This is a genomic window from Paenibacillus sp. L3-i20 (assembly GCF_022180385.2).
Classification (GTDB): domain Bacteria; phylum Bacillota; class Bacilli; order Paenibacillales; family Paenibacillaceae; genus Pristimantibacillus.
This window is the reverse complement of sequence record NZ_BQME02000002.1, coordinates 2130172-2245514: the sequence shown is the minus strand read 5'-3', so window position 1 is coordinate 2245514 and position 115343 is coordinate 2130172. Positions and strand designations below refer to the sequence as shown.

Here is a 115343-nt window from a genome sequence, read left to right as displayed (position 1 = left end):
GGATCGTCATGCCGATAATACGGCAAGAGCACTCATTGATGGCGGTATTCGCTTAATGGAAATTACGATGAATACGGAAGGTGCCACTCGTATGATTGAACGCTGGCGCACTCTTTTTGGATCAGAAGCATTCATCGGTGCAGGAACGGTAATTGATGTAGAGGCTGCAGAAATGGCAGTTGCTGCCGGCGCTCAATTTTTAATATCTCCTAATTTGGATGAAGCTGTAATCGCTTATGGACAGGAACGCGGCATTGCTGTTTGGCCGGGTGTTATGACCCCAACGGAAATGGTGAAAGCTTGGAAAGCAGGAGCAGATGCCGTTAAGCTATTCCCTATGGGGACGCTTGGCATTGGTTATTTAAAAGAAATACGTGCACCTCTTGCGAACATCCCAATTATAGCTACCGGTGGGGTAGATCTCCATAATATTAAAGAGTATTTCCATGCTGGTGCAAATGCTGTAGGTATGGGTGGCAAGTTAGTTCAAATGGATTGGATTAAAGAAGGTAAGTTTGAACTAGTTACAGAACGAGCACGGGCTTTCGTAGACGCTGTTCATGATTTGTAAACCCAAGGGGGAAGTGTGAATGATATTAACGGAATGGTGGTTCTATGTTTTAATTATGGGAGCTATCCTGTTGATTGCGGTAGCACTGATATGGTGGATGGGAGCTCAAAGCCAACAACCTCGTAAAGTACCAAATGAAAGGGAGCCCGAAATAGCTGCCGAATGGAATCCATTAGTCTTCGAAAGCAGTGGGCTTACGATTGAAGGATGGTTGATACGGCCTTCAAATCTAAACAATGATACTAGGGGACTAACTCCGCTTGTCGTAGTTGCACATGGATGGGGATCTAACCGTTCCCGTGTACTGCGCTATGCCAAGCCATTGTATGAATCGGGTTATGCTGTCCTCATGTTTGATGCTAGAAGTCATGGTGAAAGCGAATCTATAAAGGCGCCGTCAGCACTCATGTTCCGCGATGATGTCATTGCTGCTGTTAAAGAAGCTCGCAAGCTGACCGGCATAGACCCGCAGCGAATCGCCGTGTTAGGACATTCTATGGGCGGGTTCGGAGCATTGCTTGCTATGGCTGAGGGACTGCGAGTAAATGCGATCATTACGGATTCTATGCCCGTGCACTTTGATACGATGATGGAAGCTGAGTTGAAACGAAAAAAGCTGCCTCTTTTTCCATTAGCGTACCTCATCCCAACGATATGGCTGCTTCGGGCTAACATATCAAGAGCCCAGTTCCGTAATGCTCATATTCCATCGATCTTGAGAAAGTATGCGGGTCCAGTTGCTGATAATAAACAGCCTGTCCTCATGATTCATTCACATGGAGATACGTTTATTACTTCGGAGGAACTGAGAAGTCTTTCGAGTGAAATGCCGGAAGGGACGATCCAAACGATATTTGTAAACACAGAAGGACATAGTGCTTCTGAGCAAGATAGTACATTTTGGGAAGCTGTGCTTCCATTCCTCGCACAATCATTTTCAACAAAGAGCAATAGATCAACTACTTAGCTTTTGCTAAGAGAACATATGCCCTGAATTCTCCTAGAGACGATACAATCAGAAATGTTGATCCTTACGCATCATTCCTGTATACAAGCATATGATGGTAGGAATAAGAGCGTATCATGCCAGAAGTTGGATAGTCGAGGGGGAAAGTATGCGAAAAGGTGCATTTAAGCTGTTTGTTCTATTGCTAGTCGTTGTTGCCGCATATAGTTTATATGCGAATACGGACATGTTTCCAGCGATTAGTGAGCCAGATGACCGTGTAAAAACGGAAGGCGGCGACGAGATCAAACTGAATAAGTTGGATAGTTCTTTGAATGAGCTGGTTCCTTATGAGGAATTGGTATTGGAGCTAGCTGCTGGTTTTCAATCTCGTTCCGAACGATTTTCTGCAACATTCACTGGTAATAAAACGAAACTATCCGATAATATGACCGCTATTGTTCGTGCCTCCTTGAGGCATGATGACTATTCGGCGTATATACTGGATTCTTATTTGTATACGATTCGCAGCTTTGGTAATCGTTCAACAATTACTGTAGAAGCTCGATATCGCGAGTCCAAGGAAGAAACGGCTGAAGTAGATCGCAAGGTAGACGAAGCAATGAAGCAAATACTGCAACCTGGAATGAACGACCATGAGAAAATTAAAGCCATCCATGATTGGATCGTTACAGAAGTCCAATATGATCAATCATTATCTTACTACACCGCATATAACGCGGTTTCATTAGGGGAAGCGGTTTGCCAAGGTTATTCTTTGCTAGGGTATCGAATGCTCGATAAAGCTGGCATTCCTGTATTAATTGCAGAGGGTTCTGTCAACACGGGTGAGCATGCTTGGAATATGGTTCAACTTGACGGCAATTGGTATCACCTTGATTTAACGTGGGATGATCCAGTTGGAGTCCAAGACTCCAAAATCCGCTATTCCTATTATTTAAAAACGGATGAGGAACTTCGTGTGGATCATAAGTGGACTAGGCAATATCCTGCTGCTAACAAAAATTATTTGGATACGCTAAATGAGTTGCAAGCAAGTAGTGGGGCAGTACAAGCGTTACTATACAACAAGCTTAAGTTGTCGCTTGGCTTACACTGGCTTGATGAGGAAAACACGGTATCCAATGAGGAACTGCTGCGTGATGCGATCCATTCTGCTGTTCGTGCTCGCACAAGCCATTTGCAGTTCCGTTATACAAACGGAACGGAATTTCCAAGTGTGTTAAAGACAGCTTTTGAAGGAATAGGAGTTGCGGTAGGCTACCGTGCAAGCTATGAACCATTCGGTAGCGATGATTCCTTAATCGTTAATATCCATCTGAATTATGAATAGTAGGTATAATAAGTAAGCCGCTCAGGCTGTCCATGGGATCGACCCCCATGTAGTAGACAGCTTAAGCGGCTTTATTGTTTATTGCTCTTGGCTGCTGCGGGCAGCTGTCATCTGCTGCCAGACAGAACCTGCTGCTTCTTCGCCTCGCTGGATACGCTCTAGTGCGATCTGAGCTTGCAGTTTAATTTCGAATTCGACGTCCTCGGCTGCGATCTTTAATGCATCGATTGCGGTTTCGTCACCTGCTTCATAAAGAAAACGGGCTGCTCTCCAGCGTACAAGCTTGTTTTTGTCCTTAAGAGATTCAATCATGGGACCAATTGCAGCGGTATCCCCGAGATCAGACAATGTATCTCCAGCTGTCCGTCTTACGGAAGTAGAAGTATCCTTCAATGCTTCGAATAGAAGCGGGAGTGCTTCCTGTGAGCGAAGATCGCCGAGATAAATGACTGCGAGCCTACGAATGGATACGTTATCGTCATGAATAGCTTTCGCTAGCAGTGGTATACCTTCTGGAGCGCTGACATACCGATCAAGCGCAGCGTAACGTATTTGCCAATCTTCCGATGCAAATTGTTTCTCCGCATCTTCTAATGATAACGGAGCAGGTCTTAGTGCAATGATCTCTTCTTGTTGCTCTGCTGCTCCTTGTAGTGCAGCTGCTATGAGTGCTTCTAATCTTTCTTCTGTGAAAGAAGCCTCTAGTTCACGTACAATTTCTGCGGCGATTTCTTCCAGTTCTCCGTACCTTACTCCATACTCTTCAAGCTTGCGTTCTCTTATCATCGATGAGCCAGCAGCTCGTCCAACTGCCTCTCCGAATTTAGCTGGGAGTGCTGAACGTGCTTCGCTGTCGTTCATACGAACTCTCACTTGCATCGGAATGCCGCGGAACATTTGGACAAGCACCTGTGCTTCGCCGAAGCTTGATGCTATTGTACCTTGACCATCTTTAGGAGATGCTTCATCCTCTGATCCTTGAAGTAATTGTCGAGTATCAGCAAGAATACGTGCCCAATCTGCTCCAGGTTTTCGGTCGAGTGCGATAAAATCAGCAGTACGGAATAGGCTCCGTACACCGTTGATCAGCAGTAACCCTTTGAGAGGTTCTGGGGCATTCTCTGCCTCTGCTGCCTTGTAAGTAATTCTTTGTCCGCGTGGGAGCATTTCGTCCAAATTAAGCTTCATGGAGTTGGGGCTCGGCGTCGGCTCTATAGAAATAAGCTTCATGAGAAGATTCCTCCTTTATTTAATGCTATCCCACTACTATACCATGACAGTAGCGGATAATCCCAGTCTACGATAACGCCAAGCATAAGTGGTGAGTAGACTATTGGAGAAGCAGTAATACTTCAAAAGTATACGTAGCATTTGCATTGCACACCTATCACTTGGTATCTTTAATATATGGTAGGAAGAGGATTGGAGGAAGGCAAGGTTGCGGATAAAAAGATTTGTGAACCAAAATCCGGTGAAGCTGCAAAATTCCTTAAAACAATTCAAGCGGTGGCGGAAAGAACGAATCCGTAAGCTAAGGCTGAAGGATTATTCGTATAGAGTACCTAATGTAGAGCCCGACGTGCTTTTTTTGCATCAAAACAACATGCAACCATCCATAACGTGGATTGGACATTCTACTTTTCTTATTCAACTAGCAGGCTTAAATATTGTTACTGATCCAATATGGGCTGGACAAATGGCTTTTCAAAAAAGATTGTCGCCGCCGGGAATACCAATTCAGGATGTACCGCCAATCGATATTGTCCTCATTTCACATTCACATTATGATCATTTAAATATTAGCTCCCTTAGACAACTTGCTGGCGCGAAGCAAATACTCGTTCCTGCAGGGTTAAGCGCCAAGTTGCGACTAAGGGGCTTTACGAATGTGCAGGAACTAAACTGGTGGGAAGCTGTAACGGTTAGAGGAGTTAAGTTTACTTTTGTACCTTCCCAGCACTGGGCACGTCGTAATCCATGGGATACGAATCTCTCTCATTGGGGCGGCTTTGTTATGGAGGTGCAGCAATCAACAATAGAGAATAGCGGAGAACATGTACCGAGCAAGGAACAGGCCGAGGCTGCGTTATCCCCTTATAGGGAAGCAGCAATTTCATCGTACGGCCTAAAGGAAACAATTAAACAAACAAAAGATCTAGTCAGCGCTAAAAAATTGTCTCATGTTGCGGAACGTCCTATCGTATCAGCTTCGCCAACAATCTATTTTGCAGGCGATAGCGGTTATTTCGACGGTTTCAAAGAGATCGGAAGCAGATTCCGCATTGACGTAACCCTGATGCCGATTGGAGCCTATGAACCGGAGTGGTTTATGGGACCACAGCATGTTACGCCTGAGGAAGCTCTTCAGGCTTTCGAGGATACTTGCGCAGGTTGGTTTGTACCGATGCACTACGGAGCATTTAAACTGGCTGATGATACGCCTCGTGAAGCACTTGACCGATTAGAAGCTGAAAGATGCCGAAGAACTATAAAAGAAGATAGAATCGTTATTCTCCCGCATGGAGAAACTTGGAGATTAACGGAGCATTAATACACAATCATTCATTATATATTAAGTGTGTATACAACTAGGGGGATAACGAAACGATGAGTCAATCATACATTAATGTGGGTATTATCGGCGCAGGAGCTATAGGGAATATTCATATGAGCAGCTTTGCTGGGGTAGAGGGTGTAAGGGTGACGGCTGTCGCAGACACGTATTTACCTTTGGCGGAGCAACGGGCTGCGGAACATGGAATAGCTACTGTTCATGCTGACCCACAACAACTATTAGAAGACGAATCAATCGATGCAGTAGTTATTGGAGTTCCGAACCAATACCATGCAACCCTTGCAATCGAAGCGTTGAAGCGTGGAAAGCATGTACTGCTGGAGAAGCCGATGGCAATCGATTCGAAGTCGGCTCTTTCTATTTTGGAGCAAGCGGAGCTGTCGGACAAAATACTTATGATGTCGCACCAATTACGGTTCAGAGGGTTATCCCGAGCTGTGAAGAAATATATCGATGATGGCGACGTTGGGCATATTTATAATGCAAAAGTAGGTTGGCTACGTAAAAAAGGGATACCAGGCTGGGGCTCTTGGTTTACTCGTAAGGACCAAGCTGGCGGCGGCCCATTAATTGATATTGGTGTTCATATGCTTGATCTGTCCCTATATTTAATGGGCAATCCGAAGCCAGTATCCCTGTACGGTTCGACTTATGCCGAGTTTGGCCCAAAGCGCCAAGGCATCGGTAACTGGGGTACGCCTAATTGGGAAGGCTACTATGATGTAGAGGATCTTGCATCTGCGTTGATCAAGCTTGAGAATGGTGCTACAATGTCACTCGACGTAAGTTGGGCTGCTCATTCTGCAGGCTTGACCGAGGAGCCCTTCATTCATTTGATGGGGACTAAAGGTGGAGTATCCATCGTTGGTGATAGGGGCACTTATGTCACACATGTTGACAACGAAGTCGTTGAACGTGAGATTACACCGCTTGAGGGCGAGGAAGATCGTTTCCAAATGATTCGTCACTTCGTAGAGTGTATTCGAGAAGATAAGCAGCCTATTACGTCTGCTCTATCAGGTTATACGAATAACCGTATTTTGGATGCGATTTACGAGTCATCTAGAACGGGTAATGAAGTAAAACTGCACTGGAATTAATACGGAATTCGGCGCAGCTCTCACTTTACGGCTATTGTTTCCTACGATGAATTATAGGGAATGTTGTATGAGCGGATACAGAGTATGGAGAGTAATTCCAATCCATGCTCTGTTTTTAGTTGTTTTCGTTGATTTTTTGATTTTTAACGGGGCGATTGATGCGCTTTTCTAGGTAGACTATGCTATAATAGTTCGAGAAAATGTGATTTTGTAGTGAAGGACGGGATTGTAACTATGATTAGTACAAGTGGCATAACGCTTCGATTTGGGAAGCGCGCACTTTTTGAAGATGTAAATATTAAGTTTACGCCAGGTAACTGCTACGGCTTGATTGGCGCAAACGGCGCAGGCAAGTCTACTTTTCTAAAAATATTATCAGGAGAAGTGGAGCAATCGTCAGGTGATGTGCATATTACGCCGGGCGAGCGTCTTGCTGTATTGAAACAAAATCATTACGAATATGATAATTTCGCAGTTCTTGAGACAGTTATTATGGGTCACAAAAAACTATACGAAGTTATGAACGAAAAAAATGCTCTATATGCAAAAACAGATTTTACCGATGAAGACGGCATGCGTGCTGGCGAATTGGAAGCAGATTTTGCCGACATGAATGGCTGGGAAGCAGAGTCGGAAGCTGCTGAAATGTTGAACGGTCTTGGCATTACTCCAGACATGCATGATAAGAAGATGGCGGAACTTAGCGGTAATGAGAAGGTTCGTGTCTTGCTTGCACAAGCTTTGTTTGGTACACCTAATATTTTGCTGCTGGATGAGCCTACCAACCATTTGGACATTGAATCTATTCGTTGGCTCGAAGATTTCCTTTCCAAATATGAAGGTACTGTTGTTGTAGTCAGCCATGATCGTCACTTCTTGAACACGGTTTGTACGCACATCGCAGACATCGACTTTGGCAAAATCCAAATGTATGTAGGCAACTACGACTTCTGGTATGAATCCAGTCAACTTGCACTTTCCCTTATGCGCAACGAAAATAAGAAAAAAGAAGACAAGGTTAAGGAGCTGCAAGCGTTTATTCAACGTTTCAGCGCCAATAAATCGAAGTCTAAGCAAGCTACTTCCCGTAAGAAGTTGCTCGATAAAATTACGCTAGATGACATTCGTCCATCCAATCGTAAATATCCGTTTATCTTGTTCAAAGGCGAGCGTGAAGCAGGTAAGTCTTTGCTGCTTGTAGAAGGCTTAACGAAGTCGGTTGACGGCGTGAAGCAATTCGATAACTTTACTGTAACGATAAATAAAGGTGACAAAATCGCATTCGTAGGCCCTAACAGCTTGCCGAAAACGACATTCTTCCAAGTAATTGCTGGTGAAACAGAGCCGGAAGAAGGTACCTTCCAATGGGGCGTAACGACGACTCGTGCTTATTTCCCTAAAGACAACTCCTCCTACTTTGATGGCGTGGATATGAATTTGGTGGAATGGCTTCGTCAATATTCCAAAGACCCAGATGAAACGTTCCTACGCGGCTTCCTTGGCCGTATGTTGTTCTCAGGTGATGAGGCAATGAAGAAGGCAAGCGTATTGTCCGGGGGCGAGAAAGTGCGCTGTATGCTGTCTAAGATGATGCTTGAAGGCGCGAACGTGTTCATTCTAGATGAGCCAACGAACCATTTGGACTTGGAATCCATTACAGCATTGAATAATGGCTTGACGGATACAGATTGTACAATTTTATTTACCTCTCATGACCATCAGTTCGTACAAACGATTGCAAACAGAATTATTGAGTTTACGCCAAACGGCGTGATCGATCGTATGATGACGTATGATGAGTATCTTGAGAGTGCAGAAGTAAAAGCGATTCGTGAGCGTATGTACGCTGAATAACTAGCATATAAGTCGTTCCAAGAGAGTAAGTTTCTTGGAGCGACTTTTTTTATGTTTATTTGTGCAAAAAATATTAGGATAGCAATTGACTTTAGTATAGTTTATAAACTAAACTAAAATCAGATATGGAAAAGCAACATATCCATTGAAACGAAGAGATAGGCAATTTATTTGAGATGAAAAGGGGAGAATGAAGCAATGGTGAAAGCTACAGTAATTTGCGAGAACACCGTTTTTGGCAATCTTGGAGCAATTGCGGAGCACGGCTGGGCCGTTCATTTGGAAACAGAGCATGGCAATTTTTTGTTTGATACAGGACAGGGGAAAGCACTGATTAACAATATGAATGTTTTCAATAAGAAATGGTCAGATCTTGCAGCCGTTATTTTGAGTCATCATCATTGTGATCATACAAGCGGGCTGTTATCCGCCCTGGAAGAGATGAAACGTAGCGATGTTCCAGTGTATGCCCATCCTCATTTATTCAAAGAAGGATATCTCGTTCGAAATGGGTATCGTTATATCGGTATTCCGCATTCGAAGGAAACGCTGGAAGCAGCAGGGGCTCGCTTTATGTACAATCGTGATTTTGTTGAAATTGCTACAAACATTTATTTGACAGGAGAAGTGCCGCGAACAAATGACTTTGAAATTGGCGATACTGATATTGTGATCAAAAAGGATGATGGCTATGTTATTGATCCTGTAGAAGACGATCAGTCGGTCATTATTCGTACAGATAATGGACTGTTTATTATTTTAGGATGTTCCCATGCTGGCATTATAAATATTTTAAATTATGCAAAACAAAAAACAGGTGAAAACCGCATCCATACTGTAATTGGAGGGACACATTTGTGGACTGTCAGTGAGGATCAGAAAGAAAAAACGATCCAAGCATTGATAGACATGAATGTGGAGCGAATCGGAGTTTCTCACTGCACGGGATTTGAAGTTAGTTTAAGAATGGCAAATGCATTAGGAAGTCGCTTTTTCCAATGCAATGTTGGTTCGGTGGTAGAAGGCTGATCAGTTCGCTAAGCATGTCTTGACAATATAGGAGCGATACACTAGTTTGAAAATAAGAAATCTAGCGAATCGAGTATAGGAGACATGTCAAACTTGGAACAACAGCATGTGATTGGTCAGTTAATTCATAAGCTTCGCAGGATGGAGCGTCAGCCGAGAACATTTGGGGAAGCAGGAGAGCTTACGCCTTCAGAAATGCATACAATTGAAGTTATCGGATGCGGCGAAGGTATTCTAATGAGTGAGCTGGCGATGAAGCTCAGCATTACAAAAGGGGCAGCGACACAAATCGTGTCCCGCTTAGAGAGAGAGGACTTTGTCCATCGCCATGCCCATCCAGTTGACCTGCGCTCAGTTGTCGTCAGCCTTAAGGAGCGGGGAGAAATCGCCTACTGGGCTCATGAGGCTATGCGAAAGGAATTTACCGAAACGCTGCGACGTGAGCTAGGAGATGAGGGTTATCGCAGCTTTGAAAAGGGTCTTTCTAAGTTTATTGAATGCTTATAACCAAAACTGATTTCATCCCGCGTATTTTACGGTTTTTTTAAAAATATAAGCCTCTTATAAGGTTTTCAACTTATAAGAGGCTTATATTTCTCCGCGAAACGAAAGCTAAGCCTCCATAGGACAGCTTTAGCCGTTTACGCTTGTGCCATAATAATCTTTTATCGCTTAACAAGACGCTTTTAAGTCTGTCCCCTGTCCTACTCTTTTGCCCCAGTGCATAAAAGTACGTATTAGGTCAACACTGTTTCTCTAGACCCACATAGGAGTAATCGGGTATGATACCGATAGACATTTTCTAGTGATTGGCAGGAGGGCATTACACTGACACAGTATGATGAAATAAAACAAGGTGAAAAGGGTGCTTGGGTCAGCATAGTGGCTTATCTGGCATTGTCTTCACTTAAGCTTGGAATAGGTTATTGGTTCGTATCAGGAGCGCTTGTAGCAGACGGCTACAACAATTTAACGGATATTGTTGCGTCTGTCGCAGTATTGATAGGATTACGTATATCGCAGAAGCCGCCAGATAAGGATCATCCGTATGGACACTTCCGTGCTGAGACAATCGCAGCGCTTGTCGCTTCCTTCATTATGGCGAGTGTAGGCATTCAAGTGTTGATTAGTGCGGTCAAGTCGCTATTTGCTGATGATTTTGCAACGCCGAATCCTATTACGGCTGGAGTAGCGCTATTTTGTGCACTCTGTATGTATGGCGTCTATATGTACAACAGCAGGCTAGCTCGCAAAATAAACAATCAAGCGCTGCTTGCTGCAGCCAAAGATAATTTATCTGATGCACTTGTTAGTATTGGAGCCGCTGTAGGTATAATAGGTGCACAGTTTGGTTTGCCTTGGCTTGATCCTGTTGCTGCGCTATTGGTAGGTATCATTATTTGCAAAACAGCATGGGAGATTTTCTACAGTTCAACTCATGCCCTGACAGACGGCTTTGATGAGAAGGAATTGACTGCACTCAAAGCAACAATTGCAAAAACTAAAGGTGTTCATACGATCAAAGATATAAAAGCACGTATTCATGGTAGCAACGTACTAGTTGATGTAATTGTTCAGGTAGATCCCGAGCTTACACTCATTGAGAGTCACCGGATTTGCGACGATATCGAACGCATAATGGGACGTAAGCATAACATCTTGAGTGTCCATGTGCATGTAGAACCACTTGAAAGTAGTGGTGCAACGGTCCGGATATCTGATAATAGCTCACAAAAAGGGCATTGAGATCTCATGGTAAATAAGGGGAAAAGAAATCGACTTCTCCGAAAATGAGTCTTTAGACCTAGTATATGTATGAGAAAGTCCTAATGTTTAGGAGCAAATAATCATATAATGTTCTTCAATGACGCTTTGGGTTCCGTGTGAAGTGGGCATTGAATAATGAAGGCATTCTCATGAAGAGAATGCCTTTTATTAATTTTCTCTTAGCAAAATTGTGTAATACGATACTCCCAATTGTGGTCTCCTCCATTTAGGAACAATGGTGGATGCTTGTACTAGTGCTCCCGACTTACAATGGTTTCAGCGCCGACAACGGCACAGCAACCACTACAAGGGAGGGCGTATTCGATGAAATACACCATGAAGCACAAACTGGCAACCGCGACGATTACAGCAACTTTGTTGTTCGGTTCCGTAACTATTTATCCAGCACAACCTATCCAAGCTGCACAAGCTACCCAATCTGCTCAAGTAATATGGGGAGTTAATATGAGGACTGCACCTTCATCAGCAGGGACAGTTATTCGCATGTTGAAGAAAGGTGAAAAAATATCTATTGTTGAACAAGCAAATAGCAGCTGGTATAAAGTAAGTGATTCAAAAGGAAAAACTGGCTATATTTCTTCTTCATCCAAATACACGAAACTTGATGCAAATAAACCATCGACTGGAACAGGTTCTACTGGTTCGGGCAACAATGGCAATAATTCGGGTTCATCCAATTCCGGCGGAACTTCTAACGGCGGAGGAACCGAAACACCAAGTAAACCAGCAAGCAGCTCTGCTGAAAAGGTCATTTCAGCTGGGATGAAGTATTTAGGAACACCATATGAGTTCGGTTCTAATCGAAATACAACAACAACATTTGACTGCTCTGACTTTATAAAACAAGCCTTTAAGGATGGCGTTGGCATTAAATTGCCTTCCGATTCCCGTCAGCAAGGCGATTATGTGAAAAACAAAGGTAATTCAGTAACATCCATTAGTAAGCTTAAACGCGGTGATCTTATGTTCTTTATGTCCTATAAAGGATCAAGTGCATCTTCTTACAGTGGCATTAATAAATCTTCACAACGGATAACACATGTAGGTATTTATTTAGGTAATGGACAAATTCTTCATACGTACTCCAAGGAGAGCGGCGGTGTAAAAACGAACAGTATTACTGGAACACATTGGGAGCATCGTTTCTTGTTCGGAGGAAGTGCTCTATAGAATGGGACGAGCTGTAACATAAGGTGAAATGTCACCATTCACAAAAAAGGCCGCCGGCTATTTTGCTCAAATCGAGCATTATGGCTGGCGGTCTTTTTTTGAAAATATAATATAAGTTTGTATCGTATAAGGGCCTTAAATTTAATAGATTGTAAGTTAGTTATCCATCGGAATGTTTCAGCGCAGTGCGTTTGTTATGCGTCCTTTTGTATCTTAGTTGTATCAGTGATTGAGTTAATAACTTCTGACGATTGTTCCCGTGCAGCTTTTTTCTTGCGAATTCTGCTTCTTATGAATAGGATCAAAGAAATTAACGGGACCCCGCCGAGAAAAATATACAAGGAAACATCTTTAACCATTGATTCTGCTGCTCTTCCATAGAAGTAGAACAATCCGCCAACGACATAAAATTTCACTGCACGCCCTATAGCAGCATACGCCATTAAACGCCAAAGCGGGAAGTTTAAACATCCGGAGAGAATGGTAAACACTTTAAATGGAATTGGAGTAAATGAACCGATAAGGATGGCAGCCTCGCCATTTTTTTGAAAGCGGGCAGTAGCAGCGTCTATCCATTCTGGCTTAAGAAAGCGATAAAGAACGGATTTGCCCATTACTTTTCCCAAATAGTAACCTACCGGTGTGCCTAGCAAACAAGCAATATATCCAACCGTAGCGAGCCATAGTGCAGATGATGGATCCAATAAGCTTAACGAAACCTGCAAGAAAAATGCAGGGATCGGGAATATAACTGCATCCAGAAACGAATGTGCAAATAATCCCCAGGGGCCGTAATCATTCAGGAAATCTATGATAGCTTGAAACATTAAGTAGGCTCCTTTTCGTTCAACTTTCCTGCTAAGTATAGCATACAGTTGAGTGATAGTCGCCTTGAGAACAGTACATTGGTCACATTTGCTAAAATGTTGTCATCAAGAGCGAAGTGATAAATTATGATTTTATTTCATTATAATGGCTACGTTTCAGAAAGAGTCTGGTTTCAATGAAATTTTTGGTTGTAGCTCGATTAGGAATACTTAATCAGCACCTGTCCTCGATTTCCTCCATATTGCGGTATCGTTTGCTTTTTGAAGTAGCTGTGTAGGAGGCGTATAGTTGATTTATGTAATTGTGAATCGGATGTTCAGAATTTTATTGGAAGGAGAAGCATTTCATGCCATCTTGGAAGCGCACAATGTGGATTTTGTGGTTTGGTGTTTTGTTCTGCAGTTCAAGCTATACGATGTCGGTTCCATTTCTTCCGTTGTTTTTGTTTGATTTAGGTGTGGAAAAAGGATCAGTAAATTTATGGGCGGGAATTGTTCATTCCTCTGCATTTTTGATGGGAGCTATTATGGCGCCGCTGTGGGGTATGCTTGCGGACAAGTACGGAAAGAGAAAGATGGTCATTCGAGCTGGACTTAGTCTTGCAATAATTTATGCTTTAATTGCTTTTGTTCAGACGCCATGGCAGCTAGTAGGCGTACGTTTAATGCATGGTTTCGTTGGTGGTTTTGTACCTGCCTCCATGTCAATTGTAGCTACGATAGCGCCAAAAGAAAAGTTAGGCTGGAGTCTTGGAATGATGCAAGCAGGAGCGATGACAGGAGGTATTCTGGGACCTTTATTCGGGGGACTGTTAGCGGAAGCCTTTGGGATGCGAAAGTCATTTATTGCAGCTGCGATCATTATCTTCATTGCAACAATTGCAGTAATCTTTTGGGTCAAGGAAGGGAAAGCAGAGTCGAATGGAGAGGGAAAAGCTGCAAAGGAAGCACCGTTAACGTATCGTGTAGCCTTCCAAAATCGAGCGCTTATACATATGTTGCTTATTCTCGTCGTATTCCAGTTGTCATTTAATATGGTACAACCATTGATTGCGCTCCATATTGCAGATTTGCAAGGTGGGCATGAAGGTGCCGCATTATCAGCTGGACTAGTTTTATCTATCATTGGAATAGCCGGAATAATCGCTTCACCGCTATGGGGACGTCTTGGTGAAAAAAAGGGCTATTATCGCATACTCGTTTTATGTTTATTGAGTGCAGGTATGATTGTTTGTTTGCAATATTTTGTAGAGGCGCTGTGGTTGTTTGCACTCGTACAATTTGTGTTTGGATTGTTTATGGCTGGAGTAGTACCTAGCATCAATACGCTCATGGTTCAAAATACGGATGAGCGATTCAGAGGACGATCATTCGGACTTACTGCAAGCGCCAATCAATTTGGCTCAATGCTAGGACCGTTAATTGGCGGGCTATTAGGATTATTTCTCGGAATCAACTGGATATTCGTGGCGACTGGATTGATTATGGCATGTACGGGGATAGTTATTTTTATGAGACGCAGAAATGAGAAAGCTTCATCCGCATTTGAAGAGAGAATGTAAAAAGGGGCTGACACTATAACCAAACTATAAAGAGGGTGCCTTTAAAGCCTATGGCTTTGAAAGGCACCCTCTTTACGGTTCGTAGTACGTTAGAAGCTATTCCCTTACATTACGGCGTGATACGCCGCTTTGTTGGGCAGCAGCGATGACGCGTCGGCGTACTTCTTCTACAACTTTAGTGTTAAATACACTTGGGATGATGTACATGCGGTTAAGCTCGTCCTCACTTATAACGGAAGCGATAGCTTCAGCAGCAGCAAGCTTCATCTCTTCATTAATAGTTGAAGCGCGACTATCAAGTGCTCCACGGAATATGCCAGGGAAACATAATACATTGTTAATCTGATTCGGATAATCCGAACGACCTGTAGCAAATACACCTACAATGTCCTCGATTTCCTCAGGACGAATTTCTGGTTCTGGGTTAGCCATAGCGAATACGATAGGTTGAGGTGCCATACTTTCTACATTTGAACGTTTAAGTATTTTACCTGCGGATACACCAATAAATACATCGGCTCCTACCAAAGCTTCTGTTAGACCACCCTTGCGACGTTCTTGGTTCGTATTGTCCGCATACCATTGCCACATTGAGTTGTCGTATGACTCATCTGCGGACAGTATGCCAGCACGATCCACACCAATAATATGTTGTGCTCCACCAGCAATCAACATTTTCGTACAAGCTGTTCCTGCAGCTCCAATTCCGCAAATGACGATACGTGCTTCACTAAGCTCGCGGCCAGTCACTTTGAGCGCATTAAGTAGTCCAGCATAAAGAACGACTGCCGTGCCATGTTGATCGTCATGGAAGACGGGAATATCTAGTTCTTTGCGAAGTCTTTGCTCAATTTCGAAACAACGTGGAGCAGATATATCCTCCAGATTTATTCCTCCGAAAGTAGGAGCCATATGTTTAATAGCGGCGATTACTTCCTCAGTATCTTGTGTATCAAGACAGATCGGGAAAGCATCAACATCGGCAAATTGCTTGAAGAGCATCGCTTTACCTTCCATTACAGGCATTGCAGCTAATGGACCGATATTACCTAGCCCAAGTACAGCGCTTCCGTCTGAAATTACAGCGACAGTATTTCGTTTAATCGTAAGTGTATGTGCTTTAGTCGGCTCCTCATGAATTGCTTTGCAGACACGAGCGACATCTGGCGTATATACACGGGACAAGTCATCCCGGTTTTGGATTGGTGTCTTCGGTTGGATCGAAATTTTGCCGCCTAGGTGCAATAGGAAAGTACGATCCGATATGTGAAGCAAACGAATACCTGGTACTGAACGAAGTGCTTCAGTTAGTCGTTCCGAAGCGCCTTGCTCCGAAATTTTCACAGTTAAATCACGAGTGCTTTTATTTTTGTCAGTGTGGATGACGTCAATTGCGACGATATCACCCTTCGCTTGTTCAATTGCAGTTGCTGCTTTACTGAAATGAGCAGTATTCGTATCAATTTCTAACCTTAAAATAATCGTTTTTCCATCTGTCATTTGTGATCGCATTGTGTTATCTCCCTTTTAGTTAAACTAGTTGAATATGTTTTCTCAGTCTGCGCTTATGATTACTATTGTAGTAAAATATAGCCGTTACTGCATAAATTGCAGAACGGCTTTGGGACATCTCATTGCATCGTATTGTAAGTTACGTTTAGACAGCAGCTCTTTGCGGAATTCACTTGCAGCTTCTCTGTCATGTATGAGTTGAAACCATTTGTCTACAGTGTCATTAGAGTTCAACATTTCCCCGAAGCCACTTTGAATAAAGTATTCGCAGTTTTCTTCTTCCTGACCAGGAATTGGCTCGTAGAATAACATTGGCAATCCTTTGTTCATACCCTCTGTACAAGTCATACCACCAGGCTTTGTTATAAGTAAATCAGCGACATCCATCAGCTTGTGCACTTCATGTGTAAATCCTATTATATGAATGTTAGGATGCTGGAATAGTGGATCAGCAAGCATCTTTTCCTTCATCTTTTCATTAGATCCTACACAAAATATTAGCTGAGTTGTCTCACGCCACTTAGTCATATAGGATAATGCATTGTCCTCGTATAAGATGCCCCATCCGCCGCCCATAATGAGCACAGTAGGTATATCTTTCAATTTATATTGAGATTGAACCTCTTCTTTACTGTATGTATTCCAAAAGTTTGGATGAACGGGGATACCCGTTACTTCCACTCTCTCTGGTTTTACTCCCTTTTCAATGAGACGATGCTTTACTTCAGGGGAAGCGACCAAATAATGATTAACTTCTTGATTGACCCAAGAGCCATGAGCATCATAATCAGTAATAAGTGTATATAGAGGTATATCGAGACCTAGCCGCTTAAGTCGACTTACTACTGTATTCGGGACGGGATGTGTGCATACGATCAGATCTGGTTTTAGTTGAGCGATAACTTGTGTAGTCTGCGTATATAACACACGATGTAGTGCAAGCTGAGCGAGACGATTAGTTGGCTTTTTGTAATTACTGCGGTACATTAGGCCTACCATCTTTGGCTGCGAGCTTACCGTCTTACGATAAGCAGAAATGATTAAAGGTCCTATTACTGGGTTTAAAAAGTTACCAAGCTCTATAACTCTGGCTGAGATGTTTGGGCATAGCTGTTTGAGTCCAACCGCGAGTGCATAAGCTGCCTGAGTATGGCCTGAGCCAAATCCCTCTGAGAGCAGTAGCACTCTTTTCTTACGCATATGTTCACCCACTTTTCTATTTCCATATTACTTTGCATGTCAGGTTAATACAAGTCTTGATGTAAGTCTTGCCAATAAATTATGGTACATTTAAAGTTATCTCATATAAGATTATTACAAATGCAACCTTTCTTATGATGACGAATAATAGGAGGAATTATGAAATGTCGACGAGTGGTTCTGTAGAAAATGAATTAAAAGTAGGAGAAATTGTGAAGATAGAGGTACGTTCGGGACACTATGCAGGAGAGCTGGTGGAGCTAAATGGTCCTAGAGCTCTAGTCAAAGTGTTAGCTGTACTTAAGCATCCTGAGCAAGGGGATCTACATCAGCCCTATGATCCGGATGTTGCGATGTTCCATGAGCGCAGAGCGTTAAGCTTCACGGAAAAAACGACAGTGCTGCTTAGAGACGTGAAGCGATATACGGGCAATGTACCTGATTACCGCGAATCACTTCACGACGCTGTTGCAGCAGAAATTGAGGCTCTAGACCGTCTTAATCGTTGGACGGCAAAAGGACTTGAACTTATGGAGCAACTGAAAAAAGATTACAAGTAAGTTAGTTATTAATGAATGCAGTTTTCAATGTATCTCGATAGGTCACATGTAAGCCAAGACCTTCTGATAATGCGGCGAGAGGAACATACGTTTTTTTCTCGCCGGGGAACTGTTGCAAATAAGCAGGGTCAGCGTTTAATGGGACTGTTTTACCATCAATTTTGATCGTCTTAGCCCCGATCGTAATTTCCACAGTTCGTTCTCCCAATTGAATTGTCGCAGTATTAGTAGGACCATCCCATGATCGCTTTGCACCTATCGCATCAGTAATATCAGCAATTGCAATAAATGTACGACCTTTCTTAATAACAGGCGAATATTTCGTAATAACTTCTTCACCGTTAACTACAACAGAAATTGGCACACCGCTCTTGCGAGGTTTTACTGTTTTGTAATCTCCCCACAATTGCTCTGTATATGCTTTGCCCATAACGGCATATCCTGCAGCAGTAGGATGAGGATCACCTTTATCAATATTTGTATAAGTGAGTATGTTTGTATCAACTACGCTTGCCGAGTCAGCCATTTTTATATCCATCTTTTTTGCTGAATATTGAGTAATAACAGACTTTAGACGTTTTAGAAGCTGCGTCTGACCGTCTTTTAGCAATAGTGCGGTTGCTTCCGGTATGAGATAAGTAGTTACTCCTTTTATTTTGAGAAATGGAACGGGCAAATATTGATTGGAAATAATGACTTTAGCGTTTGGAGCTAGTTTATGTATATTCTCTAACGATGCAGACAACTCGGTTTCATAATTAGAAATAATTGAACTCAGTCCTGATTTCAACTCACTTTGTGCCGATTCGGGTAAAGTTGTTACATCTGTTTTTGGATCAAGCTTGTCCATATATTGAAGGAAATCATTGCCTCCGATCGAAATGAGAATGAGCTCAGCTTCACGAATATGATTCTCAAGCAGATCTGTTTTAGCAAAAAATTCGTCAGCACGAGGATCTTTCAAATTGGATTGAACACTATCTTTAGATACATTTTCCCCTAATGCTGCAGCGCTCAACCATTTGTTTAAACCATTCGATGTAAGCCCGAGCACTCCATAATTGTTATATTGCGCTCGGAAACCTTGAAATAGGGCCTGCTCATAAACATGCTCCGCATAACCATATGGAATTGATTTTTCGGTAAAGCCTAGTTCATAGCCAGCAGAGATTGAATCGCCAAGGACGACAACATCATAAGAACTGTTAACTACTGCCGAGGTATCGAGTAATGGTGTTCTTCGCAAATCTCCAGGTACTGCTGAAGCGCTACTAACAGTTAATAGAACTCCTGTCATGAGAGTTGCGGTGAATAATGTAAACTTCTTCCCAAATTGTCCATTCAAATTAAACACATCCTTCTGATAAAATAGTTAAAAACAACGGTTCATTTTAATATGTAGACAAGGAATCTAGTCTTGTTATTAAGCATTCCTTATCGCAATAATAAAAATATTAAATTGATTCCGATTTGCCCTGATGTTAAAATCATATAATAATCGCTTAGCAACGGTAGATGGCAAGCGGAATGGCAAGGAGCAGGCCGGTGTGCCTCGCCCCCTACCATTCTATGATATTCCAAGCCAAAAATGAAGCCAATTAAGTGATCAATCCTGTTTATTTACAAATCTACATTGCTTACCCAAAAATCTTCTGATAGAAAGGTTGCGCACAATGAAAGAAAATATTTTGGGATTGCCGCCTAAGCAAGGACTTTATGACCCGCAAAATGAGAAAGATGCTTGCGGAATGGGCTTTGTAGCCAGCATCAAAGGTGAAAAATCACATAAGGTAATCAGTCAAGCCCTCACTTTGCTTGAGAATATGGAGCATCGCGGTGGACAAGGCAGTGAACCGAATACGGGTGATGGAGCGGGTATTCTGCTTCAAATTCCTCATGCGTTTTTTGCTGCTGAAATGAACAAACAAGGGATTCAGCTTCCTGCAGAAGGTGAATATGCTGTTGGGATGATCTTCATGCCGCAAGATGAAACAGCACGTTCTGCCATTGAGCGTGAGCTTGAAGGTATTATTGCGGAAGAGAAGCAGTCGCTTATCGGCTGGCGAACAGTACCAACGAATGATTCCAAGCTTGGCAAATCTGCCTTAGCTGTGAAACCATATGTTCGTCAAGTTTTTATTGGCAAAAATGCAGAATTAAAAGATAGACTTTCTTTTGAACGCAAATTATATGTTATCCGTAAACGTTCTGAGCTTGCGATTCGATATGCTGGCAAGGATGGAGGCAATATGTTCTATTTCTCCAGCCTTTCAACAAAAAAAATCGTATACAAAGGAATGCTCACGACAGAGCAAGTCCGCTCTTTCTACACGGAATTAAATAATGAAGTTGTAGTTTCTGCTATTGCTTTAGTGCATTCCCGTTTTAGTACGAACACGTTTCCAAGCTGGGAGCGCGCACATCCTTTCCATTACTTAATTCATAACGGTGAGATTAATACGCTTCGCGGTAATGTGAACTGGATGCATGCCCGTCAAACGATGTTTGCAACAGAATTGTTCGGTGACGATCTAGAGAAGATTAAACCGATCATAAACCCAGATGGTTCAGATACTGCAATGTTCGACAATACGTTGGAGTTTCTACATCTCTCTGGCCGTTCATTGCCGCATGTAGCGATGATGATGGTTCCAGAACCTTGGTCCAACCATGAGAGCATGAGTGATGAGCATAAAGCGTTTTATGAATATCACAGCACACTGATGGAGCCGTGGGATGGTCCTGCAGCAATGGGCTTCACAGACGGTACACAAATTGGTGCGGTGTTGGATCGTAACGGACTTCGTCCTGCTCGTTACTATGTAACAAAAGATGATCATATTATTTTGGGTTCTGAAGCGGGTACTGTTGAAATTCCTGCCGAAGATATTTTATACAAAGACCGCTTGCGTCCTGGACGTATGTTGTTAGTAGATACAGAACAAGGCCGAATTATTTCCGACGAGGAAGTGAAAGCAGAGATTGCTTCCGAACATCCATATCGAGAATGGCTTAATGAACATCTAGTCGATCTGGATGATCTGCCTGAAGCGCCTGAACTGCCTGATCCTAGTCATGACACCGTTCAGCAGCGCCAACAGGCGTTTGGTTACACGTACGAAGATATTCGCAAGGTGCTTGAGCCAATGGCAGGCAGCGGCCAAGAGCCGATTGCTTCAATGGGCTACGATGCTCCACTTGCTATATTGTCGGAACGTCCACAACGTCTATATAACTATTTCAAGCAATTATTTGCACAGGTAACCAATCCGCCTATCGATGCTATCCGTGAGGAAATCATTACGGCAACAGGTACAACAATTGGTCCAGAGCGTAACTTGCTAAATCCTGAGCCGGAGAGCTGCCGTCATATAAAGCTTGATACTCCGATTCTATCTAATGAACAATTCGCCAAGCTTCGCCATGTGCGTCGTCCTGGTTTTAAATCGATTACTCTTCCGATCTTCTTTACTGCAAGTGAAGGAGAAGATGGTCTTCGCGCAGCATTAAAACAAATGTGTGAGGCAGCAGACCGCGTCATTAGTAAAGGCCATAATATGCTTATTTTGTCTGATCGCGGCGTGGATAAAGAAAATGCTGCTATTCCTGCTCTACTTGCTGTATCAGCTCTGCATCACCATCTGATTCGCGAAGGTACGCGTACAAAAGTAGCTATTTTACTTGAGTCAGGCGAACCAAGAGAAGTTCATCACTTTGCACTTTTGCTAGGTTATGGAGTAAATGCAGTTAATCCTTATCTAGCATTCGAGTCACTGGACGATATGATTACTCAAGGTATGCTTAGAGGCGTATCACATGAGAAAGCTGTCAAAAACTTTATTAAAGCGGCAACTAAAGGCGTCGTAAAAATATTGTCCAAGATGGGTATTTCGACAATCCAATCGTACCGCGGTGCACAAATTTTTGAAGCATTGGGTCTTCGTGAGGATGTTATTAACGAGTACTTTACATGGACGCAGTCCCGAATTGGCGGTATCGGACTTGATGTCATTGCCGAAGAGACGCTTAAGCATCATAACCGTGCTTTTGCAGATCAAGAGGGTTCTGAGAAGGAGCTTGATTCTGGCGGTGATTACCAATGGCGTAAGGATGGAGAAGATCATCTTTATACGCCGCAGACCATTCATACGCTGCAGATGGCTTCCCGTGCAAATGACTATAAGCTTTACAAGAAGTTCTCTGCTCTTATCCAGGGGGAGAACAAAAAACATCTAACGCTTCGTTCTTTGCTGGATTTCAAATCAGGCAGTCTTTCCGTTCCGCTTGAAGAAGTTGAGTCGATTGAGTCAATCGTTACACGCTTCAAAACGGGTGCGATGTCATTTGGTTCAATAAGCAAGGAAGCACATGAAAGTCTCGCAATTGCGATGAACCGTTTAGGCGGCAAGTCCAATACGGGTGAGGGTGGCGAAGATCCGGCGCGTTTTGTTCCGGATGCTAACGGCGATTCTCGAAGAAGTGCAATTAAACAAGTAGCGTCAGGTCGTTTCGGCGTTACAAGCAATTATTTAGTTAATGCAGATGAAATACAGATCAAGATGGCGCAAGGCGCAAAACCTGGTGAGGGCGGACAGTTGCCAGGCCTTAAAGTATACCCTTGGGTTGCTGAGGTTCGTGGCTCGACACCGGGTGTTGGCTTGATCTCACCTCCGCCGCATCATGATATTTATTCGATTGAAGATTTGGCTGAGCTAATCTATGATCTGAAAAATGCGAATCCACGTGCTCGTATTAACGTAAAACTTGTTTCTGAGGTTGGCGTTGGAACGATTGCAGCTGGTGTAGCTAAGGGTCGTGCAGATGTTATTATGGTCAGCGGCTTCGACGGCGGTACAGGTGCTTCACCTATGGGTTCAATCCGTCATGCAGGTTTACCATGGGAGCTTGGATTGGCTGAGACGCATCAGACGTTAATGCTTAACAACTTGCGTGATCGTGTAACATTAGAAACAGATGGCAAGATGATGAACGGACGTGACGTAGCAATCGCTGCATTACTGGGCGCTGAGGAGTACGGTTTCTCCACTGCACCACTAATCGTTCTTGGCTGTATCATGATGCGTGTATGTCAATTGGATACTTGTCCGGTTGGTGTTGCAACGCAAAATCCTGATCTCCGCAAGAAGTTTATGGGCGATCCTTCACACGTTGTAAATTACTTGCGCTTTATCGCGGAGGAACTGCGCGAAATTATGGCTGAGCTAGGCTTCCGTACGATTGAAGAAATGGTCGGACGCGTTGATCGTCTTGAATCGAAGCAGCTTGTTACTCATTACAAAGCCAAAGGTCTTGATTTGTCCAGTATTCTGTATGAAGGTGATTTCCCTGAAGGGACATCTCGCAGTTGTATTCAGGAGCAAAATCATGGTCTTGAGCTTACACTTGATATGCAAAAGCTTGTTCCACTTGCTGCTCCGGCATTGGAGAATGGAGAAAGTGTTCGCGGCACGTTCCCAATCTTGAATACGAACCGTGTAGTAGGTACAATTCTTGGCTCTGAGGTTACTCGTCGCTACGGCGCTGAGGGATTGCCGGAAGATACGATCTGGTATCATTTCGTTGGAACAGCAGGCCAAAGTTTTGGTGCATTTGTACCTAAGGGAATTACGCTTTCGGTTGAAGGTGATACAAACGACTATTTCGGTAAAGGTTTATCCGGCGGCAAAATTATTGTGGCACCGTCACCTAAAGCGACTTTTGTAGCAGAGGAAAATATTATTACCGGAAACACTGCATTATACGGCTCAACTGGCGGTCAGGCTTACATTCGCGGTATTGCAGGTGAACGCTTCGCCGTGCGGAACAGTGGAGCAAATGTAGTTGTAGAAGGTGTAGGCGATCATGGTTGTGAATATATGACAGGCGGTCGTGTTGTTATACTCGGGGAAACAGGACGCAACTTCGGTGCCGGCATGTCTGGTGGTGTTGCATATGTATTTGACGAGAAGGGCGACTTCTACAATCATACAAACCTTGAGATGGTGTTGCTTGAGCGTCTGGAGGAGCAAGTCGATATGGATGAGCTTCGCTTATTGATCGAGCAGCATGTTCAATATACGGACAGCGCAATCGGTAATCGTATTCTGAATGATTGGAATGCAGCGCTAACGAAATTTGTGAAGGTAATTCCGAAAGATTACAAGCGGATGCTTGAGCAAATACGTAAAGCAGAAGATACTGGTCTTCAAGGCGGAGATGCTTTACTTGCGGCATTCGAAGCAAACAAACGTGAACTTGCACGTGCAGGTGGTAAATAAATGACAACTATGCGATGCATGGGCTCGTCTATCTTTCAAACATTAATTCTCAGCTAGTAAAGGTTGAATTGATTACTGAAGACTCGAAGCAGATTGATGCTTCGAGTCTTTTTTTTTGCTAAAATAAGCATATGTCTAGTTTGAAAGGATTTGATCAAAAGAACCTTAAATGCGCAAGTGAATGGGCTAAAGGTTCTTTTTTATTTGAGAAACAGAATTTCCTGTTTGCTATCGTTATGTCGAATAATATATTACAATTGTTTCCTGTCTCGTATATAATGAAGGAATTGAATACATCTTACAGAGTATGTAAGATGCAATTGGGGAGGCATACATAGTATGGAGCAGATCATCGTTCGCTTACAGGAAGTAACGAAGCGAATTGGCAAACGAACTATAATTGATCGATTGACTCTAGATTTGCCGCGTGGAGAAGTATTTGGTTTCCTAGGGCCGAATGGCGCAGGGAAAACAACGACTATAAGAATGATGGTAGGCCTTATGTCATTAACTTCGGGACAGATCTTTATAGATGGTCACAGTATTTCGAAAGAATTTGAAAAAGCAATCCGACATGTTGGAGCTATTGTCGAAAATCCAGAGATGTACAAATATTTGACTGGTTATCAAAATTTAATTCATTATGCAAGAATGATACCTGGCGTCACATCGCATCGGGTAAAGGAAGTTGTGGGATTAGTAGGTTTAGAGGGTCGAATTCATGATAAGGTAAAAACGTATTCGTTAGGTATGCGTCAACGACTAGGTGTTGCGCAAGCTATTTTGCATAACCCGAAACTGCTTATACTAGATGAACCTACGAACGGCTTAGATCCTGCCGGCATACGAGAACTTCGCGATTATATCCGTAATTTAGCTAAAAATGAAGGAATTGCGGTGTTTGTATCTAGTCATATGTTGTCCGAAATGGAACTAATGTGTGATCGAGTCGCCATCATTCAAAATGGCAAACTGATTGATGTTAGACAAATTCAAGGAATGAATATTGATGAATCGATATCACAAGTAATGTTTGAAGTTAACAGTTCTGAAGCTGCAATCGATGCAATTATAACGGCAGGACAAAAAGCAGAAGTCGCGGGATCTAACCATATCGTTATTCAAGGTGACAAGGAGTATGCAGCCGCTGTTAATGCAACTCTCGTCATCGCAGGCATAAAGGTATATAGTATCCGCGACCATGTGAAGTCATTAGAAGATCAATTTTTGGAAGTAACAGGGGGCGAGAGTGTTGGCTGATTTCTTCAATCTTGTTCATAACGAGAATATGAAAATCTATAGACGTCCACGTACATACATAATGATGGGTGTACTCGTTGGGCTCGTTTTGATTATTTCGATTATGTGGCGTATCTTTGGAAGCGACTATACATCTATGTGGTCGGTTGTTCGAGAAGAGTCATCGATCTTGTTTCTGCTCATAACTATCTTTACGGTTATTGTAGCAGCGAGTATTGTCGCAGAGGAGTTTACTGCGGGGACAATTAAACTGTTACTTATTAGACCGTGGTCCAGAACAAAAATATTATTGTCCAAATACATTGCAACTGTGATGTTTATTGTTTTATTAGCTTTCCTGTTACTTGTAAGCAGCCTTTTGGTCAATTGGATATGCTTCGATTTGTTTAATACAATGGAAAAAGTACCTCAGTTAATTATGCCAATGGGAACTTCTAATTTTGAATATATAATCCAGTATTATGTATTATCACTTATTACAACAATAATGACCACTACGATTGCTTTTATGATATCTACGATTTTTAGAAGCAGCGGCTTAGCTATCGGAATTTCGTTGTTTCTAGTTCTGATTGTAAATAATTTAATGCTGCTGCTTATGGCATTGCCATACAAGTGGGTAGATTATTTATTATTTGCTCATTTATACTTAACACCATATTTAAATCCTGAAATACCTCATGGAGATATGACATTAGCATTTTCGTTATCTGTACTAGCTTGTTATTATGTCGTTTTTATGTCAATTACATGGTATGTTTTCAATAAAAGAGACGTAGCTGCGTAGTATATGCATATTAATTTTTAACAAAAATGGTCCCGAATTTAATCTCTGTTTAGGAGAAAAATCGGGACCATTTTTCTGATTTTCATAGGTTTTAAGCGTTTATACTAAATATGTGAACTACAGCTCAGCCCGCTTGTCGGGACTTGGAGCGTGAGTCGTTTTTGGAGTCGCCTTTGCTTTCATTTTTCGTTTGGGAGGCAGAGTTTTCCGCCAAGGAGCTATTTTTTGCTTCTGGTAATTGCTCCATCGTGCAGCTTCCATTAATCATACCGCCGTCCTGAATGATAAGTGAGTGAGCTGTAATATTGCCAGTTAAATGACCTGATGCTGTAATGATTAACCTTCCCTTTGTAACGATATCTCCAAACAGCTTGCCTGCGAGTGTAACGTCATGGGCTATAATATTGGAACGTGCAATTCCGCATTCACCGATTATTAAATCTCCCCGGCATTCAATATCTCCCCGGTACTCACCCTCGATGCGCAAATTAGCTTCACTGATCATCTTTCCTTCCGCAATCGTCCCTTGACCGATTAGGGTGTCTGTTGCGATGACTCGCTTATTCTCCTTAAACATGGACGCAAACCTCCTTAGTATTGGCTAATGGATGGGGAGTATGTACCCTACCTATTACCTGTCAGCTATGCTGCGCTAAATACTTTAAAGGATTGACAGGTTCATTTTTTTGCATGATTTGAAAATGTAAATGTGGGCCAGTGCTTCTTCCGCTGCTGCCTAACTGACCGATTTTCTCTCCACGCACGACGATATCGCCTTCTTTGGCATCGGTTTGCTTCAAATGCATGTAAGCAGATTGGAGTCCGCCAAGATGATCAATGATGATGTAGTTGCCGAGCTGAGAGTCAAAGCTTACTTCGCTAATGGTACCGTCAGCGGCGCTAAAAACAGCATCGCCGCTGTTGCCATTAATGTCGATACCTGCATGAAAGGTAGCTCGCCCTGTAAAAGGGTCACTTCGATAACCGAAGCTAGAAGTGAGTTGCTTAGAACGGGTTGGCCAATATGAAGGGAGAGCGTCGACGGTCATCCGTTTGTTCTGTGCTTGCTTTAACGTCTGCTCCATCGATACTTCCATGGAGTCAACCATCTCGCTTAGTGCTTGCAAATCGAGAGATGTTGTTTGAGCAAGCGAGGCAATCCCCATCATATTATTCGGAGAAGTTGAATAGGTAACAGGACGTGCAGTTATTGGCGTATTAGCAGATAAAGCGCGAACACTTCCTCTATTCTGCTTCGCAGCAGCGTTGCTAGCGGAATTATCGTCATCAGCTGTATCGTTAGTAGTTTCCATTACGGAGCCGCCATACTTTTCGATAAATAGCTTTAGCTTTATTTCTAGTTGACCAAGCTCATCCATCTTATCTTTCATCTCATTCGCTTGGCGCGACAGTGATAGTATCTCTTGCTGCAGGGAAACGATCGCTTCATCCTTCCCGGCGATTACCCGATCCATTCCAGTAATCGTTTGTGTGAATTGTGCAGACTGGGAGGTCAATTGCTCTTTGAGATGCTTCAGTTCATATGCAGCTTTTAACTGTAGACCTGCAACGCAGCCAGTAATGGCTAATATAGCAGCTACAGGCGCCACTATAACTGATCTCTTCGATACAGAGAATTGCTTCACAGACTTGTCAGCGCCGCGCATCACAACAAATGACCATGTTGGCTTCCGCGCTCGTTTCACTATTTTTCTCCTTCCGAGGGATGATATAGTCGTGCAAAACGTTCTATGACTATTTATTCTCATAAGGTATAAAACATACCTTAAAACTTCTTAATAATTATGAGCCATAGCTGGCAAAAGTTATAAAAAGCACGCCCAAGTTGAGGTTTGCGACAATCCCTATTGAAGCAACTATACTAATGTCGGTCATCTATTTATAGTCGATAAAATGTGTAATCAATTTTTCTGAGCCAAAGTATAGGCTGTAGCCCCCCTGTTTAAACTAAACATGTTGGAACTGGCATGACATGCATAAGAGATGAGGTGTTTCAATGGTTGCATGGCTTGTCTGCTTAACGATTATATTAATAGCTTACGCTTTCCAATTTGCAGTAATATTGCTGCTTGAGCGTAGACGACAAGCTCATATGATTGCATGGCTTCTCATTGTAATGGTTTGCCCGTTTGTAGGTTTTGCAGCATATGTGGTTGCTGGCAAAAGGATCAAGCAACGTATAGGGAATAAGCGTAATAATGCTGACAATAATGAGAATTACGTTAATATAAATAAGATTGTTCATGAGAAAGTAGATGAACAAATGAATAATGAAGGTTTGAAATCGCAAGCTCGTCTTCTCTCCCTGCTTGCTGAGCTTACACCCTTTCCGATTACAGGTCAAAATCGAACAAAAATATTAACGAATGGCGAAGAAACATTCGAGACTATACTTGAGGAACTTCATCATGCAAACCATCATATTCATCTGGACTATTATACAATTCGAAACGATGGTATCGGTGGTAAGTTTCTAAAGACATTAGTGAAAAAGGCACACGAAGGAGTTGAAGTGCGAGTTATTTATGATGGAATTGGCAGCTTGGGCCTTGATCAAACATTTCTAGATCGATTACATAATGCCGGCGCACATACCGCTTGCTTCTCTCCACCGCGTAAAGCGTTGTTAAACCGATCAATAAACTTTCGTAATCATCGAAAAATTGTAGTAGTAGACGGAAAGGTAGGCTTTTTGGGCGGAATTAATATCGGTGATGAATACGTTGGTCTCGACAAGAAGCTAGGTTTTTGGAGGGATACACACATGCAAATAAACGGTGAGGCCGTTTATCAGCTTCAACAATTATTTATGAGGGATTGGTTTTCTGCAGCTAATATTCAATTGCCCGATAATGAACATTATTTTCCGAGAAATTATTGCCATGGAGAAGAACGTGTACTAATCGTACCAGGGAAGCCAGGCATTAATGATCAGAAAATAGTTGAAGTATTAGCTTCGGCAATGGCAGCAGCGAAAACTAGAATATACGCGACAACACCGTATTTTATCCCCGATCCAAGCTTAGCTACAAATTTACGCATCGCAGCGCGAAGCGGGGTAGAGGTTAAGTTGATTATTCCGGGTATATCCGATTCTAAGCTAGTGCTGCTCGCTACACTTTCATACGTTCAGGATATGCTTGAAGCAGGTGTGCAAATTTACCGGTATCAAAAAGGTTTTATTCATGCGAAGGTGCTAATAGTTGATTCCTTGCTCGCAACAGTAGGCACAGCTAATTTGGATATGCGAAGCTTATTTAGTAATTACGAACTTCTGGCTCTACTCTTTGATGAGCATCCTATCCGTAAGCTTGAAGCGGATTTTTTGCAGGATTTAGCACATAGTGAGCCCATTGATCTTGAGATTTTTAAGCGCAGATCAAAAAAACAGAAAGCCGCTGAAGAATTGATGCATATGCTTTCCCCTTTGTTATAGGTATTGGGTAGCCGACTCCAGCATGATATGCATGTTTTTATCTCATATCGGGCATATTTTTTCAGTAAGATCCAAGCATCTGGAAATAAGGAGGCGAGCCCAATGAGTGAAGAGCAGAATGAGGAACAATTGCAGCAGTCCAAAGCTGAGCCGCATAATGAAGGTCGAGAAGATTTTGATATGGATATCGACCGTATGGTCAATGAAGGATTAGGCGGTGGGAATGTCACTTTGCATAATGGGTTAATTGCGGAGTCTACGACAGATACAATGGAAGAAAAGCTGGAAGGAGAATAGAGATGGAAACATTGCGAGCTAAGCAAATCTACGAGTCCAAGGATACGTTTGCTGTCCATCTGGAGGGTGATTCCGTCTGGATCGAAAATGTAGATGAGGCAAATGGTATGGCAACCGTAACGGTTGGCAACAATCCAGTTAACACTAAGACTGTATCCGTTGATCGTCTAAAAGAAGCTAAGGAATAGGAAGATTATTCGCTTATAATACTGCTCCAAATGAAAGAGCCCGTGATGTCCGCTGTTATAGCGGTAATCTCAAGGGCTCTTCTTGCCATATCGGCCTCACTACCCACCGTATGCATCACGGAAAGCCTCACACAAACGGATACGGTCAACCTCCCATAATCCCGCTATTTCTTCACTAACATTGGCATCCCACCAGTCAGCCTGCGCCTTCCGGTTGCTTTGATGTTCAACGATCCAATGTAAGTTTGCTACAACCTTTTTCAAATAAATCGTTTCGGCTTGATCCATCTTTTCTTTGGAAATCCATAGCTTCAATCTCTTTACAGTACGGTAAAGCTCATTGCTGCAAGACCTGCGAATTTTGCGAGCTGAAGGTAAATCTTGTGAGTGCTTTTGCGCGCTAGTCTTCAAAAGTATACCGACTCCTCTCTACCCATATGTATGCGGGAGGAAGAGTGAAGGTCACCAGCAGCCTATTGCAATACGCTAGTCCTCGACGACGATATAGCCGACCATAGGTCCGCCGCTGTGCATATCCTTGTGGGTCAAGCATAGGATGGGGAATATGCCTTCTTTATCTGGTGTGAATGTTACTTTTGTTGTTTTCCCCTTATGCACCTCACCTTCGATACCGAGTTCTTCTATAACGAAAGGATGGCTGATACCATTTACTCCGGAGATGCGAAGTTCAGTTCGTTCACCTTTATTTACAATAATAGTTCCGGGAGACCAGACATAGGATTCAATTTCTTTTCCATCTTCTGTTTTTGACTTAAACTCGCCAGTAACAAGTTCAAAGATGCGTGTCTCCGACGGTTGGCTGCTAACGGTTCGAGCCCCATTCCATTTGATGTACACACCAGCAGCAATGATCAGAGCAAGTGCTGCGATAAAAACTTGGAGCATTCTTTTTTTGATGACAAATGATTTAAACATTATGAAACACCTCACTTTTCTTCATTGTTGAGGCTAGTCTATGCGAGGGCTTGTCTTTCGATGACTAAAGTGGAAGGATGTCCTAGCAGTATGTTAAGATAATAGAGGTGATTACGCACATATTAGAGGATCACACATATTGGATGGAGGATACGCATGGAAAGCTGGATTACCGATATTATGGAGCAGTACGGTTATTTTGGAATATTGTTTATGATCGCGCTTGAAAATTTATTTCCACCTATTCCATCCGAAGTCATATTAACATTCGGTGGATTTATGACGACTTATACGAGTTTGACTCCTGTAGGAGTAATCGCCATTGCGACCCTTGGTTCATTGATCGGTGCTATTATTTTGTACTTTATCGGTCAGTTGCTTGGCGTTGAGAGACTGGAGAAAATAGTCGATCGTTATGGACGTGTTCTACGGGTCAAAAAAGAAGATATTCGAAGAGCAGACGCTTGGTTTGATAAGTACGGTTACTGGGCAGTACTACTCTGTCGCATGATCCCGCTTATTCGCAGCCTTATCTCATTACCTGCAGGGATGTCAGGCATGAAGTTTGTACCGTTTCTATTGTTTACAACAATCGGGACACTCATATGGAATGTTATATTAGTTTCCATTGGAGTTACTGTAGCAGACAATTGGACTCGAATTGTAGAAGTTTTGGATGTATATTCAAACTTTGTATATGCTCTAATAGCAATTGCAGTTATTGTTGTTGCCGTGTTGTATGTTCGCAGAGCAAAGAAGTTTTAAGTTATAATAGATAGGATAAATACGGACTAAAATTAAACTTACTGAAAAGAGGGATACATATGAGCAAGAACGTAGCAGACAAACTCGGAAAAGGTATTAGCCCAGCACAATTTGTTGATGGCATGAACAAAAATAAAGAGCAATTTGTAGAGTGGATGGAAAAATTCAGTTGGCCGTCAGAAGACGACCGTGAATATTTTGAATCGCTTAACAATCGTGACGATCTTCGTTGCCTTATTCTAATGGCGGAGTGGTGCGGCGATGTAGCTCGCAATGTACCAGTAGTATTCAAAGCATTAGAAGATAGCGGTATACCAACGGAAGTTCTCATTATTGAAGAACATATGGAAACGATGGATCAATACTTAACTATGGGTGGTCGAGCAATTCCAATTGTCATTTTTGCTGATACGGGTGGAGCTGTTCTCGGACAATGGGGACCAAGATCGAAATTCGTTCAGGAGCCAATGATTGCATTTAAAACAGCGAACCCAGATCGCGAAGCTTCTGACTATCAAGATAATTTGGCAGTTACACGTCAAGAAATTTTGCGTCGTTATGGAGATGGAACGGGTTATCATGCCGACATCGTGAAAGAATTGCGTATTTTATTGGAGTCGTTCTAACTTATGACAGTTGCACATTTTAAAGTTGAGACGTTTAATCTCGGACCAATTCAAACGAATGCTTATCTCCTTACTGTGAACGATGGGAACAAAGAGCAGGGAATCATTATCGATCCTGGAATGAATCCAAAGCGATTGCTTGAGCGAAGTGCTGACACGAAGATTGAAGCAATTTTACTTACTCATGCTCACTTTGATCATATGGGTGGAGTTGATGAGGTGCGTAAGGCAGCAGGATGTCCTGTATATATTCATGATTTGGAAGCGGACTGGCTGACGGACCCTCGTAAAAATGGTTCGATGCGCTGGCAAGATGTGACACCGCCGTTATCTACCGAGCCTGCTGAGTTCGCTCTGGCAGATGGTCAATCGTTAGACATGATAGGTCACACTTTCCGTGTTTTGCATACACCGGGACACTCGCCAGGAAGTGTAAGCTTCCTATGTGGAAACCATCTCTTCTCGGGGGATGTTCTATTTAAGTTGTCTGTAGGCAGAACGGATCTTCCCGGAGGAAAAGAAAGAGATTTGTATGACTCCATCAAAACGAAGCTTTATAAGCTGGATTCCGATGTCATCGTGTATTCAGGTCATGGTGGTCGCACAACAATTGGGTTCGAAAAGGCTAATAATCCATATACAGCATAACTTAGGGAGCATTCTAGTCTGGCAACGGACGGGAATGCTTCTATAGCGTCAATACATAAATTAAAGGACGGTGTATCGCATTTGGCTGAAACGACAAAAGGGGCTGCATTTACAGCTTTGGAAGAAACAACAGCAAAGGTGAAGCTGACAGATGAGCAGAAGGAAGCGGAGAGTAAACGAATTATTGCTGCAATCGCGGCGGTACTCTCTGTCCCAATCTCAAAAGTGAAATCTGCAGTTGCACTTCTCGATGAAGGGAATACGATTCCGTTTATTGCCCGTTATCGGAAAGAGATGACTGGTGAGCTCGACGAAAATGAGCTTAGATCGATCGAAGAGAAACTACAATATATGCGTAATCTAGAAGAGCGAAAACGCGAGGTTGCCCGGCTTATTGACGAGCAAGGTAAGCTGACAGACGAATTGCGCGCAGGTATCGAGCAAGCAGTCAAGCTTCAAGAGATAGAGGATTTATATCGTCCTTATAGGCAGAAGCGTAAGACGCGGGCAAGTGTGGCCAAAGAACGAGGTCTTGAGCCATTGGCGGAGTGGCTTTGGTCCCAGCCGAGACAAGGAGAGCCGCTAACGGAAGCACTTCGTTATGTGAGCGAGGAGAAGGGTGTAACTGCGGCGCAGGATGCACTTCAAGGGGCAATGGATATTATCGCAGAAAATATTGCGGATGATGCCTCTATCCGTTCCTGGGTGCGGAAGTTTACTTTCGAGCAAACCTTGCTTCGTACCGAAGCGAAAAACAAAGCCGAGGAATCCGTTTATGAAATGTACTACAGTTATCAAGAGCCGATTCGCAAGCTGCCGCCACATCGTATATTGGCAATTAATCGCGGTGAGCGTGAAGAAGTACTGCGTATCTCTTTTGATACGCCAGCAGATAGAATTTATGAGCATATACGCAGGAAGTTGCTGCGAAACGGTACCGCACAGGCAGTACGTGAAGTATTAGAAGCCGTAATTGAAGATTCTTATAAGCGACTCATATCACCCTCAATTGAGCGCGAGGTACGTGGAGAAATGACGGAAAAGGCTGAGGAACATGCGATTACCATATTCTCTGAGAACCTTAGAAATCTATTGTTGCAACCTCCTGTTCGTGGCAATATCGTGCTTGGAGTTGATCCTGCATTCCGGACAGGTTGTAAGCTTGCAGTCATTGATGACACAGGTAAGCTGCTAGAGGTAGCCGTATCATATCCGACTCCTCCTAATAACAAGGTAATTGAAGCAGAAAAATTAATTAACGGTTTAATTGATAAGTATAAAGTTGAATTAATTGTTATTGGTAATGGTACAGCTTCAAGGGAAACGGAGCAGTTTATTGCTAATTTACTTAGCAAACGAAATGAAGCGGGACTGACGAAGGCTAGCGCTGAGATTAAATATATTATCGTGAATGAAGCGGGTGCCAGTGTGTATTCGGCATCTAAGCTAGCTCAAGAAGAGTTCCCGAATTTGGATGTGGCTGAGAGAAGTGCTGTTTCCATCGCCAGAAGACTTCAGGACCCACTTGCAGAATTGGTGAAAATTGAACCGAAAGCGATCGGAGTAGGGCAGTATCAGCATGATGTAAGTCAAAAACGTCTTGATGAAACGTTAGGCGGCGTTGTTGAGTCAGCGGTTAACCATGTTGGGGTAGATGTAAATACTGCTTCGGCTTCTCTACTTTCATACGTAGCAGGGGTTAACGCCACGTTAGCCAAAAATATTGTAAAGTTTCGTGAAGAGAATGGTCGGTTCGTCAAACGTACAGGGCTTCAGAAGGTGCCTCGTCTCGGTGCAAAGTCATATGAGCAGTGTATAGGGTTTCTACGTATCCCAGAAGCAACTAATCCGCTTGATCGTACGCCTATTCACCCTGAATCCTACGAAGTTGTAGACACTCTTTTTAAGGAGCTGGGGCTTGAGCTCAAAGCGATTGGCAGCGATGATGTAAAGACGAAGCTATCTGAAATAGATGTTCAGAGCTTAGCTGTCATGCTAGCGGTAGGTGTTCCGACGCTTAGAGACATTATTGATAGCCTGCTTAAGCCTGGTCGTGATCCACGGGAAGAGCTGCCACCGCCAATTTTCCATACCGATGTGCTTCATATCGAAGATCTGACAGCTGGAATGGAGCTGAAAGGTACAGTTCGAAATGTAATTGATTTTGGAGCGTTTATCGATATCGGTATCAAAAATGATGGTCTCGTCCATATTTCCCAGCTGAGCGATAAATTCGTGAAACATCCGATGGATGTTGTATCAGTTGGAGATAATGTAACGGTATGGGTGTTAAGTGTTGATTTGAAAAAGGGTCGCGTAGGTCTTACGATGAAACAACCAAATTAATAATAGGCTCGTCCATCATTTTTGTGGACGAGCCTATTTAGTATCATCACACCTTGTTGAAAACTGGAGTAATTAGTAGAAAAATAGCAAGAATTAAAAGTTAATGAAAAAAGGTAAGTTAATTGACAAAAGTTTGTCAAATGATTATACTCATACTATTCGTATTATTGAAGGACTATAAGTAATGATGTGAAAGTTTTAGGAGGAATAATGATATGACAATTTCAAGCTCACAAGCTCAAACTGAGAAAAATGAATTATTTTTTAACGTTCTTGAGGAACGCCGTTCTGTCCGTAAATATGATAACACCGCAGTAATTTCTGATGAAGAAATCCGTGAATTAATTGCTATAGCTACAAAAGCACCATCATCATCAAATTTGCAACCATGGCGTTTTATTGTTGTGACAGACGCTGAATTGAAAGCTAAGTTGTTGCCTATCGCTTATAATCAAGAGCAGGTTGCAGATTGTTCTGCTGTAATTATTGTTTTGGCTGACCTTGAGATGTACAAAAAGGTGGATGAAATATACAGCTCAGCTGCGACAGCGGGTTATGTGACAGAAGAGTTAAAGGATAGAATGATTGCTAACACTACGAAGCAGTATATGGCACTTCCGGCTGAACGTTTGAAGGAAATAGCAGTATTCGATACTGGTCTAGTTTCCATGCAATTAATGCTTGCTGCTCGTGCAAAAGGGTATGACACCGTACCGATGGGCGGTTATAATCGTGCTCAAGTAGTTGAATTGTTTAATATCAATGAACGTTATCTTCCAACGCTAATGTTGCCAATTGGTAAAGCTGCGACTCCAGCGCATCCTACAACTCGACTAGCTGTAGATCAGATAGCTTTCTTTAATGAAATGAAATAGGTTGAAAATCATAAACCCGGCTTCTCTTTTAGTAGGAGGAGAACCGGGTTTTTGTTTTAATTATGAAGGAATAGTTATTGAAAGACAGTTTCGTTGCATTGTTCCTTTGAACCCTGTTTCGTGCGATAGAAATACCAGCAATCATTAAGTAACTTGATCTGCTTTCGGTCTTTCTGTTGATATGCGCGCATCAGTTGATTGCAAAGCCACTGTGGCATACGCATGTTCCTCCTCCCGGGGCATAACCTATTGATCTTCTACCATATGGAGGAGGGCTGATGTCCGTGCAGGTCCAATCAAATGTACCAATGGACGTTAATTATAGAAATTAATCAATATTAGCTCTGCTGTTCTTCTTCATATTCTTCATACCATTGCTCTAGTTGAGCTTGAAGGGCACGAATTTCTGTAAGGAGTGAAATGAGCGGGTAGGATTTCTCTTGTACAGTTGCAAAATCTTTCTCTAGACCATTAATGTATTCGAGACCTGCAATTATTGCAATGGAAGTATCATGTAGTTCTACATTGTCACATTCTGCAATCGCATAAGGCAAGGCAGGTACATTATTCGCTGTTAATTTATCAAGTTCTTTATGTAAGCGCAGATTTAATGCGCTTAGCTGGTAAGCGTGAGTAGCTGGCATTTCGACAAAGGCGATAGAATGTTGATCTTTCAATAATACATAACGCATGGTAGCCATGAACGTAAAGCTCTCCCTTCGATCTGTTGCTGCAATTGTTATTTCCTACTTGACAGTGTAGCGCATGCAAGCGTTAAAATTCAAGTAGTTGGGAGGGACAAGCTATGGATAATACTGCTTTGCAACAATGGGTAGAGAAGGTGTCTATGGAATCCTTCGGAAGACCTTTTCTACATAAGGCTACATTTAATTCGAGGCTGAAGGCAACGGGTGGGCGTTATTTTACAGTAACTCATCATATCGAGATTAGTCCTCATCAATTAGACATATTTGGACATGAGGAAACTGAAAAAATTATAAAGCATGAACTTTGTCATTATCATCTCCATATAATGAAACGAGGCTACCGTCATAGAGATATGGACTTCAAAAAATTGCTTGCATATGTAGGGGGTTCTAGATACTGCAATTCATTACCGGAGAGGGCGGGGAAGAAAGGAAATGCGTTTCGATATAAATTAGTTTGCAGTCATTGCGGCATGGAGTATCTTCGAAAAAGGAAGCTAGATCCTTCGCGTTACGCATGTGGAAAGTGTCGAGGGAAATTAAAATTATTTATGCTTGACAATATAGTGGAGTCATGATAAATTATTAAAAGTCACTAATTGCTATTCCCTGATAGCTCAGTTGGTAGAGCACTCGACTGTTAATCGAGTTGTCACAGGTTCGAGTCCTGTTCGGGGAGCCAGAAGATGGAGAGATACCCAAGTGGCTCAAGGGGACCCTCTGCTAAGGGGTTAGACTGCGTAAGTGGTGCGAGGGTTCGAATCCCTCTCTCTCCGCCACATTTTTTCTTAGGACTCATTGCAACAGGAGGCCGAGCATCGGTCTTTTTTATTGCTCAAAAACCTTAATGATTGATCGAATTTTGATCCGGATTGTAGGTTGAAAAAACTTTTAAAAAAAGACTTGCTTTCCATGGTACAAGCTGATATAATCATTCTTGTCGCCAAAAAGCGAATCGATAATTAGTATGGCCCGTTGGTCAAGTGGTTAAGACACCTCCCTTTCACGGAGGTAACAGGGGTTCGAGTCCCCTACGGGTCACCATTTACACTCTTTAGGAATGGCTCATATGAGTTCAGTTCCAATTATGAGAGCCATTAGCTCAGTTGGTAGAGCACCTGACTTTTAATCAGGGTGTCGAAGGTTCGAGTCCTTCATGGCTCACCAGTTTTATCTTCCCTCGAAGTTGGCTGGTAACGAAAAGCTACAACTTCAATTGTGCGGTAGTGGTGGAACGGCAGACACGCTATCTTGAGGGGGTAGTGTCCAATGGACGTGCAGGTTCAAATCCTGTCTACCGCACCATAATATAAAACTTCCAAAACCCTTGATACATAAGGGTTTTTTCTTTGTTTAAAAATAAAACCCATCGTATGGAATTGAGCTCACACCATGCAATGACCCCATGTTTGACCACATACTATTGCTATCCACAGATTTTTACGTATTTCTATCCTTTTTTCATCGCATAATCATAATTTTGGATGGCTTCTTTTTGTATAATCGGGTTAGAGATAAAGGCGCCAGAGAGACTGTATAAACTATTGCGTAGCAAAGGCTTTTTCTATTTGGAAGCATTACTAACAGTTTTCAATATTTCATGGTATAATGTGGTAATATATTAGAGGAGGTAAGGACTATTAAAAAAATCATATTTTTAGTTTCTTTGATGAGTCTCTTTTTGTTCGTATCTGTAGTAAATGCGGCAAAGCCTGTTCAAGAAATGACGGACATCGAAATATTAGATGAATTAATCGTACAACAGAATTTATATGATGAACAAGTGACCAAAGCGAACGAAATATTAGCGCACTTAACAAGTGGTCTATTTACAATTCCTCAAATTAAAGAGTTTCAGATAACATTGGAAGAAGTGCGAACGTTATACAAACAAGCTGCAGCAACAATACTGGAACTGCAAATTGAGCAGTATGAAAGAGCGCCAGACCTGGAAGAAGAAATAAATGTAGATCAAGAAGTAGATGAAGAGGTAAATCAAGAAGTAGATCAAGAAGTAGATCAAGAAGTAGATCAAGAAGTAGATCAAGAAGTAGAGGTAGAAGAAGTAGAGCAGGTTAGTTAGCAATTAAAAATATAAGCCCTATCTCGATATAATGCGTACAGCATGCATCTATCGAAGATAGGGCTTATTTCATGTTTAATTAGTTATCTTCCCCATAATAACCAAGAGAATTTAATTCTTTTTGTACAAACCACGATAAGCCAAGGAATGACGATAATTAGAAGCAATGTTGCTATATTGTAAATGTGATAATAGGAATGCTGCGGAATGAGGTTCACAGCCATTCGCCATTCAGATAGTACTAAAGGATGTACGAGATAAATACCGAACGAAGCTGTGCCTAAAGCTAAAATCCAACGAGTGAGGAATGTGGAACGTTCGCAAACAATTTTGCCAATCCAGATTAAGCTGATTCCTACTAGAACAGCGTAGAGAGTGTATAGAATAACATATACAGGTCCCGGATAACTTGCTCCACCTTCTTGGGAAGAGAGCAGTATTAGAATATATACGAATCCAACAAATACAGCTAATCCGAATACCCACCATAACTGGTTCGACTTTTTTGAAAATGATTGGTAGGACATGCCGATCGCTGCACCTACGCAAAATACGATAAAGTAATTTGGCATCATTGATGCAGCATGGGAAAAAGGCTTGATCCAGTGGTGAATATAATAGAACAGACCTTGTACAAGCAGACCAAGCGCAATCATGTGGTAAGCTTTAAATTTAAATTTGTTCACGATTGTCATTAAAATGGGGAAAAACAGATAAAGCTGGATGACAATGACCATGAAGTAAAGATGATAACTTGATTTACCCCAAATCAAAAGATTTGCAAATGTGTTCAAATCGAATTGAAATGACTGATGTTGGAGCCACTGATAGTACACATAATAGATAGCTGACCAGATTAAATATGGAATCAGAATGTATTTGATTCGTTTTTTATAAAACGATAACGCTTGTTTAGGCGTCCAATCGTCCTTATAACGATAAAACAATACAAGTCCATTAATAAATATAAAGACAGGTACAGCAAACATGCTAAGTGAGTTGATTAATAAATAAAATGGTGCAGTAACGCTTCCCCAGGGTACGTTTACCCGCGAATCCGCTGTTGCATGAATAATGAGTACAGCCAGTATTGCGATTGCTTTTACAACATTTAACTCAACGATATTTGCTTTTAATTGTGTCTGTTTCTCCATGCGTGACCCCTTCAATTGATCTGATATTACCACTTTTCTCTTATAAGCGACCGACTAATTACAATGGATGAATGTAGACGGCAATACATTATAACACACAAGCTGAGACTGTAATATGAGTAAACTAATACTTATATTTGCAAAAAAATCGTATGCAGAAATTCATACAATTGAACTTTATAACAGAATAGAAAATTGTGGTTGTGGCAAAATAATGCAACGCTTATCTGCGATTTAATTATCTGGATGTGATCAGGAGTGAAAATTACTAACAATAAAATTAATTTTGTTCAAGTATTTATGATGTTTTCCTTAATGAATGGTCTTATGAGTCATGTCATAGTAAATCCGATGGTTTTGGCCGCATCGGGAAGGGATTCATGGATAACTTCTTTAGTAGCTGGCGGTATGTTTCTTATATGGATATTGCTCCTTGTCTGGCTTATGAAGCGGACTGGTCAACAAGAATTGAAAAAGTGGTTTTCTCGAAGAGTTACGCCAGTCGGCGCCTTTTTTTTACTTGCTCCAATTAGTATTGGAATATATTTGATCGGTGGAATGACAGTTATTCATACTGCGACATGGCACATAACTAATTATTTGCCCAATTCACCAAAGCTATTACTTGTATCGTTTTTAATCATATTTTGTACAGTAATTTCACTATGGGGAATTCGAGTTATTGCAATTATATCCGGCGTCCTTTTACCGTTTGTCGTTGCATTAGGTATTTTTGTTAGCTCATTTAATTCCCCCATGAAAGATTATTCTCTTCTTAGGCCTGTTTTGGAGCATGGATGGGGCCCCGTTATAGATGGAATGGTATATGCGGGAGCTGGTTTCGTAGAATTGCTGGTATTGCTTTTGATCCAACATCATATGGAGACTAAGATTCGAGCATGGCAGCTCATTTCGTATGGATTATTTTCAATTATTATTTCAATAGGTCCTATTATCGGCGCAATAACTGAATTTGGTCCTGTAGAAGCTGCACATCAGATGGCATCTCCTTATGAGCAATGGAGACTTGTACAAATAGGACAGTTTATTGAGCACTTGGATTTTTTATCAATATTCCAGTGGTTATCTGGTGCCTGCATTCGAATCAGTTTATCTGTATTTGTATTTGTGGAATTGCTGCCGCTGAAACAAGCGCGAAGTCGCCATTGGGCGATCTTTATCGTTATGGCTAGTTATTTGCTTTTATCATTAATTCCTGTGAATGAATATGCCTTCTATTTATGGATGGAGAAATATTACATGCCAATATCATTGATTGTTTTTTTATCGCTCTCACTTGTTTGGATCATTGTTGCTCTTATTTTTGGGTCAACTAAAAAGGAGGAGAAAGCATGAACGACCCATTAGTAGAAAAAACAGTTATCTGGAATGAGGAGAGCTTGAAATCTCAATTTGCTGGTTCCTCAGATGTGAAGATTCAAGCATGTGAATTTGGTGAGGAAGGCATCATAAGCCTATTAATGGTGTATGCCGAGGGGTTGACGAATAGCGCGGATATTGGAAAGTATATTTTTCCTGAACTTAAGCAACTTTACACGGAACAAGGCTCTTTTCATAATCCGCTGAGTAAGTTGTCTAACGCATTGTCTATTTCAGCACTGACTGATGTATCTGAAGAATCACTGTCTCAAGCATTGTTTTCAGGGGATCTTTTACTTTTTTTTACTGAAGAGAATATAGTGCTCAGCGTTAATATTGGGGATAAACCGACGAGACAGCCTTTCGAATCTAGTACAGAAATTTCGATAAAAGGGCCAAGGGATGGGTTTGTTGAAGATATTACCGTAAATATTGCTTTGATCCGTAAACGTCTTAGATCGTCTTCTCTCCATGTTGAGAACGTTACACTTGGTAGGAGGAGCCAAACACGTGTAGCGCTACTTTATTTCTATGACATTATTAATCCAAATGTGTTAAAGGAAATACAAGGTCGCATTCAAAAAATAGATGTTGATGGAATATTTAGCATCAATCAATTAGAGGAACTGCTGTCCGATACAAAGTTTAGATTATTGCCCGTAATGGATTTCACAGGGAGACCGGATTTTGCAATGAATAGCTTGTTATCAGGCAGATTGGTTATCATTATAGACGGACTTCCAATGGTACTTATTGCACCAGCAGGGCTGTCATTAATTTTGAAATCACCTGAAGATGTGCACTTTAACTTCGCCTACGTGTCCTTCTCACGAATAATTAGAGGAATTAGTTTATTTCTCTCTATATTCCTGCCTGCAATTTGGGTTGCATTAATGTCTTTCCATCAGGATCAAATACCAATGCGTTTAATGGCGACGATTTCATTAACAAGATTAGGACTCCCGTTGTCTTCACATATGGAGATGTTTCTGCTACTTATGTTACTGGAAATTTTTCGTGAGGCGGGGGTTAGACTTCCGAATGCAATTGGTCAAACATTAACTTCTATCGGAGGACTAATTATTGGTGATGCTGCTATACGAGCTGGTTTAGTATCTCCTTCAGTCGTTGTGGTAGGTGCAATTACTGCGGTGTCGGGCGTAACTCTTGTGAATCAGACGCTTAGTACCCAAATAAGTATTATGCGATTGTTTTTTTTCCTCCTGTCTGCGTTTCTTGGAATGTATGGCGTTATTTTGGGGATGGTACTTCTGGTCGCTTATATGGGCAGTCTGCGTTCATTCGGCATTAGTTATTTGGCGCCGTTCTCTCCGCTTAATCTTAAAGAGGCGGTATTTTCGTTTCTGAGAGTGCCATGGGGTATGCTTACAAAGAGACCTGGAGTACTTAATACCGTTGATAGCGATAAGCAAAAGGAGGACAAGGGATGACTGTATACAGAATGATCTGTATTCTGTTGATAAGTCTCTTTGTTGTAAGTGGCTGTACAACTAAACCAGAAATCCAAAATGTTGCCTATGCAACAGCAATTGGGGTCGATTATAAGAATGGAAAATGGATTGTGTATGCGCAAGTTCTTAATTTCTCTAATATCGCACATTATGAGCAGCAGCAAATTGGAAAATCAGTTCCTGTGTGGGTAGGAAAGGGAGAAGGGAATACAATAGCTCATGCATTATCCAATGTAAATCGTACTTCACAATTGTCACTTTTTTGGGGTCATGTAAAAGTTATTGTAATGACAGAGGAAGTGTTAAAAAAAGGGGTTACCGATGTATACAGTGCTATTAATCGTGATAGGGAAGTCCGTTACAATATTTTGATCTATGGTACAAAAAGAAACCTGGATGATATTCTCATACAGAAATCACTCATGAATTTGTCACCATTAGATACGATGATGTTTTCATCTGCTCAGACAAGTTCAACCCTTTCAATCCTTCAGCAAGTAACCAGTAATCGGCTTATTGCAAATTTGAATGAACCAGGAGAACCGGCTATCATTCCTTCAATCGATAGTGATAATAAGGATTGGAAGGAGGATAAAAAATCAAAAGAAATGTTTAACATCTCAGGGGGCTACTTCTTTCGCGACAATAAAATGATTAGTTGGATGTCTGAGAAGGAACTAAGTGGTGTAAGATGGGGGGATCGACACCTTGATCGAACAACGCTTGAATTTCCAAGTAATAAGTCTCCGGTGGGTGTCATTATGTTTAATAATCCTCACATGAAGATTATTCCAAAAATAGAACATGGGAAAGTTAAATTTGATCTGCATGTTTATGCCAATGGTCATATCGTTGAAATACTTCAAAACATTACTCTTAAAGAAATTAAGAAAGAAGTAGCTATTGCCATTCAAAAAGAAATTATTGAAACGTACAGAAAAGCAATAAAGCTTCAATGTGATCCATTTCGACTAGGTCAGGCGCTCTATCGTTCGAACCCTAATGAGTTTAAAAAGCTAACTGAACGTGATGAGTATTTCTTGAGCGAGGATTCACTTGGGGAAATACAAGTACACGTTCGCGTTAAGAATATGGGGAAATATAAAGGGGAAGCCCCCTGATTATAGAAATATGTTTCACCGCATATGTTACTTCTAGCTGGTTGTTAATATGGAAGCCGCCTCCTTTATTTGTGAAGGAGGTTTTTTTATTTGGTTAACTAGAGTAATTGTTGAATGTTTCCGAAATAATCAATTATTACGTAGAAGAGGGACTTATTCAGCCTGAAAGTACACTACAGAATGGTCGTGAATATCGAGATTATTCTGAAAGGGATGTTGCAAATTTACTGACGATCGCAGATCTTAGGCGACTGTTTTTTACAATAGATGAAATTAAAACGTAGTTGCGAATAAGTTGACAGCTATCTAGGGAACGTTGCCACTGCCGCAAAAAGATATTGACGCTGATTTCCGATTAGTATTTTATAGTGTTGCTCAGAGAGAAGGACTAATCGCTGTTATATTTCTTTTCCAGTGATTTATGGAGCAATTGCAAGCATTATGCTATTTAAAAGCGAAGCTGTTAAGGAATTTCTATATGCACAAAAAAACGGTTGAGGTTGTTAGGTCTTACTCTCATCTGCGACGAATACAGTATTCTGAAGGGTGGGTGATTCGATGGAACTTTGGTTAATTTGGCTTATTGTAGCAGGACTATTGATCGTTGTAGAAATGCTGACGCTAACCTTCTATTTGTTATGGCTCGGTATTGGTGCGTTGGCAGCAGCAGTTGTTGATGTAATAGCTCCGGGTGCCCTCTTACTCGAGGTTGTTATTGGCTGCACAGTAGCTCTGCTTCTTACAGTGTTTACTAAGCCGCTTACTCGTCGAATCCAACATTCACGAGGATTTAAAGATTCCGTTGATGAGCTTGTTGGTATGAGTGGAACTGTTTTGGAGGCAGTAGGAACCGATAAACCTGGAATTGTGAAGGTTGGTAACGAAACTTGGAGTGCATTATCAGATGAAACAATTGAGAAGGGTGAATCCATCATTGTTGTTGGCCGAGGAAGCGCTATACTGCATGTGAATAGACGAGGAGGGTAATGATATGGGATTAACAATAACAATTATAATTATCTTAATTGCGGTAGTATTTGTTTCATTATCAGTAAAAATCATTCCGCAACAAAGAATTGGTGTTGTTGAAAGATTAGGTAGGTTTAGTCGACTTTTGACACCAGGTATCAATATTCTTATACCGATTATCGACCATGTCAGAACATATCATGATCTTCGTATTCAACAAGCTAATGTTCCTCCTCAGACTGTAATTACGAAGGATAATGTACAAGTGAAGATCGATACGATTATATTTTATCAGGTAACAGGACCTGAGCAAGCTACATATGGAATATCCGATTATGTATATGGTGTGCGAAATATTAGTACAGCGACGATGAGGCAAATTATCGGCAAGATGGAGCTTGATGAAACGTTGTCTGGTCGTGAAAAAATATCGACTGATATCCGAGTAGCACTAGATGAAGCCACTGAAAAATGGGGCGTTAGAATTGAGCGAGTTGAAGTTATTGATATTCAGCCTCCAGCCGATATTCAGGATGCTATGGACAAGCAAATGAAAGCAGAACGAAGCAAACGTGCACTAGTCCTTGAAGCTGAGGCTGCGAAACAAGATATGATTTTACGGGCAGAAGGCGATAAGCAGAGTAAGATTTTGAAAGCTGAAGGAGAAAAGGAAGCACGTATTCGTCAGGCCGAAGGTCAACGTCAAGCACAAGAATTAGAAGCGCTTGGTGAGGCTAAGGCTATTCAGTCAATAGCAGAGGCGGAGAAGCTTAGAATTGAACTGATTAAATCAGCAGGTCTCGATGAAAATGTGTTAACATACCGTTCGTTAGAAGCTTTATCGGATATTGCAAACGGACCAGCGAACAAAGTATTTATACCGACGAGGGCTGTAGAAACGCTCGGAAGTATCGGTGCTATTAGTGAAATGTTGAAGGAAAACAAGAAGTAATAGACTTTAAATAAGGGACTATACTCAAGTGTAGAGACTTGAGTATAGTCCCTTACTTTTGTACGGTCACCTTTGAATTGTTTTTTAGCCATTCATATAAAGAGTCCAATAGAAATGAATCATTACGCTTCGAACCTTAAAATAACCTTAAAAATTGCGACCAGATCATGGGGAAATCGTATAAACACTTATGAGCATGGTAACTTGAGAGGAGAGATTGTATTGAGCATTATGAATGACGACCCAAACGTTCAGCCAAATCCTAATCGAAAACCGCCGGAGCTAAAGCCGGGTACGGTTAAGAAGATTTCTATAGGAATTGCAGTAGCGGCAATCTTAATTTATTTTGGTTCTTCAACCTTCTATACGGTGCAAGAGCAAGAGCGAGCAGCTATTTTAACTTTCGGAAAGTATACTCATGAAACGAACTCTGGTCTACATTTCAAATGGCCTTACCCTATTCAAGAAGTTAGAATCGTTCCCGCAGAGCTGACTCAAAAAATTACGATTGGTTATCGAGAAAGTGGCGGTACTTCTACATCAGTCGATGATGAAGCAATGATGATTACCGGCGACGAAAATATTGTTTCTGCCGATGCGGTAGTAACATGGAAAATAAGCAATATACGTGATTATTTACATAACATTAGCAATCCAGAGCAATTCCTTCGTAATTCAGCAAGTGCATCGATTCGTTCCGTTATTGGATCACAAAAGCTCGATTACGCAATTACAGATGGAAAAACAGCTATTCAGGATTTGGCTCGCGAACGATTAATTGAACTTCAAGGAAAATATAATACAGGCATACAAATAATCGATTTGAAATTCCAAGATATTGAACCGCCAAGCGGAGAGGTAGAGGATGCTTTCCGTGCTGTAACTAACGCTCGTGAGGAAAAAAACACAAAAATCAATAATGCTGCAAAATACGAAAATGATCGTATCCCGAAAGCTCGTGGTGAAGCACAGGCGCTGCTTGAACAAGCGGAAGCGGAGAAAAAATCTAGAATATTGAATGCAGAAGGCGACGTAGCCAAGTTTAATGCGATCCACAGTGAATACCTTAAAAATACGGCCGTAACGGAAAGTCGTCTAATATTAGAAACGTTGGAAAAGATCCTTCCTAATGCACAAATATTTATTACGAATTCAAACAGTGATACGGTAAATTATTTGCCGCTAAACGAGTTGCTCAAAGGAAGCGAAAAAGTAGATTCAAGTAAAACGGCAACACCAGAGGCAAAGCAAGAGCAAGGAGGTAACGGACAATGAAACGTAAAAATTGGCTAATTACTGTTGGTATTGCACTTTTGTTTGTTTTGGGTGCAGGTTCGATGTTTATTGTAAAAGAAGGCGAATACAAAATCGTATTGCGGTTTGGTGAAGCGATCCGAACTGTTGAGGAACCTGGTCTAAACTTCAAGTTGCCGTTTGTTGAAAATACGACAACGTTGCCGAAGTACCAAATGACTTTTGAAAGCAATCCAGGACAAATATTAACTAAAGATAAAAAGCCAATACTTGTTGATAACTATACGATCTGGCGTATTTCTAATGCAGAGAAGTTTATTAGAACGGTAAATTCAGTAAGCGGCGGTGCGCAGCGTATTGATGAAGCGGTTTATAACTCTGTTAGACGAAAGCTGTCAGAGGTAGAGTACGATGTCATCATTAGTGAAAATACAGTAAGAGGAAATATTAATGACGAGATTACGCAAGATGTTGCGCTTGCGCTTAAGCGAGATGATTATGGGGTTGAAATTATTGATGTTCGAATTAAACGGACCGATCTCCCAGAGAGCAATAAGCAAAGTGTGTACAATCGAATGATATCTGACCGTCAGTCTATAGCTGCACGTTATTTGTCAGAAGGTGATGAGGAGTCACGAAAAATTACATCTAAGGCGGATCGTACTGCAACAGAATTATTAGCACAAGCAGAGGCGGATGCTAAGAAAATTGTTGCTGAAGGTGAGCAGCAAGCTGCAATTATATACAATACCGCATATGGCAAAGACCCTGCTTTCTACAATTTGTATCGGACACTTGAAAGTTATACAGTCACTCTTCAAAATGACCCTGTCATTATGATACCAATTGAATCTGAATATGCAAAAATACTGTTAGGTAAATAACTTTTAGCTGCTCGCTGTGAACTAGCAAACTTCTAAAATTACACGATTAACCATAGTCGAACATACATGTCGCTCATAGTTTCATCTCATATAGTGTATAGAGGTGAAACTAGTGGCCAAAAAAAACTATGCCAGCCGTACAATACGAGGTAAACTTCGTGTTTGTAATTATTTGCTTGGTGATTCTAGAGTAGGCAAGTATGTACCACGAACGGTATCTTTTACACAAACCAATTTAAAGATGATGACTAATAAATTTACATCACTCTATGTGAAGCCAGATGTAGGTTCACTTGGAATTGGCATATGCAAAATTAATCGGATAAATGATAGTTATTTGCTCCAAGAAGTGGTTGGAAAAAGACAAGTTTCACGTCGTTATAATAGAATTGCCAGTTTATATGAGCGGCTTAATAGAGGTAAACATAATAGGCTGATCATTCAGCAAGGTGTTAGACTCGATAAAGTGAATAATCGATCCTACGATATAAGAGTTATGGTTCAGCGTAAGCCAGGCGGCACTTGGACTTGTACGGGATACATGGTAAAGGTAGGTGCAGCGAATAAGATTGTAACCAACTATTATCAAGGAGGTTCGATCTATACGCTGAATAAGTTGCATAAGCAATTACATCTATCTCACGAAGATCGGGAACGCAGACGTAAGAAGTTAACAAAAGCGGCTTTAAAAGTTGCCAAAGTGCTCAGTAACCAAAAAGAGGGAATGCACGAGATGGGAATCGATTTCGCATATGATACGGAACAAAGGTTGTGGATACTGGAGGTTAACTCTAATCATCCACAGTTTCACCCGCTCAAACAATTGGATCGGAAAGCCTATAATAAAATGAAGCAGTTCGCTGCATCTTATGGCAGATATGATGCTAAATAGTCGATAGTGGCAGCAGACCATGGGGGTTCCTTGGCTGCTGCTTTTTCGTTTGTTATATAGAGGTTTTGACAGTTATTATGAATGAAAAAGTGAAAATGAAAAAAAGCAGTTGAAAAACTAATATCATTAGTTTATTATAAAACTAACAACATTAGTTTTTGGAGGCGGACATTCATATGAGATTAATTCGTGAAGGAAATGTAGTACAACTAACGTATTTACCACTTCTTTTTCCAGTAAATTGTTATTTGGTTGAAGAAGAAGATGAGCTTACATTGATAGATGCTGCTTTACCTAATAACGTAGGCGCAATAATGAAAGCAGCGGAATTTGTCGGGAAACCAATTACTCGAATTGTGTTGACCCATGCTCACAATGATCATGTTGGGGCACTAGATGGTTTGAAGGAACGATTACCTAATGCTACAGTGTATATATCAGAGAGAGATGCAAGATTGCTTCGCGGAGATAAATCATTAAGCAAAGAGGAGAGTAACTACCCGATTCGAGGTGGTATTCCGGCTAATGTAAAAACAGAGCCGGATGTCTTTCTAAAGGATAATGTCAAAATTGGTTCTTTACGTGCAATAGCTGCACCGGGTCATACGCCAGGTTCGATGGCATTTTTAGATGAGCGAAGTGGGCATCTATTTGCAGGAGATGCTTTTCAGACAAGAGGTGGAATAGCGGTAGCAGGTCAAATGAGATTGTCATTCCCATTTCCGTCGCTTGCAACATGGAACAGAGAAGTAAGTTTGGCGAGTGCACGAAAACTAGCTCATTTAAAGCCTAATGTACTTGCAGTAGGGCATGGTAAAATGTTATCCCGTCCGGAAAATGCAATTCAAGAGGCAATTAGACTTGCTGAGCAACACTTAACGAGGAAAGGAACAACGAACAATCATGTCACCTAGAAGAGGATTGGATTTGAACGTTATTATTGCAGCAGCGGCAGAAATTACCGATACAGTCGGGGTTGAAGAAGTAACTTTAGCTTCGCTGGCTAGTCGTTTAGGTGTACGATCCCCATCACTTTATAATCATGTAGATGGATTGCCGGCATTGAAATCACACTTGACGACTCATGGACTTAATCAATTAAGTGAAGCTATAAAAACAGCTGCCATTAAGAAACAAGGAATTGAGTCCATTCTCTCTATTGCTGATGCATACTTACTATTTGCACGGAATCATCCTGGTTTGTACGAAATGACGCTTCGTGCTCCAACAGAGGAGCAGCCCGAGCAGATGCGGCTTGGATCAGAGATAGTAGAGACGCTTGTTATTGCACTTTCATCCTATATGCTACCTGAAGAGCAAGCTGTTCATGCTGTTAGAGGATTAAGAAGTATTTTACATGGCTTTGCTTCAATTGAGAGAAGCGGTGGTTTTGGAATGGCTATAGGAGTAGATACGAGTATAACGTTTGTGATAGATCGTTTTTTGCGAGGGCTAGCAACGTAACAGTCAAATTAATGAGGCATTCGAAAGAGGACCCTTAGTGCTTGCAAAGGGTCCTTAGTGCTATCTAACATTCTAAGAAGGAGCCCTGTACATTGTATGATTAAATGTACAGGGCTCCTTCTTTTTTGATATACAAGTTTAATATAAAGAGATAGTTAACGTATCGCGTTCATAATAAGAATGAAGTGTAGCCTCACTGCCTACAATTTCGACACTAATTAAAGAAGTAATACATTTTTTTACTGCATTTTTACCTGTCGTAATTTTGCGATTAAGTACGGTAGTTAGTTTCTCTACAGATTGCTTGTTCGTATCTGTTAAATAGACAGGTATTGTTTTATTCTGAAAGATCAGCATGGTTTTCATGGTAATGCCTCCATCCTCTGAAGGGTTTCTTTTTAGTCTAACGGATAAATATTAAATGATTCTTAAATTTGGATGAGCAAAACATTACAAGTTTCTCATAATGACTCAAATATACAACTTACTACGGGCGATTTAAGCAAAAGTCTCACGAAAATGAACAATTCTACAAATATTTTTGCAGAGGATTATGTAATGGGTACGAAATTATGTTTTGACAACTAATCTACTAGACATGAATTATTACCCGTTCAAAGTTTAAAAAGCATAACTTAATGTGTGACGCAATCGCCATGCGAATATTGCAAGATAATTTGAGATATCTACTAAATTGCAGAAGACAAAATCACATAAGAATAGGATAACAAGATAACTGTTTTCGAGCGCATTTGCTCTATATAATGAAACGCATAAGGCAAATTGACACATTGAATGTTAACAAAAAATCCATCATAGGGGAGTTAAACTCAAATGAGACGGATCGGCATCGGTTTACAGTTGTATACTCTACGAGAAGATACAGCAGCTGACTTCGAAGGAACATTGCGTAAAGTTGCGGAAATGGGATACGAAGGTGTAGAATTTGCGGGATATGGAAATATTGAAGCGGAGGCAATGCGCGACTTGCTTCATGAGTTGAAACTAACGCCAATTGGAAGTCACATCGGACTCGAAAGGCTCGAGAGCAACATAGACGAAGAAATTTCATATCTTAAAACAATTGGAGCAAAATATGCGGTTTGCCCGTGGATTCCTTCAGAACTACGTGATGCGGAAGCATGGCAAAATCACATCATTGCATTCGAGCGTTACGGTAAGCGCTTTAGTGAGGAAGGTATCACATTCGCATATCATAACCACGAGTTTGAATTTGAAGTGATGATTGACGGACAATTTGCATTTGATGCGTTGTATGAGCGAACATCTCCAGCTTTTTTACAAATAGAGATGGATATTGGCTGGATTCAGTATTCCGGTATCGATCCGATTGCGTATATTAATAAATACAGCACTAGACTACCGTTGTTACATGTGAAGGATTTCCGTTCAAAGGAAGCGGGTCAGCCTATTGATACGGTTGAACTTGGAAGGGGTTCCCTGCCGCTCAACGAAATAATTAAGGCTGCATCGGAGTCATCGGTGCAATGGTTAATCGTTGAGCAGGACAAATGCGCAAATCCACCGATCCAATCTGTCGAAGAAAGTTATGTTTGGCTTAAATCTAATTATTTGAAACAATTTTTATAGAGAATAGGGGAAAACTAATGTCAAAAATACGTATTGCTGTAATCGGTTGTGGTTCAATTGCTAAGTATCGTCATATTCCGGAATATGCAGAACATCCTAACGTGGAGATAGTTGCATTCGTTGACCCAATTATTGAGCGTGCAGAGCAATTTGCAGAGCAGCATGGAGGCAAAGCTTTTGCTGATTATAAGGTAATGCTTGCGGAAGTTAAACCAGATGCTGTAAGTGTATGTACACCTAATGCGCTGCATGCTTCATTGAGTATCGATGCAGCAGCAGCAGGCGCACATGTTTTAGTAGAGAAGCCAATGGCTGTTACAGATGCAGAAGCAGAAGCAATGATTAAAGCAGCAAGTGACAATAATGTACATCTTATGGTTGCTCACAACCAGCGGTTGATGCCGCCACATGTAAAGGCAAAAGAAATTTTGGACTCAGGTGTTCTAGGCAAAGTATTAACGTTCCGTACAGCGTTTGGCCATCCTGGACCGGAATCTTGGAGTGCTGATGGTGCTGGTAGTTGGTTCTTCCGCAAGGAAGAAGCAATAATGGGCGCAATGGGTGACCTCGGTGTGCATAAATCTGATCTTATTCGTTGGTTGCTGAATGATGAAGTTGCTGAAATAGGCGCATTCGTCGGAACTTTGCATAAGGAAAATACGGAGGTTGACGACAACGCTTCGTGTATTCTTCGTATGGAGAGCGGTGCAATTGGTACACTTGTAGCAAGCTGGACGTACTATAGAGGAGAAGATAATAGTACAATATTGTGGTGTGAAAATGGTGTCTTAAAAATCGGCACACACCCGGATGATCAAGTTATCGTAGAACTTCGTGACGGTACTATTGAAAAACATAAAGTTGGTGCGATCTCGACTAATGAAAAACAATTAACTAGTGGAATTGTTGACGCGTTTATCGAAAGTATTGTTACAAATACGAAACCATCGATATGTGGAGAAGAAGGACGTGCATCACTAAAAGTGATTTTGTGCGCTTTCGAATCTCAAGAAACGGGTAAATTTATTCGCGTAAACGAGTAATATATAGCGTAAATTCAAAGGCCTCTTTCAAGCTAAATTTAGCTTAAAAGAGGTTTTTTTGTGCTGTTTCTACGGATGAGTAGATTCTAATAATGCAGGAATGGCATAGAGTTAGGCACTATTTTCGAACATTTGGAAATCTTTGAGTCATGAAACGACTATACCCCCATGCTAAGATAAGTGGCATCGGAACAACCGATACAAACTATCATGCTCAGGGGGAAACGATTTATGAAAATGCAAACTATACGTATTGGTGTAGCCAGCGTAGTTGCAGCGACGATGATCGGAACAGGTATAGCTGCTCCAAAGGCTGATGCATCACCAATTATCAAGTCTACCATCAAGGTTCAAACCTACTATATGAACTTTCAATCACTCAACGATATTGCACAGAAATACGGAATAGACTTAGGTAAATTTAACGTCCATATTGGTGGCATCACTATTAAATGGCCGTCAGCTGGTGGAACGAAACCAACACCAGTACCGACGCAAAAGCCAACGCCAGTGCCGACGCAAAAGCCGACGCCAGTGCCGACGCAAAAGCCGACACCAGTGCCGACGCAAAAGCCGACACCAGTGCCGACGCAAAAGCCAACGCCAGTACCAACGCAAAAGCCGACACCAGTGCCGACGCAGAAGCCAACGCCAGTGCCGACACAGAAGCCAACACCTGCTCCAGAAACGGGAACGCTTCAATCTCAGGTAGTTGAATTAGTAAACAAAGAACGTGCTAAAGCGGGCTTGCCTGCTCTTCAGACGGATGCACTATTAAATAAAGTGGCAACTGAAAAAGCAAGAGACATGGACGTTAACAATTACTTCAGCCACACATCACCAACTTACGGATCACCGTTTGACATGATGCGTACCTTTGGAGTGAAGTACAACTATGCAGGTGAGAACATCGCATCGGGACAACCTACTGCGGCACGAGTTATGCAGGATTGGATGAATAGTCCTGGTCACCGCGCTAATATCATGAACAAAAGTTTTACTAAAATAGGTGTCGGTTACGTTAACGGCGAATGGGTTCAAATGTTTATCGGTTAATAACATATCAATATATTATGGAGCGTTAAAGGTATATACCTTTAACGTTCCAATCTACTTAATAAATCTGGAGGTAACTCATTTTGAAAAAGGCAATAATAGCAAGCGCAGCGATTGCATTATCAATCGCGTTATCCGCAGGTACAGCACAAGCATCAGCACACACACATACCGTGATTGGCAATGATACATTCTGGAAGTTATCACTTCAATACAAAGTTCCAATGAAAACGATTATGGACGCTAATAAATCAATTCACCCGCTTAATATGCAAGTTGGTATGAAGGTTACTATTCCTGGAGCATTAACCTCGAAACCTAACTCGGTTAACAATGCAACAATCTTGCCAAGTGACAAGACTGTTATGGCTCCAAGTGGTGATGTTCATTCGTACTCGAAACAAATCTCAGTGAAAGCTACAGCATATACGGCAGCTGCCTCCGAGAATGGAGGATGGGGAGCGGTAGACTACTTTGGCAACAAGCTTAAAGTTGGAACAATCGCTGTTGATCCGAAGATGATTCCACTTGGTACGAAACTTTATATTACAGGTTATAATTACAATGGCTTACCTAGCGGTGGAATGATAGCTACTGCTACAGATATGGGTGGTTCGGTTAAAGGTAATCGTATCGATATCTTTGTTCCTGGCTCAACCCAACAAGCGATGAAGTTTGGTATTCAGAACGTTCAAGCTTATATTTTGAAATAATACACAAGTATAACCGGCAGCTCATCAGGGGATGAGGCTAGCCGGTTTTTTTGAAAATATAAGTCTCTATAACAGAGTCATCTTATAAAAGGCTGCTATTTCTCCGCAGAACGATGCTATGCCCTCCGTGGATGACTGAGCTGTTTGCGCTTGACGTTAACGATATGCTCGTTTCCCCAATAGCTCAGGCAATGTGACAAGTTCATACCCTTTTTCTTGTAGTTCTTCTATAAGAATAGGCAGCGCCTCAATCGTACCTGACAAACTTTGGCCAACGCCACCGCCAGCATGTTGCAAAATAATTGATCCTGGTTGAAGTGTCCGGTTTATGTTTGACATGACAACGTCACTGCTAGGGTTTTTCTTCCAATCCTCCGAATCGACATCCCAATTTACAATTGTGTAGCCATTTTGTTTGCCCCATACTACCTGCTGCGGTAGAAGATCTCCATAAGGAGGTCGAATTAACCTTGGAGATAAACCACTTATGTTTTTAATAACTCGGTTAGTTTGTAAAATTTGTTTTTGAAACTGTGCATTAGTTAATTTGGAGAAAATGGCATGATTATAGGAGTGATTACCGATAATATGCCCTTCATTTTTAATTCTTCTGACTAATGCAGGATGTTTAGAAGCTCTATCGCCAACAACAAAAAAAGTAGCCCTTATATGATGTTTTGCCAAAATGTCTAATACAGCGGGCGTGTATCTTGGATCTGGCACATCATCAAATGTTAGTGCCACCTTCTTCTGAGAGCGTGACCCACTCATCATAAAAGCGCCAGGGTATTGTTGTTGCAATTTAACCCATGAAACTTTGACAGCTCGTTTGGGAGGTTGATTTTTTTTGCGATTTTCATTTTGCTTTCCGCTACGGTTAGGTGAAGGTTGTTTCTTAGCTTTTTTTTTGACAGTGGTATCGTTCGTTTGCTGAGGAACAAATACATCTATCGTTTCATTTGAATGAATAGATGAAGCGGGAAGCAACGTAGTTACAACAGCACAAATTACCATTAACGATAAAAGTCTTCTCAAATATTTAGTAGTTTGTTTTGGCATTCCCTTCATCCGTTCTTATCAAATTTGTAATGGTGTATATGTACTTTCTCCGTCGTGCGATGTATTCATGCGTGGAGCGATGAAATACCCATTTGGAGGGCGAAACAAAAAAGCCTGCATTCATAAGTATGAATGCAGGCTTTGCATACGCATCATTTCATCTTAAATACTTGAATCGTTCTTTGGAGCTGAGTAGCCATAGACAACATTCGTTCTGTCTCCTGAACAACTGCTTGCACGGATGCGATTTGCTCGTTCATGGAAGCGGAAACTTGCTCCGTACCTGCAGCTGATTGTTGTGTTATAGCGGAGATATTTTGAATTGCTCCTGAAATTTTTTGTGCACTTTCCAACATTACATCGCTTTCTTGAGAGAATGCATAGATCTGATTAGTAATAAACTGAATGCTTTGTTCGATTTCCATGAACACGTGCTCAGACTGTCGAATATGATCAGCCTGCATATTTACAACCTCTTCATTTACTTTCATATTACTTATTGCTTGCTTAATCCCTTCATCGATGCTTTTAACAAGATGAAATACTTGCTTGGTGGAAGCAGTAGATTCTTCGGCAAGTTTACGTACCTCTTGTGCGACGACAGCAAATCCTCTGCCATGCTCACCTGCACGGGCAGCTTCAATTGAAGCGTTCAGGGACAATAGATTCGTTTGCTCTGCAATATCGGAAATTGTAGTTGTAATGGCTGAGATGCCTTGTGCTTTACGTGCTAGGTCTTCAATCGTCTCGGATACTTTAGCTGTTGCGTCAATGTTACGTTTCATTCCTGTCGCTTGAACATCAAGAGCATTTTTACCTTTGTCGACAAGCTTTATCGTTTGTTCGGATCTCTCATTCATTTCTTTCGTAGAATGTGCGTATGCGGCAACTTTTTCTTCAATTTCGTTGATGGATACGCTCATATCTGTGACATCTTCCGAAATTTCGTTGGCACCAGTAGCTAATTCATTAGCTGATGCTGCAACTTGTTCCATTGCCGTTTGAACACTGTTGTTCTTGTCGAAGATGCTTCTGCTAGTTTCAGCTACATGTCGAATAATGCTGGATGTTTCTGTTAAAATATCACGGAGCTTGTCTACCATACTATTGAAGGAGTGGCCTAATTCACCGGAGCCTGAGGTGCTTGAAGTATCGATCTTGTGTGTGAAGTCTCCCTTTGCGATCCGGTATGCAGCAGATGATATTTCGTCAAAAGAATGGGTAATTGATTTTTCTATAAAGGATGTAATAGGGTATGCAGCGATCGCGAAAATGATAGCTCCAATTACGATCGCAAGCACGTTGCCGCCAATAATTACTGTAATAATAATTGAAATAATAGATAATAGCGCTAAATTTAAATAAGTGGTAATCAATAGTTTATTGCGCACGGACTGCGAGTAGTACCATTGAATCATTATGTAAGCGCTCCTTTATATAGAATAACCATATTATAACACTTTCTGCGAAAATGGTCTATAATTGTCGAAATGGAATTAGTTCCTCTTGCGGGGGTCTTTAGACTTATTTATATAGGTATAAAAGCGCAGTAATATCTTCGGAAAATACTACAAAAAATTTCGGTGAACAATATATTTATAGGTGCTACCATATAAACAATTCGATGTTGGATTTAGTTAATAGTTGTCGGATTAAAAGATAAATTGTCGCATTCGAGGAGGTTTCAATGATGGAAATAAACTCGGTCTCTCTTGCCCGACAAGTAGATTTTGTGTTTCGGCAGCTGGAAGGAGAATTGACAAACGCTTCAGCGGGAACAGTTTTAATTCACATTCGTAACAATGCTGTCGGCAAGTTCGGATTGAAACATCATCCCATCGAAAGCAAAAATGGGAAGATCGAGGATTGCGAAAAGGGATTGTCGCTTAATCAAGTACATGACTTTCGTCAGATGGCCATTGATGCGCTGAAATATAGACGAGATTGGACGCATGGCGAGATTCTGTATGATTTCTCCGTTCGTGCTAGCACAAACTCATGGTCAGCAAGCGTACTCTATGAATCGAATTACAATATGGCTACATGGAATAATAAATATGTTCCTCAAGTAAGACAACCGCAAATATTACGTGACTATCAATAAAAAGAAGCAATGGCCGCCTCGAAGAGCAGCCATTGCTTCTTTTTTTTTGAAATATTATAGCCCAAACTCAAGATCAGGATATACATAGGGCGATGCTGGTGCAGTGATACGTTTAATAGAGGTTACATCAATTGTAATAATTTCATTTTCATTATAGATAGATGTCGTTAGTTTGCCCTTAACTGTGACCCATTCATCCTCACTATATTCATTCGCATGAGGCCAATTAATCATTAATCCATAAGGCAATGAATCGGCTGAACAACAGTTCATGGCGAAACGGCTAACAGCAATACGGTCGGGTCCCATTTCTTCTTCACGATAGACAAAGCCGGTTATTTCTATTTCTTTATTCATAAAAGCTTCTCTGTACAGATCTAATGTAGTTAACGTTTCTATAAATTGCTCCTCTGGTATTTGAATGAGCGATTGACCGTAAAGCATCTTCCCATAGTTCGCATGATCGATCGTGTACTCATCTGACGGGAATAATTCGTCTAGTCCTGCGGTTGAGCTTACCTCAACTGCTTCAATACGTGAGATAGACTCATTTCCTGAGAAGCTTACTCCTTTTTTGGCAGCGAGAGAACTACCAAGTGTTCCAGTTGGGAACAGAAATCCTATGAGCAGCGGGAAAATAAATAGGCTGTATATAACTGTGTTTTTCAATTTGGAAGGCGAAGGCTCATGTCCGCATCCACAATCTACAGTATGCTTGTGCACTCGTTTTTGCAGAGCAGCATAAAACTGGTATGCAGCAGCAGCATATAGCCCAATTGCGGATATTTTGACTAGCAGCTCCATTCGAGGTGCTATGTATAGTGAAATTTCACCTGTATGGAACAAGTAAACAATTAGTAAGGAGAATCCAGTAAGGATGGTTCCCCGTAAAAGGTGATGGGTCATAACAACACCTCCATTAATAATGCTCCCGCAAAAGTCAAAATGGCAGTGAGCGCAATAAGTATGAGTACTATTTTGATTCTAAAAGTGGATAGCAGCATTAGTGTATTTTTGAAATCAATCATCGGTCCAAACACTAGAAATGCAAGTAGTGGTCCTTGCTGGAATATGCCGCTAAATGAAGCTGCAATAAAAGCATCGGAAGTAGAGCAAATCGATAAAATAAATGCAAAAATCATCATAAAAATATAAGAGAACATGGGCTGATCTGCGAAATGAACTAACGTACTTCTGTCGATTGCTGTTTGGATTACTGCAGTAAGGAATGCACCAAAGATTAAATATTTACCCATCTCAAAAAACTCATCTGAAGCATGGCCAAGTGTTGCGGATGCTCTGCCTCGAATTTTACCTGTTGGCGTTTCTTTCGTTTGTCCACTTATCATTTGAAAAGGAGTGTGAAGCGTATTGTGTGCAGCATTGTTTGTTTGTAGTTGATGATGATCCCCGCGTAAAGGACTTGATTTCAAAAACTTCGCAAAAAGTAAGCCAACGATAATAGCAATTACGAAAGCTAATGCCATTCGGGAGTACGCCATCTGAGGTGTGGTACGGAAAGCGGTGAATGTTGACGTATATACGATGGGATTGACGATAGGTCCAGCGAGTAAATATACGATACCAATGTAGGAAGGCATTCCTTTGCGAATTAATCTTCGGATGACAGGTATCATGCCACATTCGCATAATGGGAAGACGATACCGAGAAGCCCACCGAATAATACGCCCGCAATCCGGTTACGTGGTGTAAATTTGCGAATCATCTCATCCGTAACAAACACCTGTAAGAGGGATGAGAACAATACACCGAGCAAAATAAATGGAAAGGCCTCTAGTATGATGCTTATAAATAAAATTTTGAAGGACTGTAAATTTGCTGTTTGAAAGATGGAAGTAATGACACCGGGTAACTCACGATTTGTAGCGATTAATACAATCATAATAAGACAGCCTGTTGCTAATGCAGGTGTAGCATACCGGAAGATCGATTGTCGCATGCAATTATTCCCTTTCTTAATTGTAATAATTACGATTCATAATTGTAGTATATCTTATGCTGCTTGTTTTGACGATAGGACAAATTTCTTAAGCTTGTCCAATTAAATAGTGATTGAACTAAAGTAGCGCTCCTTGACTTTACATTAAGCAGGGTTATAATCGGGTTTAATGCAAAATCAGCACTTTTAAGCAAGGAGAATGAATGAGATGAAAAAAGTATTATCAGGTATACAGCCCAGCGGGCAACTTACATTAGGCAATTACATTGGTGCTATGCAAAATTTTATTAAGCTTCAGCATACCGAAGAATGTTATTTTATGGTTGTGGATTTACATGCGGTGACGGTTCCGCAAGAACCGGGCGCTCTTAGGGAACAAACAGAGTCTGTCGCTGCTTTGTTTATTGCTGCTGGAATCGATCCTGCAAAAGCTAATGTATTCGTTCAATCTCATGTCCGTGCTCATGCTGAGCTTGGCTGGTTATTTACTACTCTGACCAATATGGGTGAGCTTGAACGGATGACGCAATTCAAGGACAAGTCATCAGGTAAGGATTCTGTAGGAGCAGGACTTTTTGTTTATCCTGCACTTATGGCTGCTGATATTTTGATCTATAATGCTGATCTTGTACCAGTAGGCGATGATCAGAAGCAACATCTGGAGCTAACAAGAGATCTTGCACATCGTTTCAATCAACGCTTCGGTTCAACATTTACGATTCCGGAACCGTTTATCCCTAAAGTTGGTGCACGAGTGATGTCATTAGATAATGCCAGCAAGAAGATGAGTAAAAGCAACCCTAACGTGGGAAGTTTTATCGCTTTGCTTGATCCTCCTGATGTTATTAGAAAAAAAATAAGCCGTGCAACGACAGACTCTGGTCGTGAAGTGAAGTATGATCCTGCTAATAAGCCTGAAATTAGTAACTTGATGGGGATTTACTCTCATTGTGCAGGAATGTCTTTAGATGAGATTGAAGCTAAATACGATGGACAAGGTTATGGTCCATTCAAGAAGGATTTGGCGGAGCATGTCGTTGCTGTAATAGAACCTATACAAACGAGATATAATGAAATTCGTCGTACTGGCGAAATCCATGACATTTTGAAACAAGGTGCTGAAAGAGCATCTTTAATAGCTGAGAAGACGATAGCGGAAGTAAAAGAAAAGATGGGTTTCTTGAATCCAAGAGGATAAAATAACATACGAATAGCCACCGTGGGCAATGATGCGGTGGCTGTTTTTATTTTGCATAACATTTTAGAGAGAATTCAATTGTTATTTTTTGTTTTAGCCTCTTGATTTTTTCTTCTAAGACGTGCCTTTGTAATAAAGCCTGCGCCAACACTGAAAAAGGAAAGCAAACCAAAAAGCAAGACTAGCCAGCCGCTATGGCTGATGGAGATTGCGGTTGCACTCATAAACAAGATAGATAAAGAAGCAAAAAACAGTGATAGTGGTTTAGACAATTATAGAACACTCCTTAGACAATTTGAGACCGCTATAAATATTTTTTAGAATGAAGCATAGTTTTTAAGACGATGCACATAATAACTTTGCAAGCTTGCAATACATCAAAAGTGCAGAGGACGAAAGGAGAAATACCTTATGGCAGGAAGCAACCAACTAATTGTCCCACAAGCATCGCAAGCACTGAATCAATTAAAACTTGAGGCAGCGCAAGAACTCGGTGTACAAATCCCGGCAGATGGCTATTACGGAAACGTATCAACGCGCGACGCAGGTTCGCTTGGAGGATACATTACGAAGAAGCTTGTCCAAATCGCGGAGCAACAATTGTCCGGCGGCTACCGTCAATAGCTTCTCATACACAATGATTGATCTATAAACGAAGCCCAAGGGAAACCTTGGGCTTCGTTTTACGTTTCAAGTCCAATAGTAGAATTATAGCCCCTTCCCATTGTGCAGGAAGGGGCTTAGTCTAGTCAATGTTAATACGTATCCATCCGTAATCTCTTCATCAATCGATCATCACTTAACCAGCCAACATAAGAACCGACTGTTTCAAATTGTTTGTTCATAAGAAGTACGGCTACAAATGGATATTGCTTGCGATGACGATATCTTACATCAGACCATCTTACTTCGTAGCCCCAACTATGCTCCTTCACATCAGCACATGCAAAGCTCGTAAAGTATCGGAAGGATCGAATGCCAGCATCATTTTTTGATTTTTCCACCGCCGGATGGCTGGAGCACTGAACTTTGTCGAGCCACTTCAATGATCTTCCGCGGAGATTGCCAACGGAGAAGGTTCCATCAGTGGATTGCTTCACGATATTCCATATAGAAAGAGATATCGTTGGTATTGCAAAATAGGTATCGCTTTTTTTATGTGTTTTATCCAAGCTAGGAAGCCACTTCACTGTCCGTTTCGCAGTAATTGTTCGCCATATGAAGTAGACGGTAAGGAACAAATACATGATCGGGAATAACATAGCTGGATTTACGAGATTGGCTGACCAAAGTAAAATGGCTATAATATGGACTGTGAACAGAACGGGATCAAATATGTGGATTATATTCCAAGAGATCCATGTTTCGTTAAACGGTCGCATCGCCTGCGTGCCATAAGCATTAAATAAGTCGGTAAATACATGAAGAGCAACAGATAGCAACACCCACCCTCCGACATGCAGCCAAGGCAAGCTTCCTTTGTAAAGTAATTGAAGCAATCCAGTAATTGCTATTGCCCAAATGAAGATAGCGGGAATGGAGTGGGAAATACCTCTGTGGTTTCGAATATAACATGCATTTCCTTTGAGCCGGAGAAGGTTATCGAGATCTGGTGCTTGCGATCCTGCTACTGTGCCGATAAGTACTGCTGTCAAAATAGTTGGGTTTGCTGCAACGACTGGATCTACCATTGCTAAGCCTGCCAGTCCGATGCCCATGACGAGATGTGTACCAGTATCCATATGGTGAAGTCCCCCTGTTCAAATGATTAGGATTAGTATTCACTCAGTAAGGGAACTTTATCAATATAAGTGAGAGGAGCACCAATTCATATGTACATTTGTTTTGCGGAGTATCGTATTATGCCCGAACAAAGAGAACTTTATTTGGCTGCATCAACTAAGCTTCAACAGGAGACAGCACTTCATGTCCATGTGTATGAAGGAACAGATCAACCATGTTTGTTTGTGGAAGTTTGGACGACAGATAGCAAAGAGAATGCGGAGCAAATAAAAGAAGAACGCGCAAGTAGGCGTTCTCCGTGGTTCGAGCTTTCGCAATGGATCGTGGGCGGACCAGCGAAGCTGAATGTTTGGACATTCAAATCGATAACTACAATCACATCATAGTGGGATGTTGAGAGGAATAGTATTTGGGGGAGATACTATTCCTCTTGATTAGCTACTCATTGGAGTGCTAGGTGTTACGACGCTGCCATGGAACGGATATTCATATTTAATTGGTTCATCAAATGTAACGTAATCCAAATTCAACATGAGTAGTAAGTAGCGCATGCCCGTAGAAGGATCACTAATGACGATATGATCACGACCTGCTGCTTCGATAATACCTTTAAAAATTTTTGCATTCCACTCCCGATTGTTTTCGTAAGTCATATAAAATGTAGCAAGTTTACCACGATTAAGTCTAAGAATATTTTCTACGTAGGATTCTTCAGTAGCAGGTACTGTAACAATACTTCCGCCGCTTGGTGTAACAAAGGCACCGCTAGGCACTGGAGGTACTGTAGAACTCGGAGCTTGCATTGCTGATATAGTCGCAGATTGTTGCGCATAGTATGGCTGAGCATATTGCGGATAACCTCCGCCATAACCATAGGATTGATTGGCTCCATAGGGCGACACATTCGGTCCCATATTCGCCATGCTCACTTGCTGTTTGTAACCGTAATTATTATTCATACTTGTTAATCCTCTCTTTCGCTCTTTAGAAATTATTTCTTAAAATACGGCAGGACACTCACCGGATTGAGGAACGAAGAAGCAATGTGCCTTATATCGTCCGCTATTGGCTTGATCCCACCATGTGCTTGGGCAACCGCCTGTTGGTCGGTAGAACCAAAGCGCATTGGAAGCAGGATGCTGACGCTCCCCACTAATAACGCGCTTAGCTAGGCGAATTTCACTCTCTCTCGCCTTTTGATAAAAGTAGCTTTTTTGGATAGCTTCAAAGCCCCCAGGGCTCTGATAGACCATATCCGGAATGGAGCGTATGTTTTTGAAATCGAGACAATTGCCGCGTATGCGATTGACACCGACGTTGCCAACCATTAGCATGCCGAGCTCACCTTCACCCTCTGCTTCAGCTCTAAGCAGACGAGCGAGCATCTTCGTATCTTCAGCGTTCGTTTTGATAACAGCCATAGATTAGACCCCTCACTTCCCTTCGTGATCTGATAGGCGTTACACCACATGGTTATTGTATTGAAGGATGGGAGGATTGGTTACTAATGAAATAGAAATTGAATTGTCACATATTGAGTGTCGAATTATTGAACAAAGGCGGGGAACGTTGTCACAGTAGGTTTTTTTCTGTATGATTAGAGTCGATTCATCAATGAAAGATAGGCGTGTTAAGCGCCTTGTCGCATAACTTGGGAGGCTAACTTCGTGCTGAAGGATTTGATTGCATTAACCAAACCACGACTCCTGCAACTGAACATGTTCGCTGCATTGGGAGGCTTTTGGGTTGCTGCTAAGTGGGATATTAATTTCCTGCTATTGATATGGACGTTGATCGGTTCTACGCTAACGATGGCTTCGGCCACAGTAGTGAACAACTACTGGGATCGCGAACTGGACAAGAAGATGGAGCGTACTAGAAATCGTACGTTGCCGATGGGCAGAATGAAGCCGAGTTCGGTTCTTGCATACGGCATGATTATGGGTGTTGCAGGAATTACAGTATTATTTACACTGGTAAATCCGATTTCTGGTTGGCTTGGTCTATTAGGTTGGTTTGTTTATATCATTATTTATACGATGTGGCTTAAACGCACATCGACATGGAGTACGTCAATTGGCGGTATCTCTGGGGCTATGCCTCCTGTAATTGGATATTGTGCTGTAACGGGTGAAGTTGACGCAGGCGCTTGGTTGCTCTTTGCATTATTATTCCTATGGCAACCTGCTCACTTTTGGTCACTTGCTATTCGTCGTGTTGAGGAATACCGTGCAGCTGGATATCCGCTATTACCAGTTGTCAAAGGGATTAAGCGTACGAAGCTTCAAATGATTCCTTATGTGTTGCTTCTGTTTCCAACGGTTGTACTTATGTACACTTACAACTATGTAGGCATTTATTTCTTAATCATTTCGGTTATACTCAGCCTAGTTTGGTTATTCCATACCCTTGGTGGAATATCTGCTAAGGATACAGAGAAATGGGCCAAAACGAATTTTTTAATATCAGTTAACTATTTAATGATCGTTTTTATTGCGATGATTGCCAATACGACGTTTACTTAATATTTTATGATTGGTGCTCTTTAACGGAAGTGAAAAATAAGGCTGTAATAGGATGCGGGAGAGTGAATGGAATTGAGTTTCTTACGTAAACATAGCTTTAAAATTGCAGTCTTAGCATTATGTTTAGCAATGGGTATTTATTTACTATTTACTTACGTATGGAAAGCTGAGCAGCCATTGCCTATTCAGCAAGCAGCTCCTGCTTTTGAGATGAATGACATCAATGGAAAAGCTGTATCTTTAGAATCAACTAAAGGTAAAGCGAGACTCGTATATTTTTATTTTGCTAATTGTCCGGATGTTTGTCCGCCAACTACATTCATATTGTCTCAAGTTCAAGAGAAGCTTAGAGAGCAAGGGACACTTGGTACAAAAGCAGAACTTATCTCCATTACATTTGACCCTACGCGTGATACACCGGAGGTCATCCGTGAATTTGCTAACAACACGTCCGCTGAATTCGATGGTTGGCATTTTCTAAGGGGCGAAGAACAGGCGACGATTGATCTTGCCAGAAGTTTTGAGGTTGGTGTAATGAAGGATAAAGAAACAAACGAATTTGCCCATTTCAATATTATTACACTTGTTGATGGAGATGGACAAATTCGCGAATGGATAAACGGCAGTGATTTAGAACTCACTCCCGATTACATCGTACAACAAATTAATAAATTGCTTTAAAATTCATGTTTGTTCCATATGGAAGCGGGGCTCGGCGCAGGATAAATAATATGCGCATCGAGTCCCGCTTTTTCTAATTGGCTAATTAAATAGTCTTCTGGAGTGTTCTCTACCCCCGAATAACCTCTTCTAGTGTAAATATGTTCAGCATCAGGAAATAAATCTCGTATCATTCGGCGAATTCTTCGCCCTGATGAATCATTGTCAGTGAAAATAAACACATGACTATCGTTAATGTCCTTGCGCAGCTTCTCAAGTTGATCCGTACCAGGTGTGCCGAAGGTACAATAAATACTAATGGTATTGTGCAGCACCCGTCTTAATCGAGCTTTATCGTTTTTACCCTCAACGATTATGGCAATATCCATCTTGTTCCTCCTTAAACCATGTAATAACAGTATAAGAATAGTGTATCACCAAAAGTACACTAAATGAAAAAGCAAGCGTACAGTTTAGTAACTGTCGCTTGCTTCGGATCAAGTTATGATCAGCTTACCAGAATCCAGAACATACGATAATGACAAGTAAAATGAACAATACGAGAATTATGCCGACATTTCTGGAGTGATTATGTTCAAAGCCTCTATCTACAGAGTTTGCGCATGACATCTATGGAGTCACCCTCTTTCTTTTCGCTCAGCGTCGTTAGTCATCATGACCGGTATTGTAATCGGTAGGTTAACTGGTCACTTGACTCACCGTATTGTATGTGCGGGTGAGACGAATGCCTTGTGCGAATACCTATACGCCTTTAAAATGGGTGTTTGGCGGCGAGGAGATAGGTCGCAGTTTGTATAATGGCATAATGGTTAATGCGATCATTAAAGCAATAAAAGCAATATAGTAGGGTGAAATATAGTCTCTCAATTGCCCTGCCAGCATAGGTCCAAGGAATGCGCCAACAGAGAAAGCGATAGACAACAAAGAGAAGGTTCGTCCATAGCGCGCACCGCCGCTCATTTCAATAAGCAATGTGGATAGTGCAGGAAGTATAATCCCTTTTGCCATACCTACCCCAAATAACATTACTGCCAGTGGAACAGGAACTGCTGCAGCAATGCTGAAATACAGAAGTGCAAGGCTAAGGGCGCCTAGAAGCGTGCGATAAAACGCAGGAAAACGATTCAAGAAAAACATGCTTAACGTCACTAGTGCACCAATACTTATGACAGAAAAAAGCAAACCGGTAGTCATCATTGCATCAGTTGTTTTTGCAAGCAGGGGCAGCTCAAACGATAATATGCCTTGTGCGCAGCTAATGGCTACGGGCAATAGAAAAATAAGCCACGGCAGAGGAATCGCGTTTTCTTGTTCTTTCTTAACCTTATGTTTAGAAAGTATATGTTGTTTGTCGGTTGGGATTTGTTGCTCGTCTAGCTTGCGATGGATGTCTTTAATGAATACCAATGCGCAGAGGGCTGTTACGATTAGTATCCAGCCAAGAACAGTAAAAGCTGTGCCAAATCCGATCTTTGCGACTAAATACGCACCTGCAGCGGGCGAAACGACGGAAGCTAGCGTATGGACGAGCCCATTGCCAGCCATAAGTTTGCCTTGCTCCGCTCGATCATCGGTTAATCGAGCTAATAAAGCTAGGCAAGCTGGGGACAGGAAGGCAAGTACAAATCCGCTAATGGAGCGAAGAAGAAGTAATTGCCAAGGATTTGTTACATATGCTTGAAATAACAAAATTACTCCTGCAGCGAATAAGCTGAACACGATAAATAGTCTACTGCCGTAACGATCGACGCCGAATCCAGCTATAAGGTTGCCCGGTAGATGGGTAATCGAATACATGCCCATCATTAATCCGATAAAGGAAGGCGCTGCTCCTAGTGAAATGGCGAATGGAGTAAGAATAGGATATTGCGCATGCAGATCAAAAAAAGCGACAAATAGAAATAAATAAAGCCAAAGTGCAGTTTTCACGGGCAAAGCCTCCTTGCTCATTTCCTTGATATCTACTTGTACGTTATAATTGGACAGGATATGTCTGGAGATTAAGGAAGATAGCGTTTACGCTCTATGTTACGTAGGCTATAATATTTTGTAATGAGATATTGGAAGAGATATAATGGAGGGGTAACATGAATTTTTTAGATTTTGCATCTTATGATTATGAAACTTGGAAGACGTTTCTGGAAGACAACTGGCTTGTGTTAGTCATTGGACTAATCATATTATTTCTCGTAGTGCGGATTGTAAAAACGGTTTTGAAGTGGGCTATTGTTGCAATTGTTGTTGTTGGACTGGTGTTGTACAGCGGTTATACGCTGGATGATGTGAAAGTGGTAAGCACTAAGGTGATAGATACCATGAAGGATGAAGCGTTTAGCGCAATGGCTGGGGAAGCGAAAGAAGCGAAGTACACCGTGAATGATGACGGAACTTATACGGTCACCACTAAAAATATCGAGCTAAAGGGCAAGGCTGGTGATAGTGAAGTGAAAGTATCGCTTCGTGGTACTCCTTCCTTTACATTGAAGCTGGAAGGTCCCATCCAGCAATTTATTGATCAAGCAAAAAATAATAGTTAGGTGTAGGCTTTATTAGCCTGCATGGACTTAGGAGTGAATGATATGCAGGATGATCCACAAAAACGTGATGTTGACAATCGGCGGAACTTCTCATTCCGTTTGAACTTATTTTTCTTTATTACATTTGCTTTATTTAGTTTGTTAATTGTTAAGCTTGCTGTATTACAGTTTGTAGAAGGTTCGACGCTAAGCGCTGAAGGCATCAAGAAAGGGACAAGGGAAAACCCAATTCCACCTATTCGAGGCAATATTTATGATTCGAAGGGATACCCAATTGCTTATTCAACGTCGACGCAATCGTTGTATTATAGTCTTCAGCCATCAACCAAAAAAGCAAAAACAGAAGACATTGCAAGAGAAACAGCTGAGCAATTAGAAAAAATCTTTACCGAGTATGGTAGAAAGGATAAAGTTATGACGGTTGACGATATTTTGCGTCAAATGGATTTGGGATTCATACGTAACACACTCTCTACCCCAAGACGTATCAAGTCAGGACTCACAAATGCTGAAGTAGCTTATTTCCTACAGAACAGAACGGAATTTACGGGAATAGAAGTGATAGAAGAAAGCGTTCGTAATTATGACGAAGATACGATAGCGGTGCAGCTTGTTGGATACTTAAAGAAATATAAAGGTGTACGCTTAGATGTTGATTTCTATAAAAATAAGCGAAGTGAAACGGACGCAACGTTAAAATATTTAGAAGAAGAAGAAGTTGGTCTTGATGGACTGGAGTTTATGTACCAGGATGTTTTGCGAGGCAAAAACGGAGTTAAGTCATATCCAGTTAACAATAAAGAACATATTATTGGTCCGATGCGTATTACAACTCCAGAAAAGGGATCGGACTTGTATTTAACGATAAATAAAGATGTCCAGTTAAAGACAGAAGAAGCAATAATGAAGCATTTGAGTGTGATACGTACATCTAGTAACAAATACGAGAGAGCACCATTTGCTCAAACCGGATTTGCGGTTGCTATGGAAGTTGATACTGGCAAAATTGTCGCAATGGCAAGTATGCCGGATTATGATCCGAACATTTGGGCAGGCGGTCGTATTAGCCCCGAAGATTATGAGAATTTCGGTTATGTTCTTCCGAACGGTACAATTAGAACAGTATACGGTCCTTACTCAGACGCAGACAGGAATAAACATCCTTCCTCCATTGTACCAGCAGGTTCGACACTTAAACCTTTGTCGGTGCTGGTTGGATTAAATGAAGGACTATTTACTACAGAAACTAGATATCCAGATACAGGAGCATTTTATTACGGTAGTAAAGGTCATGAAAGAAGAATCGGTAACTCACAAGGTAAAGTGTTTGGACCGATTGATGGGGCTGTTGCGATTGAAAAATCATCCAACCCGTTTATGGCGGCGATGATCGGGGATAAGTTATACCGACGTGGAGAAGTAAACGGCAAATCGAGCGTTGAGATTTGGGATGATTACATGAAGCAATTTGGACTAGGTGTGTTGACCGGGAGCGGCTTACCTGGTGAAACGAAAGGCGTAATAGAATATTTTGCCGAGGAAAAAGCTGCTAGTGCTCAATCTGCTCTTATTCAAGCATCCTTTGGTCAACAAGGACGTTACACAACGTTGCAGCTAGCTCAATATACAGCGATGCTTGCGAACCGAGGCAAACGAATGAAACCGCAGTTTGTAAATGAAATTCGAGACGCAGACGGTAAAGTCATTCAAGGATATACACCTGAAATATTGAATTCTGTCGATATGAAAGTAGAGTATTGGGAGGAAATTGAAAAGGGTATGTCCCAAGTAAGTGTGAGAGGTTTCGATGGATTTCAGCATGATTTTATGCGTAAGACGGGAACTTCTGAGCAGGATGTAGCTAAGCGTACTGCTGAAAACGCCGTTTTCGTTGCTTATGCACCAGCCAAAAATCCGAAACTTGCAGTAGCAGTTGTCGTTCCAGACGGCGGCTTCGGAGGTTATGGTGCAGCACCTATCGCTAGAAAGATTTTTGATGCTTATGATGCAGAAATCGGTTTGACCGGTGTGCCCAACGTTGCATTAAAGAACAGTACCGATGGAACTTCACAAGCTCCATCAGGTAATACCGGAACTGACACAGCAAACGGTACAAACGCAGGTCAGACTAATGAGGAATAGTACCTACCTAAATAAGTTCAACCCATAAAAGACGAGCAAAAGATGGTTCCTGTCGTTAGACAGGGATCATCTTTTTTTGTCGTCTTTTGTGCTAATAAAAAAATGTTGCACAAGAGAAACATTTTTGTGTATAATTAAAAAAAAGGCGCATGGCTAATTAAAGTTGACAAGGGCAACAACGAGCGGATTGTTCAATAATATAAATCGGCCCCAAAAGAGGGTCAATGGGAGGATTCTTATATGAAAAAGGGTAAACGGAAAACTGCAGCAATGAAACGCTTAATTATGACACTAGTATTTTTGACGATGACGGCAGCTATGTTATCTGCTTGCGGAGATGAGAGCAAGGAATCTGACCAAAGCGGTAAGTTAAAAATTACAACTACAACCGGAATGATTGCGGACGCTGCCGAACAAGTAGGTGGTGATTACGTAGAAGTGACTGGATTAATGGGAGCAGGTATTGATCCCCATCTCTACAAAGCGTCACAAGGTGATGTAAGGAAACTGGATGATGCAGATATCATTTTTTATAACGGATTACATTTAGAAGGTAAAATGGGAGAAATATTCGAGAGACTTGAGAAGAGGAAGCCGGTTGTTGCGGTTTCCTCCAATCTGGACGAAACGCAATTACAGAGTGGTGCATCTGTTGGTGGGACGACCCATGATCCTCACATTTGGTTTAACGTCAAGCTGTGGATGTCCTCAGTTGAAGTAATCCGTGACACACTAATCGAGAAAGATAGCGCTAATGCAGAACATTATAAGGCAAATGCAACAGCTTACTTAGAGGAACTTCAGAAGCTTGATATATACGCGAAGGAGCAGATTGCGCTTATACCGGAGAAAAATCGGATATTAGTAACGGCACATGATGCATTCGGTTACTTTGGCAAGGCGTACGGAATGAAAGTAACAGGTTTGCAAGGAATGAATACGATGTCGGAATATGGCTCTAAAGATGTAAGTGAGTTGCGTGACTTCCTTGTGACAAATGGAATTAAAGGTGTGTTTATTGAATCAAGTGTATCCTCGAAATCAATAGAATCGGTTATTGAGGGGGCTAAGAAGTTAGGTCATGACGTAGTTATCGGTGGTCAGCTTTTCTCTGATGCAATGGGCAACAAAGGCACGCCAGAAGGTACTTATATCGGGATGGTTAAACATAACATAGATACGATTGTGAAATCGTTGAAGTAACGATAAATGCGTGAGCGAGAGTGAGTGATAAATATGAGTACAGCCCATACAAAATTAGCGTCAGGGACAGCGACTGTTGCACCACTGACTATTAATGGACTGAGTGTAGCCTATCAGAAGAAACCTGTTCTTCGGAATGTAACATTCGAAGTGAAAGAAGGCGAATTGATTGGTGTCATTGGCCCAAATGGGGCAGGGAAATCAACAATGATGAAAGCAGCACTCGGATTAATTCCAAGTATTAGCGGAGAGGTACTCGTCTACGGGAAGCCCTACAAATCTCAGCGGAAGCTAATTGGTTATGTACCACAGCGAGAGTCAGTTGATTGGGATTTTCCTACGAATGCACTTGATGTTGTTCTTATGGGGACTTATGGACGATTGGGATGGTTTGGAAGACCAAGAGCGAAGGAGAAGGCACTTGCCCTTGAATGTTTGGATAAGGTAGGAATGGCAGATTTCGCTGATCGACAAATAAGTCAATTGTCTGGTGGGCAGCAGCAACGTGTATTTTTGGCAAGGGCGCTTGCTCAGAATGCAAAGCTTTATTTTATGGATGAGCCTTTTGCTGGTGTAGACGCGGCAACTGAAAAGGCAATTATTACGTTGCTGCAAGAACTAAAAAAGCAAGGTAAAACGGTCATTGTCGTTCACCACGACTTGGCAACGGTTGAGCATTATTTCGATTCTGTTCTTCTGCTCAATGTCGAGTTGCAAGCATTCGGTCCAACAGCTACTACATTCACCCATGATCAATTGCAGCGTACGTACGGTGGGAGATTAGCTTTTTTGGATCAGAGTGCAGCCCTTTCGAGTAGCAATGTTGACAGGGGTGTCCATACATGAAAAACATTATAGATATGTTAGCAGATCCGAATATGCAATGGATATTTCTTGGCTGTTTGTTGCTCGGATTGAGTAGCGGTGTTATCGGCAGTTTTTCATATTTGCGCAAGCAAAGTCTGGTCGGAGATACGCTTGCCCACGCAGCATTGCCAGGCATTTGTATTGCTTTTATGCTGACAGGTGCCAAATCCATTGGCGTATTTCTTGTAGGAGCAACTATTTCAGGTATTATTGCTACTTTCGGTATTGGATTTATAACGAGGCATTCCAGATTGAAGCAGGACGCTGCGCTCGGAATCGTATTAAGTACTTTCTTTGGTCTTGGTATTGTACTTTTGACGTTTATCCAGCATGGTGATTATGGCAATCAATCCGGTTTAGATAAGTTTTTGTTCGGGCAAGCAGCCGCCATGGTTGGTTCGGATGTCGTTATTATGTCGATCATTAGTGTTTCTCTAATTACAATATGTACATTATTATTTAAACAGTTCAAATTAATTTCCTTTGACCCTGGTTTTGCTAAAGGTATTGGTTATCCCGTAGCTTTGTTAGAACAATTACTTATGCTCTTGACAGTAGTTGCGGTTGTAGTAGGCATTCAAGCGGTAGGTGTTGTCCTCATTGCTGCCTTGCTCATTACTCCGGCTGTATCAGCAAGATATTGGACGAATCGCCTTGGTATTATGGTTGCTCTAGCCGGTTTCTTCGGTGCTTTAAGCGGTGCGCTTGGCACTTGGGTTAGCTCATCCGTTTCTAACCTGCCTACAGGACCAGTAACCGTGCTTGCAGCCACTTTGTTTTTTGGTATTTCAATATTATTTGGTCCTGAGCGTGGATTACTTGCTAAGGCACTATTACGTATTAGAGTAAAAAGAAAGTTCCAATTGGAGGGCGAAGTCATCAGGAGAGAACGGATGAAGGAGGAGACGGCACTATGAGTGACTTTTGGATCTTGTTGACAGGTTCTTTAGTAGCTGCCTGTTGCGCAATTGTCGGTGTTTTTCTCGTGCTCCGTAAGATGGCGATGATCGGTGATGCTATAAGTCATTCCGTTATGCCTGGTATCGTCATCGCTTTTCTTCTGAGCGGCTCCAGAGATTCGTTGCTTATGATGTTTGCTGCACTTCTATTTGGTCTTTTATCAACTTTTTTAATCGGATTATTTCAAAGAAGCGGTATTCAATCTGATGCCTCAATCGGTGTTGTTTTCACCGCATTATTTGCTATTGGCGTTATATTGGTCAGCCTATTTGCTAGACAAGTGCACTTGGATCAAGATGCGATATTGTATGGTGAAATAGCATTTGTGCACTGGAATATTTGGGAGGTTGGCGGCGTTAATTTGGGGCCAAAAGCAGTATGGCTACTTGGTATAACGCTTGTCGTTATTGCAACAGTAATTGGATTGTTTTATAAGCAGTTTAAGTTGTGTGCGTTCGACCCTGCACTAGCTGCTGCAATAGGTATACCAGTTGCATTGTTCCATTACTTACTGATGGCATTAGTTTCGATGGCTACGGTCAGTTCGTTCGAGAGTGTCGGTGCTATTCTAGTTGTAGGATTGCTCATAATTCCAGCTTCGACAGCTTATTTATTAACGGATAAGCTTGGTGTTATGATCGGGCTCAGCATTGTGACTGGTATTGCAAGTACGTTCATTGGCTACGGAGCGTCGATCATGCTAGATGCATCCATTGCAGGTTGTATTGTATGCGGAGCGGGTCTATTGTTCGTATTAGCTTTTCTATTTTCCCCATCGCATGGTGTTGTTGTCCGTAAGGTTCGACAACGTAAGCTGTCGCTTGAAAGTGTTAACGTTGCTAAGTAATTTGAGCAAAGTATATGTTATATAAGAGGGTGTCTCCAGTAGTCAATTTCAGTTGACTTTGGGAGCCATCCTTTTTTTGATGATTTGTGATAAAATAAACTGTACGCAATGATCGGATAAGGAGATGGGCAGTATGACGAAGTACAAGCTAGTTGCATTAGATATGGACGGCACATTGCTTAATGATCAGAGCGAGATCAGTAGTGAAAACGCTGAATGGATCAAAAAAGCGATAGATGCTGGAGTAACCGTAAGCTTCTCTACAGGGAGAGGTTTTAAAAGCGCATTGCCTTTCGCAGAGCAGTTGAAGCTCGATTCGCCGATGATTACAGTCAATGGCGGCGAAATTTGGACTAGGCCACATGTGCTTCATAAGCGTACCGAGCTTAGTCCTTATTATGTGAAGCGTCTGCATGAGCTTGCTCTTCAATATGGAGAGACGTGGTTTTGGGCGTATACAACAGAAACCATTTATAATAAAGAACGCTGGTTTGACGCTGCACATAACTATGATACTTTTAATTGGTTGAAATTCGGCTATTATACGGAGGATGATCTTGCCCGTGAAAGTATATTAGCTGAAGTTCAGAGCTGGGGAGCGCTAGAGATTACAAATTCCTCGCTTCATAATATTGAGCTTAATCCTCAAGGCATTTCGAAAGCAAGTGCACTCAAGGATCTATGTCAATGGATGAACATTGATATGTCTCAGGTTGTAGCTGCTGGAGACAGCCTCAACGATATTGCTGCCATTCGAGAAGCGGGGCTAGGTGTTGCTATGGGTAATGCACAAGAGGCGGTTAAAAATGCTGCCGATGTTATAACAGTGACGAATAATGAGAATGGAATTGCAGAAATCATTAAGAAGTACGTATTGTCTTAGGGTATTAATGTAGGAGGGGGACAAGAAAGTGGATATTTTGGGCTGGAGTTTAATTATTATACTCTTCATCATCGGTATGGCGGGTACGATTTATCCGATATTACCAGGAGTAGTCGCCATCTACGGTGCATTTTTTGTATATGGATTTTTCTTCTCATTTAGTGAGTTCGGAGTTTTCTTCTGGATTATTCAAACGTTAATTCTAGTCGTTTTGTTTGTCGCGGACTATGCGGTCAGCGCATGGGGGGTCAAACGATTCGGGGGAAGCAAAGCCTCGATCGTCGGCAGTACAATTGGACTTATTTTTGGACCGTTTGTCATCCCGGCCTTTGGTTTAATTATTGGACCATTCGCGGGTGCAGTTATCGGTGAAATGATTTCAGGTAAAAACTTTGAACATTCATTAAAGGTAGGCTGGGGCTCGCTAGTAGGTCTGTTTACAAGCGTTGTAGTCAAAATCATTTTGCAATTGCTTATGATTATTCTATTTATCCTTTGGCTTGTATTTTAAACAATAGCTACTTAAGAACGATCGAATCTGACTAATAAATTCGCTCTCTACAGTAGAATAAGGGGACAAAGAAGTTACAACCATGCTGAAAAAAGACTCTTTAATTAAAGGTACACTCATACTAGCTGCTGCGGCATTAGTTGCTCGATTTATCGGCTTATTCCAGCGCATACCGCTCGACTACATGTTTACTTCTGAAGGAATGGCAGCTTTCGGCGTTGCGAACCAAGTTTATTTAGTACTTCTTATTATTGCTACAGCTGGATTTCCAAGTGCCTTAAGCAAAATGGTATCTGAACGTTATGCTCTTGGCAAAGTGGACGAAGCAAAACGTATTTATCATGCTGCGCTTGTATTTGGCGCTGTTTCAGGTTTAATACTTGCCACATCATTATTTATTATGGCTCCATTTTTTGCGGATGTTATCGTAAGACAGCCTAATGCAGATCTTGCGATTAGAGCAATTGCACCTGCCTTATTATTTTTCCCTATTATCGCAATGATGCGAGGATATTTCCAAGGCAGACAGATGATGTCTGCTGGCGGAACGTCCCAAATTGTGGAGCAATTTCTTCGTGTTTTTGTAGGTATTGGATTAGGTTTATTAGTGATTAATCTTGGTTGGGGCGAGCGGTGGGGCGTAGCTGCTGTATCGTTTGGTAGTTTTGTTGGAGGTATTGGTGCATTATCGATTATGCTTATGTTTGCACGTAAGTTGAAACGACAAGATGCTGAGCTTAGCAACAGGTTTAACGGTGAAGCATCTACTGCAATGATGTCGCCAAAAGCTGCTCAACAATCCGTATCTACTCTTAAATTCAGAACAATATATAAAGAAATATTAGCGATGTCACTTCCTTCACTTGTAACTTCGATGGCGATCAATTTTATTTACTTATTTGACTTATCTTTGTTTATGAGACTTACAGAACCTTTTTATTCACATGCTGTTGCTACGGATGTTATGGGTGACTTTAGTGGTAAAGCGCAGTCTCTTGCAGGTATTCCGCCGATTTTGGCAATTGCGCTCGGTGCTTCGATAATACCGATCATCGCAACAGCGTATTCGGTCAAAAATCTTGGGGAAGTGCAGCGCCAAGCATCAAACGTAATGCGTGTCGTTTGTTTTACAGGAGTTCCTATAGCATTGTTGCTTACGATTGGAGCTTATTCCATTACAGGACTGTTATTTCCATCTCCAAGTGGTTATGAAGCAGTTGCGTTTTTATGTGCCGGAACGATACTACAAATTACGATGATGACATCCAACTCTATCCTTTATGGAATGGGTAAGCAACGAGTTTCGATGAAACATACGTTAATTGGATTGCTTTTAAAAGTAATCATTAGTATTGCTCTTGCACCATTCCTAGGTGTATTTGGTCTAATTATCGGCTCTACTATTTGTTTCATCGTCGTAACGCTATTAAATCTTCGCTGGATTAACAGAGAAGTAAAGTTAGTTGTGTTAGGCAAACGTTGGTTGCCTTATGTTGTAGCTATTGCAACAGCCGCATTGGCTGGATGGGGTGCAGAGGCAGGAGTTCTTGCTTTGACAGAGGGCCTGCACGATAAACTATCCTACTTTGCAGCAGCAGCAACAGCATCAATTGTTGTAGGTATCCTCTATGTAACTTTACTCATTGTGCTGCGAGTCATTACACCTGAAGATGCTGCTACATTACCTGGAGTGCTGCGCAAACCACTATTTAAAGTGATGCGCATTTTCAATCGAAGTTTTGGTTAACTGAAGTAACAGGCACTGCTGGACTCATGCCTTACGCATGAGTCTTTTTTATTTCAGAGTACTTATCATCACTGTAGAAGAATATTGTTAATTGGTGGGAATTCACTGTTGATCCTTACATTTACAATGAACTCACTTGTTTAGTACAATAGGTTAAGTCTAGTAGACAATAAAAGAATTAAAGGAGAGAAATCGTATAATGAAAATGTCCTTAAAGTTTAAAAAGGCATCGGTTGTTCTATTGGTGCTGACATTATTGTTTGTTGCAGGCTGCCAAGCAGTTGGCGGTTTAGATTTGAACAAAACACTCAAAAATGCACTTAAAGTTACAACGAGCGAAAGCAATCATTCATTAGAGTTTCAATTACATATGGATAAAGCTTTGCTAGAGGAAAGTAGCGAAGAGGATAAGGAGATTTACAATCTTCTGTCTCAAGTAAAGATTCAACTTGATAATGTGAAAATGCAGGATAAAACACATTTTTCACTTGAAGGCAGTCTAAAGTTAGGAACAGAAACGGAAATCGGCTTTGACATGCAAGCCAATGATAAATTGCTAGTTATTGATGTTGATGGTGCAAAGGAACCTTTCACTTTCGATGTGACTGGAGAAAAATTGCTTGAAATAAGTGGTTTGGAACTTGAAGAGATCGAAGGTTATACTAAAGCCACTAAACAAAACGAAGAATCAATTGCTAAAGTCTCAACAGAGCTAATCGATATCGTTGGTGAATATGGTATTAACAATTTGCCTAATCCGAAAAATATTAAAGTAAATGCTGTTAACGAGCCAATAAATGGCGTGAGCACATCATTGATGCATGTTCAAGCGTCGTTAAATGGACCTGAGATGTGGAGCTGGGTTAAATCGTATGTAGATGCACTTGTTGCTGATCGTGCGGGACTAGATGCTATGGTTTCGGGCATTATAAAAGTATTGGCGGCTAATCCTGACATTTGGGAATCGATCGGCGAAGCAGATCCTTTTAATAGCGGAGAGCTAGACGCAATGACTGAAGATGAGTTCGCGAAGGAATCATCCGAAGCACTATCAGAAATGTTGATTGAATTGCAAGGAGAGTTAAGCAAATTAGACAAGTCAGAAGATGAAATGCTCAAAGAAGCATTAACAGATGAATTAGTATTGAAAACAGACTTTTATGTAGATAGCAAGTTAGATATTCGTAAGCAACAATTTGAGCTAAGCTTTACTCCTAAATCAAGTGAAGAAGAGCCAGCTATTCCATTTGGTTTCACATTGAAATCTACTTCAGAGAGTTGGAATGTAAATGGTGTTGTTAAGGCGAATGCACCAGTTCTGACGAATAACCAAGTTGCTGTTGAAGACATTGTTACACTTCAAGGTTATCAGACGTTAAAGCTGTTTGATGAGAACTCTCAAATCCATGATCTTTTGAAAAATAAATTTCATTTAAACAAACAAAGCTATCAATCATTCTCTGATGATTATTACAATGCACCTATCATCATGCCTAGTTACATTACAATGGTAGCGGTACGTGATGTTGCTGACGTGTTCGGAGCAACAGTTACTTATGATCCTGCTACAAAAAAAGTAACCGTGTTTGATGAAGCGACAAATACAAAAATCGTCATTCAATCAGGAAGCAGCATTGCCCTCATCAATGGTAAGAAGGTAGAGTGGAAGCAACCTGTAGTGAATTTTAATGGTTCCATGTATGTTCCAGCTCGTAAGCTTGCAGAGGCGCTTGGAGCAGAAATTAATTGGGAGCCAGTAGATGAAGCAGCGAAGGTGCTAACAATTGAACGTGAACTATAAGGCTCAATTAAGGTGAAATAAATGTCATTACTTACAGCTAGGGAGGAATGTGCAACATGAACAAACTAACGACTGATGCTGCTTTCCGTGAAGCAACAATTGGAGAAGGACTGACAATAGCAGTATTCAAAACAACTTGGTGCAAAGACTGTCATTATATTAATCCGTTTATGCCTGATTTAGAAAACAAGTATGAGGGCCGGGTTCAGTTTTTTGAAGTAGATCGTGATGATTTACCTGATCTGTGTTCCGAACTTAACATCTTGGGAATTCCAAGCTTTATCGCTTTCAAAAACGGTAAAGAAGTTATTCGCTTCGTTAGTAAATTGCGTAAAACTCGCGAAGAAATTGAAGAGTTTGTTGATCGTGCAATTGCAGTAGGCAACTCTCTTAGCTAAGCGAAGTACAAGCAGAAGCATAAGTCCGTATGAAGATGAGGTTAATTACCTCTCGTCATACGGGCTTTCCTTTTTTTAAAAAGATTTCTAGCATGGAAGTGTCACATTTTCAACATGGCTTTTGCCCTTAGTTATCGATATAATTGAACTGTCATATTATACGGAAAATAGGTGATTTATTATGGTAACCGGCCGTTTTCGCGCGTTTGCTGTTGCAGCGTGCATCGGAATGCTACTTGTACTTCTTGCCGGAGCTCTTGTTACGAACACCGAATCAGGAAGAGGTTGCGGTGATGATTGGCCGCTGTGTCACGGTAAGTTTATTCCCGCTTATACGTTGGAATCAATGATTGAATACTCTCACCGGGTTGTAAGTGCCTTGGAAGGTATACTTGTATTAGGTGTTGCGATTTCTGTTTACAGGAAATACAAACGTAACCGCGAAGATTTTAAAGAAGCATTATTTTATTCAGGTTCTGCACTGATTTTTACTGTTGTACAAGCATTGATGGGAGCAGCAGCCGTAATGTGGCCTCAATCACCACCGATTATGGCGATTCATTTCGGCATATCGTTAGTTGCGTTCGCTGCAACAATGTTGCTTGTTATATGGGCATACCGGGTGAAGAATGGACCACAAAAAACATTTGTTGTCCCAAGGTCTATTTACCCTAGAGCATTAGCAGTTTCAATCTTCTGTTATGTGGTCGTATATTTAGGAGCCTTTATTCGTCATACGGATACAGCAGGTGGTTGTGAAGGTTGGCCGCTTTGCAACGGTCAAGTTATACCTGAAATGGATGGCGCGACAGGAGCAGTCTTTATTCACCGTGTAGGTGCGCTCATTCTTTCAATTATGATTGCGGGAATGTATTATCACATCAAAAAAGTAACTGCTGAAGAAGACGGATTGACGAAGCCTGCAAAATGGGTGTTGATTTTAATTATTGCACAAGTATTTAGTGGTGCGCTTTTAACTGCAACTGTCGACAATGAAAATGTATTTATTTTCACTAGCTTACTGCATAATTTAATTATAGTTGCATTGTTCGGAATACTAATGGATATAGTCGTTCGTTCGTGGAGATTGAGAGAAGGACGTAAGCAATAATGAACGTTGTGTATGTAGGACTTTAAAGTTTGCGGAGATTCATTGACCTGTAATTGCAAAGGAAGGACCAGAGCTGCTCTTCACGATTGTGAGGGCAGCCCTTCTGCATTACCCGGTATTGGAGCGAATATAAACTGTAGGAGGCAATGAATCATGCTTCATTTCATGTTTGACGAGCCAGAGAATGAACGGAATGAGACATTGACGGAGACCTATTCCTTAATGGATCAATTTGCTGCTATTATGGTGAAACGGATTAAGGATGGACAAGACCATAATAATAAACTGCGCAAATTCGAAATATGGACATTAGGCTTACGATCATCTCTCAGGGAGCTTGAGCAAAGTCAATATGCTGCCTTACGGTTTAAAGAACGTATCGTTTCTATTTCTGTTGAAGGAATGGAGGAGGCAGAGCGGCTGAATTACGAACGTTATGTTTATTTCGACAAAAATAGTTTTATTAGAGTATTTTCTTTGCTTGATAAACTCGGCACGCTGCTTAATGATCTGCTTGAGATGGAAACAGAGAAGATCAAACCTCACTTTTCCTACTTTACTGTCCTTAGATTTATGAGAGAGCGTAATGCACATCCTAATCTGACTTGGAAACTCAGTGCCATCAAGGATTTATATAAAGAACCGATGAATCGTCTTAGAAAAAGAAGAAATACAGAAATTCATTATATGAACTCCGAAATGCAAGATGATTTAATTCAAAATCAACGTATGTATGGTGAAGAAATACAGTTAGAAAATATAGCTCTGCAAGCCGATGATTTGGCCAGATGCCTATTAATGACGATTGAATCGTTACGATTAACTTTTCAATATGCATGTAAACTCATGAGAGACAAGCACGTATAATTCCGGGGGAGGGTGAACACTCGTGGAACTTAAGGGCAGAACTGCATTAGTGACAGGAAGCGCCAAAGGACTTGGTAAACGGACCGCATTGCAGCTCGCTGAACAAGGCTGTAATGTCATCATTAATTATTTGGAAAGTGAGCAAGAAGCACATCAAGTAAAGGCAACGATCGAAGAACTGGGCGTTAAGGCAATAACTGTACAAGCAGATATTACATCGATTGATGGAGCTCATAAGTTAGCTGATGAAGCAGAACGATGGGCTGGCGGAGTTGATATACTCGTTAATAATGCAGGTCCATTTGTCCGTAAGCGGCGTCTCTTCAGCGAATATGATGAAGAAACGATCATTAAGCTGCTTCACGGCAACCTGCTGAGTGTTATGCTGCTTGATCACAGACTTTTGCCTGGTATGCGTGAACGCAGATGGGGAAGAATTATTCATTTTGGCTTTGGACATGCCAATGAAGCTAGAGCTTGGCCTCATCGTGCGGTGTATGCAGCAGCAAAAACGGGATTAGTTTCCTTCACGAAGTCTTTAGCTGTTGAGGAAGCACCGTTTGGTATAACCGTTAATTTAATTGGACCTGGAGATATTAGAGGCATTAACAAGGAAAGATCGATCGAGGATGTTGAAGCAGATTATGATGCTGAGACACCTATGGGTAGACCCGGTGTAGGAGAAGATGTAGCCCGAGTCATATTGTTCCTATGCGAAAATAAATCTAATTTCCTAACGGGCAATGTGATAGATGTTACCGGTGGCTTTGATCCAATTAGAGCCAATATTAAAGGAATGTTCTAATATTGTTTACAAAAAAAGAGTCTTATCCGGGGAGGAGGAAGCTAGGCTTCCCCTCTGGATAAGACTCTTTATGTGTTAGAATACTTGAACGACTTCGATTACGCCATCTACTTCTTCAAGCAACGCACGCTCGATACCAGCCTTAAGCGTGATCGTGGAGCTTGGGCAGCTTCCGCATGCACCCACTAGACGAAGTTTAACGATGCCGTCTTCAACATCTACCAATTCAACGTCGCCGCCGTCCCGCTGCAGGAATGGACGAAGCTTATCAAGAACGTCTAAAACCTCATCATACATTGTATCTTGAACCTGTTCACTCATTGCAATCAACTCCTTTCTCCCCTATTATAGTACAAAGTGAAGCAATTGAAAATGGATCGTAATCCGCAATTATAAAAAGTAAGGTGATTCTTATGTTCAAACCAATGATCGAGTTTTGCGCCAGCAATATGCACCATGGTACTGATCGGATTATGAACCGATTAGAGCAAGATGAATCTTTTGAAGTAATCGAATACGGATGTCTTGGCAATTGCGGCGAATGTTATTTAAAACCGTTTGCTTTAGTTGAAGGAACAATTGTAGCTGCCGATTCCGTAGATGAACTTGATGAGCTGATACTTGTAGCTCTCAAACAACAAGAATCGGATAAAGAAGCGCTAGATAGGCTCATTGATGACTTGTAAGCAAGAGCATATGCTTAAGTTACATTCAATTAACCTAGATGTCTCTTAGAGCGCCATAATATACCACTCTTCACAAGTCGGGGCACTCTGCCTAGAATTGGAGTGCCTCCCATTATACCGAAGCCGCTTTTTTTGCCGAGCGAGCCAAGAACACCTTTTAACTTTATTTGGCCAAGCTTTGGAGTCTTATCATTCCAAATGGCATGAAGTACTTCAGCAATTTGTTTTCCTTGGGCTCCAGCAGCCTGACCGCTTGGTGAAAGCGACAATGCAGCACAATCACCAACAACATAAATATTAGTAAAGTCCGGAAGCTGATGATAATTATTAATAATTAGTCGACCTTGAGAGTCTTTTGGGAGGTCGATGCGTTGAACGAGTTCAACTGGCTGGATACCTGCTGTCCAAACGGTTACATCTGTATGGAATGAGCTTGACGTAGCGGAATTATATAAAATTCCTTGTTCCAAGCGAGATAAGGAAACCCCGCCCCACATTTCTACCTCATGCTCTGTAAACCATTCTGCTACGTAATCTTGAAGTCTGCCTGGAAAAGAGGACAGCACCTTCGAACCTCTGTCTATAATACGGATATTAAGATCAGGACGGCTCTCACGAAGCTCGGATGCGACCTCTACGCCACTAAGTCCGCCACCTACGATAGAAACTTGTCCGTATGGTTTAACGTCGTTAAGCAGCGCATAAGTTCTTCTTGCAGCAGAGAACGTTTGGATACTCGTCGAGTATTGTTCTGCCCCTTCAATACCATGGTACTTATCGGTACATCCAAGTCCAATAACAAGCCAGTCATAAGAAATCGGATCTTGCCCTTCTAGCATGACAAGCTGCGCTTCTTTATCAATCTCTGTAATCTCACCATAAGTTAGTTGAACACGTGGATCAGATGGAAATTTTACACGCAACTCTAGGTCGGATACTGTGCCCGCTGCAAGCGCGTAATACTCTGTTTTCAAACCTTGGAAAGGCATTCGATCAATTAATTCAATCGTAATATCACTCGGCAGTTGTTTTTCTAACAGTTCATTTACAATAGCAGCTCCGCCGTAGCCGCCTCCTAAAATGACTAATTTTCTCATTGGTTTCCCAGCTCCACGCTTCGTGATGTTGGTAGTAGGTTGTGCCTACTGCCGCTTGTTTAATCATTCGTAAATTTTGATCTCATTGTAGAAAGTATCACGTTCAACAGGTATTCGTCCAGCACCTTTTATAAGCCAAATCAGATCTTCGCGAGTAATGCCTTCTGGAGTTAATGCTCCAGCTGCATGGCTGATCTTTTCTTTAACAATTGTTCCGTGCGCATCAGAAGCACCCATAGTTAATGCTACTTGTGTAAGCTGAACGCCGATGTTGATAAAGTAGGCTTTAATATGTTGGAAGTTATCAAGCATTAATCGGCTAATTGCAATCGTCTTCAAATCCTCGAATGCTGAATTGCGCCGCCTAATGCCAGCTCTCGGATTTATCGGTTGCATAGAGAGCGGAATGAATACCAAGAAGCCATTTGTTTCATCCTGAAGTTCACGAATATGAATCAAGTGACGAATTCGATCCTCTTTTGTTTCGATTGATCCATACAACATCGTTGTATGAGTGCGAAGCCCTAATCCATGAGCTGTGCGATGTACATCAAGATATTGGGAAACATCTGCTTTATCAACACGCATTTTTTTGCGATAATGATCGGACAAAATTTCGGCGCCGCCACCAGTAAGCGACTCTAGTCCAGCTTTCATAAGCTCCTGTAATACTTCCTTGTAGCTAAGTCCGCTAATGCGCGAGAAGAAGTCGATCTCTGCCGCAGTATATGCCTTCAACGTGACATCCGGATAATGTGCCTTCAGCGCTTTGAGAGAATCTACATAATATTGGAATGGAACATGGGTATTATGTCCACCAACAATATGGAACTCACGAACACCTGGATGGAAGTGCTGCTCCACATATTGGATCATTTGTTCACCAGAAAGCGTATAGGAACCAGCTTCACCCTCATCTTTACGGAAATTGCAGAAAGCACAGTGTGCTTCGCATACGTTAGTGAAGTACAGACTCATATTTTCGATAAAATAAACCTTTTTACCGTTTTTGCGCATTGCGACTTCGTTCGCAAGTTGACCAATCGTAAGCAAGTCGTCGGACTCGTATAGGAAAACGCCATCTTCCAAAGTCAATCGCTGACCATGACGCACTTTTTCGATAATATGTTGCATACGGTTTTCCTGTGTTGGTAAAACAACGTTCATGGAAAAGCCTCCTTCATATCATTGTGGTACGTTACAGGTTAGTTTGTGAAAAAAATAACTTGAAATAACGTTTTAATAAGCTCTAACTATTATAAACCTCACACGTAACTCGGGCAACAAGAAAGTCATACAAGTTAGTGCGAAGAAGGTAAGCGTGGATGAAATCTAGCTAGAGACCAATTAGCTTGAGGAAGTAAGCAATGTGGAGTATACTATGGATAAGTAAGTGAATGATTGAGTAACGGATGGAGGGATGTAAATTGATCACAATTAGTGAACTAGCATCTGAAAAAATAAAAGAAATGTTGGAGCAAGAAGAATCACCCGATCTTTTCCTGCGTGTTGGTGTTAAGGAAGGCGGTTGCAGTGGATTTTCCTACGGTATGGGATTTGATGATGTGCAGAACGAAGGAGATCAACTACTAAGCCAAGAAGGTCTAAAGATCGTTGTCGACGGCGACAGTATTAAATATTTGCATGGCCTAGTTATTGATTATAAAGAGTCTGCTATGGGCGGCGGTTTTACGATTGAGAACCCAAATGCAAGCGCAACATGCGGATGTGGATCTTCATTCCGTACAGCAGTAGACGCAGGAAAGCCTTCAGAGGCTGGCGAGTGCTAGTATAGAATGGAATACTCCTTACATGGACGATGTGTAAGGAGTTTTTTTTCATTGATGATACGATCTTCAAATGGTGTATTCAGGACATCAATAGTATTGTTACAGTAATTTTGGAGCACGATATTTACTAGTACCGAGCCTAAGCGAGCTGTCTACTCTATTTATTTTGTTGATAAATTGTAAGTGTGATTTATATCACATCCATCATTTATGTTCCCGTATATACTTGGGACATAAACAGAAGGAGTGATGACAGATGTTAATGAACACATGGAGAAACAATCGCTACATAGCGGGATTAATTACAATTGTACGGATTGTATTAGGATTTCAGTGGATGTCGGCTGGATGGAATAAAATTACTGGTTCCGAATCGTTTGATGCAGGCGGCTATTTAACTCATGCGATTACAAAGCCAGTTATGGATAAAGCAACAGGGGAAGCGATATATCCAACCTATAATGCATTTATCGAACATCTCGTTTTGCCAAATGTGAAACTTATTAATATAATTATCCCATGGGGAGAATTTTTAGTTGGGCTTGGTTTAATACTTGGAGCCCTTACAGTAACGGCAGCGTTTTTCGGCATTATGATGAACTTCATGTTTTTGTTTGCCGGAACAGTTAGTAGCAATCCTTGGTTGTTGTTTTTAGGTATTCTCGTTATGACTGCTGGTGATAACGCAGGCCGCTATGGAGCTGACCGTTATGTACTTCCATGGTTAAAAAGAAATGTTGGAGTAAAGCTTATAAAGAAGAAAAACAATGGGGTTGGAAGCAGTGATTCTAAAGCTAGAGGAGCAACAGACAATCTATGAGAGAATGTATCTTCCACTTTAAAGTAATTAGAGGCAATAGTACTAAGGAGCTGCGGGCATTAATTATGCTGAAAGAGGACAAGGCTCCAACGATTACAGATTTTATTGAAGCATTCAAACAAATCGGCTATAACGTTAGATTAGAGAATGAGCAAGAACTTATCTTCGCTCCAGCAGGTGGAGAAGACTATAAGCTTGATGTTACTCGAATCGAAATAAAAGGTGAAGATGGGGAGAAGGAGCAGCATGATGGAGAACTTAAATCCATTGTCGAAAATCTGATCCGCACTAAATGGTGATTTTGTTTGCGAACAAGATCAAAATTTCTAATATATAAATAGGAAACAGCCATTGTAAAAATTTGAACTGTGACCCACAAGAAAGACACTTTAAAAAAAGTGCCCTTCTTGTGGGTCTTTTATGTTTTAATCAGAGTAATGGTGAGGGGCGGAATGAAAATATGAGGAATTTGAATCGTAAGTTATTCACTGAAGAGAATAGGAGAAGATTAGAAGCGAATCCGAATGTACAGCATGTATCGGAGACAAACATTGCATACACGCCTGAGTTTAAACTCTCTGCGTTAAGGGCCTACCAAGAAGGGGAAACACCTGTCGAGATATTCCTTAAGGCTGGCTTTGACCTGAGTCTCATCGGTCACAAAAAACCCAAGAATAGTTTAAAACGCTGGCGCGACATATACGCGAAGTTTGGGGAATTAGGGATTCAAGAAGATCGGAGAGGTAAAGGTAGTGGTGGACCAAGGCCCACCACTGACTTGTCTGCAGAAGAAGAATTACACAGAGCGAGAGCCAAAATTAAATTATTAGAAGCTGAGGTAGACTTTCTAAAAAAGCTAGAGGCGCTCGAACGGCAGAAAAAGAAACGTTAACACCTTCCGAGCGCTATGAGATTATTAACCATTCCATCCGAACGCATGGGCTACAGCGTATGACGCGTTTTCTGTGTGAACTTGCTATGGTAAGCACAAGTGGGTATTACAGGTGGGTTAAAGCAGAACCATATCGACAGCTCCGAGCAGCTGATGATGAACAGGACATACAACTCATCAAGCAACACTTTGAAGCATTGCGGGGTAGGGCTGGAGCCCTCGTAATCAAGATGCGTCTGGAGCAAATCAGCGGTGTCATCATGAACCACAAGAAAATTCGTCGTCTTATGCGCAAGTTCAATCTCGTTGCGGAGATCAGACAAGCGAATCCGTATCGGAGAATGGCCAAGGCAACGCAGGAGCATTTGACATGCTCAAATCTTTTGAAGCGTCAGTTTGACCAAGGAGAGCCAGAGAAAGTATTCCTCACCGATATCACATATCTGCGGTATGGAAGCGGCCAATGGGCATATTTTTCGTGTGTAAAGGATGGTGCAACCAGACAAATTCTTGCCGATTACGTCGCTACTACATTAGAGCTACCACTTGTCGAACAAACGATTCATCGCTTGTTGGAACGGCTAGATGGAAATGTTCATCCCGAAGCAATCTTTCACTCTGATCAAGGCATGCACTACACGCATCCTAAGATACAGCTTCAAATCAAGAAAGCTGGATTTAAGCAATCCATGTCCCGTAAAGGTAACTGCTGGGATAATGCTTCGATGGAATCATTCTTTGGGCATATGAAAGATGAGGTTGATTTTAAAGATTGTCAGACTATCAATGAGGTAAGGGCACGTGTAACTGATTACATTGCCTACTACAACTCCGAGCGGTATCAATGGTCGTTAAAAAAGATGACCCCTGACGAATTCAGAGGTCATCTCCTTGCTAGTTAAGACTGAGGGTGTTTATATAAACTGTCTACAATTAGGGTCACAGTTCAATTACGATGGCTGTTTTTTTGTATGAATATAAGAACTCTGATTGTCATATTGTCAACCAGAATAAAAATAATTTTTGTCGATTTTCAAAACATTTATATACAAATGAGTGAAAATTATCTATTCTATTGTTGAGTCAGTAACCGACATTCACGACTAGAGGGGCTCCATCTAACGAAGAAAGGAATGATGCTAATTGTGTAGCCATACAGTTAACCTGGGGAAAGGGGGGAGATAAGGAAGAAGTGGATTCATTTAAAATTATGAAAGCGCTTAACTGGCTCGTCCTAATTGTTCAAATGAGGTAAATAAAAGGGAGTGGTGACGGATGTTAAAGCTTTGGAGTGAATCAGTTTGGACCGCCTGGATAATTACGATAGTAAGAGTTTTATTGGGATACCAATGGTTAACTTCTGGCTGGGGTAAGTTGACTGGAGATACGGCGTTTGACGCATCGGGCTTTATTAAAAATGCTTTATCTAATCCCATTGCAGACAGAGCGACAGGTGATATGTTATATCCAACATATGTTGCATTTCTGGAGCATATAGCTCTCGCAAATATAAAAGTCATAAATATATTAATCCCTTGGGGAGAATTTCTTGTTGGAATAGGATTAATCGTTGGGGCTCTAACATTGACTGCGGCCTTTTTTGGCATATTGATGAACTTTACGTTTATGTTCTCTGGATCTCTAAGTCTCAATCCATATTTATTATTGCTAGGTTTCCTTATTCTCCTTGCTGGAAACAATGCCGGTCGCTTCGGTGCTGATCGATATTTGCTGCCATGGTTAAAGAGTACAGTTGCTCAACGATTTGGCAAACAGAGCAAGTCAAAGGGGATAAGCGTGAATAACGGTAATGTGTAGTTTGTTTTGCTAGTATAACATGAATGAGCAGCCTTCGCGCTACATGCGAAGGCTGCATTTATATTCGCAAAAGATGTAGGATTGTCCTGAATCATTTAACGATTCATTCGACTCCTCTTACAACATTTGCTTATAATACTAAATTAGATGAAGGAGATTTTGTACAAGCTATAAAGATAAGACTTATGGATTTATTAATCTGAGTAATAACCCCATCATAGTGAGACCTTTAGGAGGAGTTAGACATCATGTATCGCGTATTTATAATTGAAGATGACATGAAGATTGCATCGATTTTGAAAAGTAAAATGGAACAATATGGTTACATATCTGAGACAGCGACCCAATTTCAAGAGTTGATGCCTGAACTTCTCGCATTTGATCCGCAGTTGGTGCTTCTTGATATTAACCTTCCGTATTTCGATGGTTATTATTGGTGTAGACAGATTAGAACTCGTTCAAGTCTGCCTATCATCTTTATTTCGGCGCGTTCTGGTGAGATGGATCAGGTCATGGCAATTGAAAATGGAGGGGACGATTATATAACGAAACCTATTCAGCTGGAGCTATTAATGGCGAAGGTGCGTAGCAGCTTGCGAAGAGCGTATGGGGAATACGCTCCTATGATAGGTAATGTTACAACTGAGCAATCAAATAGTGATGGCTATGAGAATCGACAGGATTCATCCGTGCTATCTGTTCATGGTCTTACACTATTTATGAGTCGGAACGAACTGGAATGGGAGAAACGGCGTGTAGAGCTCACGAAAAACGAAGGACTGCTTGCTGAGTGTATTATGAGAAAGCCGGGGCAAATTGTGTCTCGTGAGCAGTTGCTGGAAGCGCTATGGGATGATGTTCAGTTTGTTGATGATAATACGCTAACTGTTAATGTGACCAGACTACGTAAGAAGCTCGAGGAAATAGGGCTGCCGAAAATAATTGAGACGATTCGTGGACAAGGTTATAAGCTCTCTACTGTACCGCTTGGTGAAGGTGAGGAGAAATGAGTAGAAGTGAAAATCGTATGTCCAAAATTAAATTCCTAACAGACCGTTTGTTATATGTATTGTGCTTATTCATCGTTATAGCACTTGCTTGTGCTTTATTTTTTTTGGAAAATGCGCGGTATCCAGGATTTATCGATCTGGGGACAATATCATATTTTGTAGCCCTTTCATTTTTTGTTATCGGGGTATGGCTTTTAGTTGACTATATGAGGCAGCGCTATTATTTCAAGCAAGTGAATGAGGCGATTGAGCGTTCCGATGATTTGAATGGAGCAACAATCGTTCAATCTGTCGTAACTGCTGAACAGAAGCTGGTGTCTAGCTTACTTCAAGAGCAGCATCGAGCTTACTTGAATGAGCTGAACAAATATCGCCGTCAGCAAGAACTCCATAACCACTTTGTTTTACAATGGGTGCATCATATGAAGACGCCTGTATCCGTTGTTGATTTACACATGCAGGAAGCCATTCATGATTTACCAAGCTCGGAGGGGGAGCAGAGGGCTTTAATTAGTAGTATCCAAGAAGAGACAGAGCGAATGACGCGTGGTCTTGATATGATGTTGTACACGGCACGATTGGATAAGTTCGAGCTGGATCTCCATGTGCGAAGAGTAGCGTTACACGAGAAGATACGGAGCGCAATTAATGAGCATAAGCGTTTATGTATAAAACATTCCATCTTTCCTCGGATAGAGGGTGAAGCATGGATGGAGACGGATGAAAAGTGGATATTGTTTGTCATTAATCAACTTATTGGTAATGCGATTAAATATAGTAAAGGCAAACAGGGCAGCAAGCATTTGTTATTCCGTTTAACAACACAAGGTGAAGGAATGGGCACACTTGAAGTCGTTGATGAAGGTATTGGAATAGCTCCACACGATCTTCCTCGCATTTTCGATCCTTTTTTTACAGGGGAAAATGGGCGAACAACTGGTGAGTCAACGGGGATGGGGCTATATTTGACGAAACGAGTTTGTTCTCGTCTTGGACATACTGTTACTGTACAATCCCAGCTTGGTGAAGGAACGACAGTTACTATTCAATTTCAACCCAGTGGTATTCATGTAATGGGATAAAAGCAATCGGGTGACAATAATGTAAGGTTAGCAAGATTAGAATGAAAGGGAAATCGATGGGTTGTTATTCCCCCGCAAGTTTATACTCGGTACATAGAGCCAAACATTATTAAGATTCCGAGGGGGATTACAAAAGATGAGCGTACTTAGTGCACAAGGGATTGGGAAAGTATATAGCAGTAAAGGTAATGTCGTTTATACGGCATTGGAAAATATTGATTTGCAGGTAGAAGCAGGGGAATTTGTTGGTGTTATGGGACCATCAGGGAGCGGGAAAACAACACTGCTTAATTTGCTGGCAACGATTGACCGCCCGACTTCAGGCGTAATTGAAATTAATGGAATCAATCCAACGAAGCTGACTGATAATAAGCTGGCATTGTTTCGTCGCAGTGAATTAGGTTTCGTATTTCAAGATTTTAATTTACTTGATACGTTATCGATTAAGGAAAATATTATTCTCCCACTCGTAATGGAAGGTATGTCTCCGAAATTGATCGAACAAAGACTGAAGCCCATCGTTGAAATGCTACAAATTGCAGCGATTTTGGAAAAACGCACTTATGAGGTGTCCGGAGGCCAGAAACAGCGCGCAGCAATAGCACGTGCGATTATTCATCAACCTTCGCTTGTACTTGCGGATGAACTGACTGGTAATTTGGATTCTAAATCGGCCAAAGATGTAATGGACTCTCTTAAAGAAATGAATGAACGCCTTAAAGCTACTGTACTTATGGTTACTCATGATCCATTCTCCGCCAGCTACTGCCAGCGAATTGTCTTTATAAAAGACGGCAAGTTCTTCTCAGAAATTCGTCGTGGTTCTAATCGTCAGGCCTTCTTCCAGCAAATACTGGATGCACTAAGTGTGTTGGGAGGGAATTTCGATGACGTTCCGTTCGCTCGCACTTAGTAATATTAGGGGCAACTGGCGTTCCTATAGCGCTTTTTTCCTGAGCAGTGTATTCTCAGTTCTCATTTTCTACATTTATGCGGCATTTATTATGCATCCTGATGTATTGAATGGAAATATTATGGCCGCTGAAAAAGTCCGTACGGGGATGCTTTATTGCTTGTACATTATTATCATATTTTCGTTCTTATTTATTTTGTATTCTAACTCTGCATTTCTTAAGACGAGGAAACAGGAGTTTGGGTTATTTTCCTTATTTGGTATGACAAAAGCTCAACTTAGGAAGCTTGTTATTTATGAAAATATTGTCATTTCGATATTGGCGATCTCTGTAGGAATTGGTTTAGGTGTCTTGTTTAGCAAACTCTTTTTTATGGCATTAGCAGCATTACTTGGTCTAGATACAACGATATCCTTTGTTATACCGCTGAAAGCGGTTTGGATGACCGCAGGTGGTTTTTTTACATTATTTATGGTCATATCAGTTTGGACAGTACTACGAATGAGACGTACAGAAATTATCGAGCTTCTAGGTGCATCAAAGCAACCAAAAGGAAAACTTGTTTATTCTCCATGGCTTGTAACTTTAGGTGTACTATGTCTTATTACAGGTTATAGTTTGGCAGTACTTATGACAGTTCGTACATTTGTCATTTTTTCTATGCCGATTTTGATTACAGTTATTGTTGGGACGTACTTATTATTTACACAATTAAGCATTGTGTTGCTGCGAGTTGTACAGAATCGTCATAGTATCTATTACAAAAGAACGAATATGCTCATTTTTGCACAATTAGGTTATAAAATTAAAGATAATGCTCGCATATTGTTTGTAGTATCTATTCTAAGCGCAGTTATAATGACGGCCATGGGTACCGTGTACCTTATGAATATTCAAGGCAAACAAGAAGTAGTGAAATCTGCTCCGTATACAATTAGTTATGTGGAACGTGGCTTGCATACTCAAAAAGTGATTAACCCTGATGAATTACGTAAAATTGTTCAGAATGATGGTCTCAGCATTAAATATGAAGCAAAAGTTATTGGAATTGGATATGAACAATATTCTGTGAAATTTGATAATGGATCTAGAATTGGAACTAACGAGGGATCAGAATATGAGCAACATGCAATGATTATCTCTGTTTCCGATTACAATAAGATGGCTAAATATCAAGGAAAGCAATCGATCATAGTTGAAAGTGGAAAGATGTTGGTTTTATATCCGTACTTTGAGCAAACAACTTTTGGGAGAGGTATTGCTAAGGGGAAAATAAATGGAAAAGAGATAGAAATTCCCGTTACAGACTCATCAAATACGATTGTAATGAACAATTGGATTACATCGAATTCCGTAACTTTTGTAATGGAAGACTTATCGTATATGAACCTTCTTACGAAGGTTTCTGAGGAAGAACAACTTGTATTCTATGGTTATGAGCTGGCTAATTGGGAAAAGGCTGCGCCGACAGTTAATAAGCTTGCGAAGCTAATTCCACAAGAGTTGAAGGAAGAAAGCGATTTTAGCCGTACGGTGCAATTTACTGAGGTGAAGGAAATGGTATCTCTCACTTTATTTATCGGTATGTTCATTAGCTTATTATTTTTTATTGCTGCAGGCAGCATGATTTATTTCAAGTTGTTCACAGAAATCCAAGAGGATCAAGCACAATTCAAGGGATTGTCTAGAATTGGGATGACGAGCAAAGAAATTCGCCGTATTGTAGTCACTCAAATTGGTATAATCTTTTATCTACCATGTATCGTTGGCATAAGCCATGCATTGTTTGCTATGGCGGCATTAGACAACTTAATGGAAACTTCAAATTGGATATACTCTTTTGTTGTAATTGGTATTTATGTTGGTATGCAGACGATCTACTTCCTTCTTGCAAGTAGAAGTTATATGAAAAGTATGATTCGTGGAACTGCAGCCTAACATGCGAGGCGGTCACCCTTTGTAGAGAAATCTACTAGTGGTGACCGTCTTTTTTCTTGCATGCAGATTGTTGCAATAATTTCGTTATAACTCATCATTCTTACTATATTCAGCTTCGATTTAAATCCACTACTTGTGAATAGCGCTTTTTAACATATATATTTTCCTACTCCATTATAATCTTCCGAAGTATCGGAGCATCGCTTTTATCATTTGTTCTCTGCCAATAGGTCCCCATGGATCCCATTCCCTGCTGTCGGGATAATAGACCTGACTGCCTTTGACTGCTCTCAGCTCCTGCCACCTAGGGTCGGATGAAAATTCATTAACATCAGGCTCCTCGCTCCAAATAATTAATATTCGATCGGGATCGAGCTGTACGAGATGATCAAATGCATCATTCATATAGGAACCGTGAGTTACACGTTCATCAGGTTTAAATTGAAGCCGATTGTAAAATAGTTCTGTAAACGCATGATCTCGAACTCCATATAGTCTGCAATTACCTGGAAGAAACCTAACGATAGTCCATTTTCCTTCCTTTGTGACAGGCTCCAGCTTGCGTCTAGCGTCTTGCTCAAGAATGGACATTGCTCTAATTACACGTTCAGCATCCGCCTTTCTATCAAGATGAGTAGCGATTCTGCGGAAATACTGTTCCCAGCTCGTAGAATCATCGATAAAGAAGGCGCTAGCATCTTCACCCCAATGTTTATCGCTGAGATCATCCTTTAATCTCGTTCGAAGGATGAGATCTGGAGATAGTTTAACTATATCGCTTGAACGAATCGGGCTCTCTGCGTTAAGTGCGATTGTTCCATCGAGACGATCATGCAAATAACTAGGAAATCCCGAGGGCGTAGTGAAATAGTTCGGATAACTTGGAGCAGCGATTGGAAGAATTCCTAAAGCTAGCAGGTGGTCTTGCAAAATAAGGCTGCTGACGACTGCTACTTTACGATCTCGTCGCTTCAAAAAGACTGATGGAGATATTCCTTCCGTCTTTTTGAAAACGCGGCTGAAGTAGAGCTCATCTTGATAGCCGACTGTGACTGCAATATCTCTTAAAGCTGCATGTTCATTAGTCATTAGCTCCTTGGCTTTAAGCATACGGAGCTTGGTCATATAATTGCCTGGTGTTAATCCAGTCATTTTCTTGAACGCTCGACAGTATGAACTTGGCGTCATGCCTGCTAATTGAGGCAGTTCACTAATTTGTAATGGCTTGGAAAGTCGCTGCTCCATATAATGTATGGTTGCTTGAATAGAATCATTTACATTTCTGCTTGCTACTCGCTGATGCGCATGCAGATGGAGCAACAGCTCGTAAAGTGTTAGCTGCCTGTGCATGGAACCTAATTCACCGCTAGAACTCATCGCCTGTCGCAGATGTGAAAGAAGTGTATCAGTTAAAGCGGATGCAGCTTGGTGAACGATACCTCCACTATGGAGAAACGATAAGCTGGATACGGCGGCTTGATCTTCATTTAAAAGCGTAACATTGTATTGAACGAGGGTGAATTTAAGAGTGCTGCCAGGGTCTGCCATTAACTCAAAGTTGCTTTCATCCCTATGAATGAAAAAAAATGCTCCCTCGCTGAGAGGACTAGAGGTGTTATCGCCAAAAAACAACATCCCTAATCCGCTATGTACAATTCCAATTGTACTGTTAATAGGTACGAAAGGCTCTGACCGAAAGCCTCCTTTATAATAAAGCGAGTGAAGCGCAACGGGAAAACAAGATTGATAGGTGCTGTTATTCACAGGGACACAGTCCTTTGCAAAAGAAATATAAAAATCTTAATTGATAACTATTATCAATTAAGATTTTAGCAATATTATCGTTTCAGGGCAACTATTGTTTACATAAAGTGGTCGATTGATTTTTTTGTCCATATGAATAAGGCAATATCGTGTATACAAAAGAAATTTGTCGATTAGTACAATAAATGATGAAAATGATTATCATTCACACAAGGCTGGGGGTTGTAAGATCATTATTAATCATTCAGTAAAGAAAAAGGTAGACAGTTACGAAAAACGTAATTTCTCATGGCTGCTCCTGATTCTGACCTTTATTTTATTAACTGGGTGCGGCACATCAAGTTCGGGCAATAAGGAAACAGCATCAGGGAACGTTGCACAGGGGAAGTCTTCTTCTAACGAGAAGGGTGATCCTTTCGCCGATATTGCTCCAGCAGACATAACGGACATGCCTACTGCTTTAAATGATATGTCTAGTCTAATTAAATCGTTCAAGATTGCAGTAGAATCGGACGATAAGGAAGAAGCAGTTCGGCAAGGGGACAGTATGGCAGCGATCTGGAAGGCAATAAGAGAGGAAGTAGCAAGAAATCAAGCAGAGCGCCACGATCAAATTAATAAGGATCTTAGTGAGTTGCTCAAAGTAGTGAAAGAAAAAGAGTTGGACAAAACGCTGCTTGTTGATCTTGATTATTCGCTTTACCAAGGGTTACGAGAAGTAAAACAGGCATTTACAAATTAAAAGGGACAGGTGATTACTAGAATGTTTAATCGGAAGAAATTATTTATTTCTATGTTAAGTCTTGCAATTGTTGTGGCGCTTATACCGGCTACAGCTGCTACAGCAGCAGCTAAAAAAATAAATGTAACGATCGATGGCAAGGCACAAAGCTTTGCTGTTAGCCCGAAAGTTGTAAATGGACGTACGATGGTTCCTTATCGCGCTATATCTGAATCACTTGGCGGTAAAGTTAAATACGATCAAAAAACAAAAAAAGCAACAATCGTTAAAGGAAATCAAACGGTTGAGCTTTCACAAGGCAGCAAAAATGCAAAAATCAATGGAAAAGCGGTTACTCTAGATGCAGCACCAGTTAATGAAAAAGGCAGCCTTCTTGTGCCATTGCGTTTTGTTGGTGAATCACTAGGTGTATGGGTGAACTGGAACAATGGTTCATCAACAGCTGTTCTTGAGACAAAACGTTCTTTCAAACATGAGTTTGGCACAGCACAACTAAACGCTGTTCCGAAACGTGTTGTTGTATTGTACAACGGAGCAGTGGACACTTCCGTAATGTTGGGAATTAAACCAGTAGGTGCTGTTGAATCTATCGTTCAACAACCATTCTATGAGTACATTCGTCCTCAACTAATCGGAACAAAGCTACTTGGTGACGAGCAACAACCGAACCTTGAAGCTATCGTTGCACTTAAGCCAGATGTAATTATTGCTTCAAAATGGCGTCATGAAAAAATTTATGACCAACTTAGCAAAATTGCTCCAACAGTTGTAACTAAAGAGTTCACTGACTGGCAAGAAAGTGTTGACGTTGTTTCCAGAGTAACGAATAAAGAAGATGTTGCTGCTAAGTTTATGGCTAGTTGGAATGCTAGCGTTGCTGACTTCAAAAAGAAATTGCCTGCAGACGTAAAAAACTCAACAGTATCAATCATTCGTGTTAACCCGAATGGTAGTGCACGTGCTTACTACAGCGGTTTTGCTTACTTGATCTTAAAAGATCTAGGATTTAAATCACCTGCTGCGCAAGTGAAATTTGCAGCAGACAAGGAAACAGACATTATCCCAGTTACTTCAAATGAACAAGTTGGATTGCTTGATGGAGATTACATCTTCGACTTTACAACGGATTGGGAAGGCGATGGAGCAATCTACAAACACCAAAAAACGTGGACAAGCAGCGAACTATGGAAAAACCTGAAGGGCGTTAAAGCAGGTAACTACTATAAAGTAAATGCTGTAACTTGGAACTTGTCTGCAGGTCCATTGGCAGCAAAACTTATGCTAGACGATCTTTACTTCTACTTCGGTCTAGAATAGTACAACTGTTTTAACATAATACGTGGATAAAACATGGATTTATAGCATGAAAGAATGGGCCCTCGAGGCTCATTCTTTTCGTGTATATTCATAACCATGAGAGGAAACAGAAATAACATGAGACAATTGACAAATGGGAACGTCTACAGAGTGATTGGTCTATTTATTAGTGTATTTGTGTTAGTTGTAAGTTTTCTATGCAGCATGAAATATGGCTTTCTGCCTATTAGCTGGCAGGACATCATTGGAGCATTCAAAAACTATGACAATACTGATATGGATCAGGTTGTAGTACAAACTTCAAGATTGCCGCGTGCATTAATTGCAGCTACAGTTGGAGCAAGCCTTGCTCTAGCAGGTGCTATTTTGCAGGCAGTAACACGAAACGCAATGGCATCCCCAAGTATATTAGGCATTAATGCAGGTGCTTCAGTAGCAGTCGTTTTCGCTATTACAATATTAAATGTCCGTGACATGAATGTGCTCACTTGGGTATCATTTGGAGGTGCGGCAGTCGCATCAGGTTGTGTGTATGTTCTTGGTTCTTTGGGTAGGGAAAGCTTATCCCCACTGAAGATTATTTTGGCTGGGGCAGCTATGACAGCCCTTTTTTCATCAGCTACACAAGGAATGCTGGTACTGAATGAAAATGGTTTGCAGGATGTCATGTTTTGGCTAGCTGGATCTGTTGGGGGAAGATCGATGGAATCTTTGCTTCCAGTGCTCCCTTATTTATGTATAGGCTGGATCGGAGCAATTCTGATGTCCAGGCAATGGAATGTATTGCTCATGGGTGAAGAATCAGCCAAGGGACTTGGTCAACATATTATTTCCGTGAAAATTATTGCAGCATTGCTTGTTGTACTGCTAGCTGGTAGTGCAGTTGCTGTGTCAGGACCAATAGGTCTAGTAGGAATTATTGTTCCGCATATTGCTAGAAAAGTGGTGGGCCAGGATTATCGGTGGCTCATTCCATATAGTGCTTTGTTTGGTGCAATCTTATTATTGCTTGCTGATGTTGCAGCACGGTTTATATTATTCCCGATTGAAGTACCGGTTGGTCTTATGACGGCAGCAATAGGTGCTCCATTCTTCATCTATCTTGCTAGAAAGGGGATGGTGAAGCGATGAATAGAGGAATTGCGGTTACAGGGCAGAGCACAGTACTAATAAAGCCGAAACGTTCTACGTCGATTTATGTTATTGGATTACTGTTATTATTAGTATTTATTTCAGCTCTTTATTTGATGTTAGGTGAGCGTTTTATTACACCTATGGAAGTATGGAGAGCAATTTTTGGTAAAGGTAATGGGGAACAAATCTTTATCGTACAGACATTACGTTCTCCACGTTTAATTGTTGGCTTGCTTATTGGCGCATCTTTAGCTGTATCCGGTGCGATATTGCAATCGATTGTCCGCAATCCGCTAGCGGCTCCTGATGTTGTAGGTATAACGGGAGGGGCGTCAGCAGGTGCTGTATTATTTTTAACCCGTTTTCCGGGTCTGTTCAGCGTCCATCTACTGCCTATCCCGGCTATGGTGGGTGCATTGATTGCGGCGTTAGTTGTCTATGCTCTTTCTTGGAAGGGCGGTGTCAGCTCTATACGACTTGTTCTTGTTGGTATAGGAGTTGCATCGATTCTTTCGGCATTTACATCGTTCTTGCTGATCTTTAGTCCTATTTACTCTGCGTCATCCGCATACATATGGCTGACCGGAACGATCTATGCAACGACATGGACTAATGTGTTCACGCTGTTGCCTTGGACAGTGGGGCTACTCCTAATTGTTGCTTTAAGTACCCGTCACATTAATGTACAACTGCTAGGTGATGAATTGGCTACAGGTTTAGGAAGTGCTGTGCAGCGTCATCGTTTCTTGCTGCTGCTGCTTAGTGTTGCGCTAGCGGGTTCAGCGGTTTCGATTGGTGGTGTCATCGGCTTTGTAGGACTTATCGCACCGCATATGGCCCGTAAGCTGATTGGACCTGTTATGAGCAGGGTGTTGCCTGTAAGTGCATTAATCGGGGCTATTCTAGTTGTCTCAGCGGATCTCATTGGCCGAGTGGCATTTCTTCCGCTTGATATTCCAGTTGGAGTATTTACTGCAGCAATTGGTGCGCCTTTCTTTATTTATTTACTTTATCGTACACGTAACCAAGGCTAACACTTCCATGTATACATTTAACACAAAAACTGCTCCATTGTCTGTTATGACAGTGGAGCAGTTTTATTTGTTTTAGAGAAAATTTACTTCAATATGAACAACCTCGGAGCGACTTCCGATTCGGATAGGTGGTCCCCAGAAGCCGAAGCCAGATGACACAACCGCATTAAGCTCTTTTATTCGCTTGTAACCCCAATCCAGTTCGAACATTCGTTTCGTTATCAAATGATTTGGCATCATTTGTCCACGATGCGTATGTCCTGAAAGACTAAGGTCGATGCCGTTGTCAGCGGCGGCAATAAGATCTGTCGGCTGATGATCCAGCATAATTAGCGGCAATGAAGGATCTAGTGGAGCAATCAGGTCAGCAATCGATTTTCTGCCATTAGGCCCCAAGCTTGCCGCTACTTTGTCCTTGCGACCAATAACGATAAAGCTATTATCAATGACTGCTGTTTCGTCCATTAATACTCGAATGCCGATAGCTTCGAGTGTTTTTACGAATTCGGGAACCTTTTTGCCGATATATTCATGATTACCTGTCACTGCAAACACACCGAGTGGAGCTTTGAGCTTACTAAGCGTCGCAGACATTCCTTTCTGGAGAAACGGCGTTAGATCATCATCCAAAATATCTCCTGGCAGCAATATGATATCGGGATTGATTTCGTTTACTTTCGAAATCAACCTCTCCAGATGATTGTTACCAATAACCGTACCCAAATGCAGATCCGATGCCATTGCGATACGAAGTGTTTTTCTATTGCCTGCTTGCTTTGATACATTTACTTCATAATGACGAATGACGGGACTCCATGCATTTCTGGAACCTATCGAGAGAAGGACGAGCAAAATTGCGATTACCGCTATTCCCACTCCAATAATATACATTTCTTTAGAAGCACCGCTCGACTTCAACAAAAGTGCCACAATATTTGCTATTGGCAGTAGAAGAACCCCATATTGCAAAATGGCAAACCAATAGGAACCTAACAGCTTGAGTGGTTCAGCGATTGGTCTTAGACGTGTGGATTGTCCCATTCGTCCAAGCAAATAGGCAAGTGCAAGAATGATAACTATGGCAGTATAGGGAATTGACTGTTTCATGCCCGTTAATTCGGAAAGGAAAAGCCAGCCGTTCCAGCCGATATAAGCTGCGAGTGCACCATAGAATGAAAAGAAAGCGGTAATCGTTGCAACGATACGGAAATTCATATGGGGCGTATGCTCCTTCTTAATATAGAAATAATAGTGTTATAAAACTATAGCATAATTGAAGTAGAGTAACCAACTCTGATAGAGTTACTATCTTTTAATCTGTAAAATGAGTTTGATTCTTTCAGTATTGTTGTATGTTTGTAAGGTAAATCGATGGTTCGATTGTACAAATGAAATTAATATTGAGAAATACTTTTGCCTCAGGAGGAAATTATGAAACGTTTTGAAATTAAGGGTCGCATTGATGAACTGGATTTTTTGAGAGGGTTCGCTCTCCTTGGTATTTTATTGCTAAATGTTATTGCACTGCTTGACATTACTACACCATCACCCGATTCGGCTGGAGAGACTTATCAAAAAATGTTGTATCTATTTGCTGAAGCTCGATTTTTTAGCATCTTTTCATTTCTGTTCGGTATTGGATTTTATATGTTTATTTCGAGAGCTAACGCCAAGGGTAGAAATGGCTATTTGCTATTTTTAAGAAGACTTCTTGTATTATTTGGTTTTGGAATTGTTCATTCTTTCTTTCATCCGGGTGAGGCACTAACGATATATGCCGTATGTGGATTGCTTTTGCTTCCAATGTATAAAGTGAAGAGAGAAATTAACTTAATCGTAGCCATTGTGTTGTTAGTTTTGTTTTCAATGATGGGTATTAAAGGTTTATTGCCATTACCCTATATTCTTTTAGGGATTGCCACAGGCCAATTTACATTTATTGAGCAGCTAGCGAAGCACCGTAAAGCAATAATTGTAAGTACGATAATTATTACAGTACTTGCAGCAGCAAGCCTATTTTATCAATATCAATATGCACCTGCGGCTCCGTTTCAGCTCTTTATACTGGAAGGAACCAATGATCCCATTATGGAACAGGCGTCAACTTATATGAAAATAGGTGTATGGAACAGTTCGCTAGTAACCTTTGCGTACATCGGTATTCTACTTGTACTCCTGCAAGCAGAATGGATTCGCAAATTGCTAAAGCCATTGCAAGCATTGGGGAAGATGGCACTTACTAACTATATCGGACAGACGGTACTCGTATTGATTGCTGGCCATTGGATGAATTTATTTAAAAGTATTGGACTCATGGAGTCGTTATCATTGTGTATAGGGATACTTGTTTTTCAAATGTTATTTAGTGTAATTTGGCTGAAGTATTTCGTAATGGGGCCACTTGAATGGATATGGCGAGCGGCAACCTACTTTCAATGGCCTCCCCTCCGTCGACAGAAACAAAAGTTGAATGGATAAGGTCAGCGTTGCATGGGTTATTTGCTTGTGGTATCTTGTCCCTAGCGCAAGAAGATTGGGGAGAAGATCGTAATGAAAGTACTAGTATTGGCAGAAAAACCAAGTGTTGCGAAAGAAATTGCAAGAGTGCTTGGCTGCGTAACGAAACAAAAGAGTTATTTTGAAGGGCCAAAGTATGTTGTTACTTGGGCACTTGGACATTTGGTCACATTAGCAGAACCAGAAGATTACGATGTGAAATTCCGTACATGGAATTTGGAGGATCTTCCACTGTTGCCTAATAAGATGAACTTAAAGGTGATGAAAGAAACTTCTCATCAATTCCGAGCAGTGTCACAGCTTTGCAAACGAAGTGATATCAGTGAGCTCATTATAGCGACTGACGCAGGTCGCGAAGGTGAACTTGTTGCACGCTGGATTATGGAGCTAGTTAATTGGAAAAAACCGTTTAAGCGACTTTGGATATCTTCACAGACTGATCAAGCGATTAAAGAAGGTTTTAAGTCCGTTAAACCAGGTAAGGACTATGACCATCTTTATGCATCCGCAGTATGTCGAGCAGAGGCAGATTGGCTAATTGGTCTTAATATGACAAGAGCGCTCACAGTGAAATATAATGCGCAATTAGCAGCAGGCCGCGTACAAACTCCAACGTTATCTATGCTAATGGTTAGAGAAAATGAGATTGGCCAGTTTCAATCACAGCCATATTGGACCATTGGCGCTAGCTTTGGTGGATTCACGGCACAATGGCGTCAGAAGGATGGTCATGACGGCAGGTTATGGAGTCGTGAGGAGGCGGATAAGGTTGCTCTGAGAGCAAGCACAGCAGGTAATGCTGTAGTTGAGAAGCTGCGTACTACGGAGCGGTCACAACCGCATCCTGAGGCCTATGATCTCACTGAGCTGCAACGTGATGCGAATAAACGCCTTGGCTTCTCTGCCAAACAAACGTCCAACGTTCTGCAAAAGCTATATGAGCAACATAAAATCGTTACTTATCCGAGGACAGACTCCAGGCATTTAACAAGTGATATGGTCTCTTCGTTAAAGGGACGACTAGAAAGTGTTGCAGTAGGGCCTTACGCCCCTCTAGCTCGTAAATGTCTCCGGTCACCGTTGCAAATTACGAAACGAATCGTCGACGATAGCCGGGTAAGCGATCATCATGCTATTATTCCAACGGAACAATATGTGAATTTAAATGCACTTACTAACGAAGAACGACGATTATATGATCTTATAGTCCGAAGATTTATTTCTTTATTCTATGGACCCTATCGATATGACGAAACGAGTGTCACTCTACTTGCTGGTGGGGAACGCTTTTATGTGAAAGGTAAAATGGATAAGGATATCGGTTGGAAGGAGCTGTACCAAGGGGGCGGTGAGTCGCTCTATGATGAAAATGATGAGGAAGCTGAAGGGAATGCTGACATAGCTCAAGCTGAACGTCAGCGATCTCAAACGTTACCATCTATTCAAGAAGGTCAGTCATTAACACTAAAGCAATCAGCAGTTAAGGAACTTCGCACACTGCCGCCAGCACGATATACAGAAGCAACGTTGTTAACACAAATGGAGAAGCACGGACTTGGCACTCCAGCAACGCGTGCCGACATTATTGAGAAGTTGCTAGCTACGGATACGATTGAGAGAACAAGAAATACATTAGCGCCTACAGGGAAAGGGAAGCAGCTTATCGAGCTAGTGGTAGAAGAACTTCGCAGTCCTGAACTGACTGCTCGCTGGGAAAGTGAGCTGGAGCGGATTGCCAAAGGTAAGGGAGATGCTGCAGTATTTATGCGGGGTATCCGCGAACAAGCGATAAAGTGGGTCGCTGAAGTAAAAAGAGAAACAAAGGAATACAAACCGCATAATTTGACCGGCTCTATTTGCCCTGATTGCAGTAAGCCATTACTTGAAGTTAAAGGGAAGCGGGGCAAATCGCTTGTATGCTCTGACCGAGAGTGTACCTATCGCAGAGCAGCTGAGCCAGTTTTGCTCAATAAGCGTTGTCCACAGTGCCATAAAAAAATGGAGATGCATACGGGTAAAGCTGGCAAGTATGCGCAGTGCAAGCCATGTAACGTAATTGAAATGCTCGGCGACAAAGATGGAAGTCGGATTAATCGAAGGGAACAGCAGAAGCTTGTGCAGCAATTTAGTGATAATACACCTATGGCGAACAGTTTAGCTGATAAGCTCAAAGCCGCACTGGAGAAACAATCGGAATAACGTCGCTTGTTATCGACAATCATCCAAGAAGGTTGGCAATTGCCGACATATAGTAAAGGATGATAATAACGATAAAGGAGTGCGGCTAAATTGACTAATCATGACGGGAGGCAACTTGCAAGCAAATGGGCCAAAACGGAGGCGCTGCTTTCACATCGGGCTCTTGTTCCGCATGTACCGCCGACTAGTCATTTTTCATCTTCGCAGCTGCGAAACATGCTGAATACGCACGGCATGGTCGTTATTAAACCAGTAGTTGGAACAGGCGGCAACGGCGTTATTAAAGTAGAACGATCCGGATTTGGGTTTACGTATACATTCAAGGAACGATCTGTGCGATTTACAAGTTTTGAAGGATTAGTAACGGCTCTGCGTAGTAGGATGGGTAGACGGAATTATTTGATCCAAAAAGGAATAGCCCTGGCAACTGTGAACGGTCGCCCGATCGATTACAGAGTTAAATATGTAAAGACATTTAAAGGCTGGGAATATCGTTCCTTAGTTGGTCGAATAGCCAAGCGGGGACTATTTGTTACTAATCTAAGCCAAGGCGGAGATTTGGTTCTTGCGGGACAAGGTATTCGAGCTTCCTTAGGGCATGCTTACGTGAAGGAGAAGAAACGTAAGATGAGGGAGTTAACGGTCATTTCTACAAGAGTTTTAGAGCAGAGATTTCCGGGAATCTCACATTTAGGTTTTGATTATGGTATTGATAGGCAAGGGAAAGTATGGATCTTTGAAGTGAACACGCGGCCTCATTGATGAAATGTTGGTATATGGGACGCTAGATATCGGCACTGCGATGTATAAAGTAGGATCATCTTGTTAGGTCTTAGTGACCAGAGATGATCCTATTTTTAATGAAAGAGCAATGCATACGCTTGCGCTTAGGTACAATGTATGAGGTTAAGCTACTTAATGACGTTAAAATATTCCATTAATAGGGATGGGAAATGCTATTAAAGTTTTTTATTGATTTTTGAAGTTAAAAGGATGTGGATAACCATATCCACATTATCCACGCTGTCAATGCTCGTTATTCTAAATGTATGCACAGTTCATACACAATGTATCCACATGCAGGTGTGCATAATGCCGCTGGTTGTTTAGGTTCTACTTTGCATGATACACTAAAAACTGTAAATATAAGGGCAGTTGGAAGGAGGGGACATGATGGATCATCTATCAGATGAACTTCTCGTTGATACCTATTATGCAGCTATAGAATTTAAGCTGGAACCGGAGTTTATACGTATGTTAGCGATAGAGTTAAAACGTAGAAACGTCGATTTATCCGCTCAAAGACACTCAGCTTAATGTTTAATATTAACGTTATTGATAGCGTTCTAAGTCAACGTGTTTAAATAACAATGCCAAGTAGAAATAAAAACCTCTCTAGAGGACTGACACTTCGAGCAATAGATGATGTGACAGCAAGAATCCTCTGACTCCATAGCTTCCCGCTGATTTAGATGACCTTCCATAATTTGCTCGTAAGGTGCATAAGGACCAGTCCAATCTGAGATTCGACCACAGTCCGCTTCGTTATCTCCACAAGAAATACAATAACCTTGATAGGATTCAATTCCATTGCAAATGGGACAAAACATAAGGGTATCCTCCTTGGGCGCATATGAGACGAAATCAGTTCGTGATTCCGATTGGCCAAGCTTAGGATACCCTTTTGAATTAAAATATTATTCCAGAATTCATTAATTATAGCTTCATGTTACTGCTGTGACCAGGCGACAACTTCGCAGTAGGATCAACGTATACTTTTGCATTATTAATTGCAGTTGGCGCTTCGCCAAAACCTACGGCAATAAGCTTCAGCTTACCCGGATAAGTAGTAATATCGCCTGCGGCAAAGATGCCGGCAATATTCGTTTCCATACGAGTGTCTACAACGATAGAACCGCCTTGTATTTCAATACCCCACTCTGCGATTGGTCCGAGAGAGGATACAAAGCCGAAATTAACGATAACAGCGTCAACTTCGATATCTGATGTTTCACCTGTTTTCACATGAGATAATGTAACTTTAGTAATTCGGTCATCTCCGTGTAAGGCAGTTATTTCTGTTGGTGTAACAATATTTACGGTCGAGTTCATTAAGTTTTCCACGCTATGTTCATGCGCACGGAATTTATCACGGCGATGAATAAGGGTAACACTTTCAGCAATCGGTTCCAACATGAGCGCCCAATCAACTGCGGAATCTCCACCGCCACTCAAAAGGACCTTCTTCCCATTAAATCGTTGTAAATCTCCTACGAAATAATGAAGGTTTTTCCCTTCGAATCTAGATGCTTCAGGAAGATCTAATCTGCGAGGCTCGAATGCGCCTACTCCAGCTGTAATGATCACAGCTTTAGCATAATGGGAAGACTTATCTGTTTTTACTTCAAATAATCTCTCGTCATGCTTAATAACTTCTATAACTTTTTCTTCTAAGCAAACCTCAGGTTTGAAAAGATTAATTTGTTCTTTCAATCGATCGACTAATTCCTGTGCAGTTACTTTAGGGAAGCCTGCTACGTCATAAATATATTTTTCAGGATAAAGTGCAGCAAGTTGGCCACCCAATTGAGGCATACTTTCAATAATTTTAACCGATGCTTGTCGCATTCCTCCATAGAATGCAGCAAACATTCCTGCAGGACCGCCGCCAATTATAATAATATCAACCGAGCTTATGGTTGTTTCCGTATTTGACAAAGTTAGCACCTCCATTGTATTGAACCTCACCTAACCAATTATAATCTTTCATCCCCGTGGAAGGAAATAATTATATTTAACAATGTTCCAAAGTTTTTTGTATAATTAACTATTGAACTTTTCGTGAAATGTCTGTAATATGTCTGATGTATGTAACAGTTATATGAGGTTTGTCTATGTGGAGTAAGTTTTCCATTTATAGTGAGTGATGCTTTCTTGTCATATCGTGATAAAAGGTCACCTGCAAGTACAAACTGATTAGTAACATAATTATTTTATGGTTTTGTTTGTGTAATTTTTCACAATGTTTGTTAAGCGAACTCGCCTTGTAAGCGAGGGATTTTTTATATCGCCAATCAAAAGTAAATAAGGAATGGATGGGATTCTACGATGAGCAACATACCAAAAATTGTTATTCTTGGTGCGGGCTACGGCGGCGTATTAACGGCGCTTCGGTTACAAAAAGAACTGAATTATAACGAAGCGGACGTAACGCTAGTTAACAAACATGACTATCATTACATTACGACGCATCTTCATATGCCGGCTGCTGGTACTGACAACCCTGAAAATGCACGAGTTAGCATCTCCAAGTTGATCGATGAATTTAAAATTGATTTTGTAAAATCAACGGTTGTACAAATCCGCCCTCAAGACAAAAAGGTTATTCTTGAAGACGGTACATTGTCTTACGACTATCTTGTAATCGGTCTAGGCGGAGAGCCGGAAACTTTCGGTATTCCAGGTCTTGCTGAACATGCAATGAACATTCGAAGCATCAACTCTGTTCGCCTTATCCGTGAGCATATCGAATATCAATTTGCACGCTTCAAGCGCGAGCCGCACCGTACAGATTATTTGACTTTCATCGTTGGCGGCGCCGGCTTCACGGGTATTGAGTTCGTAGGAGAGTTGTCAGATCGTATTCCTGAGCTTTGCAAGCAATTCGACGTAGATCCTACACTAGTTAAAATCTACAATATCGAAGCTGCTCCAACTGCATTGCCTGGTTTTGATCCTGAGCTTGTAGAATACGGCATGGACGTATTGACCAAAAAAGGTGTTACGTTCCGTATCGGAACTGCAATCAAAGAGTGTTCGCCAGAAGGTGTAATTGTAGGTGAAGGCGAAGAAATTAAATCCGCAACTGTTATCTGGACTGGCGGTATCCGTGGTAATCGTTTGATCGAGGAAGCTGGGTTCGAGACTATGCGCGGACGCGTTAAAGTTGATGAATTCCTTCGTTGCCCTGGCAACGAAAACATTTATGTAGTTGGCGACAACTCCTTGATGTTTAATCCTGAAGGTCGTCCATACCCACCAACTGCACAAATTGCTATGCAGCAAGGTGTTATTTGCGCACATAACTTGGTTGCTTCAATTCGTAACCAAGCGCCAAAAACATTTGTATATTCAAATAAAGGTACTGTTGCATCGCTTGGTAAAGGTGAAGCAATCGGTGTCGCTTTCGGCAAAAAGTACAAAGGTCGTGTTGCAGCTTGGCTTAAGAAGCTAATCGATCTTCGTTACCTGTTCATTATCGGCGGTATTCCACTTGTGCTGAAAAAAGGAAAAATTTTGTAATGAGACATTGCAGCGTACAAGTTCGCGGCTTATTGACGAGAGATGAGCTAGACCGTTATAACGCTTTAATGGAAGTTGGTTCTTATCTCGAATCACAAACTCGTTATGACTTGGCCTATACGGTGCAGCAAGAAGTTGATCTGCTCATTCAGCCCGCTATTGAACGGCTGAAGGATAAAGGACGTGCTCGTGACAAAGCAACTCAGGAGTACCTGGATGCGAAGAAGCTGAGCACTGAGGCAGAAGTCGAAGAGGAATAAACAAAAAGGTCTTCACGTTAAAGCGGCAGTAAAGCCGTTTCTGTGAAGACCTTTTTGTTACGTGTATTAGCAGATCAATTCGAGCAAATAGTAATTAAACGGAAAGGAACGTAGTGAACTTCTCAGCATCTAGAATGTTCCCAACATAGAAATCACCGAAATCACCGAATCGTGCACTCACTTCGTCGAAACGCATTTCATAAATCAGTTTTTTGAATTGTAGTGCGTCTTCAGCAAACAAAGTTACGCCCCACTCCCAATCGTCAAAACCGACAGAACCAGTAATAATTTGTTTCACTTTACCAGCATATTGACGACCAATCATGCTGTGGCTGCGCATCATCGTACGACGCTCATCCATTCCAAGCATATACCAGTTGTCGTTGCCGGAACGGCGTTTGTTCATCGGGTAGAAGCAAATATGTTTCCACTTCGGTAGAATTGGCTTCAATCTTGCAATAATTTCTGGATTTTCCATTGGATCCGTACCAGGCTTCACCATATAGTTGCTAAGCTCAACTATACTTACATAGGAATGTACGGGATATGTAAAACTAGCGAAAGTAGTTTTGTTAAATGCTGTTTCTAATGCATTCAAGTCTTCCAATGTTTCGCGAAGATGCATGAAAACGAAGTCAGCCTTCTGTCCAACAATAGAATAAACGGCAGTGCTGCCGAGTTTCTCTTCTTCTAGTTGTGACCATTGTCCAAGAAAAGTATGAAGCTCGTCCAATGCGCGTTTACGTTCACTTTCATCGGCTAAGCGCCATGCCGTCCAATCGATGCTGCGGAAGTCATGAAGGGCGTACCAGCCCTCTAATGTTTGTGCTACTTCACTCATAGCGTATCGCTCCTTTCAAGTCCTTATAAAGGCTACTTGTATTGTATCGTAATGCTCGCAGTATGAGCAAATGACGGTCTTGTGACATTTGAACAGTGCTAATTGACTTCGTTAATAGCTTTCATTAAACTAAATAACATAGTACGAAAGGGGTAATTTGGATTATGATCGACGCTATCCAAATCATAATAGCAACTGTGCTATTTTTTGTCATGATGTTTGGTATTGGGTTTATTCTCAATATGTTACTGAAGACAACTTGGTTTCCCATTATTTTGTTCGTAATCGTTATCATTGTACTTGCAATCTGGTCACCTTGGGAAGATACGGCTAATCCGACTTTGGATAATATCGGAACCTACACGCTGATCTATTATATCCCAATAACAGGTGCTTTGATCGGTGCATACGTGAGCGGTTGGGCGATTCAGGCGCTGCGCAAAGGCGGCTACAAAATGTTTTAAACGAAAATCCCTCATTCGGGGGATTTTTCTATTTTTCGACTCGCCCTTATCCGAAGAATATATGTTAAAATGATAGAAAGAAAGTAAGAGATGGGGGCGGGACGATGCGAATTAACCATATCATGCAATTTACTGAACATCACCGCTACTACATTTTTCGGGATTTTTCGCTAAGTAGCCTTGATTATAAAATGTTATCTTTAATCTATCAGCCAATGGTTGGAGCATTCGCCGTTTCATTATATCAACAACTTTATCACGGTATTGCAGATGGTCGTTCAGGTTATTCAGAACTTGAGCCTCAGCGCAAGCTGTTTCTTGGTCTTGGACTAGAAATGAATGAGAAGAGCCGTAAATTTATTATTGAGCAAACGTCTAAGCTAGAAGCAGTTGGGTTGCTTCAGACTTCACGTCTAGGTGTTCCAGAGCAAGGGGATGTCATCTATGAGTATGAACTATCACAGCCATTATCGCCTGCCGAATTTTTCCGAAACATGCATCTTGCTATGTTACTTCGAGACAAAGTAGGGAAATATGCTGTTATTTCATTGCGAGAGTCTTTCGGTGCGAATGAACCTGATGAGCTAGCACAAGCGCAATTAACAAAAGAGAACATTTCGGTTCCTTTTTATGAGCTATTTAAGCTAAACATGCAATCTTTTGATTCTGAGCTAGAGCAGGCGCTGACTGAAGTAGCGCCAACTCGTCAAGCTACGGTTCGACCGGAGCTGGCATCTGCAGGAATACCTTATGGGGAAATTATTTTACGGTTTCCGCGCAATTCTTCCAATAGGTCGTATGTTGAGCGACTGCGCAACAACCCAGAAGGGCTTGCGCAAGTGAACTATGTTGCATACAAATATAACCTTTCTGTTGTTCATGTTTGCCGTCTTTTGGATGAGGACGGTATATTCGGACATAATGGTGAAATCGAAATGGATGCACTTCAGCTTCGAGCTAACCAACTGTATCGTCAAGATAAAAAGCGTGAAGGGGAACAGCAGCGCAAGCTTGCAAACACTCCCGTTCATGATAATGAGCCAGAGGAGCAAGAGGAAGAAGAAGAGTTCGAAGTACTTGAGCAGCATTATTTGCCTGTACCTAATCAATTATTAGGACGCTGCGATGTGCAACAATACAATATGCTAATGCGCAATGAGCCGCATACAAAATATTTGAAACGATTTTTCCCGGGTGCAATTCCGGATTGGATAGAAAATGTATTTGAACGTATTGACTTGAATTATCGATTGGCGACACCAGTTATTAATGTCCTTATTCATTATGTTTTGGGAGCTAATGATGCAGGCCGTGTAACGAAGACATTCATCGATGCAGTTGCTTCTAACATGCTCATGAAGGGAATTGATACGTTCGAGAAGGCTGTCCATTATGTAAGGGATCAAGCTGGACTTGAACAAGACAAACAAAAGCGTAAAGAAGCTGCTAATGCGGTAGGAAGCGGCAACTACAATGGTGGAAGAAATGGAACAAGAGCGGGCGGAGCACGTAGTGGAATTTCACGCAAACCTTCTATACCGATTGTAGCGGAAGTTCAGTCAACTGCTTCTGTGTCAGCTGATGAGATGGAGGAGCTGCGTAAGCTAGCTCGCAAGCTTGACGGCAAATCTTAGAGACGAGGTGTAAAATCTGTGGAATCACTTGGTGATTTGCTGAAGTCCTGGCCAGCAGGGAGATCCTTGACCGAACAAGCGGCGCAAAAACTCACGGATCTATTGCATGATCCCCTCGTCGAGAAGCTTCGAGACAAGTATCCTGAAGTGGACGAGGAAGCCGTTCGGCTCAACTTAAACAGAGTGCACCAGTATGTAACGGAATATCGAAATTGCACCAATTGTCCTGGGCTCGATAAGTGCCCCAATGACTACGAGGGGCATTATACGCTGCTAAGCTCAGAAACGTTAAATGGAAGAGCTCAGCTATATGATCGTAAAGTTTCATGTAAGAAGTTTCTTGCAAGAGAGTCAGAAACGCTTATACGAAGCCGAATTCGCAGCTTTTATGTGGATGATGCTGCTCTCCGCAGAGGATATTCTTCGGATGAAATTTTAACGAATGATATGGAGCGTGCTAAGGCAGTTGGACAAATTTTACGCTATATTGACCGTACAAAAGAAACCGGCTTAAACCAAGAAGGTCTTTATCTTGCAGGGCGCTTCGGTACGGGGAAAACATTTCTCATGTGTTATCTGCTGCAAGAACTTGCTAAAGTCGGACATTCTGGTGTCATTGTTTATATGCCTGATTTTGTTGAAGATTTGAAGGTACTAATGCATGAACCAGCGAAATTGAAGGAAACGGTTGAAATGATGAAGGAAACCGATCTCCTTATCTTTGATGACATTGGAGCGGAAAATTTAAATCCGTGGGTACGTGACCATGTGCTTGGTGCAATACTCAATTATCGAATGGAACGTAAGCCAACCTTTTACACTTCAAACTATGAACTTGATGCGCTTGAGAAGCATTTCAGCTTCACTAGCAAGGATGGGGATGAGTTGCATAAAGGGCAACGTATTATGGATCGAATCCGCCCATATGTAGAAGTTGTAATGGTGACAGGCGAAAACAAACGCGGACGGAAATGATTCGACTACTGATTGTAAAAACCTTTACCTTTGCGGTAAAGGTTTTTTTTGATGCAAATTGAGTGGTACGATTGATGTATAAAATATTCTTATAGCAAATATCAAATTTCCAAATTAGGTATTGACATGTAATGGAGATGACTGGTAATATTCTTTCATAACCAACTAATCAGGTAGGAATAATTGATTAATGACCGGACGAACCGGAATTGACACTACCCTATCCATATCAATCAAGGGGTGTAGAGAAGATGAGAAAAACTTCGGTTCGTTTGAAATCCATTTTATTATTAGTAATGATGACAGTGGTATTGGCAGCATGTGGTTCACAAGGTTCCAATACAAATGCAGAGAAAAATACAAAAGCACCAGAGACGACAACGACACCATCAAGTTCAACTGCTCCGGAAGAAAATAAAAGCGAACCATTAGCCCCAGTTAAACTACTCAATGTTTCTTATGATCCAACTCGTGAATTATATGTAGAATTTAATAAAGCATTTGCTGCTCATTGGCTAGCAGAAAAAAATCAAAAGGTTGAAATCGATCAATCGCATGGTGGATCAGGTAAGCAAGGACGCGCGGTTATCGATGGATTGAAAGCGGATGTTGTGACACTTGCGCTTGGTTATGATATTGATGCAATCGTGGATGCAGGAATACTTGAGAAAGATTGGCAGTCACAATTTGAGCTCAATAGCTCACCATATACATCAACAATTGTGTTCCTTGTACGCAAAGGAAATCCGAAAGGCATTAAGGATTGGAATGATTTGCTGAAAGATGGCGTTGAAGTGATTACTCCTAATCCAAAAACATCGGGCGGAGCACGTTGGAACTATCTTGCGGCTTGGGGCTATGCGTTAAAACATAACAATAACGACGAAGCAGCAGCTA

The 115343-nt window shown here is 41.4% G+C and carries 116 protein-coding genes and 5 tRNA genes (2 of these 121 only partly in view); 90 read left to right on the top strand and 31 right to left on the bottom strand.

Features of this window, described 5'->3' with window-relative positions:
• From MFF31_RS24215 to MFF31_RS24205, 3 genes are all read left to right on the top strand, one after another.
• Positions 1 to 571 carry the 3' portion of a bifunctional 4-hydroxy-2-oxoglutarate aldolase/2-dehydro-3-deoxy-phosphogluconate aldolase gene (locus MFF31_RS24215; protein ID WP_238191728.1) on the top strand. The gene continues 62 nt to the left of window position 1, outside the view, so the window shows 571 of its 633 coding nt (coding positions 63-633); its start codon lies beyond the left edge, outside the window; the stop codon is at positions 569 to 571.
• 19 nt (positions 572 to 590) lie between these two features.
• Positions 591 to 1538, top strand: coding sequence for an alpha/beta hydrolase (locus MFF31_RS24210; protein WP_238191726.1), 948 nt, complete (start codon positions 591 to 593; stop codon positions 1536 to 1538).
• 148 nt (positions 1539 to 1686) lie between these two features.
• Entirely contained in the window at positions 1687 to 2871 is a 1185-nt protein-coding gene (locus tag MFF31_RS24205; protein WP_238191725.1) for a transglutaminase domain-containing protein, read from the top strand.
• 78 nt (positions 2872 to 2949) lie between these two features.
• Here MFF31_RS24205 and MFF31_RS24200 read toward each other — a convergent pair whose 3' ends face one another.
• On the bottom strand, positions 2950 to 4101 hold the full coding sequence (locus tag MFF31_RS24200; RefSeq protein WP_238191723.1) for a virulence factor: 1152 nt from the start codon (positions 4099 to 4101) through the stop codon (positions 2950 to 2952).
• Between the two features lie 208 nt (positions 4102 to 4309).
• Here MFF31_RS24200 and MFF31_RS24195 point away from each other — a divergent pair, with 208 nt between their 5' ends.
• The 7 genes from MFF31_RS24195 to MFF31_RS24165 all read left to right on the top strand — a co-directional run bounded on the left by MFF31_RS24195 (position 4310) and on the right by MFF31_RS24165 (position 12387).
• On the top strand, positions 4310 to 5422 hold the full coding sequence (locus tag MFF31_RS24195) for an MBL fold metallo-hydrolase (protein WP_238191722.1): 1113 nt from the start codon (positions 4310 to 4312) through the stop codon (positions 5420 to 5422).
• Positions 5423 to 5478: 56 nt separating this feature from the next.
• Positions 5479 to 6546, top strand: coding sequence for a Gfo/Idh/MocA family protein (locus tag MFF31_RS24190; RefSeq protein ID WP_238191721.1), 1068 nt, complete (start codon positions 5479 to 5481; stop codon positions 6544 to 6546).
• 234 nt (positions 6547 to 6780) lie between these two features.
• A complete protein-coding gene (locus MFF31_RS24185) occupies positions 6781 to 8400 on the top strand; it encodes an ABC-F family ATP-binding cassette domain-containing protein (RefSeq protein ID WP_238191720.1) in 1620 nt (539 codons plus the stop codon).
• A 198-nt stretch (positions 8401 to 8598) separates the two neighbouring features.
• Positions 8599 to 9429 carry an MBL fold metallo-hydrolase gene (locus MFF31_RS24180; RefSeq protein ID WP_238191718.1) on the top strand — a complete coding sequence of 277 codons (831 nt, stop codon included), beginning with the start codon at positions 8599 to 8601 and terminating at the stop codon, positions 9427 to 9429.
• Positions 9430 to 9522: 93 nt separating this feature from the next.
• Entirely contained in the window at positions 9523 to 9936 is a 414-nt protein-coding gene (locus MFF31_RS24175; RefSeq protein ID WP_238191716.1) for a MarR family winged helix-turn-helix transcriptional regulator, read from the top strand.
• Between the two features lie 321 nt (positions 9937 to 10257).
• On the top strand, positions 10258 to 11175 hold the full coding sequence (locus MFF31_RS24170; RefSeq protein WP_238192250.1) for a cation diffusion facilitator family transporter: 918 nt from the start codon (positions 10258 to 10260) through the stop codon (positions 11173 to 11175).
• A gap of 345 nt (positions 11176 to 11520) precedes the next feature.
• The gene (locus MFF31_RS24165) at positions 11521 to 12387 is read left to right on the top strand and encodes a C40 family peptidase (protein ID WP_238191714.1); all 867 of its coding nucleotides are present in this window, start codon (positions 11521 to 11523) and stop codon (positions 12385 to 12387) included.
• Positions 12388 to 12581: 194 nt separating this feature from the next.
• On the opposite strand, the gene MFF31_RS24160 is transcribed toward MFF31_RS24165, so the two are convergent.
• Positions 12582 to 13214 carry a YqaA family protein gene (locus tag MFF31_RS24160; protein ID WP_238191712.1) on the bottom strand — a complete coding sequence of 211 codons (633 nt, stop codon included), beginning with the start codon at positions 13212 to 13214 and terminating at the stop codon, positions 12582 to 12584.
• A gap of 347 nt (positions 13215 to 13561) precedes the next feature.
• Here MFF31_RS24160 and MFF31_RS24155 point away from each other — a divergent pair, with 347 nt between their 5' ends.
• Positions 13562 to 14776 carry an MFS transporter gene (locus tag MFF31_RS24155; protein ID WP_238191710.1) on the top strand — a complete coding sequence of 405 codons (1215 nt, stop codon included), beginning with the start codon at positions 13562 to 13564 and terminating at the stop codon, positions 14774 to 14776.
• 96 nt (positions 14777 to 14872) lie between these two features.
• Here the strand turns inward: MFF31_RS24155 and MFF31_RS24150 are convergent, their stop codons facing one another.
• Entirely contained in the window at positions 14873 to 16288 is a 1416-nt protein-coding gene (locus MFF31_RS24150) for an NAD-dependent malic enzyme (RefSeq protein ID WP_238191708.1), read from the bottom strand.
• Between the two features lie 84 nt (positions 16289 to 16372).
• Complete coding sequence (locus MFF31_RS24145) at positions 16373 to 17488, bottom strand: MGDG synthase family glycosyltransferase (RefSeq protein ID WP_238191705.1); 1116 nt, start codon at positions 17486 to 17488, stop codon at positions 16373 to 16375.
• 164 nt (positions 17489 to 17652) lie between these two features.
• Here MFF31_RS24145 and kapB point away from each other — a divergent pair, with 164 nt between their 5' ends.
• Entirely contained in the window at positions 17653 to 18048 is a 396-nt protein-coding gene (kapB, locus tag MFF31_RS24140; protein WP_238191704.1) for a kinase-associated lipoprotein KapB, read from the top strand.
• A 1-nt stretch (position 18049) separates the two neighbouring features.
• On the opposite strand, the gene MFF31_RS24135 is transcribed toward kapB, so the two are convergent.
• Entirely contained in the window at positions 18050 to 19393 is a 1344-nt protein-coding gene (locus tag MFF31_RS24135; protein WP_238191702.1) for a stalk domain-containing protein, read from the bottom strand.
• A 328-nt stretch (positions 19394 to 19721) separates the two neighbouring features.
• On the opposite strand from MFF31_RS24135, the gene gltB reads away from it, so the two are divergent.
• The 3 genes from gltB (at position 19722) to MFF31_RS24120 (ending at position 26373) form a co-directional block, all read left to right on the top strand.
• A complete protein-coding gene (gltB, locus tag MFF31_RS24130) occupies positions 19722 to 24326 on the top strand; it encodes a glutamate synthase large subunit (RefSeq protein WP_238191700.1) in 4605 nt (1534 codons plus the stop codon).
• A gap of 339 nt (positions 24327 to 24665) precedes the next feature.
• Positions 24666 to 25586, top strand: a complete 921-nt coding sequence (locus MFF31_RS24125) for an ABC transporter ATP-binding protein (RefSeq protein ID WP_238191698.1) — start codon at positions 24666 to 24668, stop codon at positions 25584 to 25586.
• Positions 25576 to 26373 carry an ABC transporter permease gene (locus MFF31_RS24120; protein ID WP_282570584.1) on the top strand — a complete coding sequence of 266 codons (798 nt, stop codon included), beginning with the start codon at positions 25576 to 25578 and terminating at the stop codon, positions 26371 to 26373. Before MFF31_RS24125 ends, MFF31_RS24120 begins: the two co-directional genes overlap by 11 nt.
• A gap of 124 nt (positions 26374 to 26497) precedes the next feature.
• Here the strand turns inward: MFF31_RS24120 and MFF31_RS24115 are convergent, their stop codons facing one another.
• Together MFF31_RS24115 and MFF31_RS24110 are read right to left on the bottom strand one after the other, a co-directional pair.
• Positions 26498 to 26950, bottom strand: a complete 453-nt coding sequence (locus tag MFF31_RS24115) for a bactofilin family protein (RefSeq protein WP_238191694.1) — start codon at positions 26948 to 26950, stop codon at positions 26498 to 26500.
• A gap of 61 nt (positions 26951 to 27011) precedes the next feature.
• Positions 27012 to 28079: a M23 family metallopeptidase gene (locus tag MFF31_RS24110; protein WP_238191692.1), complete on the bottom strand. Its 1068-nt coding sequence runs from the start codon at positions 28077 to 28079 to the stop codon at positions 27012 to 27014.
• 311 nt (positions 28080 to 28390) lie between these two features.
• Here MFF31_RS24110 and cls point away from each other — a divergent pair, with 311 nt between their 5' ends.
• The 3 genes from cls to MFF31_RS24095 all read left to right on the top strand — a co-directional run bounded on the left by cls (position 28391) and on the right by MFF31_RS24095 (position 30315).
• Complete coding sequence (gene cls, locus MFF31_RS24105; RefSeq protein WP_238191690.1) at positions 28391 to 29830, top strand: cardiolipin synthase; 1440 nt, start codon at positions 28391 to 28393, stop codon at positions 29828 to 29830.
• 102 nt (positions 29831 to 29932) lie between these two features.
• On the top strand, positions 29933 to 30127 hold the full coding sequence (locus MFF31_RS24100; RefSeq protein WP_238191688.1) for a hypothetical protein: 195 nt from the start codon (positions 29933 to 29935) through the stop codon (positions 30125 to 30127).
• Positions 30128 to 30129: 2 nt separating this feature from the next.
• Entirely contained in the window at positions 30130 to 30315 is a 186-nt protein-coding gene (locus MFF31_RS24095; RefSeq protein WP_238191686.1) for an H-type small acid-soluble spore protein, read from the top strand.
• Positions 30316 to 30414: 99 nt separating this feature from the next.
• On the opposite strand, the gene MFF31_RS24090 is transcribed toward MFF31_RS24095, so the two are convergent.
• Entirely contained in the window at positions 30415 to 30726 is a 312-nt protein-coding gene (locus MFF31_RS24090) for a dehydrogenase (RefSeq protein ID WP_238191684.1), read from the bottom strand.
• A 75-nt stretch (positions 30727 to 30801) separates the two neighbouring features.
• Positions 30802 to 31251, bottom strand: coding sequence for a cupredoxin domain-containing protein (locus tag MFF31_RS24085; protein ID WP_238191683.1), 450 nt, complete (start codon positions 31249 to 31251; stop codon positions 30802 to 30804).
• 156 nt (positions 31252 to 31407) lie between these two features.
• Here MFF31_RS24085 and MFF31_RS24080 point away from each other — a divergent pair, with 156 nt between their 5' ends.
• The 5 genes from MFF31_RS24080 to MFF31_RS24060 all read left to right on the top strand — a co-directional run bounded on the left by MFF31_RS24080 (position 31408) and on the right by MFF31_RS24060 (position 36511).
• On the top strand, positions 31408 to 32016 hold the full coding sequence (locus MFF31_RS24080) for a DedA family protein (RefSeq protein WP_238191682.1): 609 nt from the start codon (positions 31408 to 31410) through the stop codon (positions 32014 to 32016).
• 59 nt (positions 32017 to 32075) lie between these two features.
• The gene (locus MFF31_RS24075; RefSeq protein WP_238191681.1) at positions 32076 to 32642 is read left to right on the top strand and encodes a thioredoxin family protein; all 567 of its coding nucleotides are present in this window, start codon (positions 32076 to 32078) and stop codon (positions 32640 to 32642) included.
• Between the two features lie 3 nt (positions 32643 to 32645).
• On the top strand, positions 32646 to 33290 hold the full coding sequence (locus MFF31_RS24070) for an MBL fold metallo-hydrolase (RefSeq protein ID WP_238191680.1): 645 nt from the start codon (positions 32646 to 32648) through the stop codon (positions 33288 to 33290).
• 81 nt (positions 33291 to 33371) lie between these two features.
• Positions 33372 to 35636, top strand: a complete 2265-nt coding sequence (locus MFF31_RS24065) for a Tex family protein (protein WP_375541352.1) — start codon at positions 33372 to 33374, stop codon at positions 35634 to 35636.
• Between the two features lie 215 nt (positions 35637 to 35851).
• Positions 35852 to 36511 (top strand): nitroreductase family protein, encoded by a 660-nt coding sequence (locus tag MFF31_RS24060; RefSeq protein WP_238191679.1) that lies wholly within the window; start codon positions 35852 to 35854, stop codon positions 36509 to 36511.
• Positions 36512 to 36585: 74 nt separating this feature from the next.
• Here MFF31_RS24060 and cmpA read toward each other — a convergent pair whose 3' ends face one another.
• Positions 36586 to 36729 carry a cortex morphogenetic protein CmpA gene (gene cmpA / locus MFF31_RS24055; RefSeq protein ID WP_238192246.1) on the bottom strand — a complete coding sequence of 48 codons (144 nt, stop codon included), beginning with the start codon at positions 36727 to 36729 and terminating at the stop codon, positions 36586 to 36588.
• Between the two features lie 120 nt (positions 36730 to 36849).
• Positions 36850 to 37212, bottom strand: a complete 363-nt coding sequence (locus MFF31_RS24050; protein ID WP_238191678.1) for a hydrolase/acyltransferase — start codon at positions 37210 to 37212, stop codon at positions 36850 to 36852.
• A gap of 104 nt (positions 37213 to 37316) precedes the next feature.
• On the opposite strand from MFF31_RS24050, the gene MFF31_RS24045 reads away from it, so the two are divergent.
• The 7 genes from MFF31_RS24045 to MFF31_RS24015 all read left to right on the top strand — a co-directional run bounded on the left by MFF31_RS24045 (position 37317) and on the right by MFF31_RS24015 (position 39301).
• The gene (locus MFF31_RS24045; protein WP_238191677.1) at positions 37317 to 37796 is read left to right on the top strand and encodes a SprT family protein; all 480 of its coding nucleotides are present in this window, start codon (positions 37317 to 37319) and stop codon (positions 37794 to 37796) included.
• A gap of 28 nt (positions 37797 to 37824) precedes the next feature.
• Positions 37825 to 37900: transfer RNA gene (locus tag MFF31_RS24040), tRNA-Asn, on the top strand.
• Positions 37901 to 37906: 6 nt separating this feature from the next.
• A tRNA-Ser gene (locus MFF31_RS24035) sits at positions 37907 to 37997 on the top strand.
• A gap of 190 nt (positions 37998 to 38187) precedes the next feature.
• Positions 38188 to 38262 (top strand) — tRNA-Glu (locus MFF31_RS24030).
• Positions 38263 to 38309: 47 nt separating this feature from the next.
• A tRNA-Lys gene (locus MFF31_RS24025) sits at positions 38310 to 38385 on the top strand.
• Positions 38386 to 38438: 53 nt separating this feature from the next.
• A tRNA-Leu gene (locus tag MFF31_RS24020) sits at positions 38439 to 38523 on the top strand.
• Positions 38524 to 38899: 376 nt separating this feature from the next.
• Entirely contained in the window at positions 38900 to 39301 is a 402-nt protein-coding gene (locus tag MFF31_RS24015) for a hypothetical protein (protein WP_238191676.1), read from the top strand.
• An 83-nt stretch (positions 39302 to 39384) separates the two neighbouring features.
• Here MFF31_RS24015 and MFF31_RS24010 read toward each other — a convergent pair whose 3' ends face one another.
• A complete protein-coding gene (locus MFF31_RS24010; RefSeq protein WP_238191675.1) occupies positions 39385 to 40455 on the bottom strand; it encodes an acyltransferase in 1071 nt (356 codons plus the stop codon).
• A 258-nt stretch (positions 40456 to 40713) separates the two neighbouring features.
• On the opposite strand from MFF31_RS24010, the gene MFF31_RS24005 reads away from it, so the two are divergent.
• From MFF31_RS24005 to MFF31_RS23955, 11 genes are all read left to right on the top strand, one after another.
• Positions 40714 to 41811, top strand: a complete 1098-nt coding sequence (locus tag MFF31_RS24005) for an endospore germination permease (RefSeq protein WP_238191673.1) — start codon at positions 40714 to 40716, stop codon at positions 41809 to 41811.
• Positions 41808 to 43286 carry a spore germination protein gene (locus MFF31_RS24000; protein ID WP_238191671.1) on the top strand — a complete coding sequence of 493 codons (1479 nt, stop codon included), beginning with the start codon at positions 41808 to 41810 and terminating at the stop codon, positions 43284 to 43286. The genes MFF31_RS24005 and MFF31_RS24000 overlap by 4 nt, the downstream gene beginning before the upstream one ends.
• Positions 43283 to 44428: a Ger(x)C family spore germination protein gene (locus MFF31_RS23995; protein WP_238191669.1), complete on the top strand. Its 1146-nt coding sequence runs from the start codon at positions 43283 to 43285 to the stop codon at positions 44426 to 44428. The genes MFF31_RS24000 and MFF31_RS23995 overlap by 4 nt, the downstream gene beginning before the upstream one ends.
• Positions 44429 to 44535: 107 nt before the next feature.
• Positions 44536 to 44712 carry a helix-turn-helix domain-containing protein gene (locus tag MFF31_RS23990; RefSeq protein ID WP_248565562.1) on the top strand — a complete coding sequence of 59 codons (177 nt, stop codon included), beginning with the start codon at positions 44536 to 44538 and terminating at the stop codon, positions 44710 to 44712.
• Positions 44713 to 44986: 274 nt separating this feature from the next.
• Positions 44987 to 45415 carry an NfeD family protein gene (locus MFF31_RS23985; RefSeq protein ID WP_238191667.1) on the top strand — a complete coding sequence of 143 codons (429 nt, stop codon included), beginning with the start codon at positions 44987 to 44989 and terminating at the stop codon, positions 45413 to 45415.
• A gap of 4 nt (positions 45416 to 45419) precedes the next feature.
• A complete protein-coding gene (locus MFF31_RS23980; protein WP_238191664.1) occupies positions 45420 to 46349 on the top strand; it encodes an SPFH domain-containing protein in 930 nt (309 codons plus the stop codon).
• Between the two features lie 231 nt (positions 46350 to 46580).
• Complete coding sequence (gene hflK / locus MFF31_RS23975; RefSeq protein ID WP_238192244.1) at positions 46581 to 47624, top strand: FtsH protease activity modulator HflK; 1044 nt, start codon at positions 46581 to 46583, stop codon at positions 47622 to 47624.
• Complete coding sequence (gene hflC, locus MFF31_RS23970) at positions 47621 to 48487, top strand: protease modulator HflC (RefSeq protein ID WP_238191662.1); 867 nt, start codon at positions 47621 to 47623, stop codon at positions 48485 to 48487. The genes hflK and hflC overlap by 4 nt, the downstream gene beginning before the upstream one ends.
• A 112-nt stretch (positions 48488 to 48599) precedes the next feature.
• A complete protein-coding gene (locus MFF31_RS23965; protein ID WP_238191660.1) occupies positions 48600 to 49379 on the top strand; it encodes a YheC/YheD family protein in 780 nt (259 codons plus the stop codon).
• Positions 49380 to 49555: 176 nt separating this feature from the next.
• Positions 49556 to 50293, top strand: a complete 738-nt coding sequence (locus MFF31_RS23960; protein ID WP_238191658.1) for an MBL fold metallo-hydrolase — start codon at positions 49556 to 49558, stop codon at positions 50291 to 50293.
• A complete protein-coding gene (locus tag MFF31_RS23955; RefSeq protein WP_238191656.1) occupies positions 50283 to 50843 on the top strand; it encodes a TetR/AcrR family transcriptional regulator in 561 nt (186 codons plus the stop codon). The genes MFF31_RS23960 and MFF31_RS23955 overlap by 11 nt, the downstream gene beginning before the upstream one ends.
• A 138-nt stretch (positions 50844 to 50981) precedes the next feature.
• On the opposite strand, the gene MFF31_RS23950 is transcribed toward MFF31_RS23955, so the two are convergent.
• A complete protein-coding gene (locus MFF31_RS23950; protein ID WP_238191655.1) occupies positions 50982 to 51209 on the bottom strand; it encodes a 3-dehydroquinate dehydratase in 228 nt (75 codons plus the stop codon).
• 468 nt (positions 51210 to 51677) lie between these two features.
• On the opposite strand from MFF31_RS23950, the gene MFF31_RS23945 reads away from it, so the two are divergent.
• The 4 genes from MFF31_RS23945 to MFF31_RS23930 all read left to right on the top strand — a co-directional run bounded on the left by MFF31_RS23945 (position 51678) and on the right by MFF31_RS23930 (position 55266).
• A complete protein-coding gene (locus tag MFF31_RS23945; RefSeq protein ID WP_238191654.1) occupies positions 51678 to 52454 on the top strand; it encodes a sugar phosphate isomerase/epimerase family protein in 777 nt (258 codons plus the stop codon).
• A 17-nt stretch (positions 52455 to 52471) separates the two neighbouring features.
• Entirely contained in the window at positions 52472 to 53497 is a 1026-nt protein-coding gene (locus MFF31_RS23940; RefSeq protein ID WP_238191653.1) for a Gfo/Idh/MocA family protein, read from the top strand.
• A 231-nt stretch (positions 53498 to 53728) separates the two neighbouring features.
• A complete protein-coding gene (locus MFF31_RS23935) occupies positions 53729 to 54553 on the top strand; it encodes a CAP domain-containing protein (protein WP_238191652.1) in 825 nt (274 codons plus the stop codon).
• 83 nt (positions 54554 to 54636) lie between these two features.
• Positions 54637 to 55266 carry a 3D domain-containing protein gene (locus tag MFF31_RS23930; RefSeq protein WP_238191651.1) on the top strand — a complete coding sequence of 210 codons (630 nt, stop codon included), beginning with the start codon at positions 54637 to 54639 and terminating at the stop codon, positions 55264 to 55266.
• Between the two features lie 156 nt (positions 55267 to 55422).
• On the opposite strand, the gene MFF31_RS23925 is transcribed toward MFF31_RS23930, so the two are convergent.
• Both MFF31_RS23925 and MFF31_RS23920 read right to left on the bottom strand, forming a co-directional pair.
• The gene (locus tag MFF31_RS23925) at positions 55423 to 56325 is read right to left on the bottom strand and encodes a polysaccharide deacetylase family protein (RefSeq protein WP_238191650.1); all 903 of its coding nucleotides are present in this window, start codon (positions 56323 to 56325) and stop codon (positions 55423 to 55425) included.
• Between the two features lie 152 nt (positions 56326 to 56477).
• Complete coding sequence (locus tag MFF31_RS23920) at positions 56478 to 57743, bottom strand: methyl-accepting chemotaxis protein (RefSeq protein WP_238191649.1); 1266 nt, start codon at positions 57741 to 57743, stop codon at positions 56478 to 56480.
• A 269-nt stretch (positions 57744 to 58012) separates the two neighbouring features.
• On the opposite strand from MFF31_RS23920, the gene MFF31_RS23915 reads away from it, so the two are divergent.
• Positions 58013 to 58429 (top strand): O-methyltransferase, encoded by a 417-nt coding sequence (locus MFF31_RS23915; RefSeq protein WP_238191648.1) that lies wholly within the window; start codon positions 58013 to 58015, stop codon positions 58427 to 58429.
• A gap of 54 nt (positions 58430 to 58483) precedes the next feature.
• On the opposite strand, the gene MFF31_RS23910 is transcribed toward MFF31_RS23915, so the two are convergent.
• Together MFF31_RS23910 and MFF31_RS23905 are read right to left on the bottom strand one after the other, a co-directional pair.
• Positions 58484 to 59335: a TIGR03943 family putative permease subunit gene (locus MFF31_RS23910; RefSeq protein WP_238191646.1), complete on the bottom strand. Its 852-nt coding sequence runs from the start codon at positions 59333 to 59335 to the stop codon at positions 58484 to 58486.
• A complete protein-coding gene (locus tag MFF31_RS23905; protein ID WP_238191644.1) occupies positions 59332 to 60390 on the bottom strand; it encodes a permease in 1059 nt (352 codons plus the stop codon). The genes MFF31_RS23910 and MFF31_RS23905 overlap by 4 nt, the downstream gene beginning before the upstream one ends.
• Positions 60391 to 60598: 208 nt before the next feature.
• On the opposite strand from MFF31_RS23905, the gene trpS reads away from it, so the two are divergent.
• Positions 60599 to 61588: a tryptophan--tRNA ligase gene (gene trpS, locus MFF31_RS23900; protein ID WP_238191642.1), complete on the top strand. Its 990-nt coding sequence runs from the start codon at positions 60599 to 60601 to the stop codon at positions 61586 to 61588.
• Positions 61589 to 61662: 74 nt separating this feature from the next.
• Here the strand turns inward: trpS and MFF31_RS23895 are convergent, their stop codons facing one another.
• Entirely contained in the window at positions 61663 to 61860 is a 198-nt protein-coding gene (locus tag MFF31_RS23895; protein ID WP_238191640.1) for a hypothetical protein, read from the bottom strand.
• A 139-nt stretch (positions 61861 to 61999) separates the two neighbouring features.
• On the opposite strand from MFF31_RS23895, the gene MFF31_RS23890 reads away from it, so the two are divergent.
• Positions 62000 to 62212 carry an alpha/beta-type small acid-soluble spore protein gene (locus MFF31_RS23890; RefSeq protein ID WP_238191638.1) on the top strand — a complete coding sequence of 71 codons (213 nt, stop codon included), beginning with the start codon at positions 62000 to 62002 and terminating at the stop codon, positions 62210 to 62212.
• A 131-nt stretch (positions 62213 to 62343) separates the two neighbouring features.
• On the opposite strand, the gene MFF31_RS23885 is transcribed toward MFF31_RS23890, so the two are convergent.
• Positions 62344 to 63330, bottom strand: a complete 987-nt coding sequence (locus MFF31_RS23885; protein WP_238191636.1) for a metal-dependent hydrolase — start codon at positions 63328 to 63330, stop codon at positions 62344 to 62346.
• A 90-nt stretch (positions 63331 to 63420) separates the two neighbouring features.
• Here MFF31_RS23885 and MFF31_RS23880 point away from each other — a divergent pair, with 90 nt between their 5' ends.
• The gene (locus MFF31_RS23880) at positions 63421 to 63717 is read left to right on the top strand and encodes a hypothetical protein (RefSeq protein WP_238191634.1); all 297 of its coding nucleotides are present in this window, start codon (positions 63421 to 63423) and stop codon (positions 63715 to 63717) included.
• A 48-nt stretch (positions 63718 to 63765) separates the two neighbouring features.
• Here the strand turns inward: MFF31_RS23880 and gerQ are convergent, their stop codons facing one another.
• Positions 63766 to 64245: a spore coat protein GerQ gene (gene gerQ / locus MFF31_RS23875; RefSeq protein ID WP_375541372.1), complete on the bottom strand. Its 480-nt coding sequence runs from the start codon at positions 64243 to 64245 to the stop codon at positions 63766 to 63768.
• An 84-nt stretch (positions 64246 to 64329) separates the two neighbouring features.
• Entirely contained in the window at positions 64330 to 64752 is a 423-nt protein-coding gene (locus MFF31_RS23870; protein ID WP_238191630.1) for a cell wall hydrolase, read from the bottom strand.
• Between the two features lie 246 nt (positions 64753 to 64998).
• Here MFF31_RS23870 and cyoE point away from each other — a divergent pair, with 246 nt between their 5' ends.
• Together cyoE and MFF31_RS23860 are read left to right on the top strand one after the other, a co-directional pair.
• The gene (cyoE, locus tag MFF31_RS23865) at positions 64999 to 65856 is read left to right on the top strand and encodes a heme o synthase (protein WP_238191628.1); all 858 of its coding nucleotides are present in this window, start codon (positions 64999 to 65001) and stop codon (positions 65854 to 65856) included.
• Positions 65857 to 65928: 72 nt separating this feature from the next.
• The gene (locus MFF31_RS23860) at positions 65929 to 66537 is read left to right on the top strand and encodes an SCO family protein (RefSeq protein WP_238191626.1); all 609 of its coding nucleotides are present in this window, start codon (positions 65929 to 65931) and stop codon (positions 66535 to 66537) included.
• Here the strand turns inward: MFF31_RS23860 and MFF31_RS23855 are convergent.
• Together MFF31_RS23855 and MFF31_RS23850 are read right to left on the bottom strand one after the other, a co-directional pair.
• Positions 66534 to 66905, bottom strand: a complete 372-nt coding sequence (locus tag MFF31_RS23855) for a toprim domain-containing protein (protein ID WP_238191624.1) — start codon at positions 66903 to 66905, stop codon at positions 66534 to 66536. The genes MFF31_RS23860 and MFF31_RS23855 overlap by 4 nt on opposite strands.
• A gap of 373 nt (positions 66906 to 67278) precedes the next feature.
• Positions 67279 to 68466, bottom strand: coding sequence for an MFS transporter (locus MFF31_RS23850; protein ID WP_238191622.1), 1188 nt, complete (start codon positions 68464 to 68466; stop codon positions 67279 to 67281).
• A gap of 158 nt (positions 68467 to 68624) precedes the next feature.
• On the opposite strand from MFF31_RS23850, the gene MFF31_RS23845 reads away from it, so the two are divergent.
• From MFF31_RS23845 to MFF31_RS23780, 14 genes are all read left to right on the top strand, one after another.
• Positions 68625 to 69074 carry a hypothetical protein gene (locus MFF31_RS23845; RefSeq protein ID WP_238191620.1) on the top strand — a complete coding sequence of 150 codons (450 nt, stop codon included), beginning with the start codon at positions 68625 to 68627 and terminating at the stop codon, positions 69072 to 69074.
• 21 nt (positions 69075 to 69095) lie between these two features.
• Complete coding sequence (locus tag MFF31_RS23840) at positions 69096 to 71216, top strand: peptidoglycan D,D-transpeptidase FtsI family protein (RefSeq protein WP_248565561.1); 2121 nt, start codon at positions 69096 to 69098, stop codon at positions 71214 to 71216.
• 240 nt (positions 71217 to 71456) lie between these two features.
• Positions 71457 to 72419 (top strand): metal ABC transporter solute-binding protein, Zn/Mn family, encoded by a 963-nt coding sequence (locus tag MFF31_RS23835; protein ID WP_238191616.1) that lies wholly within the window; start codon positions 71457 to 71459, stop codon positions 72417 to 72419.
• Positions 72420 to 72452: 33 nt separating this feature from the next.
• Complete coding sequence (locus MFF31_RS23830) at positions 72453 to 73265, top strand: metal ABC transporter ATP-binding protein (RefSeq protein ID WP_238191615.1); 813 nt, start codon at positions 72453 to 72455, stop codon at positions 73263 to 73265.
• Positions 73262 to 74203, top strand: a complete 942-nt coding sequence (locus MFF31_RS23825) for a metal ABC transporter permease (RefSeq protein ID WP_238191613.1) — start codon at positions 73262 to 73264, stop codon at positions 74201 to 74203. Before MFF31_RS23830 ends, MFF31_RS23825 begins: the two co-directional genes overlap by 4 nt.
• Entirely contained in the window at positions 74200 to 75093 is an 894-nt protein-coding gene (locus tag MFF31_RS23820; protein ID WP_238191612.1) for a metal ABC transporter permease, read from the top strand. The genes MFF31_RS23825 and MFF31_RS23820 overlap by 4 nt, the downstream gene beginning before the upstream one ends.
• Before the next feature lie 133 nt (positions 75094 to 75226).
• Positions 75227 to 75976 carry a Cof-type HAD-IIB family hydrolase gene (locus MFF31_RS23815; protein ID WP_238191610.1) on the top strand — a complete coding sequence of 250 codons (750 nt, stop codon included), beginning with the start codon at positions 75227 to 75229 and terminating at the stop codon, positions 75974 to 75976.
• A gap of 28 nt (positions 75977 to 76004) precedes the next feature.
• Entirely contained in the window at positions 76005 to 76487 is a 483-nt protein-coding gene (locus MFF31_RS23810) for a DUF456 domain-containing protein (RefSeq protein WP_238191608.1), read from the top strand.
• Between the two features lie 82 nt (positions 76488 to 76569).
• Positions 76570 to 78234, top strand: a complete 1665-nt coding sequence (locus MFF31_RS23805; protein ID WP_238191606.1) for a putative polysaccharide biosynthesis protein — start codon at positions 76570 to 76572, stop codon at positions 78232 to 78234.
• Positions 78235 to 78433: 199 nt separating this feature from the next.
• Positions 78434 to 80035, top strand: coding sequence for a copper amine oxidase N-terminal domain-containing protein (locus MFF31_RS23800; RefSeq protein ID WP_238191604.1), 1602 nt, complete (start codon positions 78434 to 78436; stop codon positions 80033 to 80035).
• A 56-nt stretch (positions 80036 to 80091) separates the two neighbouring features.
• The gene (locus tag MFF31_RS23795) at positions 80092 to 80433 is read left to right on the top strand and encodes a thioredoxin family protein (RefSeq protein ID WP_238191602.1); all 342 of its coding nucleotides are present in this window, start codon (positions 80092 to 80094) and stop codon (positions 80431 to 80433) included.
• Positions 80434 to 80614: 181 nt separating this feature from the next.
• The gene (locus tag MFF31_RS23790) at positions 80615 to 81544 is read left to right on the top strand and encodes a COX15/CtaA family protein (RefSeq protein WP_238191600.1); all 930 of its coding nucleotides are present in this window, start codon (positions 80615 to 80617) and stop codon (positions 81542 to 81544) included.
• A gap of 153 nt (positions 81545 to 81697) precedes the next feature.
• Positions 81698 to 82411, top strand: coding sequence for a Cthe_2314 family HEPN domain-containing protein (locus MFF31_RS23785; protein ID WP_238191599.1), 714 nt, complete (start codon positions 81698 to 81700; stop codon positions 82409 to 82411).
• A gap of 22 nt (positions 82412 to 82433) precedes the next feature.
• Positions 82434 to 83216 (top strand): SDR family oxidoreductase, encoded by a 783-nt coding sequence (locus MFF31_RS23780; protein ID WP_238191598.1) that lies wholly within the window; start codon positions 82434 to 82436, stop codon positions 83214 to 83216.
• Between the two features lie 75 nt (positions 83217 to 83291).
• On the opposite strand, the gene MFF31_RS23775 is transcribed toward MFF31_RS23780, so the two are convergent.
• A complete protein-coding gene (locus MFF31_RS23775; protein ID WP_238191597.1) occupies positions 83292 to 83537 on the bottom strand; it encodes a NifU family protein in 246 nt (81 codons plus the stop codon).
• 92 nt (positions 83538 to 83629) lie between these two features.
• Here MFF31_RS23775 and MFF31_RS23770 point away from each other — a divergent pair, with 92 nt between their 5' ends.
• Positions 83630 to 83902, top strand: coding sequence for a YuzB family protein (locus tag MFF31_RS23770; protein WP_238191596.1), 273 nt, complete (start codon positions 83630 to 83632; stop codon positions 83900 to 83902).
• A gap of 29 nt (positions 83903 to 83931) precedes the next feature.
• Here MFF31_RS23770 and MFF31_RS23765 read toward each other — a convergent pair whose 3' ends face one another.
• Both MFF31_RS23765 and mqnE read right to left on the bottom strand, forming a co-directional pair.
• Entirely contained in the window at positions 83932 to 84999 is a 1068-nt protein-coding gene (locus MFF31_RS23765; RefSeq protein ID WP_238191594.1) for an NAD(P)/FAD-dependent oxidoreductase, read from the bottom strand.
• 63 nt (positions 85000 to 85062) lie between these two features.
• Positions 85063 to 86166 carry an aminofutalosine synthase MqnE gene (mqnE, locus tag MFF31_RS23760; protein ID WP_238191592.1) on the bottom strand — a complete coding sequence of 368 codons (1104 nt, stop codon included), beginning with the start codon at positions 86164 to 86166 and terminating at the stop codon, positions 85063 to 85065.
• Positions 86167 to 86426: 260 nt separating this feature from the next.
• Here mqnE and erpA point away from each other — a divergent pair, with 260 nt between their 5' ends.
• The 10 genes from erpA (at position 86427) to MFF31_RS23710 (ending at position 95263) form a co-directional block, all read left to right on the top strand.
• Positions 86427 to 86789 carry an iron-sulfur cluster insertion protein ErpA gene (gene erpA, locus MFF31_RS23755; protein WP_238191590.1) on the top strand — a complete coding sequence of 121 codons (363 nt, stop codon included), beginning with the start codon at positions 86427 to 86429 and terminating at the stop codon, positions 86787 to 86789.
• Positions 86790 to 87045: 256 nt separating this feature from the next.
• Positions 87046 to 87609 carry a DoxX family protein gene (locus MFF31_RS23750; protein ID WP_375541351.1) on the top strand — a complete coding sequence of 188 codons (564 nt, stop codon included), beginning with the start codon at positions 87046 to 87048 and terminating at the stop codon, positions 87607 to 87609.
• Positions 87606 to 87908, top strand: a complete 303-nt coding sequence (locus MFF31_RS23745) for a hypothetical protein (protein ID WP_238191588.1) — start codon at positions 87606 to 87608, stop codon at positions 87906 to 87908. The genes MFF31_RS23750 and MFF31_RS23745 overlap by 4 nt, the downstream gene beginning before the upstream one ends.
• A gap of 161 nt (positions 87909 to 88069) precedes the next feature.
• Complete coding sequence (locus MFF31_RS23740; RefSeq protein WP_238191093.1) at positions 88070 to 88501, top strand: HTH domain-containing protein; 432 nt, start codon at positions 88070 to 88072, stop codon at positions 88499 to 88501.
• Between the two features lie 20 nt (positions 88502 to 88521).
• Positions 88522 to 89403 carry an IS3 family transposase gene (locus MFF31_RS23735; RefSeq protein ID WP_309296704.1) on the top strand — a complete coding sequence of 294 codons (882 nt, stop codon included), beginning with the start codon at positions 88522 to 88524 and terminating at the stop codon, positions 89401 to 89403.
• A gap of 373 nt (positions 89404 to 89776) precedes the next feature.
• Positions 89777 to 90319: a DoxX family protein gene (locus MFF31_RS23730; protein ID WP_238191586.1), complete on the top strand. Its 543-nt coding sequence runs from the start codon at positions 89777 to 89779 to the stop codon at positions 90317 to 90319.
• Between the two features lie 248 nt (positions 90320 to 90567).
• On the top strand, positions 90568 to 91329 hold the full coding sequence (locus tag MFF31_RS23725; RefSeq protein ID WP_238191584.1) for a response regulator transcription factor: 762 nt from the start codon (positions 90568 to 90570) through the stop codon (positions 91327 to 91329).
• The gene (locus MFF31_RS23720) at positions 91326 to 92411 is read left to right on the top strand and encodes a sensor histidine kinase (protein ID WP_238191582.1); all 1086 of its coding nucleotides are present in this window, start codon (positions 91326 to 91328) and stop codon (positions 92409 to 92411) included. The genes MFF31_RS23725 and MFF31_RS23720 overlap by 4 nt, the downstream gene beginning before the upstream one ends.
• A gap of 136 nt (positions 92412 to 92547) precedes the next feature.
• Complete coding sequence (locus tag MFF31_RS23715; RefSeq protein ID WP_238191581.1) at positions 92548 to 93324, top strand: ABC transporter ATP-binding protein; 777 nt, start codon at positions 92548 to 92550, stop codon at positions 93322 to 93324.
• Entirely contained in the window at positions 93299 to 95263 is a 1965-nt protein-coding gene (locus MFF31_RS23710; RefSeq protein WP_238191579.1) for an FtsX-like permease family protein, read from the top strand. Before MFF31_RS23715 ends, MFF31_RS23710 begins: the two co-directional genes overlap by 26 nt.
• Before the next feature lie 174 nt (positions 95264 to 95437).
• Here MFF31_RS23710 and MFF31_RS23705 read toward each other — a convergent pair whose 3' ends face one another.
• On the bottom strand, positions 95438 to 97027 hold the full coding sequence (locus MFF31_RS23705) for a helix-turn-helix domain-containing protein (RefSeq protein ID WP_238191577.1): 1590 nt from the start codon (positions 97025 to 97027) through the stop codon (positions 95438 to 95440).
• 166 nt (positions 97028 to 97193) lie between these two features.
• On the opposite strand from MFF31_RS23705, the gene MFF31_RS23700 reads away from it, so the two are divergent.
• From MFF31_RS23700 to MFF31_RS23685, 4 genes are all read left to right on the top strand, one after another.
• A complete protein-coding gene (locus MFF31_RS23700; RefSeq protein ID WP_238191575.1) occupies positions 97194 to 97769 on the top strand; it encodes a hypothetical protein in 576 nt (191 codons plus the stop codon).
• A gap of 21 nt (positions 97770 to 97790) precedes the next feature.
• Entirely contained in the window at positions 97791 to 99086 is a 1296-nt protein-coding gene (locus MFF31_RS23695) for a stalk domain-containing protein (protein WP_238191573.1), read from the top strand.
• 117 nt (positions 99087 to 99203) lie between these two features.
• A complete protein-coding gene (locus MFF31_RS23690) occupies positions 99204 to 100217 on the top strand; it encodes a FecCD family ABC transporter permease (RefSeq protein ID WP_238191571.1) in 1014 nt (337 codons plus the stop codon).
• Positions 100214 to 101254: a FecCD family ABC transporter permease gene (locus tag MFF31_RS23685; protein WP_238191569.1), complete on the top strand. Its 1041-nt coding sequence runs from the start codon at positions 100214 to 100216 to the stop codon at positions 101252 to 101254. Before MFF31_RS23690 ends, MFF31_RS23685 begins: the two co-directional genes overlap by 4 nt.
• A 72-nt stretch (positions 101255 to 101326) precedes the next feature.
• On the opposite strand, the gene MFF31_RS23680 is transcribed toward MFF31_RS23685, so the two are convergent.
• Positions 101327 to 102469 (bottom strand): metallophosphoesterase, encoded by a 1143-nt coding sequence (locus MFF31_RS23680; protein ID WP_238191567.1) that lies wholly within the window; start codon positions 102467 to 102469, stop codon positions 101327 to 101329.
• A 216-nt stretch (positions 102470 to 102685) separates the two neighbouring features.
• On the opposite strand from MFF31_RS23680, the gene MFF31_RS23675 reads away from it, so the two are divergent.
• From MFF31_RS23675 to sda, 4 genes are all read left to right on the top strand, one after another.
• Positions 102686 to 103732 (top strand): DUF418 domain-containing protein, encoded by a 1047-nt coding sequence (locus MFF31_RS23675; protein ID WP_238191565.1) that lies wholly within the window; start codon positions 102686 to 102688, stop codon positions 103730 to 103732.
• Between the two features lie 72 nt (positions 103733 to 103804).
• Positions 103805 to 105970 carry a DNA topoisomerase III gene (locus tag MFF31_RS23670; protein ID WP_238191563.1) on the top strand — a complete coding sequence of 722 codons (2166 nt, stop codon included), beginning with the start codon at positions 103805 to 103807 and terminating at the stop codon, positions 105968 to 105970.
• 90 nt (positions 105971 to 106060) lie between these two features.
• Positions 106061 to 106732, top strand: coding sequence for a YheC/YheD family protein (locus MFF31_RS23665; RefSeq protein ID WP_238191562.1), 672 nt, complete (start codon positions 106061 to 106063; stop codon positions 106730 to 106732).
• A 408-nt stretch (positions 106733 to 107140) separates the two neighbouring features.
• Positions 107141 to 107287 (top strand): sporulation histidine kinase inhibitor Sda, encoded by a 147-nt coding sequence (gene sda / locus MFF31_RS23660; RefSeq protein ID WP_309296696.1) that lies wholly within the window; start codon positions 107141 to 107143, stop codon positions 107285 to 107287.
• A 29-nt stretch (positions 107288 to 107316) separates the two neighbouring features.
• Here the strand turns inward: sda and MFF31_RS23655 are convergent, their stop codons facing one another.
• Positions 107317 to 107580 carry a hypothetical protein gene (locus MFF31_RS23655; RefSeq protein WP_238191560.1) on the bottom strand — a complete coding sequence of 88 codons (264 nt, stop codon included), beginning with the start codon at positions 107578 to 107580 and terminating at the stop codon, positions 107317 to 107319.
• Between the two features lie 106 nt (positions 107581 to 107686).
• Positions 107687 to 108688 (bottom strand): NAD(P)/FAD-dependent oxidoreductase, encoded by a 1002-nt coding sequence (locus MFF31_RS23650; protein ID WP_282570578.1) that lies wholly within the window; start codon positions 108686 to 108688, stop codon positions 107687 to 107689.
• 390 nt (positions 108689 to 109078) lie between these two features.
• On the opposite strand from MFF31_RS23650, the gene MFF31_RS23645 reads away from it, so the two are divergent.
• Positions 109079 to 110272, top strand: coding sequence for an NAD(P)/FAD-dependent oxidoreductase (locus MFF31_RS23645; RefSeq protein WP_238191558.1), 1194 nt, complete (start codon positions 109079 to 109081; stop codon positions 110270 to 110272).
• On the top strand, positions 110272 to 110532 hold the full coding sequence (locus MFF31_RS23640) for a hypothetical protein (RefSeq protein ID WP_238191556.1): 261 nt from the start codon (positions 110272 to 110274) through the stop codon (positions 110530 to 110532). Before MFF31_RS23645 ends, MFF31_RS23640 begins: the two co-directional genes overlap by 1 nt.
• 94 nt (positions 110533 to 110626) lie before the next feature.
• Here the strand turns inward: MFF31_RS23640 and hemQ are convergent, their stop codons facing one another.
• On the bottom strand, positions 110627 to 111373 hold the full coding sequence (hemQ, locus tag MFF31_RS23635) for a hydrogen peroxide-dependent heme synthase (RefSeq protein ID WP_238191554.1): 747 nt from the start codon (positions 111371 to 111373) through the stop codon (positions 110627 to 110629).
• Positions 111374 to 111537: 164 nt separating this feature from the next.
• On the opposite strand from hemQ, the gene MFF31_RS23630 reads away from it, so the two are divergent.
• From MFF31_RS23630 to MFF31_RS23615, 4 genes are all read left to right on the top strand, one after another.
• Complete coding sequence (locus MFF31_RS23630; RefSeq protein ID WP_238191552.1) at positions 111538 to 111837, top strand: YuiB family protein; 300 nt, start codon at positions 111538 to 111540, stop codon at positions 111835 to 111837.
• A gap of 104 nt (positions 111838 to 111941) precedes the next feature.
• Entirely contained in the window at positions 111942 to 113471 is a 1530-nt protein-coding gene (locus MFF31_RS23625; protein WP_238191549.1) for a replication initiation and membrane attachment family protein, read from the top strand.
• Positions 113472 to 113489: 18 nt separating this feature from the next.
• On the top strand, positions 113490 to 114446 hold the full coding sequence (gene zapE / locus MFF31_RS23620) for an AFG1/ZapE family ATPase (protein ID WP_238191546.1): 957 nt from the start codon (positions 113490 to 113492) through the stop codon (positions 114444 to 114446).
• Between the two features lie 251 nt (positions 114447 to 114697).
• Positions 114698 to 115343 carry the 5' portion of a sulfate ABC transporter substrate-binding protein gene (locus MFF31_RS23615; RefSeq protein WP_238191544.1) on the top strand. The gene runs 476 nt beyond the window's last position, so 646 of the gene's 1122 nt are visible here — the first part of the coding sequence; its start codon is at positions 114698 to 114700; its stop codon lies beyond the right edge, outside the window.

Excerpts from the sequence above, each read along its gene's own strand:
- MFF31_RS23905 (WP_238191644.1), bottom strand. The coding sequence starts at position 60,390 with ATGCGACAATCGATCTTCCGGTATGCTACACCTGCATTAGCAACAGGC.
- MFF31_RS23995 (WP_238191669.1), top strand. The coding sequence starts at position 43,283 with ATGACTGTATACAGAATGATCTGTATTCTGTTGATAAGTCTCTTTGTT.
- MFF31_RS24115 (WP_238191694.1), bottom strand. The coding sequence starts at position 26,950 with ATGTTTAAGGAGAATAAGCGAGTCATCGCAACAGACACCCTAATCGGT.
- MFF31_RS23815 (WP_238191610.1), top strand. The coding sequence starts at position 75,227 with ATGACGAAGTACAAGCTAGTTGCATTAGATATGGACGGCACATTGCTT.
- MFF31_RS23830 (WP_238191615.1), top strand. The coding sequence starts at position 72,453 with ATGAGTACAGCCCATACAAAATTAGCGTCAGGGACAGCGACTGTTGCA.
- MFF31_RS23985 (WP_238191667.1), top strand. The coding sequence starts at position 44,987 with ATGGAACTTTGGTTAATTTGGCTTATTGTAGCAGGACTATTGATCGTT.
- MFF31_RS24085 (WP_238191683.1), bottom strand. The coding sequence starts at position 31,251 with ATGTTTAAATCATTTGTCATCAAAAAAAGAATGCTCCAAGTTTTTATC.
- MFF31_RS23645 (WP_238191558.1), top strand. The coding sequence starts at position 109,079 with ATGAGCAACATACCAAAAATTGTTATTCTTGGTGCGGGCTACGGCGGC.
- MFF31_RS23685 (WP_238191569.1), top strand. The coding sequence starts at position 100,214 with ATGAATAGAGGAATTGCGGTTACAGGGCAGAGCACAGTACTAATAAAG.
- MFF31_RS24045 (WP_238191677.1), top strand. The coding sequence starts at position 37,317 with ATGGATAATACTGCTTTGCAACAATGGGTAGAGAAGGTGTCTATGGAA.
- mqnE (WP_238191592.1), bottom strand. The coding sequence starts at position 86,166 with ATGAACGTTGTTTTACCAACACAGGAAAACCGTATGCAACATATTATC.
- MFF31_RS23925 (WP_238191650.1), bottom strand. The coding sequence starts at position 56,325 with ATGCCAAAACAAACTACTAAATATTTGAGAAGACTTTTATCGTTAATG.
- MFF31_RS24075 (WP_238191681.1), top strand. The coding sequence starts at position 32,076 with ATGAGCAAGAACGTAGCAGACAAACTCGGAAAAGGTATTAGCCCAGCA.
- hflC (WP_238191662.1), top strand. The coding sequence starts at position 47,621 with ATGAAACGTAAAAATTGGCTAATTACTGTTGGTATTGCACTTTTGTTT.
- MFF31_RS23655 (WP_238191560.1), bottom strand. The coding sequence starts at position 107,580 with ATGTTTTGTCCCATTTGCAATGGAATTGAATCCTATCAAGGTTATTGT.
- MFF31_RS23980 (WP_238191664.1), top strand. The coding sequence starts at position 45,420 with ATGGGATTAACAATAACAATTATAATTATCTTAATTGCGGTAGTATTT.
- MFF31_RS24125 (WP_238191698.1), top strand. The coding sequence starts at position 24,666 with ATGGAGCAGATCATCGTTCGCTTACAGGAAGTAACGAAGCGAATTGGC.
- kapB (WP_238191704.1), top strand. The coding sequence starts at position 17,653 with ATGTCGACGAGTGGTTCTGTAGAAAATGAATTAAAAGTAGGAGAAATT.
- MFF31_RS23885 (WP_238191636.1), bottom strand. The coding sequence starts at position 63,330 with ATGGATACTGGTACACATCTCGTCATGGGCATCGGACTGGCAGGCTTA.
- MFF31_RS23640 (WP_238191556.1), top strand. The coding sequence starts at position 110,272 with ATGAGACATTGCAGCGTACAAGTTCGCGGCTTATTGACGAGAGATGAG.
- MFF31_RS23770 (WP_238191596.1), top strand. The coding sequence starts at position 83,630 with ATGTTCAAACCAATGATCGAGTTTTGCGCCAGCAATATGCACCATGGT.
- MFF31_RS24155 (WP_238191710.1), top strand. The coding sequence starts at position 13,562 with ATGCCATCTTGGAAGCGCACAATGTGGATTTTGTGGTTTGGTGTTTTG.
- MFF31_RS23840 (WP_248565561.1), top strand. The coding sequence starts at position 69,096 with ATGGACTTAGGAGTGAATGATATGCAGGATGATCCACAAAAACGTGAT.
- hflK (WP_238192244.1), top strand. The coding sequence starts at position 46,581 with ATGAATGACGACCCAAACGTTCAGCCAAATCCTAATCGAAAACCGCCG.
- MFF31_RS23715 (WP_238191581.1), top strand. The coding sequence starts at position 92,548 with ATGAGCGTACTTAGTGCACAAGGGATTGGGAAAGTATATAGCAGTAAA.
- MFF31_RS23890 (WP_238191638.1), top strand. The coding sequence starts at position 62,000 with ATGGCAGGAAGCAACCAACTAATTGTCCCACAAGCATCGCAAGCACTG.
- MFF31_RS24165 (WP_238191714.1), top strand. The coding sequence starts at position 11,521 with ATGAAATACACCATGAAGCACAAACTGGCAACCGCGACGATTACAGCA.
- MFF31_RS24010 (WP_238191675.1), bottom strand. The coding sequence starts at position 40,455 with ATGGAGAAACAGACACAATTAAAAGCAAATATCGTTGAGTTAAATGTT.
- MFF31_RS23750 (WP_375541351.1), top strand. The coding sequence starts at position 87,046 with ATGTTAATGAACACATGGAGAAACAATCGCTACATAGCGGGATTAATT.
- sda (WP_309296696.1), top strand. The coding sequence starts at position 107,141 with ATGATGGATCATCTATCAGATGAACTTCTCGTTGATACCTATTATGCA.
- MFF31_RS24000 (WP_238191671.1), top strand. The coding sequence starts at position 41,808 with ATGAACGACCCATTAGTAGAAAAAACAGTTATCTGGAATGAGGAGAGC.
- MFF31_RS24080 (WP_238191682.1), top strand. The coding sequence starts at position 31,408 with ATGGAAAGCTGGATTACCGATATTATGGAGCAGTACGGTTATTTTGGA.
- MFF31_RS23730 (WP_238191586.1), top strand. The coding sequence starts at position 89,777 with ATGTTAAAGCTTTGGAGTGAATCAGTTTGGACCGCCTGGATAATTACG.
- MFF31_RS23820 (WP_238191612.1), top strand. The coding sequence starts at position 74,200 with ATGAGTGACTTTTGGATCTTGTTGACAGGTTCTTTAGTAGCTGCCTGT.
- MFF31_RS24190 (WP_238191721.1), top strand. The coding sequence starts at position 5,479 with ATGAGTCAATCATACATTAATGTGGGTATTATCGGCGCAGGAGCTATA.
- MFF31_RS24185 (WP_238191720.1), top strand. The coding sequence starts at position 6,781 with ATGATTAGTACAAGTGGCATAACGCTTCGATTTGGGAAGCGCGCACTT.
- MFF31_RS23870 (WP_238191630.1), bottom strand. The coding sequence starts at position 64,752 with ATGGCTGTTATCAAAACGAACGCTGAAGATACGAAGATGCTCGCTCGT.
- MFF31_RS24205 (WP_238191725.1), top strand. The coding sequence starts at position 1,687 with ATGCGAAAAGGTGCATTTAAGCTGTTTGTTCTATTGCTAGTCGTTGTT.
- MFF31_RS23915 (WP_238191648.1), top strand. The coding sequence starts at position 58,013 with ATGATGGAAATAAACTCGGTCTCTCTTGCCCGACAAGTAGATTTTGTG.
- MFF31_RS23935 (WP_238191652.1), top strand. The coding sequence starts at position 53,729 with ATGAAAATGCAAACTATACGTATTGGTGTAGCCAGCGTAGTTGCAGCG.
- MFF31_RS24145 (WP_238191705.1), bottom strand. The coding sequence starts at position 17,488 with ATGCGTAAGAAAAGAGTGCTACTGCTCTCAGAGGGATTTGGCTCAGGC.
- MFF31_RS23800 (WP_238191604.1), top strand. The coding sequence starts at position 78,434 with ATGAAAATGTCCTTAAAGTTTAAAAAGGCATCGGTTGTTCTATTGGTG.
- MFF31_RS23695 (WP_238191573.1), top strand. The coding sequence starts at position 97,791 with ATGTTTAATCGGAAGAAATTATTTATTTCTATGTTAAGTCTTGCAATT.
- MFF31_RS24100 (WP_238191688.1), top strand. The coding sequence starts at position 29,933 with ATGAGTGAAGAGCAGAATGAGGAACAATTGCAGCAGTCCAAAGCTGAG.
- MFF31_RS23845 (WP_238191620.1), top strand. The coding sequence starts at position 68,625 with ATGAATTTTTTAGATTTTGCATCTTATGATTATGAAACTTGGAAGACG.
- MFF31_RS23675 (WP_238191565.1), top strand. The coding sequence starts at position 102,686 with ATGAAACGTTTTGAAATTAAGGGTCGCATTGATGAACTGGATTTTTTG.
- MFF31_RS23795 (WP_238191602.1), top strand. The coding sequence starts at position 80,092 with ATGAACAAACTAACGACTGATGCTGCTTTCCGTGAAGCAACAATTGGA.
- MFF31_RS23740 (WP_238191093.1), top strand. The coding sequence starts at position 88,070 with ATGAGGAATTTGAATCGTAAGTTATTCACTGAAGAGAATAGGAGAAGA.
- MFF31_RS23745 (WP_238191588.1), top strand. The coding sequence starts at position 87,606 with ATGAGAGAATGTATCTTCCACTTTAAAGTAATTAGAGGCAATAGTACT.
- MFF31_RS24050 (WP_238191678.1), bottom strand. The coding sequence starts at position 37,212 with ATGGCTACCATGCGTTATGTATTATTGAAAGATCAACATTCTATCGCC.
- MFF31_RS23920 (WP_238191649.1), bottom strand. The coding sequence starts at position 57,743 with ATGATTCAATGGTACTACTCGCAGTCCGTGCGCAATAAACTATTGATT.
- MFF31_RS23785 (WP_238191599.1), top strand. The coding sequence starts at position 81,698 with ATGCTTCATTTCATGTTTGACGAGCCAGAGAATGAACGGAATGAGACA.
- MFF31_RS23960 (WP_238191658.1), top strand. The coding sequence starts at position 49,556 with ATGAGATTAATTCGTGAAGGAAATGTAGTACAACTAACGTATTTACCA.
- MFF31_RS23835 (WP_238191616.1), top strand. The coding sequence starts at position 71,457 with ATGAAAAAGGGTAAACGGAAAACTGCAGCAATGAAACGCTTAATTATG.
- MFF31_RS24200 (WP_238191723.1), bottom strand. The coding sequence starts at position 4,101 with ATGAAGCTTATTTCTATAGAGCCGACGCCGAGCCCCAACTCCATGAAG.
- MFF31_RS23680 (WP_238191567.1), bottom strand. The coding sequence starts at position 102,469 with ATGAATTTCCGTATCGTTGCAACGATTACCGCTTTCTTTTCATTCTAT.
- MFF31_RS24180 (WP_238191718.1), top strand. The coding sequence starts at position 8,599 with ATGGTGAAAGCTACAGTAATTTGCGAGAACACCGTTTTTGGCAATCTT.
- MFF31_RS23775 (WP_238191597.1), bottom strand. The coding sequence starts at position 83,537 with ATGAGTGAACAGGTTCAAGATACAATGTATGATGAGGTTTTAGACGTT.
- MFF31_RS23765 (WP_238191594.1), bottom strand. The coding sequence starts at position 84,999 with ATGAGAAAATTAGTCATTTTAGGAGGCGGCTACGGCGGAGCTGCTATT.
- MFF31_RS24160 (WP_238191712.1), bottom strand. The coding sequence starts at position 13,214 with ATGTTTCAAGCTATCATAGATTTCCTGAATGATTACGGCCCCTGGGGA.
- MFF31_RS23825 (WP_238191613.1), top strand. The coding sequence starts at position 73,262 with ATGAAAAACATTATAGATATGTTAGCAGATCCGAATATGCAATGGATA.
- MFF31_RS23910 (WP_238191646.1), bottom strand. The coding sequence starts at position 59,335 with ATGACCCATCACCTTTTACGGGGAACCATCCTTACTGGATTCTCCTTA.
- MFF31_RS23690 (WP_238191571.1), top strand. The coding sequence starts at position 99,204 with ATGAGACAATTGACAAATGGGAACGTCTACAGAGTGATTGGTCTATTT.
- cmpA (WP_238192246.1), bottom strand. The coding sequence starts at position 36,729 with ATGCCACAGTGGCTTTGCAATCAACTGATGCGCGCATATCAACAGAAA.
- MFF31_RS23805 (WP_238191606.1), top strand. The coding sequence starts at position 76,570 with ATGCTGAAAAAAGACTCTTTAATTAAAGGTACACTCATACTAGCTGCT.
- MFF31_RS23625 (WP_238191549.1), top strand. The coding sequence starts at position 111,942 with ATGCGAATTAACCATATCATGCAATTTACTGAACATCACCGCTACTAC.
- MFF31_RS24150 (WP_238191708.1), bottom strand. The coding sequence starts at position 16,288 with ATGCGATCACAAATGACAGATGGAAAAACGATTATTTTAAGGTTAGAA.
- MFF31_RS23790 (WP_238191600.1), top strand. The coding sequence starts at position 80,615 with ATGGTAACCGGCCGTTTTCGCGCGTTTGCTGTTGCAGCGTGCATCGGA.
- MFF31_RS23725 (WP_238191584.1), top strand. The coding sequence starts at position 90,568 with ATGTATCGCGTATTTATAATTGAAGATGACATGAAGATTGCATCGATT.
- gltB (WP_238191700.1), top strand. The coding sequence starts at position 19,722 with ATGAAAGAAAATATTTTGGGATTGCCGCCTAAGCAAGGACTTTATGAC.
- MFF31_RS23855 (WP_238191624.1), bottom strand. The coding sequence starts at position 66,905 with ATGGATATTGCCATAATCGTTGAGGGTAAAAACGATAAAGCTCGATTA.
- trpS (WP_238191642.1), top strand. The coding sequence starts at position 60,599 with ATGAAAAAAGTATTATCAGGTATACAGCCCAGCGGGCAACTTACATTA.
- MFF31_RS23945 (WP_238191654.1), top strand. The coding sequence starts at position 51,678 with ATGAGACGGATCGGCATCGGTTTACAGTTGTATACTCTACGAGAAGAT.
- MFF31_RS23955 (WP_238191656.1), top strand. The coding sequence starts at position 50,283 with ATGTCACCTAGAAGAGGATTGGATTTGAACGTTATTATTGCAGCAGCG.
- MFF31_RS23720 (WP_238191582.1), top strand. The coding sequence starts at position 91,326 with ATGAGTAGAAGTGAAAATCGTATGTCCAAAATTAAATTCCTAACAGAC.
- MFF31_RS24210 (WP_238191726.1), top strand. The coding sequence starts at position 591 with ATGATATTAACGGAATGGTGGTTCTATGTTTTAATTATGGGAGCTATC.
- MFF31_RS23880 (WP_238191634.1), top strand. The coding sequence starts at position 63,421 with ATGTACATTTGTTTTGCGGAGTATCGTATTATGCCCGAACAAAGAGAA.
- hemQ (WP_238191554.1), bottom strand. The coding sequence starts at position 111,373 with ATGAGTGAAGTAGCACAAACATTAGAGGGCTGGTACGCCCTTCATGAC.
- MFF31_RS23940 (WP_238191653.1), top strand. The coding sequence starts at position 52,472 with ATGTCAAAAATACGTATTGCTGTAATCGGTTGTGGTTCAATTGCTAAG.
- MFF31_RS24095 (WP_238191686.1), top strand. The coding sequence starts at position 30,130 with ATGGAAACATTGCGAGCTAAGCAAATCTACGAGTCCAAGGATACGTTT.
- MFF31_RS23670 (WP_238191563.1), top strand. The coding sequence starts at position 103,805 with ATGAAAGTACTAGTATTGGCAGAAAAACCAAGTGTTGCGAAAGAAATT.
- cls (WP_238191690.1), top strand. The coding sequence starts at position 28,391 with ATGGTTGCATGGCTTGTCTGCTTAACGATTATATTAATAGCTTACGCT.
- MFF31_RS24060 (WP_238191679.1), top strand. The coding sequence starts at position 35,852 with ATGACAATTTCAAGCTCACAAGCTCAAACTGAGAAAAATGAATTATTT.
- gerQ (WP_375541372.1), bottom strand. The coding sequence starts at position 64,245 with ATGGGACCGAATGTGTCGCCCTATGGAGCCAATCAATCCTATGGTTAT.
- MFF31_RS23710 (WP_238191579.1), top strand. The coding sequence starts at position 93,299 with ATGACGTTCCGTTCGCTCGCACTTAGTAATATTAGGGGCAACTGGCGT.
- MFF31_RS23950 (WP_238191655.1), bottom strand. The coding sequence starts at position 51,209 with ATGAAAACCATGCTGATCTTTCAGAATAAAACAATACCTGTCTATTTA.
- MFF31_RS24070 (WP_238191680.1), top strand. The coding sequence starts at position 32,646 with ATGACAGTTGCACATTTTAAAGTTGAGACGTTTAATCTCGGACCAATT.
- MFF31_RS23630 (WP_238191552.1), top strand. The coding sequence starts at position 111,538 with ATGATCGACGCTATCCAAATCATAATAGCAACTGTGCTATTTTTTGTC.